The sequence below is a fragment of the Chitinophaga sp. ARDCPP14 genome (assembly GCF_051362515.1).
Classification (GTDB): Bacteria; Bacteroidota; Bacteroidia; order Chitinophagales; family Chitinophagaceae; genus Chitinophaga.
On sequence record NZ_JBKIXB010000002.1, the window covers coordinates 173,015 to 288,357 of the forward strand.

Annotated in this window: 104 protein-coding genes and 2 tRNA genes (2 of these 106 running past the window's edge); 46 read left to right on the forward strand and 60 right to left on the reverse strand. The window is 44.8% G+C overall.

Going from position 1 to position 115,343, the window contains the following annotated elements; all coding sequences use genetic code 11:
• From nth to ACLHR0_RS05255, 4 genes are all read left to right on the forward strand, one after another.
• Positions 1 to 477 carry the 3' portion of an endonuclease III gene (gene nth / locus ACLHR0_RS05240; RefSeq protein ID WP_429042311.1) on the forward strand. The gene continues 171 nt to the left of window position 1, outside the view, so only the last 477 of its 648 coding nucleotides appear in the window; its start codon lies beyond the left edge, outside the window; the stop codon is at positions 475 to 477.
• A gap of 1 nt (position 478) precedes the next feature.
• Entirely contained in the window at positions 479 to 1,207 is a 729-nt protein-coding gene (locus ACLHR0_RS05245; protein WP_436485170.1) for a YqjF family protein, read from the forward strand.
• A 104-nt stretch (positions 1,208 to 1,311) separates the two neighbouring features.
• Positions 1,312 to 2,529 (forward strand): nucleoside permease, encoded by a 1,218-nt coding sequence (locus tag ACLHR0_RS05250; RefSeq protein WP_436485172.1) that lies wholly within the window; start codon positions 1,312 to 1,314, stop codon positions 2,527 to 2,529.
• Positions 2,530 to 2,549: 20 nt separating this feature from the next.
• Positions 2,550 to 3,740, forward strand: a complete 1,191-nt coding sequence (locus tag ACLHR0_RS05255; protein WP_429062575.1) for a Gfo/Idh/MocA family protein — start codon at positions 2,550 to 2,552, stop codon at positions 3,738 to 3,740.
• Between the two features lie 57 nt (positions 3,741 to 3,797).
• Here the strand turns inward: ACLHR0_RS05255 and ACLHR0_RS05260 are convergent, their stop codons facing one another.
• Positions 3,798 to 4,385, reverse strand: a complete 588-nt coding sequence (locus tag ACLHR0_RS05260; protein WP_429042317.1) for a DUF6134 family protein — start codon at positions 4,383 to 4,385, stop codon at positions 3,798 to 3,800.
• A 140-nt stretch (positions 4,386 to 4,525) separates the two neighbouring features.
• Entirely contained in the window at positions 4,526 to 6,376 is a 1,851-nt protein-coding gene (locus ACLHR0_RS05265; protein ID WP_370908479.1) for a 2-oxoacid:acceptor oxidoreductase subunit alpha, read from the reverse strand.
• Between the two features lie 280 nt (positions 6,377 to 6,656).
• Between ACLHR0_RS05265 and ACLHR0_RS05270 the strand changes: the two genes are divergently transcribed.
• The 3 genes from ACLHR0_RS05270 (at position 6,657) to ACLHR0_RS05280 (ending at position 8,898) form a co-directional block, all read left to right on the forward strand.
• Entirely contained in the window at positions 6,657 to 7,397 is a 741-nt protein-coding gene (locus tag ACLHR0_RS05270; RefSeq protein ID WP_429042320.1) for a Bax inhibitor-1/YccA family protein, read from the forward strand.
• A 258-nt stretch (positions 7,398 to 7,655) separates the two neighbouring features.
• The gene (locus ACLHR0_RS05275; protein ID WP_436485175.1) at positions 7,656 to 7,973 is read left to right on the forward strand and encodes a carboxypeptidase-like regulatory domain-containing protein; all 318 of its coding nucleotides are present in this window, start codon (positions 7,656 to 7,658) and stop codon (positions 7,971 to 7,973) included.
• Between the two features lie 178 nt (positions 7,974 to 8,151).
• Positions 8,152 to 8,898 carry a head GIN domain-containing protein gene (locus ACLHR0_RS05280; protein WP_429042324.1) on the forward strand — a complete coding sequence of 249 codons (747 nt, stop codon included), beginning with the start codon at positions 8,152 to 8,154 and terminating at the stop codon, positions 8,896 to 8,898.
• Between the two features lie 105 nt (positions 8,899 to 9,003).
• Here ACLHR0_RS05280 and ACLHR0_RS05285 read toward each other — a convergent pair whose 3' ends face one another.
• The 6 genes from ACLHR0_RS05285 to ACLHR0_RS05310 all read right to left on the reverse strand — a co-directional run bounded on the left by ACLHR0_RS05285 (position 9,004) and on the right by ACLHR0_RS05310 (position 18,805).
• Positions 9,004 to 10,410 carry a 2'-5' RNA ligase family protein gene (locus ACLHR0_RS05285; protein ID WP_429042326.1) on the reverse strand — a complete coding sequence of 469 codons (1,407 nt, stop codon included), beginning with the start codon at positions 10,408 to 10,410 and terminating at the stop codon, positions 9,004 to 9,006.
• A gap of 9 nt (positions 10,411 to 10,419) precedes the next feature.
• The gene (gene kynU / locus ACLHR0_RS05290) at positions 10,420 to 11,688 is read right to left on the reverse strand and encodes a kynureninase (RefSeq protein WP_370908484.1); all 1,269 of its coding nucleotides are present in this window, start codon (positions 11,686 to 11,688) and stop codon (positions 10,420 to 10,422) included.
• A 394-nt stretch (positions 11,689 to 12,082) separates the two neighbouring features.
• Positions 12,083 to 15,640, reverse strand: coding sequence for an efflux RND transporter permease subunit (locus ACLHR0_RS05295; RefSeq protein ID WP_436485178.1), 3,558 nt, complete (start codon positions 15,638 to 15,640; stop codon positions 12,083 to 12,085).
• 29 nt (positions 15,641 to 15,669) lie between these two features.
• Positions 15,670 to 16,794: an efflux RND transporter periplasmic adaptor subunit gene (locus ACLHR0_RS05300; RefSeq protein WP_436485180.1), complete on the reverse strand. Its 1,125-nt coding sequence runs from the start codon at positions 16,792 to 16,794 to the stop codon at positions 15,670 to 15,672.
• Positions 16,795 to 16,830: 36 nt separating this feature from the next.
• A complete protein-coding gene (locus ACLHR0_RS05305) occupies positions 16,831 to 18,189 on the reverse strand; it encodes a TolC family protein (protein ID WP_436485181.1) in 1,359 nt (452 codons plus the stop codon).
• A gap of 4 nt (positions 18,190 to 18,193) precedes the next feature.
• Entirely contained in the window at positions 18,194 to 18,805 is a 612-nt protein-coding gene (locus ACLHR0_RS05310) for a TetR/AcrR family transcriptional regulator (RefSeq protein ID WP_370908488.1), read from the reverse strand.
• A gap of 166 nt (positions 18,806 to 18,971) precedes the next feature.
• Between ACLHR0_RS05310 and ACLHR0_RS05315 the strand changes: the two genes are divergently transcribed.
• The 11 genes from ACLHR0_RS05315 (at position 18,972) to ACLHR0_RS05365 (ending at position 29,688) form a co-directional block, all read left to right on the forward strand.
• Positions 18,972 to 19,580, forward strand: coding sequence for a DUF502 domain-containing protein (locus ACLHR0_RS05315; RefSeq protein ID WP_429042338.1), 609 nt, complete (start codon positions 18,972 to 18,974; stop codon positions 19,578 to 19,580).
• A 156-nt stretch (positions 19,581 to 19,736) separates the two neighbouring features.
• On the forward strand, positions 19,737 to 20,717 hold the full coding sequence (locus tag ACLHR0_RS05320) for a zinc dependent phospholipase C family protein (protein ID WP_436485184.1): 981 nt from the start codon (positions 19,737 to 19,739) through the stop codon (positions 20,715 to 20,717).
• A 193-nt stretch (positions 20,718 to 20,910) separates the two neighbouring features.
• Positions 20,911 to 21,981 (forward strand): 3-phosphoserine/phosphohydroxythreonine transaminase, encoded by a 1,071-nt coding sequence (serC, locus tag ACLHR0_RS05325; RefSeq protein ID WP_370908491.1) that lies wholly within the window; start codon positions 20,911 to 20,913, stop codon positions 21,979 to 21,981.
• Positions 21,982 to 22,102: 121 nt separating this feature from the next.
• Positions 22,103 to 23,347 (forward strand): DUF1015 domain-containing protein, encoded by a 1,245-nt coding sequence (locus tag ACLHR0_RS05330; RefSeq protein ID WP_436485186.1) that lies wholly within the window; start codon positions 22,103 to 22,105, stop codon positions 23,345 to 23,347.
• A 79-nt stretch (positions 23,348 to 23,426) separates the two neighbouring features.
• Positions 23,427 to 23,597 carry a hypothetical protein gene (locus ACLHR0_RS05335; protein WP_436485188.1) on the forward strand — a complete coding sequence of 57 codons (171 nt, stop codon included), beginning with the start codon at positions 23,427 to 23,429 and terminating at the stop codon, positions 23,595 to 23,597.
• A 193-nt stretch (positions 23,598 to 23,790) separates the two neighbouring features.
• Positions 23,791 to 24,864, forward strand: coding sequence for a tetratricopeptide repeat protein (locus ACLHR0_RS05340; RefSeq protein ID WP_436485190.1), 1,074 nt, complete (start codon positions 23,791 to 23,793; stop codon positions 24,862 to 24,864).
• Between the two features lie 94 nt (positions 24,865 to 24,958).
• Positions 24,959 to 26,614 carry a phenylacetic acid degradation protein PaaN gene (gene paaN, locus ACLHR0_RS05345; RefSeq protein ID WP_436485192.1) on the forward strand — a complete coding sequence of 552 codons (1,656 nt, stop codon included), beginning with the start codon at positions 24,959 to 24,961 and terminating at the stop codon, positions 26,612 to 26,614.
• Positions 26,615 to 26,675: 61 nt separating this feature from the next.
• On the forward strand, positions 26,676 to 27,341 hold the full coding sequence (locus ACLHR0_RS05350) for a YceI family protein (RefSeq protein WP_370908496.1): 666 nt from the start codon (positions 26,676 to 26,678) through the stop codon (positions 27,339 to 27,341).
• Positions 27,342 to 27,425: 84 nt separating this feature from the next.
• The gene (locus ACLHR0_RS05355; protein ID WP_370908497.1) at positions 27,426 to 27,713 is read left to right on the forward strand and encodes a 2TM domain-containing protein; all 288 of its coding nucleotides are present in this window, start codon (positions 27,426 to 27,428) and stop codon (positions 27,711 to 27,713) included.
• 29 nt (positions 27,714 to 27,742) lie between these two features.
• Entirely contained in the window at positions 27,743 to 29,557 is a 1,815-nt protein-coding gene (locus ACLHR0_RS05360; RefSeq protein WP_436485194.1) for an AMP-dependent synthetase/ligase, read from the forward strand.
• Between the two features lie 59 nt (positions 29,558 to 29,616).
• Positions 29,617 to 29,688, forward strand: a tRNA-Arg gene (locus ACLHR0_RS05365).
• Between the two features lie 87 nt (positions 29,689 to 29,775).
• On the opposite strand, the gene ACLHR0_RS05370 is transcribed toward ACLHR0_RS05365, so the two are convergent.
• From ACLHR0_RS05370 to ACLHR0_RS05405, 8 genes are all read right to left on the reverse strand, one after another.
• Positions 29,776 to 30,072, reverse strand: a complete 297-nt coding sequence (locus tag ACLHR0_RS05370) for a hypothetical protein (protein ID WP_429042354.1) — start codon at positions 30,070 to 30,072, stop codon at positions 29,776 to 29,778.
• Entirely contained in the window at positions 30,069 to 30,554 is a 486-nt protein-coding gene (locus ACLHR0_RS05375; protein WP_436485197.1) for a MauE/DoxX family redox-associated membrane protein, read from the reverse strand. The genes ACLHR0_RS05370 and ACLHR0_RS05375 overlap by 4 nt, the downstream gene beginning before the upstream one ends.
• Positions 30,551 to 33,076, reverse strand: a complete 2,526-nt coding sequence (locus tag ACLHR0_RS05380) for a hypothetical protein (protein WP_436485199.1) — start codon at positions 33,074 to 33,076, stop codon at positions 30,551 to 30,553. Before ACLHR0_RS05380 ends, ACLHR0_RS05375 begins: the two co-directional genes overlap by 4 nt.
• Positions 33,077 to 33,126: 50 nt before the next feature.
• Positions 33,127 to 33,630: a DUF4402 domain-containing protein gene (locus ACLHR0_RS05385; RefSeq protein WP_436485201.1), complete on the reverse strand. Its 504-nt coding sequence runs from the start codon at positions 33,628 to 33,630 to the stop codon at positions 33,127 to 33,129.
• Positions 33,631 to 33,641: 11 nt separating this feature from the next.
• On the reverse strand, positions 33,642 to 35,366 hold the full coding sequence (locus ACLHR0_RS05390) for a T9SS type A sorting domain-containing protein (protein WP_436485202.1): 1,725 nt from the start codon (positions 35,364 to 35,366) through the stop codon (positions 33,642 to 33,644).
• 5 nt (positions 35,367 to 35,371) lie between these two features.
• Entirely contained in the window at positions 35,372 to 36,889 is a 1,518-nt protein-coding gene (locus ACLHR0_RS05395) for a hypothetical protein (protein WP_436485204.1), read from the reverse strand.
• 21 nt (positions 36,890 to 36,910) lie between these two features.
• Entirely contained in the window at positions 36,911 to 37,720 is an 810-nt protein-coding gene (locus ACLHR0_RS05400) for a hypothetical protein (RefSeq protein ID WP_436485206.1), read from the reverse strand.
• Positions 37,721 to 37,789: 69 nt separating this feature from the next.
• The gene (locus ACLHR0_RS05405; RefSeq protein ID WP_429042366.1) at positions 37,790 to 38,305 is read right to left on the reverse strand and encodes a DUF4402 domain-containing protein; all 516 of its coding nucleotides are present in this window, start codon (positions 38,303 to 38,305) and stop codon (positions 37,790 to 37,792) included.
• A 390-nt stretch (positions 38,306 to 38,695) separates the two neighbouring features.
• Here ACLHR0_RS05405 and ACLHR0_RS05410 point away from each other — a divergent pair, with 390 nt between their 5' ends.
• The 3 genes from ACLHR0_RS05410 (at position 38,696) to ACLHR0_RS05420 (ending at position 41,661) form a co-directional block, all read left to right on the forward strand.
• A complete protein-coding gene (locus tag ACLHR0_RS05410; protein ID WP_436485208.1) occupies positions 38,696 to 39,925 on the forward strand; it encodes an ATP-binding protein in 1,230 nt (409 codons plus the stop codon).
• A gap of 12 nt (positions 39,926 to 39,937) precedes the next feature.
• Positions 39,938 to 40,996, forward strand: a complete 1,059-nt coding sequence (locus ACLHR0_RS05415; protein ID WP_436485210.1) for a response regulator — start codon at positions 39,938 to 39,940, stop codon at positions 40,994 to 40,996.
• A gap of 80 nt (positions 40,997 to 41,076) precedes the next feature.
• The gene (locus ACLHR0_RS05420) at positions 41,077 to 41,661 is read left to right on the forward strand and encodes a 2'-5' RNA ligase family protein (RefSeq protein ID WP_436485212.1); all 585 of its coding nucleotides are present in this window, start codon (positions 41,077 to 41,079) and stop codon (positions 41,659 to 41,661) included.
• Here the strand turns inward: ACLHR0_RS05420 and ACLHR0_RS05425 are convergent.
• From ACLHR0_RS05425 to ACLHR0_RS05445, 5 genes are all read right to left on the reverse strand, one after another.
• A complete protein-coding gene (locus ACLHR0_RS05425; RefSeq protein WP_429042376.1) occupies positions 41,658 to 41,981 on the reverse strand; it encodes a hypothetical protein in 324 nt (107 codons plus the stop codon). The two genes, ACLHR0_RS05420 and ACLHR0_RS05425, sit on opposite strands and share 4 nt — an antisense overlap.
• A gap of 68 nt (positions 41,982 to 42,049) precedes the next feature.
• Positions 42,050 to 42,397, reverse strand: a complete 348-nt coding sequence (locus ACLHR0_RS05430) for a hypothetical protein (RefSeq protein ID WP_370908500.1) — start codon at positions 42,395 to 42,397, stop codon at positions 42,050 to 42,052.
• A gap of 11 nt (positions 42,398 to 42,408) precedes the next feature.
• Positions 42,409 to 43,161, reverse strand: a complete 753-nt coding sequence (locus ACLHR0_RS05435; protein WP_429042380.1) for an SDR family oxidoreductase — start codon at positions 43,159 to 43,161, stop codon at positions 42,409 to 42,411.
• 44 nt (positions 43,162 to 43,205) lie between these two features.
• A complete protein-coding gene (locus ACLHR0_RS05440; protein WP_436485215.1) occupies positions 43,206 to 43,946 on the reverse strand; it encodes an SDR family oxidoreductase in 741 nt (246 codons plus the stop codon).
• 85 nt (positions 43,947 to 44,031) lie between these two features.
• Positions 44,032 to 44,973 (reverse strand): helix-turn-helix domain-containing protein, encoded by a 942-nt coding sequence (locus tag ACLHR0_RS05445; protein ID WP_436485217.1) that lies wholly within the window; start codon positions 44,971 to 44,973, stop codon positions 44,032 to 44,034.
• A 97-nt stretch (positions 44,974 to 45,070) separates the two neighbouring features.
• Here ACLHR0_RS05445 and ACLHR0_RS05450 point away from each other — a divergent pair, with 97 nt between their 5' ends.
• Positions 45,071 to 47,032, forward strand: a complete 1,962-nt coding sequence (locus tag ACLHR0_RS05450; RefSeq protein WP_436485219.1) for a hypothetical protein — start codon at positions 45,071 to 45,073, stop codon at positions 47,030 to 47,032.
• A gap of 52 nt (positions 47,033 to 47,084) precedes the next feature.
• On the opposite strand, the gene ACLHR0_RS05455 is transcribed toward ACLHR0_RS05450, so the two are convergent.
• Both ACLHR0_RS05455 and ACLHR0_RS05460 read right to left on the reverse strand, forming a co-directional pair.
• Positions 47,085 to 48,029, reverse strand: coding sequence for a polysaccharide deacetylase family protein (locus ACLHR0_RS05455; RefSeq protein ID WP_436485221.1), 945 nt, complete (start codon positions 48,027 to 48,029; stop codon positions 47,085 to 47,087).
• Positions 48,029 to 48,427 (reverse strand): DoxX family membrane protein, encoded by a 399-nt coding sequence (locus tag ACLHR0_RS05460; RefSeq protein ID WP_436485223.1) that lies wholly within the window; start codon positions 48,425 to 48,427, stop codon positions 48,029 to 48,031. The genes ACLHR0_RS05455 and ACLHR0_RS05460 overlap by 1 nt, the downstream gene beginning before the upstream one ends.
• An 86-nt stretch (positions 48,428 to 48,513) precedes the next feature.
• On the opposite strand from ACLHR0_RS05460, the gene ACLHR0_RS05465 reads away from it, so the two are divergent.
• Positions 48,514 to 49,359, forward strand: a complete 846-nt coding sequence (locus ACLHR0_RS05465; protein WP_429042391.1) for an AraC family transcriptional regulator — start codon at positions 48,514 to 48,516, stop codon at positions 49,357 to 49,359.
• Between the two features lie 59 nt (positions 49,360 to 49,418).
• On the opposite strand, the gene ACLHR0_RS05470 is transcribed toward ACLHR0_RS05465, so the two are convergent.
• Positions 49,419 to 49,700 carry a hypothetical protein gene (locus tag ACLHR0_RS05470; protein ID WP_325639671.1) on the reverse strand — a complete coding sequence of 94 codons (282 nt, stop codon included), beginning with the start codon at positions 49,698 to 49,700 and terminating at the stop codon, positions 49,419 to 49,421.
• Positions 49,701 to 49,846: 146 nt separating this feature from the next.
• On the opposite strand from ACLHR0_RS05470, the gene ACLHR0_RS05475 reads away from it, so the two are divergent.
• Complete coding sequence (locus tag ACLHR0_RS05475) at positions 49,847 to 50,434, forward strand: SMI1/KNR4 family protein (RefSeq protein ID WP_370908508.1); 588 nt, start codon at positions 49,847 to 49,849, stop codon at positions 50,432 to 50,434.
• On the opposite strand, the gene ACLHR0_RS05480 is transcribed toward ACLHR0_RS05475, so the two are convergent.
• The gene (locus tag ACLHR0_RS05480; RefSeq protein ID WP_436485227.1) at positions 50,422 to 51,420 is read right to left on the reverse strand and encodes an AraC family transcriptional regulator; all 999 of its coding nucleotides are present in this window, start codon (positions 51,418 to 51,420) and stop codon (positions 50,422 to 50,424) included. The genes ACLHR0_RS05475 and ACLHR0_RS05480 overlap by 13 nt on opposite strands.
• Positions 51,421 to 51,562: 142 nt before the next feature.
• Between ACLHR0_RS05480 and ACLHR0_RS05485 the strand changes: the two genes are divergently transcribed.
• The 3 genes from ACLHR0_RS05485 to ACLHR0_RS05495 all read left to right on the forward strand — a co-directional run bounded on the left by ACLHR0_RS05485 (position 51,563) and on the right by ACLHR0_RS05495 (position 53,128).
• A complete protein-coding gene (locus tag ACLHR0_RS05485; protein WP_436485229.1) occupies positions 51,563 to 51,958 on the forward strand; it encodes a nuclear transport factor 2 family protein in 396 nt (131 codons plus the stop codon).
• A 408-nt stretch (positions 51,959 to 52,366) separates the two neighbouring features.
• Entirely contained in the window at positions 52,367 to 52,660 is a 294-nt protein-coding gene (locus tag ACLHR0_RS05490) for a hypothetical protein (RefSeq protein WP_370908511.1), read from the forward strand.
• Between the two features lie 141 nt (positions 52,661 to 52,801).
• On the forward strand, positions 52,802 to 53,128 hold the full coding sequence (locus ACLHR0_RS05495) for a hypothetical protein (RefSeq protein WP_429042403.1): 327 nt from the start codon (positions 52,802 to 52,804) through the stop codon (positions 53,126 to 53,128).
• A 4-nt stretch (positions 53,129 to 53,132) separates the two neighbouring features.
• Here ACLHR0_RS05495 and ACLHR0_RS05500 read toward each other — a convergent pair whose 3' ends face one another.
• From ACLHR0_RS05500 to ACLHR0_RS05530, 7 genes are all read right to left on the reverse strand, one after another.
• On the reverse strand, positions 53,133 to 54,353 hold the full coding sequence (locus ACLHR0_RS05500; RefSeq protein ID WP_370908513.1) for an ABC transporter permease: 1,221 nt from the start codon (positions 54,351 to 54,353) through the stop codon (positions 53,133 to 53,135).
• Positions 54,354 to 54,365: 12 nt separating this feature from the next.
• Positions 54,366 to 55,115, reverse strand: a complete 750-nt coding sequence (locus ACLHR0_RS05505) for an ABC transporter ATP-binding protein (RefSeq protein ID WP_436485232.1) — start codon at positions 55,113 to 55,115, stop codon at positions 54,366 to 54,368.
• Positions 55,112 to 56,344, reverse strand: coding sequence for an efflux RND transporter periplasmic adaptor subunit (locus ACLHR0_RS05510; RefSeq protein WP_436485234.1), 1,233 nt, complete (start codon positions 56,342 to 56,344; stop codon positions 55,112 to 55,114). The genes ACLHR0_RS05505 and ACLHR0_RS05510 overlap by 4 nt, the downstream gene beginning before the upstream one ends.
• Before the next feature lie 14 nt (positions 56,345 to 56,358).
• Positions 56,359 to 57,654: a TolC family protein gene (locus ACLHR0_RS05515; protein ID WP_429042413.1), complete on the reverse strand. Its 1,296-nt coding sequence runs from the start codon at positions 57,652 to 57,654 to the stop codon at positions 56,359 to 56,361.
• A 261-nt stretch (positions 57,655 to 57,915) separates the two neighbouring features.
• Positions 57,916 to 58,377 carry a DUF983 domain-containing protein gene (locus ACLHR0_RS05520; protein WP_436485235.1) on the reverse strand — a complete coding sequence of 154 codons (462 nt, stop codon included), beginning with the start codon at positions 58,375 to 58,377 and terminating at the stop codon, positions 57,916 to 57,918.
• 14 nt (positions 58,378 to 58,391) lie between these two features.
• Positions 58,392 to 59,270 carry an AraC family transcriptional regulator gene (locus ACLHR0_RS05525; RefSeq protein WP_436485237.1) on the reverse strand — a complete coding sequence of 293 codons (879 nt, stop codon included), beginning with the start codon at positions 59,268 to 59,270 and terminating at the stop codon, positions 58,392 to 58,394.
• Positions 59,271 to 59,400: 130 nt separating this feature from the next.
• Positions 59,401 to 61,797: a prolyl oligopeptidase family serine peptidase gene (locus ACLHR0_RS05530; RefSeq protein ID WP_436485239.1), complete on the reverse strand. Its 2,397-nt coding sequence runs from the start codon at positions 61,795 to 61,797 to the stop codon at positions 59,401 to 59,403.
• A 468-nt stretch (positions 61,798 to 62,265) separates the two neighbouring features.
• On the opposite strand from ACLHR0_RS05530, the gene ACLHR0_RS05535 reads away from it, so the two are divergent.
• The 12 genes from ACLHR0_RS05535 (at position 62,266) to tatA (ending at position 73,351) form a co-directional block, all read left to right on the forward strand.
• Positions 62,266 to 62,940 carry a FadR/GntR family transcriptional regulator gene (locus ACLHR0_RS05535; protein WP_436485241.1) on the forward strand — a complete coding sequence of 225 codons (675 nt, stop codon included), beginning with the start codon at positions 62,266 to 62,268 and terminating at the stop codon, positions 62,938 to 62,940.
• A gap of 47 nt (positions 62,941 to 62,987) precedes the next feature.
• A complete protein-coding gene (locus ACLHR0_RS05540; protein WP_436485243.1) occupies positions 62,988 to 64,208 on the forward strand; it encodes an MFS transporter in 1,221 nt (406 codons plus the stop codon).
• 66 nt (positions 64,209 to 64,274) lie between these two features.
• Positions 64,275 to 65,147, forward strand: a complete 873-nt coding sequence (locus tag ACLHR0_RS05545; protein WP_436485245.1) for an EamA family transporter — start codon at positions 64,275 to 64,277, stop codon at positions 65,145 to 65,147.
• Between the two features lie 67 nt (positions 65,148 to 65,214).
• Complete coding sequence (locus ACLHR0_RS05550) at positions 65,215 to 65,865, forward strand: tetratricopeptide repeat protein (RefSeq protein WP_370908523.1); 651 nt, start codon at positions 65,215 to 65,217, stop codon at positions 65,863 to 65,865.
• A 110-nt stretch (positions 65,866 to 65,975) separates the two neighbouring features.
• Positions 65,976 to 67,922: a TonB-dependent receptor plug domain-containing protein gene (locus tag ACLHR0_RS05555; protein ID WP_429042435.1), complete on the forward strand. Its 1,947-nt coding sequence runs from the start codon at positions 65,976 to 65,978 to the stop codon at positions 67,920 to 67,922.
• 17 nt (positions 67,923 to 67,939) lie between these two features.
• Positions 67,940 to 68,533: a DUF6580 family putative transport protein gene (locus ACLHR0_RS05560; protein WP_370908525.1), complete on the forward strand. Its 594-nt coding sequence runs from the start codon at positions 67,940 to 67,942 to the stop codon at positions 68,531 to 68,533.
• Positions 68,534 to 68,724: 191 nt separating this feature from the next.
• Entirely contained in the window at positions 68,725 to 70,053 is a 1,329-nt protein-coding gene (locus tag ACLHR0_RS05565; protein WP_436485247.1) for a DUF5074 domain-containing protein, read from the forward strand.
• A gap of 61 nt (positions 70,054 to 70,114) precedes the next feature.
• Positions 70,115 to 70,627, forward strand: a complete 513-nt coding sequence (cobU, locus tag ACLHR0_RS05570; protein WP_436485249.1) for a bifunctional adenosylcobinamide kinase/adenosylcobinamide-phosphate guanylyltransferase — start codon at positions 70,115 to 70,117, stop codon at positions 70,625 to 70,627.
• Between the two features lie 11 nt (positions 70,628 to 70,638).
• Entirely contained in the window at positions 70,639 to 71,685 is a 1,047-nt protein-coding gene (gene cobT, locus ACLHR0_RS05575) for a nicotinate-nucleotide--dimethylbenzimidazole phosphoribosyltransferase (protein WP_370908528.1), read from the forward strand.
• A complete protein-coding gene (locus ACLHR0_RS05580; protein ID WP_436485251.1) occupies positions 71,682 to 72,458 on the forward strand; it encodes an adenosylcobinamide-GDP ribazoletransferase in 777 nt (258 codons plus the stop codon). The genes cobT and ACLHR0_RS05580 overlap by 4 nt, the downstream gene beginning before the upstream one ends.
• On the forward strand, positions 72,443 to 73,000 hold the full coding sequence (gene cobC, locus ACLHR0_RS05585) for an alpha-ribazole phosphatase (protein WP_436485253.1): 558 nt from the start codon (positions 72,443 to 72,445) through the stop codon (positions 72,998 to 73,000). Before ACLHR0_RS05580 ends, cobC begins: the two co-directional genes overlap by 16 nt.
• A gap of 129 nt (positions 73,001 to 73,129) precedes the next feature.
• Positions 73,130 to 73,351, forward strand: coding sequence for a twin-arginine translocase TatA/TatE family subunit (tatA, locus tag ACLHR0_RS05590; protein WP_370908531.1), 222 nt, complete (start codon positions 73,130 to 73,132; stop codon positions 73,349 to 73,351).
• A gap of 81 nt (positions 73,352 to 73,432) precedes the next feature.
• On the opposite strand, the gene ACLHR0_RS05595 is transcribed toward tatA, so the two are convergent.
• From ACLHR0_RS05595 to ACLHR0_RS05610, 4 genes are all read right to left on the reverse strand, one after another.
• Positions 73,433 to 74,758 carry a DUF5690 family protein gene (locus ACLHR0_RS05595; RefSeq protein ID WP_436485255.1) on the reverse strand — a complete coding sequence of 442 codons (1,326 nt, stop codon included), beginning with the start codon at positions 74,756 to 74,758 and terminating at the stop codon, positions 73,433 to 73,435.
• A 309-nt stretch (positions 74,759 to 75,067) separates the two neighbouring features.
• Positions 75,068 to 76,654, reverse strand: a complete 1,587-nt coding sequence (locus tag ACLHR0_RS05600; RefSeq protein ID WP_436485257.1) for a SusD/RagB family nutrient-binding outer membrane lipoprotein — start codon at positions 76,652 to 76,654, stop codon at positions 75,068 to 75,070.
• Between the two features lie 26 nt (positions 76,655 to 76,680).
• Positions 76,681 to 79,893 carry a SusC/RagA family TonB-linked outer membrane protein gene (locus ACLHR0_RS05605; RefSeq protein WP_436485259.1) on the reverse strand — a complete coding sequence of 1,071 codons (3,213 nt, stop codon included), beginning with the start codon at positions 79,891 to 79,893 and terminating at the stop codon, positions 76,681 to 76,683.
• Positions 79,894 to 79,995: 102 nt separating this feature from the next.
• Positions 79,996 to 80,580 carry a helix-turn-helix domain-containing protein gene (locus ACLHR0_RS05610; protein WP_111579979.1) on the reverse strand — a complete coding sequence of 195 codons (585 nt, stop codon included), beginning with the start codon at positions 80,578 to 80,580 and terminating at the stop codon, positions 79,996 to 79,998.
• Between the two features lie 88 nt (positions 80,581 to 80,668).
• Between ACLHR0_RS05610 and ACLHR0_RS05615 the strand changes: the two genes are divergently transcribed.
• The 5 genes from ACLHR0_RS05615 (at position 80,669) to ACLHR0_RS05635 (ending at position 85,594) form a co-directional block, all read left to right on the forward strand.
• Positions 80,669 to 81,235: a MarC family protein gene (locus ACLHR0_RS05615; RefSeq protein WP_111579865.1), complete on the forward strand. Its 567-nt coding sequence runs from the start codon at positions 80,669 to 80,671 to the stop codon at positions 81,233 to 81,235.
• Between the two features lie 49 nt (positions 81,236 to 81,284).
• Positions 81,285 to 81,356, forward strand: a tRNA-Arg gene (locus ACLHR0_RS05620).
• Positions 81,357 to 81,524: 168 nt separating this feature from the next.
• Positions 81,525 to 82,931, forward strand: coding sequence for a hypothetical protein (locus ACLHR0_RS05625; protein ID WP_436485262.1), 1,407 nt, complete (start codon positions 81,525 to 81,527; stop codon positions 82,929 to 82,931).
• Positions 82,932 to 83,286: 355 nt separating this feature from the next.
• The gene (locus tag ACLHR0_RS05630; RefSeq protein WP_436485264.1) at positions 83,287 to 84,399 is read left to right on the forward strand and encodes a DegT/DnrJ/EryC1/StrS family aminotransferase; all 1,113 of its coding nucleotides are present in this window, start codon (positions 83,287 to 83,289) and stop codon (positions 84,397 to 84,399) included.
• A 4-nt stretch (positions 84,400 to 84,403) separates the two neighbouring features.
• Positions 84,404 to 85,594 carry a glycosyltransferase gene (locus tag ACLHR0_RS05635; protein ID WP_436485266.1) on the forward strand — a complete coding sequence of 397 codons (1,191 nt, stop codon included), beginning with the start codon at positions 84,404 to 84,406 and terminating at the stop codon, positions 85,592 to 85,594.
• A 59-nt stretch (positions 85,595 to 85,653) separates the two neighbouring features.
• Here the strand turns inward: ACLHR0_RS05635 and ACLHR0_RS05640 are convergent, their stop codons facing one another.
• The 12 genes from ACLHR0_RS05640 to ACLHR0_RS05695 all read right to left on the reverse strand — a co-directional run bounded on the left by ACLHR0_RS05640 (position 85,654) and on the right by ACLHR0_RS05695 (position 100,971).
• Positions 85,654 to 87,555 carry an ABC-F family ATP-binding cassette domain-containing protein gene (locus tag ACLHR0_RS05640; RefSeq protein WP_436485268.1) on the reverse strand — a complete coding sequence of 634 codons (1,902 nt, stop codon included), beginning with the start codon at positions 87,553 to 87,555 and terminating at the stop codon, positions 85,654 to 85,656.
• A 234-nt stretch (positions 87,556 to 87,789) separates the two neighbouring features.
• On the reverse strand, positions 87,790 to 89,367 hold the full coding sequence (locus ACLHR0_RS05645; protein WP_436485270.1) for a hypothetical protein: 1,578 nt from the start codon (positions 89,365 to 89,367) through the stop codon (positions 87,790 to 87,792).
• A 162-nt stretch (positions 89,368 to 89,529) separates the two neighbouring features.
• Positions 89,530 to 90,885: a N,N-dimethylformamidase beta subunit family domain-containing protein gene (locus ACLHR0_RS05650; protein ID WP_370908540.1), complete on the reverse strand. Its 1,356-nt coding sequence runs from the start codon at positions 90,883 to 90,885 to the stop codon at positions 89,530 to 89,532.
• Positions 90,886 to 90,956: 71 nt separating this feature from the next.
• Positions 90,957 to 92,849 (reverse strand): cytochrome-c peroxidase, encoded by a 1,893-nt coding sequence (locus ACLHR0_RS05655; RefSeq protein WP_436485273.1) that lies wholly within the window; start codon positions 92,847 to 92,849, stop codon positions 90,957 to 90,959.
• Positions 92,850 to 93,085: 236 nt separating this feature from the next.
• Positions 93,086 to 94,030 (reverse strand): GDP-L-fucose synthase, encoded by a 945-nt coding sequence (gene fcl / locus ACLHR0_RS05660; protein ID WP_436485275.1) that lies wholly within the window; start codon positions 94,028 to 94,030, stop codon positions 93,086 to 93,088.
• Entirely contained in the window at positions 94,023 to 95,135 is a 1,113-nt protein-coding gene (gene gmd, locus ACLHR0_RS05665; protein WP_436485277.1) for a GDP-mannose 4,6-dehydratase, read from the reverse strand. Before gmd ends, fcl begins: the two co-directional genes overlap by 8 nt.
• Positions 95,136 to 95,182: 47 nt before the next feature.
• Positions 95,183 to 96,211 (reverse strand): glycosyl hydrolase family 18 protein, encoded by a 1,029-nt coding sequence (locus tag ACLHR0_RS05670; protein WP_429042478.1) that lies wholly within the window; start codon positions 96,209 to 96,211, stop codon positions 95,183 to 95,185.
• 13 nt (positions 96,212 to 96,224) lie between these two features.
• Positions 96,225 to 97,355, reverse strand: a complete 1,131-nt coding sequence (locus ACLHR0_RS05675; protein ID WP_429042480.1) for a DUF1972 domain-containing protein — start codon at positions 97,353 to 97,355, stop codon at positions 96,225 to 96,227.
• 16 nt (positions 97,356 to 97,371) lie between these two features.
• Positions 97,372 to 98,544 (reverse strand): hypothetical protein, encoded by a 1,173-nt coding sequence (locus tag ACLHR0_RS05680; RefSeq protein WP_436485280.1) that lies wholly within the window; start codon positions 98,542 to 98,544, stop codon positions 97,372 to 97,374.
• Between the two features lie 83 nt (positions 98,545 to 98,627).
• The gene (locus ACLHR0_RS05685; RefSeq protein WP_436485282.1) at positions 98,628 to 99,407 is read right to left on the reverse strand and encodes a glycosyltransferase family 2 protein; all 780 of its coding nucleotides are present in this window, start codon (positions 99,405 to 99,407) and stop codon (positions 98,628 to 98,630) included.
• A gap of 16 nt (positions 99,408 to 99,423) precedes the next feature.
• A complete protein-coding gene (locus tag ACLHR0_RS05690) occupies positions 99,424 to 100,290 on the reverse strand; it encodes a glycosyltransferase family 2 protein (RefSeq protein WP_436485284.1) in 867 nt (288 codons plus the stop codon).
• Positions 100,291 to 100,401: 111 nt separating this feature from the next.
• Positions 100,402 to 100,971 carry an acyltransferase gene (locus tag ACLHR0_RS05695; protein ID WP_429042490.1) on the reverse strand — a complete coding sequence of 190 codons (570 nt, stop codon included), beginning with the start codon at positions 100,969 to 100,971 and terminating at the stop codon, positions 100,402 to 100,404.
• 467 nt (positions 100,972 to 101,438) lie between these two features.
• On the opposite strand from ACLHR0_RS05695, the gene ACLHR0_RS05700 reads away from it, so the two are divergent.
• Both ACLHR0_RS05700 and ACLHR0_RS05705 read left to right on the forward strand, forming a co-directional pair.
• The gene (locus ACLHR0_RS05700) at positions 101,439 to 102,170 is read left to right on the forward strand and encodes a TylF/MycF/NovP-related O-methyltransferase (protein WP_436485287.1); all 732 of its coding nucleotides are present in this window, start codon (positions 101,439 to 101,441) and stop codon (positions 102,168 to 102,170) included.
• Positions 102,171 to 102,185: 15 nt separating this feature from the next.
• On the forward strand, positions 102,186 to 102,884 hold the full coding sequence (locus ACLHR0_RS05705; RefSeq protein ID WP_370908550.1) for a class I SAM-dependent methyltransferase: 699 nt from the start codon (positions 102,186 to 102,188) through the stop codon (positions 102,882 to 102,884).
• Between the two features lie 13 nt (positions 102,885 to 102,897).
• On the opposite strand, the gene ACLHR0_RS05710 is transcribed toward ACLHR0_RS05705, so the two are convergent.
• From ACLHR0_RS05710 to ACLHR0_RS05765, 12 genes are all read right to left on the reverse strand, one after another.
• The gene (locus ACLHR0_RS05710) at positions 102,898 to 104,145 is read right to left on the reverse strand and encodes a glycosyltransferase family 4 protein (protein ID WP_436485289.1); all 1,248 of its coding nucleotides are present in this window, start codon (positions 104,143 to 104,145) and stop codon (positions 102,898 to 102,900) included.
• A gap of 39 nt (positions 104,146 to 104,184) precedes the next feature.
• Positions 104,185 to 105,996, reverse strand: a complete 1,812-nt coding sequence (locus ACLHR0_RS05715) for a hypothetical protein (RefSeq protein ID WP_436485291.1) — start codon at positions 105,994 to 105,996, stop codon at positions 104,185 to 104,187.
• A 6-nt stretch (positions 105,997 to 106,002) separates the two neighbouring features.
• Positions 106,003 to 107,241 carry a hypothetical protein gene (locus ACLHR0_RS05720; RefSeq protein ID WP_436485293.1) on the reverse strand — a complete coding sequence of 413 codons (1,239 nt, stop codon included), beginning with the start codon at positions 107,239 to 107,241 and terminating at the stop codon, positions 106,003 to 106,005.
• Positions 107,242 to 107,574: 333 nt separating this feature from the next.
• Complete coding sequence (locus ACLHR0_RS05725; protein ID WP_436485294.1) at positions 107,575 to 108,318, reverse strand: SDR family oxidoreductase; 744 nt, start codon at positions 108,316 to 108,318, stop codon at positions 107,575 to 107,577.
• Positions 108,296 to 109,231 carry a Gfo/Idh/MocA family protein gene (locus ACLHR0_RS05730; RefSeq protein ID WP_436485296.1) on the reverse strand — a complete coding sequence of 312 codons (936 nt, stop codon included), beginning with the start codon at positions 109,229 to 109,231 and terminating at the stop codon, positions 108,296 to 108,298. Before ACLHR0_RS05730 ends, ACLHR0_RS05725 begins: the two co-directional genes overlap by 23 nt.
• Positions 109,228 to 109,992 carry a cytidylyltransferase domain-containing protein gene (locus ACLHR0_RS05735; RefSeq protein WP_429042510.1) on the reverse strand — a complete coding sequence of 255 codons (765 nt, stop codon included), beginning with the start codon at positions 109,990 to 109,992 and terminating at the stop codon, positions 109,228 to 109,230. The genes ACLHR0_RS05730 and ACLHR0_RS05735 overlap by 4 nt, the downstream gene beginning before the upstream one ends.
• Positions 109,943 to 110,986, reverse strand: a complete 1,044-nt coding sequence (locus tag ACLHR0_RS05740; RefSeq protein WP_429042513.1) for a nucleotidyltransferase family protein — start codon at positions 110,984 to 110,986, stop codon at positions 109,943 to 109,945. The genes ACLHR0_RS05735 and ACLHR0_RS05740 overlap by 50 nt, the downstream gene beginning before the upstream one ends.
• Positions 110,986 to 111,660: a PIG-L deacetylase family protein gene (locus ACLHR0_RS05745; protein WP_370908558.1), complete on the reverse strand. Its 675-nt coding sequence runs from the start codon at positions 111,658 to 111,660 to the stop codon at positions 110,986 to 110,988. The genes ACLHR0_RS05740 and ACLHR0_RS05745 overlap by 1 nt, the downstream gene beginning before the upstream one ends.
• A 50-nt stretch (positions 111,661 to 111,710) precedes the next feature.
• Positions 111,711 to 112,886 (reverse strand): UDP-N-acetylglucosamine 2-epimerase, encoded by a 1,176-nt coding sequence (gene neuC / locus ACLHR0_RS05750; RefSeq protein ID WP_436485299.1) that lies wholly within the window; start codon positions 112,884 to 112,886, stop codon positions 111,711 to 111,713.
• Positions 112,887 to 112,901: 15 nt separating this feature from the next.
• Entirely contained in the window at positions 112,902 to 113,840 is a 939-nt protein-coding gene (locus tag ACLHR0_RS05755; RefSeq protein WP_429062501.1) for a GNAT family N-acetyltransferase, read from the reverse strand.
• Between the two features lie 11 nt (positions 113,841 to 113,851).
• Positions 113,852 to 114,865 (reverse strand): N-acetylneuraminate synthase, encoded by a 1,014-nt coding sequence (gene neuB / locus ACLHR0_RS05760; protein ID WP_436485302.1) that lies wholly within the window; start codon positions 114,863 to 114,865, stop codon positions 113,852 to 113,854.
• On the reverse strand, positions 114,862 to 115,343 hold the 3' portion of the coding sequence (locus ACLHR0_RS05765) for an acetyltransferase (RefSeq protein WP_436485304.1). 154 nt of this gene lie beyond the right edge of the window; 482 of the gene's 636 nt are visible here — the last part of the coding sequence; its start codon lies off the right edge, out of view — the gene reads right to left on this strand; its stop codon occupies positions 114,862 to 114,864. Before ACLHR0_RS05765 ends, neuB begins: the two co-directional genes overlap by 4 nt.

Genomic DNA, 115,343 nt, shown 5'->3' on the forward strand with positions numbered 1-115,343 from the left:
CAGTACCCGGACGTATATGCCCTCAGCACAGCCACCTTCGACGACCTGTTTCCCCTCATCCGGAGCATCAGCTATCCCAATAATAAAACCAAACACCTTATCGGGATGGCACAAATGGTGGTGGAAGACTTTAACGGCGAAATACCCGCTACCGTACCGGAACTGATAAAACTGCCCGGCGTAGGCCGTAAAACAGCCAATGTAATCACCTCCGTAGTACACCAGCAACCCAACATGGCCGTAGATACCCACGTATTCAGGGTGTCTGCCAGGATAGGACTCACCACCAACGCCAAAACACCGCTGCAAACTGAACTGCAGCTGCTGAAAAATATTCCGAAAGAAAAAGTACACATCGCCCATCACTGGCTCATTTTGCATGGCCGCTATATCTGCGTAGCCCGGAGCCCGAAGTGCGGCGAATGCGGACTAAGGCCCGCCTGTAAATATTATGCAAAACTTGTAAAGGCCAGCTGATATGCGTCCATTCCTCACCGCCGACTGGAGAAACCTGCTGATGATCAACTTTGAAGCAGATCCCGCCGTACTCAAGGCGTATGTACCGGCTCATACAGAACTGGACACCTGGAATAATACCACCTACATAAGCCTCATTGGCTTTCTCTTCCAGGATACGCGGGTGAAAGGATTTTCTTTTCCCGGTCACCGCACTTTTGAAGAGGTAAACCTCCGCTTTTACGTACGATACAAACAGGCCGGTGAATGGAAACGTGGAGTTGTGTTTATAAAGGAACTGGTACCCAAAGCACTCATCACCTTTGTGGCCAACACCCTGTACGGGGAGAAGTATGCCACCCATATCATGACCCACTCCTGGGAAAATCCCGATGAGGCCACCCTGAAAGTAGCTTACCGCTGGAAAGTGAAAAACGAATGGAATCATTTGTCGGCTACCGCCATGCAAGCGCGTCAGCCGATCATTGCCGGCAGTGAAGAACAATTTATTACAGACCATTACTGGGGCTATACCCGCCTTGATCACCAAATCACCGGTGAATACCAGGTAACGCATCCGCAATGGGACATTCACCCGGTCACCGGATTTGATTATCATTGCAGTACCCGGCTATTATACGGCGCCGCGTTTGAAAACATGCTGCAACAAACACCCACAAGTGCTTTACTCGCCGCCGGCTCCGGCATTACGGTAATGCCCGGTAAAAAGATCAGGAACAGTACTTTGTGAACCGCAGAAGTTTCTGTTATCCATCAATAATTTCAAGCCGCAATTATGAAATTTTATTATCTTAAGCGGTTCATCAAGATTCAATTAATAAAGCATTAGTCGCTATGAGATCAGCTGTTAGGGTACAACTATCATTTATGATGTTCCTGGAATTTTTTATCTGGGGCGCATGGTTTGTGACATTGGGCACATTCGTATTAAAAAATCTGCAGGGCGCCACCGATACCCAGGTAGGCTATGCCTTTCTTACGCAGTCCATCGGTGCAGTAATAGCGCCTTTTATTGTGGGTATTATTGCCGACCGGTTTATTTCTGCACAAGTCATCCTTGGGGTGATACACCTCGCCGGCGCGGCGCTGTTATGGACATGCTCGGGCATGACCAGCTACGACAGCTTCTACCCGGTGTTGCTCATTTATATGATCCTTTACATGCCCACCCTGGCGTTGGTTAATTCCATCTCCTTCCGGCAGATGAGTGATCCCAGTAAAGAGTTTTCTTTTATTCGTGTATTCGGCACCGTGGGCTGGATCATCGCGGGCTTACTCATCGGGTGGCTGCAGTGGGAAAAAACCAATTCGCTCGACCTTACCTTTAAAATGGCCGCAGGCGCCTCCCTCCTGTTGGGATTGTTCAGCTTCACGCTGCCTAAAACCCCGCCGGCAAAAAAAGGCACACAGATCTCTGTAAAAGAAATCCTCGGCCTGGATGCCATCCGGATGCTGAAAAACCGCTCTTACCTGCTGTTCTTCCTCGCCTCTATTGCCATCTGTATTCCGCTGGCATTTTATTATAATTTCACCAATCCATTCCTGAACGAAATAGGCATGAACGCTGCCGCCGGCAAGCAATCCATGGGTCAGATGTCGGAATTCCTGTTCATGCTGGTAATGCCGCTGTTCTTCGCCAGGTTAGGCGTAAAGAAAATGCTGGCATTAGGTATGCTCGCCTGGGTGGTACGCTACGCATTGTTCTCCTTCGGCGACATTGACGCCAACTACTGGATGCTGATCGTAGGTATCATCTTACACGGTATCTGTTACGATTTCTTCTTTGTAACCGGGCAGATCTATACTGATAAAATTGCAGGTGAGGAATTCAAAAGCTCCGCACAGGGCTTTGTAACACTGGCTACCTATGGCGTAGGAATGTTAATTGGTTTTATCATCTCCGGCCCTATTGTAGACGCATATAAAACAGGCACCAACAGCCACAACTGGCATACCATCTGGCTGATCCCCGCGGGTATTGCCGCAGTAGTATTAGTATTGTTTATGTTGTTTTTCAGAGATAGTAATAAGAATACGGTTGTTAAACATTAATCATCGGCAAAACGATTATTATGGCAAAAATAGCAATGCTTGGTTCAGGTTTTATTGCGCGGTTCTATGCCGACTCCCTGCAGGGACAGCGTAGCCGTGATAAAATTGTAAGTGTGTATTCCCGCCGGGAAGAAAGCGCGCAAAAGTTCGCCACAGATTACGATGTTGCTTTTCAGACCACGGAAATGGAAGCTGCCATTGCCCGTCCGGAAGTAGACGTAGTTTGTGTATCTCTTCCCAATAACCTGCATGAAACGGCAGTCAACCTTTGTTGCAAGCACAAAAAAGCAGTGATCTGCACCAAACCGCTGGGACGTAATGCAGCGGAAGCGAAGCGCATGCTGGAAGCGGTAGAAAAAGCGGGCATCTTCCATGGTTACCTGGAAGACCTGGTGTACACTCCCAAATTCCTGAAAGCGCTGCAAAGCGTGAAAGAGGGTGCGCTGGGAAGGATCCTCTGGGCCAAGTCCAGGGAAACGCATCCTGGTCCCCACAGCGAATGGTTCTGGGATAAAGAACAGGCCGGCGGCGGCTGCATCCTGGACCTGGGCTGCCACTGCGTGGAAATTGGCCGCAACTTTATCGGGAAGGATATTAAGCCGGTAGAAGTGATGTGCTGGGCAGATACGCAGGTAAAACCGATTGATGCGGAAGACCATGCTATTGGCCTCGTTAAATATGAGAACGGCGCTATCGGCCAGTTTGAAGTAAGCTGGACTTTCCGCGGCGGCCTCGATCTGCGCGATGAAGTAATGGGCACGGAAGGAACCATCTGGCTCAACAGCTTCCTGCGTACCGGCTTTGATATGTTTACCACCGGCAAAGGCGCCGATTACGTAGCAGAGAAAGCCGAAAGCAATTCCGGCTGGCTGTTTCCCGTAGGCGATGAACTGAATGAACTGGGCTATAATCACATGTTCACCAATATGTTTGATGCCATGGAAGCCGGTAAGGAAGCCAATGAAACGTTTTACGACGGCTATGTGGTAAATGCTATCCTTGATGCGGCCTATAAAAGCGCTGCCACCAAACAGTGGGAACCGGTGCAACTGGAAATCTGGCGCGGACAGGAAGGAGTTACCAAAGCAAAAACCTTAACAGAATATAATGATCAGTATTACCTCGTAAAAGAAGAAATGACACATTTCGGGGCTAAAAAACTGATCCTGAAAGATAAAGTGAGCGGGCAGATCATTGAACAGGTATTGTGATCTTTATGATAGATGTGATTGTCCTGGTAGGCTATCAGGATAATCACATCCCCGCTGTTAGCTTATTTTTACAAACAAGGCTTTGCCCAGTGCATGATTTACCTCTACCTGTTTTAAGATCCCGTTTTCATATTTGAATATGTTCTTTTTCCCTTCCGGTAGTATCAGCTCATACACACCTCCACCCAGGGGTTTCACGGGCAGGAAGCGGCCCAGCGTTTCAGAAAATACACGGTTCAACTGCCGGGGTTCAATAAAATAAAGATCAGCAACACACTCCTCTATTTCCGTATCTATGACGGATTTTTCTCCGTTCACTATGATCGTATATTCTTTACCGTTACGACGGATAATCGTTTGTTTATCTTCTCCTGATTTACCGGATACACGTGAAACCTTTGCATTGGTGAGTACATTGTTATTGTATTCATTTGCGATGTCGCTGTTGATCTTCGACAGCATGATCTGGATCCGTGTTTTTATAATGATGCTTTTAGCGCTTCCGGTGAGCTTGCGGTTAGCCTCAATAGTCCCTACTGCGTGATTGGCAATACGCACTTCGAAAGTATTGGTTTGCGCATTTACCTGCAAAAACAATACAGCTACTGTGAAGGTGATAAACAAAATCCTAAAAAGACTATTCATAATAGTTGACTTAAACTAACAATATATTCCGGGGGGAGTAGTAGCTGTAAGTGTTCCCCCCATCAAGGAAAATACAAAAAATCCTGTCACGACGGACAGGATTTTTTATTGTGTACTTTAAAATTATATGTAGCCGTAGTTTATGCCAGCATTTCCCTGATTTTGGTAATCAGTTCACCTTTGGTAATAGGTACGCCCATAATTTTATGATAGCCTTGTGCGTCAATAAGGAATTGATCACGGATAATTTTGATCAGCTGGCCGTTATTGATTTCAGGAATCAGCACTTTATCATAGCTGTGCAGTATTTCGCCCAGGTTTTTAGGGAAAGGACGGATATAGCGGATATGTGCATGCGCTACTTCGTGTCCTTCTGCCAGCAGGTCCAGCACGGCACTTTTAATGGCGCCATAGGTGGAGCCCCAGCCCAATACGAGGACCTTGCCTTTCTCCGGACCAAGTTCTATTTGCTGTAATGGAATATGATCTGCGATCTTATCTACTTTTTCCTGGCGGATCTTCACCATTAGCTGGTGATTTTCCGGATCGTAGCTTACGTTACCGGTGATGTTCTGTTTTTCCAGGCCACCAATCCGGTGTTCCAGGCCAGGCGTGCCGGGTACTGCCCAGGGGCGTACCAGGTTTTCATCACGGTGGTATGGCAGGAATTGTTCCTCTCCTTCTTCCAGGCCTTTCTTGAATTTTACTTCAATGGCGGGCAGGTCAGCGGCTTTAGGGAAGCGCCAGGGTTCAGAACCATTGGCGATGTAGCCATCACTGAGGAAAATAACCGGCGTCATATGTTTTACAGAGATACGGAACGCTTCAAATACCGCGTCAAAACAATCTGCCGGAGTGGATGCAGAAACTATTGGCATCGGGCACTCTCCGTTACGGCCATAATAGGCCTGTAACAGGTCGGACTGTTCCGTTTTGGTAGGCAGCCCGGTAGAGGGGCCACCGCGTTGAATATCAACGATTATCAAAGGTATTTCCAGCATTACTGCCAGTCCCATGGCTTCACCTTTCAGTGCCATACCGGGGCCGGAAGTAGTGGTTACGCCCATATGACCGCCATAGGACGCACCGATGGCGGAGGTGATACCGGCAATTTCGTCTTCCGCCTGGAAAGTACGGATACCAAAATTCTTGAAGCGGCTCAGTTCATGCAGGATATCGGAAGCTGGTGTGATCGGGTAGGTACCGAGGAACAGGGGCAGGTTTGCCTTCTGTGAGGCTGCCACCAGGCCGTAAGCCAGGGCTGTGTTACCGGTGATGCTGCGGTAGGTACCTGGTTCCATCCGGGCCTTTTCCACGCGATAGCGGGTGGTAAAGGCTTCTACGGTATCGGCAAAGTTGTAGCCGGCATGCAGTACTTTCAGGTTACTGTCCAGGATTTCCGGTTTTTTGCCGAATTTCTCTTTCAGGAACACTTCTGTATTTTCCATATTACGGTCGTACAGCCAGTACAGGAATCCCAGTACAAACATATTTTTTGCGCGGTCTTTCTCTTTCATACCCAGGGTAGTATCCTTCAGCGCTTCGCGCGTCATTTTGGTTACATCCATGGTATGCAGCTGGTATGGCGCCAGGGAGCCATCTTCCAGCGGGTTTACGCCTTCCGGGTAGTTGGCCAGGCGAAGGTTCTTAGCATCAAAACCATCTGTATTGGCGAGGATAATGCCGCCTTTTTTAAGTCCTTTCAGGTTGGCCTTCAATGCTGCCGCGTTCATCACTACCAGCACATCGCAGGCATCGCCTGGGGTGAATATTCTGTTAGAAGAAAAGTGTAGCTGGAAACCGCTCACGCCGGGTAACGTACCTATTGGGGCACGGATTTCAGCCGGAAAATCCGGGAATGTGCTCAGGTCATTACCGAATAATGCGGTGTTGTTTGAAAACTGGGTACCTGTTAACTGCATCCCGTCTCCACTGTCGCCCGCAAATTTTATCACTACATCCTCCAGCTGTTGAATCGAAGTATTAGGCATCTATTTATTCTTTTAAGATATTCTTTTTAAAGATGTAAATTTAGGTAATCGGGAGGTAGGAACCCACTGCCCTGCAATATTATTCCCGATCCGATCACAAAAGTACACAACTTTAGTAGACTATTCTTACCTGAATAAAGCATTCCCATTACTTATAGTTATGGCTGATAACGGGAAGTTATGGTTATAGAAATGCTAATTTTGCGCGTTTTCAGCAGTATAACTACGGCTGATATCAAATCAAATCGTATTTTTAACCCATAAAATTAAACTATACTTTATGGCACTCTTTGAATCGAACAACCCTGTACTGAAGCAAAGTATATTTGATAAAGCGCCTCACATCGCAGGGGAGACCATGACCATCCGTGGCACCGTTAACAAAATGTCTTTTATGCTCCTGATGTTAATGGCGGCAGCGATTTTTTCATGGGGAGAATTTTACAGGAATAGCGGCATGGTAATGCCGTTGGCCTTTGGTGGCGCCATCGGTGGATTTATACTGGCACTGGTAATTATCTTCAAAAAAGAATGGTCGGCTTACCTCGCCCCCGCATATGCTATAGCAGAAGGTTTATTTCTCGGAGCTATTTCCGCTATGTTTGAGGCCAAATGGCCGGGCATTGTAATGCAATCAGTAGGTTTAACCTTTGGTACTTTCATTGCCATGTTGATCCTCTATCGCACAGGGGTGATCCGGGCAACTGAGCGTTTTAAATCCATCGTGATGACTGCTACGCTGGGTATCGGTATCTTTTACCTGATTGCCATTGTACTGCGCATGTTTAACATTGAAATGCCGCTGATTCACAGCAGTGGTACTTTCGGTATCATATTTTCCCTGGTGGTGGTAGCTATTGCAGCCCTGAACCTGATCATGGATTTTGATATGATTGAACAAGGCGCGCTGCAGGGTGCACCCAAATATTTTGAGTGGTATGCTTCGTTTGGTTTGATGGTAACCCTGGTATGGTTATACCTGGAAATACTGCGCCTCATGAGCAAATTAAACAGAAGATAAGTTACAGATATAAGCACCTTAAAAAGGCCGCCACAGCGAATGTGGCGGCCTTTTCTTTTTAAATATACCGGCCATTGTTTTTGTTAATGTCTTCCAAAAGATATGTTAAATGGTATCACTTCAAAATATTATGGCATCGTAATTGCAAAATCGGGCTATAACAACAAGTTCTTTTACATCTTAAAACAGTAGTAAAAAATGCTAACACCTTTACTTACCATGTAACCTTTATTGTTAAACCGTTTAAAATTGTAAGCTATGAAGAAGATAAAAGTAAGCATGTTAGCACTTGCAGCTGTAGCGTTTGGAGCCTTCGCATTTAGGGGCGTTGATGGTGGAACCATAGCAGGCAAAGTAACACCGGCTGAAGGAGCTACCGAAGCCTGGGCCATTCAGGGAACAGATACGTTGACATCGCCTGTTACGGATGGCGCATTTAATTTTCAGAATGCGAAAGCTGGTGCATATACCGTTATAATAGGAGCGAAAGCGCCATATAAGCCTGCAACTGTTACAGATGTTAAAGTGGATGATGGAAAATCCACTGATTTAGGAGAAATTAAATTAGCACATTAAACAAGAGCAATAGTTTGTTTTCATAGGGGTTAATCAAAAAGCCGGTTCCGTACGTCTGTACGGCCGGCTTCTTTCATTTATACCCTCTCCTGGAAAATATTATCTTTTCTCCCCTCATAGGGGTAAGCCTTTCTCTAAACGTCATTTCTTAAAGTACCCCTTTTTTAAAATGATGTTTATGAAAAAGCAGTTTATTATAACGTATACAAGTTTGAGTATTGGATGGTTGCTGCTGATGATTGCCATCTTTAGTATTATCTTATCCGGCTGTACCAAAGAAAACATTTCCGGCTCTGGCAACGTAGTAACGGAAGTCCGTACCACAGGTCATTTCACGGATGTGGAAATATCAGGACCATTTGAGGTACACCTGTTACAGGAAAACAACGCGAAGGTGGAAATAAAAGCAGAAGATAATATTATGGGTGTGATAGAAACGGGAATGCGCAGCAATACCTTATTTATCCGGGTAAAAAACCAGGTTAACATCCGGCATCATCAGCCTATGAAAATATATGTACACAATCCTCTCTTTCAACGAATAAAGTTCGATGGTTCGGGATCCTTAGATAATCAGGATACCATACATACTTCCTTATTTAAGTATGAACTCAATGGCAGCGCCAATGCCGCGCTTATACTGGATGCCGCTACGCTTAACACAACTATCAACGGCTCGGGCAATATTAACATGCGTGGATTTGCGGGCTCACTAAACAGCGATATTAACGGCAGCGGCAATATCGCCGCCATGAACCTGGAAGTGCAGCATGCCAGTATTACCATCCGTGGTTCCGGTGAGCATCGCGTGTATGTAAGGAAGAACCTGGATGCCAGGATCTATGGCAGCGGAAACATTTTTTATACCGGTGAAGCGAAGGTAGTGGCGGAGGTAAAGGGTTCCGGTAAGATAGTGAAGCAGTAATGATATGAACTTCGTTTAACCTACACTGTTATACTGTCTGTGTTTAAAATGAAAAGGCCCCTGCAGGTGCGGGGGCCTTTTATTATTTTAAAGATGGTGCATTTATCAGGCGCCACCTAATTTGCATTTCTGCAGCACTTCCCATGATTTACCGTTGTGACGGAGGAAGTAGAGGTTGTTTACTTTAAAAGTAGCCTCGTAGTCCTTGTTTTCATATTCAGGCCATGCTTTGTTGAACTGATCATCTTCCAGGTCTTTAAAAGCCACGGTAACGTGAGGCGTAAATCCTGTACGTGCCAGCATAGTGCTGAATCCAAATTCCTTACGCAGGAAGTTGATCAGCTGACGGTGCATAGCAGACATGGTTTCACTTTTTTCCACGTTGATGAACAGTACACGGTTCTGTTTATTCGGGAAAGTACCGAAGCCTTTCAGGGAAACTTCGAAAGGAGCCTGAGTTTTGGCAAATTCCGTCAGTTCATCACAGAAAGCTTTTTCCAATGCCGGATCAGCAGTGAAAGGTACCTGCAGGGTAATATGCGGCAGCACTTTCAGTGCGTACATAGGACCGTATTGTTCTGCAAATTCCTGTTTGATCTTTATAATTTCTTTACCTACTTCTGCAGTTGGCAGCAGTGCGATAAAGTATATTTTGTTATCTGGTTTTGGTTCGAAGCGCTGAGGTCTTCCACCTTGTCTTGGAGCGCCGCCGCCACGGTATCCACCACCGCCGCCACCGCCGCGATTGTATCCACCGCCACCGCCGCCGCGATCGTATCCACCGCCGCCACCGCCGCGATTGTAACCACCGCCGCCACCGCCACGATCGTAACCACCGCCGCCACCGCCGCGATTGTAACCACCACCGCCGCCGCCACGATCGTATCCACCACCGCCGCTTCCGCCGCGATCGTATCCACCGCCGCCACCGCCGCGATTATAACCACCGCCGCCACTGCCGCCACGGTCGTATCCACCACCGCCGCTTCCGCCGCGATCGTATCCACCACCGCCACTGCCGCCGCCGTAGCCACCACCACCACGGTTGTAGCCTCCGCCACCGCCGCCGCGATCGTATCCACCGCCGCCACTGCCGCCGCTGTAACCACCACCACCGCGGTTGTAGCCACCACCGCCGCTTCCGCCGCGATCGTATCCACCACCACCGTTGTAGCCGCCACCTGCGCCATCACGGTTGTAATTGCCGCCACCACCATCTCGGTTGTAGCCACCACTACCGCCATCACGGTTGTAACCACCACTACCGCCTTCACGGTTGTAGCCGCCACCTGTGCCGCCATCACGATTGTAGTCTGTGCGCGGACGATATCCGCCTTCTCGATTGTAACCAGTGCGCCCTTCTGAGCCACCACTGTTGTAGTCGGGTTTGCCGCCTTCCCGCTCGTTATTTAAATTGGGTTTGTCATCGCCTTTCTCCTTATTGGGATCATTCTCTTTGTTGGTATCAGAAGAATAAGGCCTGCGGGGGCGTTCGTTTCTCTCAAAAGTCATCTTACTTAATTAAGCGTTTGAAGCAATATTAGCTATGATTTCATAAAAATGAAATACGTCCTGATAGGAGTTATATAAGGGTGCCGGTGATACCCTGATAACTCCGGGCTCTCTCCAGTCAACGATTATACCGGCATCGGTCATCCGTTGATGTATCTCTTTACCTTTGTCTAGGAACAACAAAGATAACTGAGCGCCACGTTCATTACAATTTTTCGGTGTTATAATCTGGAAATTTATGCCTTTTAACTGTTGCAAAAGAAATTCAAGATAATTGGTCATTCCTTCACTTTTGCTACGTAAAGCGCCGATACCGGCCGCTTCAAATAATTCCAGGGATGCTTTCAGGCTAACCATGTTAAACACCTGAGCGGTGCTCTGTTGCCATCCTTCAGCTTCTTTTTTAGGCACAAACCCTTTTTCCATTTTAAAACGTGCACTCTCTTCATTGCCCCACCAGCCGCCCAGTCTAAGAAAATTACGGTCGCTGGCGTGTTTCTCATGTACAAATGCGCCTCCTACTGCGCCGGGTCCACCATTCAGGTACTTATATGAGCACCAAACGGCAAAATCTACTTCCCAATTGTGCAATTCTACCGGTATATTTCCTGCTACGTGTGCCAGGTCGAAACCTGCATAAGCGCCGGCCTTATGCGCAGCTGCCGTTATAGCGGGTATATCAAAAAACTGTCCGGTATAATAATTTATACCTCCAAACAAAACCAATGCTAAGCTATCACTTTCTGTGTTAATAATCTCTAAAATATCTTCTAATCTTATCAAATGTTCTCCGGGTCGCGGGGAAACTTCTATGATTGCACTTTCCGGATCGTAACCATGGAACTTTACCTGGGTTTCAACTGCGTACTGGTCGCTCGGAAAAGCCCCTGCTTCCATTAACACTTTAAACCGCTGTTTGTTTGGCCGGTAAAAACTAAGCATCATTAAATGCAGATTCACCGTCAGCGTATTCATCACCGTCAACTCCTGCTGACTCGCACCCAATATCGCTGTTAAAGGCTTACTGCAATACTGCTGATAATATAACCATGGATTCTTAGCCGCCCAATACCCCTCTACTGCACATTGTTGCCAATCCGCCAACTCCTGCTCTATCGCCGCTTTCACATTCTTTGGCTGTAATCCCAGTGAGTTGCCACATAAATAAATAGCATCCTTCCCGTTACGTTGTGGAAAATAAAACTGTGCTCTGAATTTATTTAAGGTATCCTGTTGGTCCTTCTCTTTAGCAAATGCTAATGATGCTACATACTCCATGGTCTTCCAATCTTGTCTGCGCCTTAGTTATCTTTTAATGGCGGTGCTGCTATTGTCAAGAAAGCTGTGCTGATTATCTTATTTCTCTACTTACTGATTATTACAGGCTAATGGCCTAACTGAACTGTTCAAAACAGGCGTCTTTATTTATATTATCTCTTATTTTATCATATGGCATATAAGGCTAAGGCTGTATATGGCTAGTAACGTGTCAACAACTGTCTGAGGGGTCAAAAGTAATAAAGGCTTTTCAAATGCCACTCATTCCAAATGTTAAAATTTGTTAATGAAAGAAAAAAAGTCGTTCCGGCTGTAATATACAAAAAAAATCCGTCCCGAAGAATCGGGACGGAGACTGTTAACCTACAACTGTTACACTGTATTGAAAAAAAACTTAATTAACGGAGATACCATCCACTTTCTTCTTCCCCAGCACCGGCTCTTCAGTAGCTTCCGGCTCCGGGAAAAAGTCATATGGCTTGGGCGACAGGTACTTTGGATCATGCAGCTTCCTCACTTCATCCCGCTTCATGAACACCGCTTTGATAATCAGCACCAGGAAAGGCACGTACTTCAGCCACCGTGGCATATTGAACCGGTCCAGCACATCAATGGAACGCTTGTTCATGGCGTACATCACCGGCACCAGTACGAGGGTCAGGAAAGTCGCGAAAATCAACCCGTATACCATTGTCCAGGCCAGCGGCCCCCAGAAGGCCACGTTATCCCCACCAAAGAATATATGCGGTTTGAACTCACTGAACAGCGCGGCAAAGTCGATGTTAAAGCCCACTGCCAGCGGAATCAGACCCAAAATAGCAGCAATTGCGGTTAATATTACCGGCGTCATACGGGTACGACCCGCTTCCACCACCGCTTCATATACCGGCATCTTCTGCTGGATCAACAGGTCAGTAAACTCTACCAGTACGATACCATTACGCACCACAATACCTGCCAGGGCCATAATACCCACACCCGTCATTACAATGGAAATATCCATTTTAAAGATGGAGAAGCCCAGGAACACACCAATGATACTAAACAGGATCTCCATAAAGATGATCATCGGGCGGCCGATAGAGTTGAACTGGGTCACCATAATCATCAGGATCAACCCAAATGCTCCCAGCATCGCCATCATCAGGAAGTTCATGGTTTCCTGCTGGTCTTCCTGCTCACCGGTCATTTTAATAGTCACGGAGTTCGGATGGGTAAAGTCCTTCAGCGATGATTCAATATGCTGTACCACTTCATTCGCATTCGCACCTGTTAAGATGTTGGAATACAGCGTAATTACACGTTTCTGGTCTATACGCTTAATACCTGCAAAAGTGTTGGAATAATGAATATCCGCTACCGCCGATAACGGCACCTGGCGTATTGCTCCGCCCATATTCATGTCGCGGTATACCAGGTTGAGGTTCATCAGGTTATTAATATTGTTCCGCTGATCCTCATTTAATCTTACCATAATCTTATACTCATCTTTTGCATCACGGATCTTGGAGGCTTCAGCTCCGAATAGCGCTGTACGAAGAGCTCCACCGATCTGGCCGGTAGAAATACCTTCCGCATTCGCCCGCTCCCGGTCTATATCTACTACTATCTCCGGCTTATTGTCCTCGAAATCGCTCTTCAGTTCCTCTACACCCGCAATCTGCAGGGAATCGAGATAACGTTTAAGTCTGAACGAACTGCTGGTCAGCTCATCAAAATTATCGCCGCTGATTTCAATATTGATAGGCTTACCGGTTGGCGGACCACCCTGCTCCTGCTCTACCGTGATATTGGTTCCCGGGATACCTTTAACGGCATTACGGATTTTATCGAGATATTGTACGGTCGACTGCCCATCCCTCGCACCAAATTCCACAAAGGCGACCGTTACCTTACCCTTCTGCGGCTGCGTGCTGAGATCCATCTGCGAAGGATCGCCGGCGCCTTTGGCCACATTGGAAATAATAGATTCCACTATCGGGTTCTTTTCACCCACTACTTTAGTGATACGCTTTTCCACCAGGTTAGTGATAGAATCGGTATACTTCTGGTCGGTACCATTGGGTAATTCTATGTAAGTATAGATGAAGTTGGGATCTGCCTGCGGGAAGAACACCACTTTCGGATTTCGTATAGCCGTTAGCATAATACTGAAGATCAGTAACCCAAACGTAGCCACCACGATCCATACCGGGCGCCATCCCAGCAAACACCACTGCAATATGCGTTTGTAACGGTCCTGTACTTTCGGCCAGAATCCATGCTGGAAGCGGCGAGCCACGCCACCTAACCAGAAACGTTCCAATACGATCAACAGGTAAAGGAATACCACAAAATTGCCCACCCCTATGCTGCCATTGGCATAACCTACAAGCGCCAGCAAGGCAAACACACCTGAGAGGATCGTAAATTTCTTATCAAACTTAGGCTTCGGATGGTTTTCACCTTCGTGCCTGTCCATGAAATCCACCGCAAACACCGGGTTAATGATATAGGCCACCACCAGCGATGCGCCGAGTGTTGTGATCAGCGTAACCGGCAGATAGAACATGAACTTGCCGATCACACCAGGCCAGAACAGCAGCGGCACAAACGGCGCTAACACCGTAAGGGTACCGGAAAACACCGGCAGGAACACTTCTCCCGCAGCTATTTTAGCTGCTTTCACAATACCCAGGTCCTTTCGCTGGTTATAAATACGGTGTACGTTTTCTATCACCACAATGGCATCATCCACTACAATACCCAATGCCAGCAGGAAGGAGAACAGCACCATCATGTTTAACGTAAACCCGTACATCGGCATCAGTAAAAACGCGATGAACATGGAAATAGGTACCGATAATGCCACGAAGATCGCGTTAACCGCTCCCATGAAAAACATGAGGATAACAGTTACCAGCAGGAAGCCGATAATAATGGTGTTGATCAGGTCGTGCAGGGTTACGCGGGTAGATTTCGACTGGTCTGCCGTGATAGTTACTTCCAGGTTTTTAGGGAAGTAGTTTTCCTTCATGTCCTTTGTAATCGCCTGGATCTTATCGGATGCATCGATCAGGTTTTTACCACTTTGCTTAATAACGTTGAGCGTGATTACGTTCTTTCCGCCAAGCCGCGCATAGCTTTCCTGTTCCAGGAAACCATCTACCACGTTGGCAATATCTTTCAGGTATACTGTTGCACCAGACTGGCCGCGTACAATGATGTTACCTATTTTTCCCGGATCCTTATATTCTCCCTTTATGCTCAGGCTACGTTTCTGACCATCCATCGCAACAAGACCACCGGAGATGGTCTTGTTTTCCCCCTGGATGGCGCCGATAATATCTTCAAAGCTGATCCTGGCCGCATCCATTTTGTATTTGTCCAAATTGATCTGGATTTCGCGTTCCAGTTCACCTACCAGGTCTACGCGGGTAATTTCATTCAGCGCCTCAATCCGGTCTTTCATATCATCCGCATACTTTTTCAGTGTTTGCAGGTCAAAGTCGCCGGAAAGGTTTACGTTCATGATAGGAATCTGCGACACATCTATCTTCACAATCTGCGGTTCCTGGGTCAGGTCCTTCGGCAGATCTTTCTTTGCATCGTCTACTTTTTCCCGCACCTGCTGACGCGCAGCTTCAATATCTTCATTGGCATTGAACTCAATGGTGATCGCAGAGAAATCCTGCATGGAAGTACTCTTGATCTTCTTTACACCAGAGATGCCGTTCAGTTGTTTTTCTATCGGTTTGGTCACCGTTGTTTCCATATCTTCCGGGGAAGTACCGGCATTGACGGTGTTGATATAGAACTGCGGGAACACTACCTCGGGAAACTGTTCCTTTGGCAGGTTAATATAGGAAAGTATACCTGCCAATGCAATGATAATGGTAGCCACGTATACGCTTACCTTATTATCAATGGACCAGCTGGTAGGCTTAAATTCTTTATGGAGATTGTCTTGCATACACTTGGTTTTAGCTGTTTGAATCAGCTTTATAATTTAATCAGGTCGTTATCGTTCAACCCCTGAAAACCGGTGGTGATAACTTTATCACCTGTTGTCAAACCACTCTTTATTTCAGCCTTGTCATTGTATGTGCGGCCCATATCTATTGTTTTGCGCTGCGCCACCATTTTACCGTTGGCATTCTTCGCTACCATTACATAAGGTTTTCCGGAGGTATACTGGATCACGCTTACCGGAACTACCACTGCGTTTTTAGCGACATAATCCACGATCCTGATGCGGGCGATCATGTTAGGACGCAGACCGGCATCCGGTTTCAGCGGCACTTCAATTTTGATGGTACGGCTCAGCGGATCAATGGTCCTGGAAGCAAACCCGATAGTGCTGCGTATTTCGCGGTTAATATCAGGGAAAGATAAGATCACTGCATCTCCTGATTTCAGCAAACCGGCGTAAGCTTCCGCTACGTTGGCAGTTACCTTCAGGTTGTTGGCGTTTACCACGCGGAAGGCTGGTGCGCCCGGGGCTGCATTGTCTCCCACCTTGGCGATTACTGCATCTACGGTACCGCTGATAGGTGCAATGATGCGGGTTTGCGACTGCTGATCCTGCAGGGTGGCCATCTTCCTTTCCAGGCTTTCCTTCTGGTTTTTGGCGTTGAGATATTGTACTTCAGAACCTATTTTCTGTGACCACAGGTTTTTCTGTTTTTCAAACAGGGTATTAGCCAGGTCCATCTGGGTACGGAGTTCGGCCATGTTGGCTCTCAGCACCTGGTCATCTACCTGGGCCAGTGTTTGTCCCTGTTTTACTGCCTGTCCTTCTCTTACAAAAATGTTGGTAATTACTCCCGGTACGCGGGCGGAAACGTTTACGTTTTCGCGGGCGTCCACACTTCCCTGCACATCTATATAATGTTCAAATATGGTATCAGTAATAGCAGTTACGGTAACATCTTTCATTTTCTGCTGCGTCGTATCTTTCACACCTGCTTCCTTTTCCAGCGCTGCTATTTTTTTGTCGATGTCTTCGTTATATTTTACTTTCTCCTGTTTCAGCTTCTCCAGCTGTTCAGCTTTATTTCCACCACCACCGCAGGATGCGAGCATCAGGGTGACAAAAGGGATCAGGAAAGAATATTTTTTGATCATATAGTTAGTAGTAAATAGTGATTGAAATAATGGAGCTTATAGTTTGCCATACGATTTCAGCAGGTCAACTTTAGCAACAATAGCGTTAAACAATGCAGTGAAATAATTATTCTGTGCAGTGAGCAAATCGTTTTCAGCAGTGGTCATTTCCAGGCTGGAACCTACGCCCTCCCTGTATTTGATCTGGGTGGTGTTATATACGTCCTGTGCCAGTTCCATGTTTTTCTCCTGTGCTTCCAGCGTGAGTACGTTGTTGCGGAAAGTAGAATAGGATTGCTCTCTTTCCAGGTCGATGCCCAGCTTCGCATTTTCGATGGCCACTTCACTTTTCTTTACTGCCAGCCACGCCTGGTCTACCTGCCGTTTGCGCTGCATACCACTAAAGATGGGAACAGAGAGGTTCAGTCCTGTGTTTACATAACCGTACCACATCTGGTTCTGGAGGTAATCAAATTTATCACTTCCCCTTAATGCGCCGGTAGAACCGAATAGTTGCAGGGAGGGTAGACCTTTCAGCTTATATCTTTTCAGATCATATTCATTTGCTTTCTTTTGCGTTTGCAGCAACTGGTATTCAATCCGCTGTGAGTAGTCGAATTTATCCATATCCAGCACATCTGCTGCAATCCTTTCTGTAGAAAGTGTATCCGTTAACGTTATAGCCTGTTTCAGTGGCATGCCCATCTGGTATTTCAGTGAAGCAGTACCCAGTTCAATCAGGTTACGGAGTTTGGTTTGCTCCGTTTGCAGGTTGGTATATTGCACTACCAGGCGGTCTACGTCCAGTTTTTCCGCAAGACCGTTTTTGTAGATCTCTTTGGTTTCGTTGAGGATCTTTTCCAGGGAACGGATGTTTTCGGAAAGGATGGTCAATGCTTTGTTGGCAGACAGTACATTGTAATAGGCTTTGTACACGGTGGATTTCACGTCTATTTCCGCCTTTTCCACGCCCTGTGATACCAGGTCTTCCAGTGTTTTACGTGCCTGTAAAGCTACGAGTACGCTGGGATCGAAGAGTACCTGTGTAAGTTTCACTTCCCCAACCAGGTTATGCGGTAGCTGGAAGGAAACTGCTGTAAAGGAATCTTTTGGCAATCCAAAGTTCCTCATGTTAAACATCTGTTTCTGGGTGATCGGGTTGTACTGGTAAGAGCCGGTACCAGCGACATTGGGCAGTGCCAGGCCGCTAACCTCCTTGTTCTTGGCCAGCTGGATGAGTTCGTCCAGTTTGGCGGTTTTAACGGTGCTCTGATTAGCCAGTGCGTAGTCTACCGCTTCTTTGGCAGACAAACGGATGGGTTCAGGCGTAACCTGCTGCTGGGCGCCGGCGATGGTCGCCAGGGACAGCAGCCACACCATAAAAGCCATACTGGTGAGCCTTTTGATTGATAGCATAGTGTTATTTATTTTGCGATAGTTGTTTATATTCTTCAATAAGCCGGTATCCTTTTACAGAAGCCACCCCATATAAAAAATTCTCCAGCAACACTTTCTGCACTTTGTTCATATCATTGGCGCCAGGGAACACTTCCGGTTGAAAACAGATCATACAGGCGTATATCCTGTATTGGGTCAGTATTTTAATGTCGATATCTGGCCGGTATACTTTTTCACTGATGCCTCTTTCCATATTTTCACGGATCATGGTGGCCAGGGTGTTGTTCCGGTAATCGAGGAACAGCTGGTAGGCTTTCGAGTGAAATTTCTGCAGGTCCAGGATAATGACAGGGTTCATATTGCGCAGGCGGCGGTCCAGCATGTCCATTACGAGGAATAACTCGTCAATGGCGTCTTTCGATTTTTTCCGGTCTTCGATACAGTCTTCGGTAACGATATTTATGAACCGGCCGATGGTTTGGCAAACCATATCGTCCTTATCGGTGAAATGGGCGTAAAGCGTTTTCTTCGAAATCCCCATTCTCACAGCGATGTCATCCATCGTGATGGAGCGGGTACCAAATTGACGAAAAAGGCCAAAAGCCGTGTCCATAATGCGTTCCTGTACTTCCATAGATTTTATCGCATTAACCCTGTTGTTATGCTGGACAAAACTATGGAAACTTTCCAAACTTCCAAAGTTTCCAGTACTATTTTTTTACATGTGGCAACATTCAATTAACCGTCCCTGCTTCCTGCTTTGCGCTTTATTGTCTAATTTGCAGCCCTAATCACAAACCATGTCGCCAAAGCTTAGATTAAAAGTATTTGCATCACGATTGCTGCGTTACTTCTTTCAGGGATTGCTCATTCTGGCGCCCATTGGTATTACTGCGCTTACCTTGTACTGGGCCTTTATTACTATTGATAATCTTATTCCGAAAGAGCTGATTCCGGAAGGCGCTTCTTTTGGTTTTCTGAGGTACAAAGGAGTAGGGTTTGCATTGGTGCTGCTGCTGATCATCGGGGTAGGTTACCTCAGCTCCTCCTTTATTATCGGGCGGATCTTTGATTTGTTTGACCACCTGCTGGAGCGCACGCCTTTTATCAAATATATTTACACCTCTATTAAGGATGTTTTTGATGCGTTTGTAGGTGAAAAGAAAAAATTCGATCACCCGGTGCTGGTGCAGGTATACGGGGTGGATGTGTGGGAGATGGGATTTATTACACAGACGGATGTCAGCAACCTGGGCCTCGAAGGATACATGGCAGTATACGTTCCCCATGCGTATGCCATTACCGGTAAGGTGTTTATGGTACCAAAAGAGCGGGTTAAACCGCTGACCAACGTTTCTGCCGGCGAAGCCATGAAGTTTGCCGTAAGCGGTGGCGTAACCCATATCTGATCCGGGGATGCTTCGTAGATGAAGCGTAGATACCTCGTGGTTAAAGCGTGCTTACATTTTCTGTTGCTATAACAATGCTGATATTTTATTATCCCTGGAGATAAAATATCAGCATACTTTTTTTCGCTATATTCGTCTTCCCAAAAATATAGTGACATGTTAACCCACACCTGGCTACGGATTCCCGTACTATTTACTGTAATCATATTTTCCTGTACAGATGTTTGTGCATGGGGATTTTTTGCGCATCAGCGGATTAACCGGCTGGCGGTATTTTGCCTGCCGCCGGAAATGATGGTCCTCTATAAGCCGCAACTGGAGTACATCACGGCACATGCGACAGATCCGGACAAGCGGCGCTACGCTGTTGCTGCAGAAGGTGCCAGGCATTACATTGATATCGACCTGTTCGACAAGCCGCCCTACGCGCAGATTCCCCGTAACTGGGCAGATGCAGTCGCCAGATACACGGCAGATTCCCTGAACCGCAACGGCATTCTGCCCTGGCATCTTGAAAAGATGCTGGCCATGCTCACCGCCGCATTCCGGGAAAAGGACCAGCAGCGCATCCTCCGGCTGTCTGCCGAGCTGGGACATTATATGGCAGATGCACACGTGCCCCTGCATGCCTGTTCCAATCATAACGGCCAGTTTACCGGCCAGCAGGGTATTCATGGCTTGTGGGAATCCCGCATCCCTGAATTACTGGCAGATAAAACGTTCGATTACTGGGCCGGGAAAGCCGTGTATATATCTGATCCCCGTAAATATATATGGGACATTATCAGGATAAGCGGAATGGCCGCAGATACAGTACTGGCCTACGAAAAGCGGCTTAGTGAAAAATTTCCGCCCGGCAGGCGTTACGGTTATGAAAACCGGAATGGGGTATTAATTCGTACTTACGCAGAAGACTATACGAAAGCATACGCACTTTCGATGGGCGACATGGTGGAACGAAGGATGAAAAATGCGATAGCAGCCGTGGCAGCAGCCTGGTACACCGCCTGGGTAAATGCAGGACAGCCCTCTTTACAGGAGCTCACCCATACAACCCTTACCCCGGAGGAGATACAGGAGATGGAACAGCTACAACGTCAATGGCTGGAAGGTAAGCTACCGGTGAGGGAGGAATGAGCCGGTTAAAATATTTATGGTAATACTTAATAATTAGAAAAGAAATTTTATCTTTGCCCATACCATCTTTTAGCCTGTCCTACACCACGCGCCTTACTGGTTTTAAAACACCCGTGCCGTTTTTTTTCCGTTTCCTTAGAAAAACCAAAACAAAGTGGAAAGATCAAAAAATGAATTTAATCTGAATCGCAACATGAAGGTGCATAATTTTAACGCAGGTCCTTCTGTATTACCCAACGAGGTATTGTACAAGGCCAGTAAAGCTCTGATTGACTTTGAAGGGTCAGGGATGTCTATACTGGAAATTGGCCACAGAACGCAACCGTTTATAGCGGTGATGGACGAGGCGCGCAACCTGGTGAGGGAACTGATGCAGCTTGATGATGACTTTGAAGTACTCTTTTTACATGGCGGAGCCACCACGCAGTTTATGCAGGTGCCAATGAACCTGCTGGAAAGCAGCGAATCTGCCGCATATGTGGATACCGGAGTATGGTCCAACAAGGCCATCAAAGAAGCAAAATTGTTTGGCTTCGCCGACGTTGTGGCGAGCTCCAAAGAAAGCAACTACAATCACATTCCCAAACAGTTCACCATCCCCCAAAAGGCAAGTTATCTGCACATTACCACCAACAATACCATCTATGGTACACAGTGGCAAATGACACCTGTTACCGATGTACCCCTGGTAGCAGATATGAGCAGTGACATCATGAGCCGCAGCATGGACTTTAACAAGTACTCGCTGATATATGCCGGCGTACAAAAAAATATGGGCGCCGCAGGCGCTACCATGGTAGCTGTACGCAAAAGCATGTTGGGCAAGGTAACGCGCAAAATACCAGCCATACTGGATTACAGGAACCACATAGAAAATGGTTCTATGCTAAACACCCCTCCCGTATTCGCTGTGTACATTTCCATGCTCACACTCCGCTGGCTCAAAGAACAGGGCGGCATTCCTGCCATTGAAAAGATCAATGATAAAAAAGCAGCACTCCTTTACGATGAAATCGACCACAACCCGCTGTTCCGCGGTACTGTTGTGAAAGAAGACCGCAGTAAAATGAACGCCTGCTTCATCATGGATAAACCGGAAATGGAAGAAGAATTCCTCAAATTCTGTAAGAAAGAAGATATCGTTGGTATCAAAGGACACCGTCTCTCCGGCGGATTCCGCGTATCTATGTATAACGCATTGCCATATGAAAGCGTAGAAGTAATGGTGGAAGCCATGAAATACTTCTCCCTGAAAAAGGCATAAGAAAATATCCTTATTGTATTACGGAGTTGCAGGTAGATCAGCTATCTGCAACTCCGTAATTCGTTAGCGGTAATCCGTATTTTTTTTATTATTACATTTACCACTCACACATATCTACATCATGGCTATTATCAGACCCTTTAACGGATTAAGGCCTACAGCAGATCTCGCAGCAAAAGTAGCTGCAAGGCCGTACGACGTACTCAGCTCGGAAGAAGCCAAAGCAGCGGCATCCGGTAACCCTTACTCATATTATCATGTTTCAAAATCTGAAATAGATCTGCCCGACGGAACAGACACCCACAGTCAGCCCGTATATGATAAGGCAGCGGAAAACCTGCACCGCATGGTACAGGAAGGTACCCTCTTCCTGGAACCACAGGCCGCCTATTATATCTACAAACTGGTGATGAACGGCCGCGCTCAAACCGGACTGGTATGCGTTTCCGCCATATCAGACTATAACAACGGCATCATTAAAAAACACGAATTTACCCGGCCCGATAAAGAACTGGACCGCATTAATCATATTAAAACCACCAAAGCGCAAACCGGCAACGTATTCCTCGCTTACAACGACGTACCGGAAGTAAACGCCCTGGTAGACCACTGGCAGGAACACAACCAACCCGTGTATGATTTCACCGCCGAAGATGGTATCCGGCACACCGTATGGGTAATCAACACCCCCGCTGCCATCCAGGACATCACTACCCTGTTCGCTGAAAAGGTGCCCTGCACCTACATCGCCGACGGCCATCACCGCGCCGCCTCCGCCAGCCTCGTACAGGCCGCATTTGAGAAAGAAGGAAAGATCACCTCGGTAGACAATCCCGTCAACTATTTCCTCACCACCATTTTCCCGGCCAGCCAATTGGCCATCCTGGATTATAACCGCGTGGTGAAAGACCTTAACGGCCTGAGTAAGGAAGCGCTCCTCTCCCGTCTGGACTACGACTTCACCGTGGAAGAAATCGGGCACCTGCCCCAGCAACCCTCCATGCTGCATGAATTCAGCATGTACCTCGATGGCCGGTGGTACCGCCTGGTGGCAAAAGAAGGCACCTATACCACCGATCCCATAGGCATCCTCGATGTAACCATTCTTTCCAATAACATACTGGATAAACTGCTGGGCATCAAAGACCAGCGCACCGATAAACGCATCGACTTTGTTGGCGGCATCCGCGGGTTGAACGAACTGGTAAAACGGGTAGACAGCGGCGAAATGAAAGTAGCATTTGCCCTTTACCCCGTCACCATCCAACAGCTGTTTGACATTGCCGACAGCGGAAACGTAATGCCCCCGAAGAGTACCTGGTTTGAGCCGAAGCTGCGCGACGGACTGATCACGCATATTATTTAAACATACTATACGCTTTCCCGGCGATATCCATCTGCCGGGAAAGCCCGTTATTTCATTGTCTCCCTTTATACCCGCATCCATGAAAACAACTGATGATACCCGCTCTATTTTTGATGATGATCCCTTACTGGCAGAAAAGAAAAAGTTTTATCCCACACTCGGCCACGCCTGGCTGATACCCGTGTATAGCCTGGTAATTTGGTATTTACCCTGCAGGATCAATTTGATACATCTGTACCGCAGGTGCTAAATTCGCCTGTTTGGGTGGGTGCGAGTGGTGTTATTGCCATCATCTGCTTAATTATACTACAAACCAGTTTTCCATCAACAAATAAAGTAATAAAATAATATAACAAAGATATCCCTTCTATCTTCCTTCCCATAGATTGATCTGTGGGACATTACCCCATTTTCCTTACTTTTACAGCAAACGACAGACAGGGATGAACATACGGTCTTCTTTATTGAAAGCACTTTTTGTTGCGGGAGTTTTATTTTCACAGGTTGCAATTGCGCAAGACGCCAAAGAGCTGTATAATACAGCCACAGGCTTTATCCGCGGAGGAGATTATTCCAATGCCATACTGGTATTAAACCAGGCATTGCAGCTGGAACCGGATAATTTTGAATTAAAGAAACAGCTGGGATTTACCTATTATCTGAAGGGAGACCTTGTAAAGGCAAAAAGCATTATTGAACCTTTACTTGGCAGCAGGGAAGCAGACGTACAGTTATTTCAGATTGCAGGCAATATTTATGTGGGAAGGGAAGAGTGGAAAACGGCACAACGCATGTTTGAGCGGGCCATCAAAAAGTTCCCCAACAGCGGCGAGTTATACAATGATAACGGTACCCTGCTGATGAACTTCAAAATGTATGACGGCGCCCTCCGGAGCTGGATCAAAGGCATTGAACAGGACCCCGGTTTTCCCGGCAACTATTACAACGCCACCAAAACATACGACTTCAGCAATAATCCGCTGTGGTGCATCCTCTACGGCGAAACCTTCATGAATATGGAAAGTTTCACCACACGCACGGCTGAAATCAGGAATATTGTACTGGAATCTTATAAAAAATTATTCAATGACCCTTCGCTGTTTGAAAGCGCCATACCAGAGGATAAGAAGGGCAGGAAAAGCAGCAACGAATTCGTAGAAGCATATAAGGCCTGTATGGGCAAGCAAATCAGTGTAGTAACCGGAGGAATAGATCCGGATGTGTTAATTATGGTGCGTACCCGCTTTTTACTGGATTGGTACAACTTTTACGGTATGAAATATCCGTACGCCCTTTTCGATTATCAGCGCAGGCTGCTACGGGAAGGAATGTTTGAATCGTATAACCAATGGCTGTTTGGCCCGTCGGCCAACCAGGCCAGCTACAAAGCGTGGGTGGGATTACATAAAACCGATTATGATGCTTTCCTGAAATTTCAGCGCAGCAATCCATTAAAGCCGAAACCTGATGAATATTACAATGATGGAAGGTTTACGCTGATCAATTCCGGGTATTAGTATTTAGATAATTTTTGATTTACGGGTTTAGTCAATTAGTTGCTGTAGCAACTGAATGACTAAATCCGTAAATTGTAAATCTCAAAATCTGAATATGCTCGTTAACAAACACCAAAACATTATCGACAATGCTGTAAAGGCGAACCACGAACGAACTTTCTATTCGCAATACCCGGAGCATCCCAAAGCTTACGGGGAAGAAGCCCATGCCAAAGGCGTACAGAGTTATCAGCAATTACTGGGAAAACCTTTCAAACAGTTACTGCAAACCGGCGAAACCAGCTGGGCCGGAGAGGAAGTATCACCCTACACCCGCGAGGTACTGGGAGTTACCTATCCCGTTTTTCCTGTTGGCGACCTGATAAAGAAAGCCACAGAAGCCGGCAAAAGCTGGGCGAAAGTACCGGTATCCGAAAGAGCAGGTATGCTCACCGAAACCCTGGAAAGAATAAAAGACTACTTTTTTGATATCGCCAACGCTACCATGCATACTACCGGCCAGAGCTTTTTGATGAGCTTCCAGGCTTCCGGCCCGCATGCCAACGACCGCGCCCTCGAAGCAGTAGCCACCGGCTATCACGAACTACAGCGGTACCCGCCATCATTAACCTGGGAGAAGCCAATGGGTAAAGCCAGTATCAAACTGTACAAAACTTTTAAACCGGTACCCAAAGGTCCCGGTGTTGTGATTGGCTGCTCCACCTTCCCGGTATGGAACACACTCCCCGGCGTTTATGCCGACCTCATCACCGGCAACCCCGTGATTGTGAAACCGCATCCGAAAGCAGTGCTGCCGATCGCCATTGCCGTAAGCGCCATCCAGCAATCACTTCAGGACAACGGCTATGATCCCAACCTCTGCCAGCTGGCTGCCGACAGCTCAGACCACCTCATTGCAAAAGAACTTTGCGGACACCCCGACGTAAAACTGATCGATTATACCGGCGGCAGTGCATTTGGAAACTATGTGGAATCACTCCCGGGCAAAACGGTATTTACGGAAAAAGCAGGCGTTAATTCGGTAATCCTCGACAGCGTAACCGACCTCGATGCGGTGATTCAGAACCTCGCCTTTTCTGTTAGCTTATATTCCGGGCAGATGTGTACTGCGCCACAGAACTTTTTCATTCCCGAACAGGGCGTCAAAACAGCCAATGGCCAGGTATCTTTCAATGAGGTAGTGCAAAAGTTCAAGGAAGCGGTAGTAGGCCTCGTAAATCATCCGAAAATGGGCGCAGGTACGCTCGGCGCTATACAAAACGACAGCACCCTCTCCCGCGCACAGGAAGCCCGTCACCTCGGAGGGAAAGTGATCCTCGAAGGCACCCCGGTAGTGAATGAAGAATTCTCCAATGCCAGGGTATGCGCTCCCACCATCCTGGAAGTAACCAGCGCGGATACAGCCATCTATGAAAAAGAACTTTTCGGACCGGTGATCCTGATCATCAAAACCAGGGACACGGCACATAGTATACAACTGGCCAAACAAATGGCATCGAAATACGGCGCCATTACCTGCGGGGCTTATACCACAGATCCATCTGCCAAAGAAAAAATAGCAGAAGAAATGAACAGCGTTTTCACACCTGTATCTTTTAACCTTACAGGATTTATCTGGGTAAACCAGCATGCTGCGTTTTCCGATTTCCATGTTACGGGCGGTAATCCGGCAGGTAATGCCAGCTTTACCAACCAGGAATTTATTGTGAAAAGGTTTGTGTGGGTAGGCAACCGGGAACTGGCGGAATAGCGAAATTTTCTGACAAGCGCCCGCTTAAACAGGGCGCTTGTTTTAAAGCATACCAGTAATTATGAAGAAACTCTTATGTATAGTATTCGTTATTACCTGCGGCATCGTGGCATGCGAACAGGCGCCCAAAGCTGATAAAGCCCGGATCACCGATGCGCAGACCGTGCAAACCGGCACCGGTAACGCTTATCTTCCGGATACCGCCTTAAGTGTGGTGCGATGGATCGGTACAAAACCTACCGGTAAACATTACGGCGCATTGAAACTGGCCGGTGGCGCACTGTATGTAAAAGACAGCCTTATCACCGGCGGCCAGTTCATTATTGATATGAAATCCCTCCAGGATGTAGACCTCGCAGCCGATTCCGCCATGAAACGCAAGCTGGAAAACGAATTGAAAGGAGAGATGTTCTTCGACGTAAAAAAATATCCCGCCGCCACCTTTGAAATAACCGAGGTAACGGCATTCCATCCCACTGATGGCGATGAACTCACCCTTAGAAACGCTACCCATATTGTCAAAGGAAACCTGACGCTGAAAGCTGTTACCAAAAATATATCCTTCCCTGCCAGGATAACGCTTAAAGACAACACCATCATCGCAATAGCCAATTTTAACATCGACCGTACCGAATGGGGTATCAGCTATCGCGCCGACAAATCATTACAGGACAAACTCATCAATTCACAGGTAAATATCTCCTTCGATATAAAGGCTACCCGTTAAGCCCGCTTTTTTCGTTTTTTTCTGCGTGAAGCCAATAAAATATTTTAAATTTAGTACAACCTCTGGTACCTAAAACTGACTTCCATGGAAACAAATCAAGAAAGAGATAACCGACTTTGGCGCATCGCAAAAGCCAGGGCAGGATTTAAGTCCCACCTGATCATCTATCTCGTGATTAACCTGGGATTATGGGCAGTATGGTTTCTGACAGACAGTGACAAAACAAGCGGTACTCCCTGGCCGGTATGGCCCGCATTAGGATGGGGCATTGCATTGGCTTTCCAGTATTTCAACGCATACCACAAAGATCCTTTCGGTGATGCGTTAGGGGAATATGAAAAACTGAAAGAACAACAGCACACACGTATCTGATATTTGAGCCAAAACAAAATTACAGCAGCATGGACCAACCGCAACGACTATTCGATGTGATTTCTTACCAATTAGCCAACTTTCCCAAAGAGGATATGCTGGCCGGGAAAGAAAACGGGCAATGGAAAAAGTACAGCACAAAAGAAATAGCGGACCTCACTCTCAGATTCAGCTCCGGCCTGCTCAAACTGGGTATCAGACCGGGAATCAAGCAAAATGAGGAGAAAGATAAAATAGCCATCATTTCACCCAACAGACCGGAATGGATCATTACCGACCTGGCATGTCAGCAACTGGGCGCCGCGCTCACCCCCATTTACCCCACTATCAGCGAAACGGAGCTCGCCTATGTACTGAATGATGCGGAAGCACGCATCCTCTTTGTGAGCGACAAAGACCTGCTGGATAAAGTAACCGCCATGAGGGATAAATTTCCCTCCATCCGCGAAATATTCACCTTCAATAAAGTAGAAGGCGCCCGTCACTGGACGGAAGTTCCCGCACTGGCCGACACCGCCGATTTTGAACAGATAGAGGAAGTAAAAAAGAATATTTCCCCGGAAGAACTGGTCACCATCATTTACACTTCCGGAACCACCGGCACACCAAAAGGCGTAATGCTCAGTCATCACAACATTATGAGCAACGTACTGGCCTGCCAGCCTTATCTCCCCGTTAACAAAGAGGCAAAAGCCCTTAGCTTTCTGCCATTGAACCATATATTTGAAAGAATGGTGACCTACCTGTATCTCCGCGCCGGCGTACCGGTTTACTACGCAGAGACCATGGAAACCATCGGTGATAACCTGAAAGAGGTGAAGCCAACCATCTTTACCACCGTTCCCCGCCTGCTGGAAAAAGTGTACGAAAAGATCATGACTACCGGCCTGGAACTCAAAGGCATTAAAAGGGCCTTGTTCTTTTGGGCAGTAGACATCGGTAAACGGTATGAAATCAATAAAGACCAGGGCGCCTGGTATAACCTGCAGCTCAAACTGGCTAATAAGCTGGTCTTCAGTAAATGGCGCGCAGCCCTGGGTGGCAATATCGAATGCATTGTAAATGGTGCAGCAGCCTGCCAGGTCCGTTTGTTGAAGATATTCACCGCCGGCGGCATTCCCATCATGGAAGGCTACGGCCTTACGGAAACCTCCCCGGTAATCAGCGTAAACCGCATCAACGTGGAAGACCGCATGTTTGGCACCGTAGGTCCCGTTATCAGCGGTGTGGAGGTAAAACTTGCGGAAGATGGCGAAATCCTCTGTAAAGGCCCCAATGTAACCATTGGTTACTATAAACGCCCCGATCTCACTGCCGATGCCATCAAAGATGGTTGGTTCCATACCGGCGATATCGGCGTAATGATCGACAACAAGTTCCTGAAGATAACCGACCGGAAAAAAGAACTCTTTAAAACCTCCGGCGGCAAATTCGTGGCGCCACAGCCCATCGAAAACAAGTTTAAGGAGTCGCCCTACATTGAACAGATCATGATCGTCGGGGAAGACCGTAAATTCACGGCAGCACTGATCATACCTTCCTTCAGTAACCTCCGCAACTGGGCGCAGAAACGCGGTATCACCGCTACCTCCAACGAAGAACTCGTGAAAAACCCGGATGTACAGGACCTCTACAAACAGGCGGTAGAAAAATACAACCAGTTTTTCAGCCATATTGAACAGGTGAAAAAATATATCCTTCTCCCCCGTGAATGGACGGTTGATGGCGGTGAACTCACCCCCACCCTCAAGGCAAAACGGAAGGTAATCCTGGAGAAATTCAAAAAAGAAATCGATAGTATCTATGCCCCCGCCGGTGGAAAAGTAGATATAGAAAGTCTTTAAATATTAATTTAAAACCCTTACTTTTGCCACCCGATCCCAGGATTGGGGTAAAAAATGATGGCCTCATAGTTCAATGGATAGAATAGAAGTTTCCTAAACTTTAGATACAGGTTCGATCCCTGTTGAGGCTACAAGGAGGTACATTTCAGGGCTGTACCCTAATGGTGTACCGGACAAAAACAATGAGACCAGCCATTACAGCCAGTCTCATGTCTAATCTAAGATCTGTAGTAGGTATACACCTGGTTGCCTTCATGGCCGGCAATCACTTCATAAACGCCGGGCGAAGTCTCTACCACATCATTTATGTTGTAAACTTTACCACAAAGGGTATTGCCAAATTTACATCCGGATAAACGGGGATCTTCACCTGTTCCGGCATATGTTACGGGGTTACCATTCGCATCAACATAAAACTTGTAGTAATCCACTAAGGGCCGGGTATTTGCTTTAGTAACAAATACACAAATAACAGAAATTCCAATAGCCAACAGGCCTAAACGGTACTTTTTCATGAGGATATATTTTTTTTGAATAATAAAAACGCCTGGTAAAATCGCGCTGTGAAATAAGCCCCCCTTCTTCTTTTTGAGGCCCAGATGCCCGTTATGGCCAAAAGCATGAATATGATATTTAACCACAAATGCCATATCCATGACATAAAGTTTATCACACCACTACAGGCACAGGGAATAACATAATCTCCGGTTAGCATCATTACGATATAAACACTTATAGACAGGAGTAGTAGAAAAGCAGTATATAAGGCTATCAGGCGGGACCTTGGCCAGAGCAGGAAATAAGACAGCACCAGTTCCAATACAGGCAGCTGCCAGGCCATACCGGCAGCATAACCACTTATTAATGGAAAGCTGCTGAGCTGATTCCTGAATACCTGATAATCCAATAATTTTATCAATCCTGCGTAAACAAATAAAATAATCAACAATGCAGCAATAATGTTAGCAGCGTATTCTCTTTTCATGAGTATAGTCATTTTGTTTGCAGACGGAATTCCAGTGTATCCACCACATCTCCCTCTTCATTTCCTGTAATATGGAAGGGAATAAATGCAGGCGATGCGGTCATCCCCAGGGTAAGTAATTGTGCATGTTCTATCCGGGCTATATAGTTTCCGGGAGCAAGTCCGCTAAAGCTGAAGAAACCATCGCTTTCTGACAGCAGGCGGGCGGCCAGGCTGCCATCTTCACTGTAAATACATACTACGATGCGCCCCAGGCCTTTCCCATTCAGGTATACCTCACCCGACACTTCTCCGACCACCACTACAGGCACCTCCACGGGTTTTACACGATTGGGATCTATTATCACGCTGACCGTAGGATGTTTTAACCGCCATGCTATATTATCAAAACTGCTGCGGCGCATATCAATTAAATAATTCGAGTACGGTTCCAGTTCCAGTATACGGATAGTAGTATCCCGTTTGTTATGTATGATACGGCCGCCGTTCACCATTATCTGCAGTCCTGCAACTTTAGGTTCTCCTTTGTCACGGTGGCCATTGCCGTTCAGATCCAGAAAAGGCTGGATAACAATGCCGCCGGTACCAACACTGGTCCGGCTGGTTAGATCCATAAAGTCACCCAGTATCAAACTTCCTCTTGCGGATTGCACAAACGTACTGGTCGCATTACTGCGCGAAGCGGAAAAGCCTACCTGAGAGAAAGAAAAATCATAGCGGATACCAATACTCACATTACTGAAGTTGCTTCTATAGTTCCGCTCATACGACATATTCAGGTAGCCATTTCTGAAAAAATACTTCCCCAGTTCACAGCGAGTGCCAATAATCTTTTTCTGCATATACTCATACTGCACCTGCGGCGTGATCATCAATTGCTTTGGTAACCGGAAAGACAGGGCAAGGTTACTGTACAGATATGGATCTGATTGGCCGGCTAACACTGCATAGGTGGTAAAATTAGCTCCTACACCCAGTATTGCACCAGACATCAGCCATTCGGCAGCAGTGTATTTGGCTCCGGGTAATATGAACTGGTTGAGGGTAAGCCTGGAAAATACGGCAAGTTTGCGACCAACAAAAGTGCGGGACACTGCCAGCTTGCGTTCTTCCAGGTAATTGAAAATAATAGCCTTCTGCCCTTTTTTATACCGTGTGTAGTTTGCTTCTATAAGGAGATTGGCAGGCAGGCGCCAGGTCATCATCCCCTGTGCCCTTACACCATAAGTATAATCTCCCGAGAATAGCAGGTTGGAAGCCAGGCGCATGGAAGCATTCACAAAAGGCATGGTTTCCCCGGTGGTAACAGAAGAAAGATATTCAACACCGCCGCCAATGGTAATAAGGCGTGTAGCGCCATAGTTAAAACTTACACGGCCCAACCGGCTGTTCACACTATCTTCCACCACACCTGCGCTGGCGGTATATTCAAATTCACGATGCGGCAGAAAATTGAAAGGCACACTGATATTCTCCTCACGGAACCGCTCCTCGCCCCATGGACCGTAAAAACGAAGTTTTACAACTGTTGTTCCATATACCAATGGTACCTGGAAAGTAAAAAACCCGGACGCATCTGCTTTCGCATAATCTACCAGTTCATTGTTCACATATAATTCAACAGTCCAGTTGGGTTCTGTAAAATTACTCAGGGTATAGAAACCAAAAGTACGCCTGTTTGTAGTAGGTGTATTGGTAACCTGTACACCTACCACCGGATCGTAAACAGAAGCAGTGGATTGCGCAAATATTTTCCCGGCTATCACCTGCCGCAGGCCTTTGTGATCATTATTTACAAAACGCCAGCGGTAGTATTGCTGCCTTCTCTCAAAAGGCCTGAACCTGTAATCGCTGCTATCATGCATAACGGATTGTTGTGCGCCATAGTTGTTGTAATTGAGGGCTACATTCGTTTCGCCTCCCGCAAGCGTACCTCCCAGGGACAGGCTTGCCCTTGTGTCATTTCCACCCTTTCCTCTCTGCGTGGTAACAACAGACCAGTCTGCCATACCCAATTGAAAGAGCGGATAATCCCTGCCAATCACAGTATCCGCTTTTACCTGGCCTTTCAGACGATTGATATTCTGATGCATCTGCTGCTGCCGCATTTCCCGGATAACCGGCAACTCATGTTTTGTATCCATACTAACGGACAGGTTGCGGAAGTTGAACTTACAATTCAATCCAAATACACGTCCGAAAAGTTCTGTACTCAAATAAAGACCAACAGGTGTGCTGATCAGTTCATTTTCTTGCAGTACAAATGTTTTTCCCTCATACTGGATACAGTTATGGGTTTTATCAATGAGATAAATAGCCTGTTCTGTAATAAAGGTGCCGGATACAGTATCTGCGCTCCCGGATAACGTGTTCCTGATCTGTAAGAAACTGAATACATCAGAAACAGACAGATAGGCAATATCATCAACTATCAGGGCCGGCAGTTCTATTCCACCTATGCCTTGCACCATAAAGAAAATAGATGTTTCATAATACGGAGATACCTCCTGCCTGGCAAAAGCAGGGGAGGTCATACCAATAGTTTGTAGCAAAATGAAAATAGTGATACGGGATAGCACTCCTGTTATTCCTGTATAAAGGTGATCGAAAATAAACCACTATATGCGCCAGGTGGATTAGCCAGGGGACTCCCAATTGTAAGCGTACCTCCTATCCTTACCTGTGTACGGCCGGGTGATATAGCTGTGGCAATGAAAGGTGATCCTGTACTCGCGGTACCGATGTGTAACATCATAGATCCCCCGTTACTTCCGGTGAGCATAACGTCTGGTCCGTTCATAATAGTGATAAGCGTACCGGCGTTAGCATCCACTTCAATAATGCCAGGCGAAAAAGGAAAACCCAGGCCAGCCTGTACAACACTGCCTGTAACAGACCGGGAACCATCCGGATATATAATCACCGTACCACCTGAAATACCCTGATAAAAAGCACCAAAAACAAGTCCCTGTAAAGGGTTCACATAAATAGCGATTGGGCGTGGAGGCGGTTGCTGCGCCTGCATTACCTGCCAGGTGAAAAACAGCAGGATCATTACACTCACGGTTAATTTATTACACAGGATCATAGATCTCTTAATTAATTGCTGATCAATATTTTTTTTGAAAACTTCTGTTGCTGGACAAAAAAGGTAACAATGTACACGCCATTCCTAAACGCTGAACCCAGGTCATGATAGCCATTACCATAAAGCTGCTTCCGTAATATTACCTGACCCAGCATATTCGTGATCATCACATCACATACTTCTCCCCGCATCTCTCCAATATGCGCAAGCAATTTGCCGCCAGCCGTATAAGCATTGAAAATAGCCGTGGGCGCTTCTGGTAAAATATCCGGGTCTTTCACACGGAACACCAGGAAAAACCGGTTCTCATATCCGCCGGCATTCAGGTAAAGACGGTAACCGGGATGTTCTTCCAGATCCTGTCTTATACCGGTTTTTGAGTCATAGAGGTATATGTGCTGTCCGTAGGGAATACGTTCCAGGTCAGATACATTAAAGGTGATCCACCCGGCCCGTTCGGTTTTAAGACCCAGCTGTATTACATCTGCACTGTCTTTCATACCAGGCCAGGAACAAATAGAAAGCCGCGCGGCATCCGGACTAATCACATATAAACTTGGCACTTCCCCATCTGTATTCATCAGCTTGAGGGCATCCATTTCTGTATCAAAAGCCTTCGTGGCATTATCATCAAAATAAACAACCATAGGATCTGCTGCTGTTACATCATCCTTGAATCCTGCTGTTAACCTCAGCAATGGAGATGTTAGCGGGATAAGCCGGTGAAAATCAGGCAGCAGATTATTAAGGCGTGCGTTATTATTAACTGACAACGTTGCAGCAACAGGAAATGTCCCTATGGAAACATGCACAAAAAATCCCTGCATGGCAGCAATAACATGACCGGCAATTCCATCACTGGAAACGCCATTGATATAAGAACTGTAGGTTCCCGTATATTGATTACCAGCGCCCGTATTAAAGTAGTATAACGCGTTGTCAATATTAGTGCGGCTCCATCCTGATGCCGTATTCCAGTCTATAGGTGACGGATACGGATTACCTGCCAGGTTAAAGCCCAGGGTGTAGGGTTGATTATGATTGTATAACGTAGCCGAGGTAATTGTATGGTTATTCACCACTCCTGTAATATCCGCCGTTTTAGCTGTGGAAGATGCGCCCATGTTAGCGGCGTATCCCTGCATAGGTGTGAGCGTATTGGAAGTATTGGTATAACGCACCCAGCCGGAAGAAGGCAGGTTTTCATCATAGCGGTAAAATGCAGGGAAGGTCGCGTTAAGATTTACATCATCCGAAAACTCATTGACGGTAGCTGCCTGAAATGGTGAGCTGAAATATCTGTATCCGAAACCAGATGGCAGGTATCGTTGCATGTCGATGTTTCCCAGCACCTCTCCGGTTCCACTGCCATCGATCAAGGCTGTTTGTGCAGCAGTAGATAATAAGGTCAGATTTCCATTTGCCTGAAGGGTGCCGTTGCTTAAAAGAATGGCCTTCAGGGAATGCCCGGTTGAGCTGATAGTAGTTGTACTACCCGTTGCGATAGTTATATTATTAAAGGTAGTCGCCGATGTTCCTGCAATGACCTGCGTTGTTCCTGCGAAAACTATTACTCCATTGTTATGAACAAACGTGCCATTGTTTGCCCAATTAGCTCTTAGCACGATGCTGCCATCACCGGCAATAACATAGGTATTCGACGCAATTATAATTCCCTGGCTGTAGGCCATTACAGGTAGGAACAGGAATAAAATATAGTAAAGCTCCAGTCGCATAGATCTTATTGTATAAGCGTTATATCAAAGATTACAGTACCCAGGAATTGGATTCCGCTAATACCTGCGCCCGAGTTAGTAAAGTTGATCAGCATGGTGTTTGTTGCACTTATCCTCGACCACGAAATAGCAACACCATCCGGCAATGAGGTGCGCGGATTTACAATAACAGTACTATTTAGTACTGCGCCCGTAACGGTTACGGTTTTAGTTACACTGGCGGAGTAAGTGATGGGAGAGGTAATATCTGTAATGGTTACGGATTTTCTGGATATGTTATTCAGCACACTACCTGCTGCACCCAGCTTAAAATTTCCTGCTACATCCAATTTGGCCGTTGGCGCAATGGTAGCAATACCTACCAATTCTCCGGCCATTATCCGCATCGCTTCATTAGCTGGCGCCGTTCCTCCTACCAGGAAAATAATATCTTTTGTTGCATTATTATTAACCATGTATAGATCATTCCCTGAAGAAATAATGTAACCATCATTAGCCTTACCGGTTTCTATGGGATTACCGGTTTGATACAGGTATCCTGAACCATTAATACCCAGGTCGATGAAGTTGGTAGTTTCCGTTCCATTATCCGCAGTAGCCACATAGTCAGAACTGCTTTGGGTTCCCGGAGAAAGATTCTGGATGTTCATCTGCATGTAACTATTGATACTGCCTTTGGCGTAAAAGGCATTAACAGAAGTAGTAACGCCCATATCTACCAGGAGTTTTTCCGGATTGACAAGATCAAATGTACTTGTCCCTATACCAACGCCACCTGTTTCGCTGATACGCATCCTTTCCGTATTACTGGTAAAAAGCCGTAAATCCGATAGGTCGTTGATGCCGGAACCCATGTAAAAGGCGTTTATCCCCGAACCGGTATTAAGAGAAAAAGCTGAATTTATACGGGCCGAAAAACGCAACGAGCCCATTAGATCTCCCTTCAGAAGATTGAGTGGTGCAGCCAGGATACCCCTTGCCTTCCGCATATGTAATCCGGCGGTGGTGGTGTTGCCATAATCATCAAACAGGTAATCATTTCCGGACTCTGAATTATCTGTTACTTTATGAATGCCTCCAAGCGGAATAGCTATTCCCAATCCTAAAGATCCGTTGGCAGTGATCCGCATTTTTTCTGTGTTATTCGTTATAAACGGCAGATCAATATTATCGATGGTACCCAGGCTCTTTGCAGTTGTTACCGTATTGCCGTTCAATGACCAGCCGGTACCGGCACCACCGGAGGAGAGATTTATCCAGGCACTTACAGAATAGTAGTAAAACCCTTTGGTATTATCTGTCTGGTAAACCAGCAGGCCTTCTGCAGGTGTGGTAATAGCCAATCTTTGCACCTGCGTCATTCTTGGAGCCAGTAAACCTTTTGTAGTTGATTTAATATCCAGCACTGCGGTTGCCTGTCCTGTTGTATAGGCAGCATCATCTGTTACGATCACTGTTTGGGTATATCCCTTCACACCGGTTAACATGAATACAAACAGGATGTATAGCGGTCTTATCATCATAGGAATGGTTTTAGATCCTGACTATTTCAATTGCAATTCTGCCTTTGCCAGTTGCGTGGATACAGTGCCTTTCTTTGTAGTGTAAACCACCCGGAGCATTCCCTTGTGATAATCCACACCCTGCTTGTCATCCAGATTTATATTAAACTGACGGGAGAGATTAGGTGTATAAACTGCCAGGCCGTTAACCACGCCAACCTCACTTACTTTCCCTTTCTCTGAAATATGTATTACTGTTATGCCACCGTATATAGAAGCATTACCCGTACGGTTAAATGTCATGCTAAGGCGGTTTTCAGGGGTAAGCGTCAGCCCGGAAATATTTGCCGCAGCCCTGGTATCACCCACACGAATAATAACCGGGATGCTAATCCCAAAAACCGGGATTAATTTTACGGACAGACCAAATGAATCTTTTAAAGCACTCCTGTCCGCCAATGGTTTCTCCATCGATTCCGCCCTGAAGTATATATGAGAGCGGTATTCTCCGGGGGCAAGCTGACTGGTTTTTACAAGTTGTATCTTAATTGTTTGGGCCTCATTGGGGGCAAGTATTACACTTCGTGGAAAATAACGCAGGTTACCACTGGCAAATTGCTGTCCGGAATCCGGTTGGCTGATCTGCTTAAACGTGCCGTCTTCGTTCATTTTGATCTCGATGAAAGAGATCAGGTACCTCGCCGTATCCTTTCCGGTATTAGCCAGATTCAATTCCTGCATTCTGCTCTGACCTTCGAATACCACTCTGGCAGGTGCTATTAACAGATTGCCCTGCGCTGTAGTATTTATAGAAAAAAAAATCATGCATAGCATGATCAGGTACTGTTTCATTGGATATGTTTAGTGAAAATCTGCTAAAAAACGGATACGATGCACGCGCATCGCATCCGGAAAGAATAACTAATTATAATTTACGGTCACATCAAAAGGTGTGGCAGATACGTATACACCAGAGGGTTGAGCCGCTGCTATATTTAATGTGGCGCCTACGTTAAGGGTTTGTTCTCCTGCTGTAAGCACGCCGCCGGCTCCGGACGGTGTACTTGTAAATGTAGTTACCGTCATGGTATTAGCACCACTCGCAATAGTGACGGCAGAAACAGGTAACGTGATCGTGTAATGATAACTGCCTGTGCCAGTCACTGTAAATGAAGCGGCACTTATAGTTCCACTGGTTGAGGGCAGTGTTACCCCACCGGTTGCTGTACGCGATCCTGCCGGGGATAATACAACCGTACCGCCAGCGGTAGATTGAACGGCGACGTTGCCGAAATTCATATCAACATCTTTGGTGATGCTGATAGGTGTTACAATAGTAGCAGTGGCGGTGGCGGAAGCCGTTTCCTGTGCAGATGCACGAGTGGTAAGGCCTGTGAGCGTAACCACTGCCACGCATAAAAAAAGTGTTCTTTTCATGAATGAAATTTTAAGTAGATGTTCTTGATCAATAGGAAATAAGCATTCTAGTCTCGCATGGTTACCTCCTGTGTTTTACGTGGTTCTTCGGTTTTTTGGTTTTTTGGTTTTCTTATAGGATACGACAAAATAAATAAGGTATACAAGTATAAGGATAGGACTGGTATAGGTTATTCTTATTCCTCCTTTCTTTCACATCAAAAGTAGGTGTATGCAAAACCCTGCGCAATGATCATGATCCATTTTAAAATGATCCTGATCATCGGTTAACACCGAAGACAACATAAATAGCCTATATTACATCTATACCGTAGATCATGACTTACGCTTAAAGTGCAGGAATAAGTGGTATATAATAACGTTAACCCTCATAAGACATTATCTGCATATATGTACCATAGCCACAATATTGATTTCGATGTGCTCTTTAATTATGCCACTATGGGTATCATTATAGCAGACGGCAGTGGTTGTATCCTGATGGCTAATCCTTTCATCCTAAAGGAATTTGGATATCTTAATGCAGAGATTGTTGGCCAGAAAGTAGAGAAGCTGATACCTCACCGTTTCAGGTCGCATCATGAACAGCACAGGGAAGTATACAGTGTAAATCCACGCAGCCGGCCAATGGGTGCCGGACGAGATCTTTTTGCTGTCAGGAAAGATGGAAGTGAGGTTCCTGTAGAAGTGAGCCTGGGTACTTACAAAACGGAAGATGGACAATTTGCTATTGCTTTTGTCAGTTTTATTTCCGACAGAAAGGATGCAGAAAACGCATTGAAACAATTAAATACTGATCTGGAGAAGAAGGTGGAAGAGCGAACAGAATCCTTAACGGAAACAGTCCGGCAACTAGGAGAACAGATAAAAGAAGCAAAAGCAAAGGACATAGAATTACAACGGGTGAATAATTTTCTGAATGTAGCGCTTGAAAAAGAAATAGAGCTGAACGAGTTGAAGTCCCGTTTTGTTTCCCTCGCTTCTCATGAATTCAGAACACCGCTCAGCACAATCCTGTCTTCCGCCTACCTGACCGGTAAGTATGAAGAGCTGGCTGAACAGCCCAAACGGGAAAAACATATCCAGCGGATCATCTCCTCCGCAAATCTGCTGACAGGCATTCTCAACGACTTCCTTTCCGTAGGGAAGATCGAGGAAGGGAAAACAAGCGGGAAGAAAATCAGGTTCAACATAGAAAAGCACATCGATACCATTATAAGTGAAATGGACGGCCTCAGGAAAAAGAATCAAAAGATCGTATACCGTCACACGGGTAATGTTTTTGTACTAACGGACCCTTCCCTGTTAAAACACATTATGCTGAACCTGGTATCCAATGCTATTAAATTCTCTCCTGCGGATGGAGAGGTCGTTATACAAACAACTATCTCAAAAAAACTGCTGGTGATATCTGTCAGCGACAATGGCATGGGCATCCCCACATCAGATATGCAACATTTGTTTGAGCGGTTCTTCAGGGGAAGTAATGTATCTAATATACAGGGTACCGGTTTGGGTTTGCATATTGTAAGGAAATATGCTGAGATCATGAATGGCACTATCAGCTGCAGAAGTGAAATAAATAAAGGAACTGAATTTACGATCACTATCCATCTTTAAATTGGTTTCTACGTGAAAAAGATATTAATTATAGAAGATAATATTGAAATCCGTGAAAATATCGCGGAGATACTTGAACTGGCCAGTTATTCCACCCTTACCGCAGAGAACGGAAAGGAAGGCATGGAAATGGCCATTGCGCAATTACCAGACCTGATCATCTGCGATATTATGATGCCGGTACTGGACGGATATGGGGTATTGCACATGCTTCATAAAAATAAACGCTTAAGGAATACACCTTTCATTTTCCTTTCCGCGAAGTCAGAAAAACCAGAAATCCGGAAAGGGATGGAAATGGGAGGAGATGATTACATCACTAAACCCTTTAATACTACAGAGCTTCTAAAAGCCGTAGCCTGCCGGTTGAAAAAAGCGGAACAGATCAGCAAGGAATTACCTCCTACCCCCAAAGGCCTGAATACGCTTATTCAAACAGCGGCCAATAAAGACAGCCAGGAATCCATAAAAGAGGATAGTAATGTGCAGAAGTATAAAAAGAAACAGGAGGTGTACCTGGAAGGTCATCGTCCCTCTTCCCTTTATTATATCATGAAGGGGAAAATCCGCACCTACAAACGAAATGACGAAGGAAAAGAACTGGTGATCGGTTTATATAATGAAGGTGATTTCCTGGGATATACTGCCTTACTGGAACAGCGGGTTTATAATGAAAACGCAGAAGTGCTGGAAGATGCGGAGCTGGTGATCATTCCCCGGGAAGACTTTGAATCCCTCCTTTTTAATAATTTAGGCATCCTGCACAAGTTCATACAATTGCTTTCCCGAAACGTTACAGAAAAGGAAGAACAATTACTGGGGATCGCATATAACTCTCTTAGAAAAAAAGTTTCTACAGCTTTATTATCCTTATATAAGAAATATAATTCTTCTGAAAATGCCAATTACAGTATTGATATGAGCAGGGATAGTCTCGCAGCCCTGACGGGTGTAGCTAAGGAATCATTGATCCGTACACTGGGTGATTTCAGGGATGAAAAACTCATTTCTATTAAAGAAGGGCTCATTTTTGTCCTTAACAGGAAGAAACTGGAGTTAATTTTAAACTGACGACTTTTCATTTATTTTGCTCTCAATAGCAAACTCCAATGCTTGCCCAACCAATCCTGCACCTATTTTGTTATTAAGTTATGCCACGTCGCCATAACCCTGATCAACTGACCTTATTTCCGCTGAATGCCGTTCCTACCACGATGGTATCCTACGCAGTTATTATTTCGCCACCCCGTAACATAATGGATCATGTCAAATTCCTGGAGAATAAAGTTTATGATCTGCTCCCGCAGGTAAAACACGGACAATATTCAAAAGCACATATCTCCCTGCTGAAATTAACATCAGAAGAGAATGACACCTCGATCATCAACCTCGTCAAAAATGCCGTATCAGCTTTATCTTCCTTTGAAGTTCAGTTGAATGGATGCAACATTTTTCCACATGGATACACTTCCGACTCACTGGTTTTACAGATCGGTAATCCCCAGCCAATAATTGATGTCCATAAATCCTTGTTTAAAGCGCTTAAGCGGAAAACACCAAAGATGACACCACACATGACTATAGTAAAAGAAGTACCGCATAATAAGCTCCGCAAAACAGATCTCTCCGCATTCGATTATCACAATTCCTTTCTATGCACAAAAATTACTATTCTAAAGAAAATGGCTGGTGATAAACAGTATGATAAACTCTTTGAAGTATGTCTATCCGATTAATAATTCGCTTGCCCAATATCCAGCCGGTTAATTCTCCCGTCCTTATCGATATGAAACTTAAAATAAGTTTTAAAATCTCCCCATTGATCGCTGTGAAACAGGCCATACACATCCATTCCGTTATTCTCTACTTTATCGATACTTGTAAAGCGTTCATGTCCAATGGCTTTCTGCCAGAAGGATTTAAAATCCATTTTATTTCCATCGTCAAACAGTTCTGCTTTATCAGCAAATAAGGCAAACCATGTTTTACTGTCGTTTGTTTGCAGGGCGTTGATCGCCTGTTTCACCGTGGCATGCGTGAGTTTATCTGTATTCATGGTAGGACTTTTTTGCTGCGCAAAGAGTACTGGTGACAGAAAGCCGATAATGGCCAATAACAACATCTTCATTTTGCGAGCGGATGCTGCAAATAAATGATAACAAGATTCAGGAGGAAGAAAGGCACCTCGATAGCAGCACCTTTCACATCACGGCCATACAAAGAAAAGCAGATAATCATCAGGATCGTTGCGGCCATGAGGAAGTTACCCAACAAAAATGTTCTGGGAAACAGGATCATTAAAGCACTCAACACCGTTACCACTCCATTGATGATGATGGCTGTTTTACTAAAGTGCCACCGGCTGAACATTGTAATCATTTCCGGCTTCTGGCCAATCATTGCCAGGCCTTGTTTCAGGCCCATGAATACAGTAAAAATGATCAGGACGGCATTGAGTACTTTAAGTACCATAATAATAGATTTTAGTTGGTGGCGCCTCCGTTCACCAACAGGTGCTGACCGGAAACAAAAGAGGATAAATCGCTGGCAAAAAACTCAGCCAGGTTAGCTACGTCTTCCACTTCTGCGAGTCTTCCCATTGGACAACTATCCAGTAATTGTTTTCTTAGTGCAGGATAAGCCGCCGGGTCGGCAAAAATGCCGGAATGATCTACCGCAAAAGGGATAATCGAATTTACGGTAATTCCTTTATGTCCTATTTCTTTCGACAAAATATCTACCAGGTATCTCGGGGTGGTTTTACTTCCGCCGTAAACCGCCATACCGGGTACCGGGAAGGAGGTAGTACTGGATGCGATATAAATGATACGGCCATTATTTTCAACATGTTTTGCTGCCTGCTGCATGGTAAAGTAAGTTCCTTTTGTGTTGATGGAAAATACTTTATCAAACTGCTCTTCTGTAAACTCTGTTACCGGCACTTCCACCATTTCAATACCCGCATTGGCCACCACGATATCTATCTTACCAAAAGCCTCTTTTGCTGTTGCAAACAGTTTTTCCAGATCAGCTACTTTGCTCACATCTGCCTGTACAGCAATTACGCGGGCGCCCATAGCGGTAATGTTGCTTACCACTTCATCTGCAGACGCTTTGTCTTTTGAGTAGTTAACCACTACATCCGCACCTAAAGCGGCATACCGTTCTGCAATGGCTTTACCTAATCCCCTGGCTGATCCTGTAATCAGCGCTACTTTATTTTTTAAGCTGTTCATGATATTATATTTAATACTTTTTTAGAAAGAAGGACACTTTATCCTCAGGCCATACCGCCATTTACACCAATATTCTGGGCGTTGATCCATTTGGCGTCGTCACCTGCGAGGAATACTACTACCTGTGCAATATCATCCGGTTCGCCAATACGGTTAAAGGCTGAAAGGGAAGCCAGTCGCGCGATCACTTCTTCTGATTTACCATTCGTAAATAATTCGGTATTGGTAGGGCCGGGAGAAACGGAGTTTACATTGATACCCCTGGCGCCTACTTCTTTGGAGAACACGCGGGTGAGCTGTTCCACTGCTGCTTTGGTGGCCACATAGGTGCCATATGCAGGCAGCATAATACGGTTTACAGAAGTGGAGAAGTTAATGATACTGCCTTTGTCGGCCAGGCGGGTAGCGGCCTCCCTCATGGTATTGAAGGTGCCTCTTACATTAATGTCAAACTGACGGGTAAAATCTTCATCGGTGGTATCTTTAATCAGTTTGGTGATCATGATGCCGGCGTTATTCACCAGTACATCGATACGGCCATAATGCGCGATAGCGGCGTCAAACAGGGCTTTTACCTCGTCGCTTTTGCTTACATCTGCCTGCAGTGCGATGGCATCGCCACCCTGTTGCCTGATGTGTTCCACCACCTGCTGCGCGGCATCTTTACCACCGGCATAGTTAACGATTACTTTTGCGCCTGCGGCCGCCAGTTGGCCGGCCATTGTAGCGCCAATACCTCTTGAAGAACCGGTAACCAGGATGATCTTATCTTTTAGCGTGCTCATATTTTTGTGTTTTATTTTGATAACACAAAGATGAGCCAACCGTTGCCCTGAAAAGTATAAGAATTACACTAATAGTTACAAATATCTAAGATGCATGTTGCTTTCTGTATGAAACGGGAGAAATACCGGTTTGCTTCTTAAAATAATTGCTGAAATGAGTGGATTCTGTAAAGCCCAGTTGAGCGGCGATTTGTTTGATAGACGCAGGGGAATGTTGCAGCAATGTACGGGCTTCGGTGATCGTTTTCTCTGTAATCCAGGTACTTATGGGCTTTCCGGTTTTACTTTTAATCACATTGCTCAGGTAATTGGGATGCAGGTGTTGTGCATCGGCATAATCCTGTACCCTGAATACCTTATCTGCCTTCCCGCTTACCAGGTCGCGGTAGTGCTGCTCCAGGGTTCTCTTAAACTGTTTTACAATCTGTGAGCTGCGGTTGCCTTCATATATAGGGTTATAATCTTCCCAGAAATATTCTTTGATCTTCAGCAGCAGCACCACAAACAGGTTCCCTATCATCCGCGTTCTGTACGTAGACGAGGAAAAATACTCCTTTTCTATCTGCAGATACAATTGTTCAAACTCCGCAAACACTTCCGGCTGCAATGTCCTGGGCGGTACGGTTTCCGCCAGGAGAAAAGGAAATTCCTCAAAAATCTTCTGGTGTACATTTTCCTTCAGAAAAGATTCACTGAGTGTAATCAGGTGTACATCGTTAATTTCCTGCCATTCAAAAGATTTAAAATGACCCGGATTAGTAAAATAAATAGTTCCGGGAGAAGTGTTAAAAGTTTGCTCATCGGTGGTATACCTGCCAATAGCATCTTTCACAAAAACAAAAGAAAAGAAATTAGTCCGGTATACGATGGAAGTATAAGGCAGCTCAAAATGGATGTCCTTCAGGTTATGAATGGTAAAGGCGGTTTTGGCGTCGATGCTGTCCACCGGTAAACCCTGGTAAATATACTGATCCAGCAGGGTATTGAATATAATCCTTTCCTCCTGGCGTGCTTTCTTTTCTGGCATTCGATGTTAGGTTGCTTTATGTGAAGTTAAATAAAAAGATTCTCCTCATCTTTATGTGAATTTTCCCTTATTTCGTCATCATACTTTCAAAGCTCCCATGAAACTACTATACCTGTTTCTGATTTTTACCTTGCTAACAGTACCGCTTAGCGCGCAGCTTCCCGGCAACCCGGTCTATTTTAAGAGCGGCGCCCAGAAGCTGGGTGTGAGTTCGTGCGAACAACTAATTATCACCTCAAGAGCCGGAGAAATTGTAATGGCTGATTCTATTCAGGGCTATTGGAGGTCCGTACTGGTGAACACAAACCCGAAAAAACCCATTACACGATTAAATATTGAACGTGCCACCTTCTTCAACCGCGATACAGGGTTTATTTCCGGCTTCATCGCCGGCAGTTCCGGTAAATATGATATTATTTACCGCACCACTGATTTTGGAAAAAGCTGGACAGTCGTGGATGTCGGGAAAAGTGGTTGGATGGATGGTGCGTCATGGCTCGATAACGGTGAAGCATGGTTAACCGTTTCCGGCAACGGCATTGTTCATACCGCCGATTTCGGCGCTACATGGGATGGCATGAACCTCCCCGGATGGGGAAATAGTCAACGCTACGACCAGTTGTTCTTTACTACCGGGCATGAGGGAATTACCGGCTCTGTATGGAACATACTCGCGCTATTCCATCCGGAAACTGCCTCCTGGGAAAAAATCCCTACTCCACTGGACCAAAAAGCATATGCCAAAACCAACATCGCGAGCAGGCCATCTATAGCTGGCGTAGCCATTTATAAAGATTATCTGTTAGCTAACCAGGAAGGTTTGGTCTTCTACAGCCGGAAAGATTCGGTCAACTGGATACCATTGCCCGACTATGACAATTTTTATACAGATGCCGCCAATACAGCGCTTTATTTTCATGGAAGCAATGGCCAGTTTGTTAAAGCAGATGATCAATTGCAGCCGGTATTCAATTACAATACCGCTGAAACCTACTACGATGCAGTTTGCAAAAATACGAGCCTGTTTATTTTATACCGAGGCAGAATGATGCAGTTAAAAGCTGACCGGCAAGTTATTACGGCCAATATGTATACTATGGATACCACTGTTGCCGAACCGGAAATGATTGGCTCTTCGGGCAAGGAAAATTTTGGCATACTGGGAAATGAAATCCTGGTTCAAAAAGGTAAAGACGATTCATGGAAACATTACCTGACCTTGCCTATATCTGCCGGAAATATTGCCGGCATCAGTATGAGTAATTCCGTTATAAAATGTAATAGCAAAAATGATTCGCTCTATACTTACAACATCAGCACCCGAAGCGAAGCAATGAAATCCAATACCGATATCATCCGCGACTTCTGTATGGCAGGAATCAAAACTATTACTTTTACAAGTGGCAGCCAGGGCTGCGATCAACAAACTTACGGCAAACTCATGTTCCGGAAAACCAAGGGAGGATTTGAAGCGGTAGAAGCTCCTTCTTCCAGTACCTATTCCTCACAAATGATTACTGACGTGTCTTTTATAGATGAAGCACCGGTACTTAATTTCATTAACAATATCCCGTCATTACCAGGCAAACAAACCACCATTCAGCAATTGAATTTTTCAGAAGAGGATTACGCACAATGCAAAAGTGATATCCTTACTTTTAAGCGGGATATCAACAACAATAAACTAAACATCTATGCGAACAATCTCAACTTTGAAAAATTGCTGTCAATAGTGGACAGCGTAAAAAATATCGATCCGGCGCTGCTTAACAATATGTTGCTTAATATGGAAGACATAGTCAGCACTACCAGCTTCACAAAAGGTCTGATACTGGTAAATCAGAAAGATGAGGTGATGAGCCTTTACCATGGCTATTATGAAACTTACAATCCCTGGCTGTTCCCCTGGAGGTTTCATATAAATGGTGTTCATGGAATGAGTAATGCTATTGAAATTTCTGAATTTATCCGCAAAGTATATCCCTCCTTTCTATCGCGGCCTGATAAAATAACGGCTTTGCGCACGATCGTAAAAAACCTTTATATGATAGCAAAGTAATACTGCAACAAAATAGACGGGCATGAAGCCCGTTTATTTTGTTGCAGTATTGCTACTCCCTGATCGTATTCTTGTCCGCCAGTGCCATCTTAGCAATATCATCTTTCCTTTTAAACGTTACGCCGGCATGCTTTTTCATATAGGCAAACAACTCGCTGGTAGCTTTTACCATTTGCGGGGTACCGCCTATCCTGTCGTGAAAACTGATAGACATCATGCGTTTTCGCCGGGCAGATTCTTCGTACAACTGATCGAATTCCATCTTTATCTGTTGCAGGAACTGATCAGTAGAAAACCACTGGCCTGCTACCAGCTGGATATCATTACAACGTAAGGTATATGGTACTACTACAAAGTCGCTGCCGTTCACTTCAGTGATAAAAGGTTCATCACGGCTCAGGTCATCGATATGATACAGGAAGCCCAGTTCCTGCAGGATATTGAGGGTATTATCGCCCCGGCGCAGCCAGTTGGCGTTGTAGCCTACCGGCGTTACGCCGGTGGCCTTTCTTACTGCTTCCACGCCATCGCTGATAAACTGTTTTTCTTCTTCATAGGACAGCATGTATTGCGACGACCAGTCGCGGCCATGTGCGGCTGCCTCATGCCCGCGCTGCACAATCTCTTTCGCAAGGGCCGGATGCTTTTCCACCGCGCTGCCAACCATATGGGAGGTTACTTTTATGCCGTGTTTGTCCCAGTTATCCAGCATGCGGGGAATGCCTTCCTTGAAGCCATACTCGTACCATGTAGTGGCAGGAAGGTCTTTATAGCCTTTGAGCATATTCTGAGGAAAAGGGCTTTCGGGCCTGTCTGGCTGGCCGCCGGCTTCAAACTGCATAGATACTGATACTACGAGGCGCGAGCCATCTGCCCATCCGGCGCCGGATTTGGCTGTTGGAGTGGCTTTCGCCTGTGCCAATACCGTTCCGGGCAGTACCATACCGGCTAAACCTGCGAGGCCGGCTGTTTTCAGGAATTCTTTTCTTGTAGCCATTATTTTTTAATAAGATGATCAACTGCAATTGTGTTGTATTGGATAAAAGCCAGCAGTACGGCGAAGAAGACGGCATGGATCAGTTGGGAGGGCAATGCTTCCCAGTTTTCTATCATGGCAGTGCCAAATATCAGGAGCACCATTACTACACCCCCGCCAATAAGGGAAGCACGGGTAAATAACCCCAGCAGGAGCAGCAGCCCGATTATAAATTCGGCGATAGGCAAAGCATAGCTGAAAGGCACTACCAGCAAGTCGGGCAACATGGATTTTTCAAAGCTTTTTACCATCCAGGCGCTGAAGCCATTTAATTTAGGGAGCCTTACCAGGCCGTGACCGAACATGCTGGCAGCTACCGCCAGCCGGAGCAACAGAAATACGATAGGGTTGTTTTCCATTTGTTTGATTTTTTGTGACACAAAGATCAGCCGGAACCCGGGAAATAATTTGTACTTTTTTAGGATCATTCTGTACTTTTGCAGGTATGCTACAAGAGAATTTATATCAGCCTTTTGAGATAGAATACCGGGAATGTACAGAATGCCCGATAGATCCGCATAAACATAACTTTTTTGAACTGGTGTATATTGTGGAAGGCAGTGGGATGCAGTGTGTGAATAAGAACCAGCTGCCGTACAGCCCGGGGAAACTGTTCCTGGTAATGCCGCAGGACTGCCACTCATTTGACGTGCAGGAATCTACTAAATTCTTCTTTATCCGCTTTAATAACATCTACCTTCAAAATCAGCATAAAGACTGGATACAGCAACTGGAATTTATTTTTCAGAATCACAACCATATGCCGGGATGTATCTTAAAAAATAAAAATGATAAACCGCTGGTAAAAGCATTGGTAGAGGCGCTGATCCGCGAGCTGGTAAACCAGCAGCCCTATCACCGGGAAATGGCCCAGCAAATTGTAAATACCATGATCATGGTGATTGCACGGAATATACTGCTGCAAATGCCGGAACAGCCCAAACATCCTGCGAAACAGGATGCTTCCATGAATATATTGCACTATATACACGAAAATATTTACACGCCTGAAAAGCTGCGGGCAGAGCAGATTGCAGCCCACTTTAATATCTCGCCCACTTATCTGAGTGAATATTTTAAACGTAACAATGGCGACAGCCTCCAGCAATACATTACCCAGTACAAACTGAAGCTGGTGGAAACACGGCTGCAGTACAGCAGTATGCGGGTAGGGGAAATTGCGGATGAACTGGGCTTTACAGATGAAAGTCACCTGAACAGGATGTTTAAAAAGTATAAAGGTGTAAACCCTTCTGCTTACCGGAAAGAACTGCAGCTGCACGCTAACTGACGGGCATAAAAAAGCGCCCGCAGTATGCGGACGCCTTTTTACAATACCTTTTCCTGTTACTATTCTTCGTCCTCTTCTTCTTCTCCATCATCTTCCAGCCACTCCATGTAAGAGTAGTACCAGTCTTCCAGCTGTTCCAGCAGTTCCTGTTTCTTTTCCGGAGCGCTTTTATAGAATTCCTCTACATTATCGATTTCATGAATGATATCGATGTAGGCAGTTTCTTCATCTTCTTCTACCCGTTTGGCAAAGAAGCGGGGTTTCTCGGTATGAAAAATATATTCATTTTCCGGATCTGTTACAGGATCGTCTGCAATCAGAAATTTAGGTAGCTGTGCCATAAAGGAGTTATTTACTTTTAATGATGTTGTACTCTTTTCAAGAGCTACAAAATTATTGATAATTAGCTTATAAAAAACATGCAGTGGGAATGAATAAATTTATTGATTAAATTTCACATCTTTATAGTCGTTAAAACCCATACCATATGCAGCAATATTGGCTAAGATGGGAGAACTGGATGCAGCAGCACGCCCCCAGACTGCTTAACATCCTCCATCCCGGCGTTACTTTTGAGGCGGTGGAATCTCTTGAAAAACTAATAGGAACGGCCATGCCGGCCTCTTTTAAAGCATTTTATGCTATTCACAACGGACAGCAGAAAGCCAGGGCCGGGCTCGTAGATGCGGATCAGCTGTTAAGCGTGGAAGACATCACCACCCAATGGCATCACTGGAAAGACCTGCTGGATGCCGGAACTTTCAATTATCACGAAGAACCCGTGCTCTCCACACCTGATACCGGCATAAAAAACGATTGGTGGAATCCTTTATGGATCCCTTTTACCGGCGACGGCTTTGGTAACCACCTGTGTATCGACCTGGACCCCGCACCGGAAGGCAAGCACGGACAAGTGATCACGTTCTGGCATGACGACAGTCACCGCGCCATTGTAGCCGGTTCTTTTGAAGAATGGCTGCAGGATTATCTCACTGCCCTCGAAAAGGGAGAATATATTTTTGTGAAGAAATGGGGAATCGTGCACAAAGACACCTTCCTGAACTACAACGATTGATTATACTGTACCGGCGAACTGCCCGTCCACCGCTTAAAAGCCCTTGTAAAAGCACTTAACTCATTATAACCAAGCATCCAGGAAACATCTTTCAAAGGGTAATTACCGGACGAAATATAATACACCGCCAGTGAATGCCGCACCGCATCTGCAATATCCTGGTATTTTACACCCTCCTCTTTCAGCTTACGCTGCAAACTCCGGGGACTCATATTGAAATTGGCCGCCATGTCGTTCAGCGACGACACGCCGAGGTATGAATTCGCCAGCAGGTAATTATAGATCCTGTTTTGTAAAGTTTTGTGCTGACCTGCTGTTTGGGGTAAACTGCTTACCTTCTGCAACAACAGGTTCTGAAGCTCATAATTAGCCGTTAACAGTGGCTCATCCCAATACCTGCTGTCAAATACCAATGCATACTCTCCTGCCCGTTTCGACGGCTTACAACGAAAAACACGCTCATATTCAGCAGGGTCCGGAACCGTGTAGGCCAGCCGCGCTGCCTGCGGGACTATTTTTTCCAGCAGCAGGCCATCCAGTTCATGAATCACCATCATCAATAAAAGATCTATCAATTGCCGGAAAGCATAGGGTGGCGCTGCGCCATAATCAACCGCCGGCAGCAGCCGCACCGTAAAGTTTTTAGCGGTACGCGTTACTTCCATCCGGCACTCGTCCGTTACCAGGTGCGTTAGCGCTGCAGCGTGAGTTAAGGCCTCCCCAACGGTAGCGCTGCTCCGGATTATTTCTCCCACCACCCCCAGGGCAGCAGGTTGCAGGGACTCGCCAAAGTGCAACCCAAACAACGGATCGTTGGTTAACCGGCCCGCATTCAGCCACAAATCCTGCAGCTGTTGTACAGTTACCGGCACTGCATGACTCCTTTTCAATGCCGCCAGGTCAATACCCGCCAGCTTACAAAGCTGTGCAGCATCTACATCCCGCTGTACAGCATACGCGATAATACTCAATACCAGCTGTTTCATATAGCAAAGGTATTTCGTCCGGTGTTTACAAAAATCATCCTGTCGCTAAATGGTAAGTAATTGTCGTGTAAAGGTAAATGATAAAGGGGTGGCAGATGGTAGCTTTGCATTATCAATTCATCAACAACTAAAAAAGTATACAATGGAACAACAAACACTGCAGGTAGTAACAGATTTTGTAAATGCCGTACAACAGGTAAACCTTGAAAAACTAGGCGCACTGCTACATCCCGAAATAAACTGGGAACAACCGGGCAACAACCGCTTCTCCGGCACTAAAAAATCCAGCGGGGAAGTATTCCAGATGGTAGGCGGTATGTTTGAGGTATCACAGAATACCATGTCACTCGCTGCCATCAAAACCATTGCAGTACACGGCGACCAGGCATCTGTAGTACTTACCTGGAAAGCATCCCGGCCGGGAGCGGAACTGCATACAGATAACGTAGACGTATATACGGTGAAAGATGGTAAAATTGTGGCAGCGAAAATATATGCGGAAGATATCCAGCACGAAAATACTTTCTGGGGCAATTAAATTACAATTCAACACGGGCAACACCTTCCGGACCACGGGCAGTCTGGAGGGTGTTTTTTTGTGCAAATAATTCTCCCGCTGTTACGGATAACAGTCATTTTTTAGCATCAACTAATAAGGAGAAATCAACTATCGTTTAGATAATAGCTACGCGTTACTTTAATTCTCCCCGTGAGGTGTAGGAACAGATAGATACAGACCTTCGACTACTTCACAGGCAGAGGGTTTACCGTAAATGAATATACGAAATTTAAATGATCCCGCCACGGGAAATTCCCCGGTATGTACCAGCAATGCGGTAAAAAACACATTTATAAAAAACTGTATTACAATAACAAACCAAGTGGCACTATTGTTGAATAATAACCAGCGTCAGGCAATCATTTTTAAAAATAAAAAAGTAATAACATGAAAACTCCAAAACTTCTGATAGCTGCGGCCATCGGCGTAGCAGTAACACTGGCCGGTCAGCATGCATTTGCACAGGGAATCGACAGCACTGCAAAAAAAGTGGGAAATAAAACAGCCTCTATCGCTGTTAAAGGAGCCTCCACCATTACAGATAAAACCTTTAAAGGCAAGGAAGGCCCCAACGGGGAAACCGTTTATATTGACAGAAAAGACAGGAAATACATTGTAGATGGAAAAGGTAAGAAAGTGTATCTGAAGAAATCACAGATACATGATAAGAAAAAAGACTAAATCTACACTGCCATAAAGTAAGCCGGCCAGGGAAACCTGCCGGCTTTTTTATTGCCACAAAAAACAGTAATGGAAGATAATTCCATGACAACAAGCCCGATATTTGTTACGTATATTCATATTGCCATTAAATACCCACTTATGCAACTGAAACCAGGCACCTGTTACAAGGTAAATACCAGGACCATTGCAGCGCTGCAGCAATTTGGTGAATACGAGTTTGTAGTAGCCGTTATTCACGCCAACGATACCTCCGACAGCGTGGTTTTTGAACTTAAAAAACTGCTGGGACACTACAGCACCGAACAGGAAATAGCCACCCGCCAGGCCATTGAAACTCATGCCGATGGTTTCTCACTGGAAGATATCACCGGGCATCAACTTAACCTGCTACAATTTGAAAGGGAAAGCGCTTTTATAAAATGGATCGCAGAAGGCATTGCGGTGCCGTACGACTGTAACGCGTAAATAATTACTCGTAACGCAACGCTTCAATAGGATCCAGCCGGGAGGCCGCCTGCGCCGGATAGTAACCAAAAAACACCCCGGTAAAGGCGCATACCACAAAGGAAAGTATAATAGAAGACTCCGACACCAGCGTAGGCCAGCCAAGCGTGAGCGTAATTACCTTGGCAGAAGTAATCCCCAACACCACCCCTATTAAACCACCCGTTACGCTGATAATAATTGCCTCTACCAGGAATTGCAATAAAATATCAATGCCCCGCGCGCCGATAGACATGCGCAGCCCTATTTCCCGGGTGCGTTCCGTTACTGATACATACATGATGTTCATGATACCAATGCCCCCAATCACCAGTGAAATACCGGCAATAGCGGTCAACAGGATAGTAAGCAGGCTGGTAGTGGAACTCAGCGTTTTTATCAGTTCCTCCATGGTCCTCACCTGGAAATTATTTTCATCGGCAGGACGCAAACGGTGTGTTGTTCTGAGTATATCTATAATTTCATTGGTAGCCTGCTCTGAAGCGCCTTCGCTTACCGCGGAAGCATAAATACTCTGGAAATAAATGGTCGCCAGGATACGTTTTTGCACAGTGGTGTAAGGCGTCAGGATGATATCATCCTGGTCCTGCCCGAAAGAGCTCTGTCCTTTCGGCGCCAGCGTGCCTATTACCTGCAATGGAATGGAACCCAGGCGGATTACTTTTCCTACAGGACTCTCTCCACTGGGAAACAGGTTGTTGATCACCGTTTGCCCCAATACACACACTTTCGCAGCAGTAGCCACATCTGCATCGGAAAAACTGATGCCATCATTCACCGTAAGCTTGCGGATATCAAAATAAGAAGGGGCCACGCCCTGCAGGGATGTAGGCCAGTTCAGCGCGCCGTAAATAGCCTGCCCTTTGGTAGACGCTACCGGCGACACCGCGCTTACATATTCCGCATTCTTTTGTATCGCTAATACATCTGTGATAGTAAGCGACTGAAAGCTTTCTCCTCCTATCCTCACCCCACCGGCTACGTTGCTGCTTGGCAAAATGGTGATCATGTTAGAGCCCATGCTGCTCAACTGCGACTGGATACTTTCTTTCGAGCCCTGCCCGATGGCCACCATCGCAATAACAGCGGCCACACCGATGATGATTCCCAGCATCGTGAGGAATGCCCGCAGCTTATTGCGCTGCAATGCCTTTAACGCTATCATTATGAGATTGACTGCACTCATGCTTTCGCTGAATTAATAATCTTCGGCCGGAGGCAATGATGCCAGTGCTTCCTTCGCCGAGCGTATGTTTTCATTCTTGCTGTCTTTCACCACTTTTCCATCCCGCAACATCACCGTTCTGCTGCTGAAGGCCGCTATATCCGGTTCATGTGTAACAAATACAATCGTTTTGCCTTCCTGGTTAAGGTCCTGCATCAGGGCCATAATTTCGTAAGAAGTACGGGTATCCAGGTTGCCGGTGGCCTCATCTGCCAGGATCATGACCGGCTGATTGACCAACGCCCTGGCAATAGCTACCCTTTGTTGCTGCCCGCCGGAAAGCTGGCTGGGCGTATGATCTTCCCTGTCGGCCAGTTTCACCGCCTGGAGCGCCCCCAGCGCCCTGTTACGCCGCTCCTGCACAGATAACTCGGGGTTGTAAAACAACGGCAGCTCCACATTTTCCAATGCAGAGGTACGCGGTAACAGGTTGTATGCCTGGAACACAAATCCAATTTTATGATTCCGTAACCGGGCCAGTTCATTGCGCGACAGGTTACTCACATTCACGCCATCCAGCAGGTAACTCCCCGACGTAGGTTTATCGAGGCAGCCGAGAATATTCAGCAACGTGGTTTTCCCCGAACCGCTGCTTCCCATAATCGTCACAAATTCGCCTGCAAACACATCAAAAGACACGCCTTTCAATGCGCGGACCGTTTCAGTCCCCATCACAAACTCACGCTTGACCTGCTGTAGCTCCAATATTTTGCTGCTGCTCATCGTCTTCGCCCTCCCATTTTTGGTAAAAACGGACTGGTATTTCCTCCCGCGGCCGCCACGGCTCCCCCGGCGCTGACGCCCGTTACCACCACATCATTTTCGTTTAGCCCTGAGAGTACTTCAATATGCGTATTGTCGTTTAGTCCTGTTCTTACATGTTTTTGCACCAGCGTATCACCGCGTAATATCCATACATAATTGGAGGAACCTATACGCGTGGTGCTTTTAAACTTACCACCCGTAGTATCCTTTGTTTGAGCGGGGTTACGGGTTCTCCTCACGGCGCTTTGTATCACATAATCCTTTAGCTGTACTGAGTCGGGAATAAATTTAAGTGCCTTTACGGGCAGCAGCAGCGCGGAGTCTTTTTCCGCGGTATAAATCGTAACGTTGGCCGTCATACCCGGTTTCAGCTTCCTGTTATCATTCGGTGCGTTAATAATCGTATTGTAGGTAACCACGTTGGAAGACACCGATGGCTGCAGCCTGATTTCCTGGACACTTCCGGCAAAAATATCTTCCAGGTAAGCATCTACGGTGAAGGTTACACGAAGTGAGTCTTTTACATTGCCGATATCTGCTTCGTCTACGCTGGCTTCTACCTGCATCTTGGTGATATCCTTGGCGATTACAAACAAGGTAGGCGTATTGAAACTGGCGGCCACGGTTTGTCCTACGCTTACATTCCGGTTCAGTACCACCCCGTCGATCGGTGAATGGATTTCTGTAAAAGAGAAATTCTTTAATGCCGAATTCAGCTGGGCGGTTACGCTGGCCACATTTGCTTTGGCCTGCCCTATCTGGTTGGCAGCAATATCGTGGTCGGCTTTGCTGATGGCGCCGGTTTTATACAACAATTCCTGCCGCTGGAAATTATTCCTCTGGTATTCCAGGTTGGTTTGCGCTACCTGTACATTGGCCCGCAGCTGATCTACCTGTGCCTGGAAAAGATCTTTATCCAGTTCCGCCAGCAGTTGTCCTTTTTTCACCTGGGTGTTAAAGTCCACGTATAAATATTTGAGCGTGCCGGACACCTGGGTACCCACCGCTACCGTATCTACCGGCTGTATAGTACCGGTAGCGGTTACGGTAGTGGCTATGTGCCCGTATTCCGGTTTGGCGGTATCAAACCTGACCGGTTCTTTTTTCTTCCTGATAAAGAAAAACCAGATCGCCACCAGCAGCAGTACGATCACCACCGTTATGATAACACCTTTATATTTTCTCATACCTCAATTTACATTTATAGTTTTACCGGTATGCCCCTGTAAAAATCATATATCCTGATGTTCAGAGCAGCATTGTATTTCGCCTGTATATAAGATTGTAATGCCTGTATATATAAATTCTTCTGCTGAAGAAAAACCACGATATTGGCAGCGCCCACTTTTAATTGTTCGCTGGCAATCCGGTAACCTTCCTGTGAATATTTTAACTGCTCCACGGCAGCATCGTACTGCGACTGCGCATTGAGCACATCTATATATGACTGTTCTATCGTTTGGGTAAGATTTGTTTTGGTATCCTGCAACACCAGCTTCGACTGATCCACCTCTATTTTTGCTTTTTCCACATTGGTTTTCACGACCCGCCGGGTGAAGATGGGAACAGATAAAGTGAGCCCTATCTGCTGATAAAAATTATTATCCATTTGCTTGAAATAAGCGCTGTTGGCTCCTCCGCTAACATAAGAAGATCCTAATGCGCCTCCGGCTGTAAGCGTAGGCAAATACCCGGCCCGCGCCTTTGCCAGGTCCAGGTCCGATACCTGGATGCCGAGTTCACTGCTTTTAATTTCCGGCCTGTTGGCCAGTGCAGAGTCCTGTACTTCCTGTAAGGCATACAGCCGCGTGTTGGTGATCAGTGTATCCGGCTCCTGGATTTCAAAATCATAGCTGCTGGGCAGTTGCAACAGTTGTTTCAGCACCAGCTTGTTCTGCCTGTGCTGGTTTTCGGCGGTTACCAGCAGGTAACGGTCGTTCGACAGCTGCGCCTTTAACTGCACCAGTCCTATCAGGGCAATGCTGCCCACATCATATTGTTGTTGTCCCTGCTTCACCTGCGCTTCAGAGGTGGCTACCACGTCCTGCACATATACAATGTTTTCCTTTGCCAGCAGGATATTCAGATAGGCTTGTGTAATCAGTACCGTGATATCATTTACCTGCTGGGCAATATTCAGTCCTGCCATCTGCGTGAGCAGGTTCTTCTGCTTAATATCATTATTAAGATATCCGCCCTGGAAAAGGGTAACGTTGGAATTAACGCCATAATTACCGGTGGTATTTACCCGGTAAGAAGAATTGCCGGTAGCGGTAACAGATTTGCCGCCATTAAGATCCTGGGAAACGGACCCCGTAAGATTAGGCAGCTTGGCCGCACGCGACAGCAGCAGATCCTGGTCACTGCTCATTTTGCTCAGGCGCAGGCTGTTTAACTGGATATTGTTTTTCAGCGCATAATCGAAACACTGTTGTAAAGTCCACTGTGCGGGGAGCTGCTGCACGGTGCTATCCTGTGCGTTCAGCCTGGGTGTCACTGACAACAAAAAAATAAAAATGAATAGAAATCTTCCGGGCTGTCTGAAAAACATCATCGTATAATCATTGATGTTAGTAAAGGCTACAACTGGAATAAGGGGCCAAATAGTAATACAAGATAACGAATTATGATGGTATTAATAAACGAAAAACGGACCCATAGAAAGATAATAACGGATAACTCGTCCGTTTGTTCTCTCCATAGATCCGTAAATTACCATCTCCGTCCTATCGGTTTCTTTGCCTGGTTTGCCGGCCTGTTATACAGCGTTCTTAAAAGTTGCGTTTGACCGGCCCGTTCCCTGCGGAGGGCCCTGGTGCCAGTTTTCATCGTAGTATACAAAAAAGGCCATCCAGATGGTACGGGACCATCGCATCAGCAGGGGTTGCAGGATTAGCAGCAACAGGGCGTTTACCCCAAGCCACCAGAAAATCCGGTTATCGTAAATGGAGAAGCCGATGAACAGCCACCAGGCAATGAGGCTGGCCACGCACACCGCAATGGACAGTGCATAGCTCACATAGCCGGTACCGTAGTAAAAGCCTACTTCCACTTCCACCGGCTGACCGCATACCGGGCAAACATCGGGCATCTTTAAGCAGTTTTTCAGGTCGTAGGGATTTGGGGTAGTATAGATAGATCCCCTTCTGCAACGGGCGCACTTGTTCCCCAACAGGCTTTTCAGCAGGCTGGGTTTTACATTATTTTTATCTGCACACATATAATGAAGATTTATCAGGAAATATGTTTCCGGAACTCTTCCGGTGTTGTTCCTGCGTATTTTTTAAAAAACTTCGTGAAGTAAGAATTGTCCGCAAAACTGAGCTGGTAGGCAATAGTGGCAATACTCATATCGGCATTGATCAATAACCGTTTTGCTTCCAGCAGTACGCGGTCGCGGATAATTTCCCCGGCCGATTTTCCCAGCATATGCCGGCAAAAGGCATTGAGATAATTAGGTGTTACATACAGCAGGGCGGCATATTCTTTCGGCAACCGCAGCTGCATATAATGCTGTTCCACCAGCTTGCGGAAATTGCGCAGCAGCACATAATTATGCGGCAATTCCTGACGGGTTTCCCCCTGCCTGCTGGCGCGGCTTACGGCAATAAACATTCCCAGGACCTGTAACCGCAGCATATCCTGGCTGTAAGCCTGGTCACCTTTCATTTCTTTCAGCATGCCTTCAAACTGCGCGGTTACAACGGGGATAGCGGCTTTAGGCAACTGTACTACTCCTTCTGCGCTTACCCCGCTGAAAAAAGGAAACCGTTCCACGTAATCAGCATCCTGCAGGAAGGCATTAAAAAAACCGGCAGATACATTCATTACGTAACCTTCTATCCCGCCGGAAAAAAACCAGCTGTGTACCTGGCCGGGTACCATAAAATATAATTGTCCGGGCTTTACCGGGAATTTTTCAAAGTCGATCGTATGACTTCCACCCCCGGCAGTAAAAAATGCCAGATGATAAAATGAATGCCGGTGAGGAAAATGAATATCCCGGTGTGCTGCCAGGTAATCGGAAAACCTGGCCACCAGTATATCTTCCGATGCCGGCTTTCCCATAGCCAGGGAACAGATATCGTATGTTGGAATGAGCGCCTTTGACATGATGCAACAAAGGTACAAAGGAAGTAAGAACGGGGGTTGTGGTATTAGGGGCTTTAATGGTACTTTTTACTTATCGTAATAATTTCTGTGATGATCCGGGCGGATCATCACAGAAATTACGGGGTAATATTTATTGTTTTACATATTTCATCAGCCATTCGTCCATTTCCCACAGCATATGCAGGATACTTTCCTTAGCGGCATAGCCGTGGCTTTCCTGCGGCAGGAATACCAGGCGCGCCGTGCCGCCATTGCCTTTAATGGCGTTATACAGTCGCTCGCTTTGGATAGGGAATGTGCCGGAGTTATTATCGGCTTCCCCGTGAATCAGGAGAATGGGCGTTTTCAGCTTATCTGCATAAGAGAAAGGCGACATTTTATAATACACTTCCGGCGCCTGCCAGTAAGTGCGTTGTTCGTTCTGGAATCCGAATGGCGTTAATGTACGGTTATAAGCGCCGCTGCGGGAAATACCTGCTCTAAACAGGTTCGTATGTGCGAGCAGGTTAGATGTCATAAAGGCGCCGTAAGAATGGCCACCAACTGCTATACGGTCCTTATCACCCACGCCTATTTCCGTGATCTTGTTCACGGCGGCTTCCGCATTCATCACCAGCTGATCGATAAAAGTATCATTTGGTTCTTTATCTCCTTCACCCACAATAGGCATTTCGGTAGCATCCATTACCGCAAAACCGCGGGTTACCCAAAAAATAGGCGAGCCATAGTTTACGCGGGTAAACCTGTAGGCAGAACCACGTACCTGGGCGGCATCGCTGGCAGATTTGTATTCACGTGGATAAGCCCACATCAGCACCGGCAGGCGGCCATCTTTGGCAGGGTCGTAACCTTCCGGCAGGTATAACATAGCGGTGAGGTCCACCCCATCTTTGCGTTTGTATTTCAGCAGTTGTTTCTGCACGCCTTTCAGTTGTGGCTGTGGATGCGGAAATGCAGTAAGCGCCACGGATGATTTCTTTTTCAGGTTTTGCAGGTAGTAGTTTACGGGAGATGAAACCGATTCGCGTGCTATCACTACCACGAGTTTGGCAGGATCAATCACATCGGCCACCTGTTCGTAATAAGGTGCAGCGGAGCGCCACAGGATATTTTGTTTGCCGTTATTTAAATTAAAGGAAGACAGGAACGGGCGGTCTCCTTCAGGAGAAGCGCCTGGCGCCGTCATCAGCAATTCATGTGAAGGCGACACGTATAAAACAGCCCTGTTGTATTGGTTCTTTATTGTTACAGGTGTGCCCGGATCGTTATACCGGTCGTTTTCAGAACGATCGATCAGCGTAACCGGCGCCTGCGAAGGGTTTGCAGGGTTTATGCGGCTTACCTTTATTTTCTGTTGCGTGCTGTTGGCGTCATACACCAGTGCCAGCTGGTCATTTGCCCAGCTGATACCCGCGAAGCGGTTCACGGTTTTCACCAATTCCTGCGGTGCTGCGCTGAATGGAGCGGCCAGGGTATTTACTACATCGCGGAAAGGCACTTCCTTTTTAGGATCGCCGCCATCGAGGGCCTGTACCCACCAGATAGTGGCTGGTGCGTCGTTACGCCAGGAGAAGAAACGGGGGTAATTGCTGGTAGCATCAAAACCTTTGGGCCGTACCTCATCCAGCGGGTTGCTGGCGAGTTTCTTTACCAGTTCGCCATTCATTTTCCATATTTCCACTTCCGTGGGGAAACGGTGGGCGCCTACCAGGTAAGAATATGGGCGGTGCAGGCTTTCCATCAGCAGGTATTGATTATCCGGCGATGGAGCGGCGGTGATGTAAATAGCGGGTTTACCGATTACCTGTTCGCCGCTGGCGCCTATAATCACCGGTTCGGATTGAAAGTAATAATCGAACAGCTGTTCGTCGTATGGATTTTTCAGCATGTCCTGGTAAGTGGCTGCCGGCGCTGCTTTACCGGAAGTTTGTTGTACGGTGGGGCCTGCGGGCGCAAGGGGTTTTTCCGGTGCTTTGCCAATAGCGGCGGGTACTGCCAGTGCCAGGATGCGGTTATCATCGATCCAGGTAAATGCCGGGCCTGCAATGTCGTTGAGGGCACGTGTACTTTGCTGTTTGGCGGCGCCGGTAGCAACATCCGCTTTCCATAAGGTAATGCGGTTGTTGTCTGTAATGGTGAAGGCAATACTTTTCTGCGATGGCGACCAGCTGATATTGCCAATACGCGCATTGGCAGGCAGGCCGGTGACGGCGTATTCGCTGTTGCCCTTAATATTTTTAATACGGATAGCTGTAATGTAACCTGCGCGGCTTGGCCCGAAGTTAGCAGGGTTAATACGTGTTCCTGCCAGCCTGTATTCCGGTTGCGATAATTCTTCAATAGTTGGGTAACTGGTTCGCTCCATGATCAGCATCACATCTCCTTTGCTGCTAAAGTCTGTTGATGGCGAAGGAGCTGCCATCGCCAGTTCCAGGATACTCTTTGGGGGAGTCTGGTACTTCAGCGCATCCTGCGCATAGGCATGGAAGGTGATGAATAAGGATAATGACAGTATTAATTTTCTCATATAGCAGATAATGTTTATAAGCAATCCGGGCAAAATAAACTTATTGCCACAGTTTGCAAAGCAGAAAATGATGAATGAAAGTAGGGTAAACTTTAACCAGGATTAACGGGCAGGCGTGTAAACCTTTTTCAGGACTTAGCCGGGGTGGAAGTGTATGGGGAGTGTATGGGGAGTGTATGGGGAGTGTATGAGGAGTGTATCATGAGTGTATGAGAAGTGTATGGGAAGTGTATAGGGACTATAAGGAGAGTATATGGGGACTATAGGGGGAGTATATGGGGACTATAGGGGGACTATATGGGGAGTACGACACATACGCTACTCCTAAGTAACTGAGAAGTATCCGAGAAGTATCCCAGAAGTATCCCAGAAGTAATAGCTGCATAATTCATCACGCCATCTATCCCCTCCTCTCTAAAATAAATGAAAAAGTAAAAAGTTCTGTTATCTTTGCAAACATCAGATGATATGATGACTACAAATACTTCTCCTTTAAAACGACTCAGCCTGGCTGAAGAGGTAGCGGACCGCCTGCAGGAACTGATCGCTTCCGGTAAATACGCCGTGGGGCAACAGTTGCCTACAGAACCTGAGCTGATGTTACAGTTTTCCGTGGGGCGTTCCAGCATCCGGGAAGCAGTAAAAATACTGGCGCACCGGGGGCTGGTGCGGGTACAACAGGGGTTGGGTACCTTTGTGTTATCACAATCAGGCACGGGAGAAGCGCTATCGCAGCGGCTGCAGCGGGCCGATTTCAAAGACCTGAATGAAGTGCGCTTCCTGCTGGAAGTTAAGATTGCGGAAAAAGCCGCCATGCACCGCAACAACAAGGATATTGAAAAGATGAAAGGCTTCCTGAAAAAACGTTTTGAATATGCATCCGGCAACCAGCTGGAGCTTTGTATCCAGGCGGATATCAACTTTCACAACGCCATAGCGGAAGCAGGTAAAAATGAAATTATGCGGGACCTGTACAAAACAGTGGCAGAGCACCTGAAAAAGTCGTTCCTGCTGCGGTATGCCAATACAGATACCTTTGTTGACACACAGCATTATCACGACGCACTGCTGCAAAGCATTATAGATAAAGATCCCAAAAAGGCGCTGGTTTGGGCAACGAAAATCAGTGACCAGAACAAATAATTTTTTTACCCTTAAACATCAGATGATCTGATCTTAAAAGAACAGAAATGGAAACAACATTACCAGAACAGCACAAAGCCGCCACGCAACAGGCAGCACAACAAACGGTGCTGTCGATCCTATTGGCGTTAAGTTTTACCCACTTCCTGAATGACACCCTGCAATCGCTCATTCCGGCGATGTACCCGGTACTCAAAAATTCATTGAAATTAAATTTTACACAGGTAGGGCTTATTACCCTCACCTTCCAGATGTCGGCATCACTGCTGCAACCGCTGGTGGGCCTGTACACCGATAAAAAGCCACAGCCTTATTCACTGGCCATTGGCATGAGTTTCTCCCTGCTTGGACTGGTATGTTTATCCTTGTCGCACAGCTTCCCGATGGTGCTGGTATCAGTAGGACTGGTAGGCGTTGGCTCTGCGGTGTTTCACCCGGAAGCCTCCCGGCTGGCGCATATGGCCTCCGGCGGAAAACACGGCATGGCGCAATCACTATTCCAGGTAGGCGGTAACGCCGGCAGTTCACTTGGACCGCTACTCGCGGCGATGGTGATTGTTCCTTTCGGACAGTTTCATGTGATCTGGTTTTCCATAGCCGCCTTGCTCGCGATTGTGGTAATGCTGAACATCAGCAAATGGTATCTTTCCAATACACACCGCATCAAACCCAAAAAAGCTGCATTGGACCTGAACAAGCCGAAACTATCCAATTCCACTGTGATATTTTCATTGGGTATCCTGCTGGTGCTGATCTTCTCCAAATACTTTTACATGGCCAGTATGACCAGCTACTATACTTTTTACCTGATGGACCGCTTCCATATTTCCACGCAGGCTTCGCAGGTGTACCTGTTCATCTTCCTGTTTGCCGTAGCGGCAGGTACCTTTATCGGCGGCCCTGTCGGCGACCGGATCGGGCGTAAATATGTGATCTGGATCTCTATCCTGGGTGTGGCGCCGTTTTCGTTATTGCTGCCACATGCCACCCTGTTCTGGACGGCGGTACTCAGTGTATTCATTGGCGTTATACTCTCTTCCGCTTTCTCTGCCATCCTTGTTTACGCACAGGAACTGGTACCGGGTAAGGTAGGCATGATTGCGGGATTATTTTTTGGGCTTGCCTTTGGTATGGCCGGCGTAGGCTCCGCCCTGCTGGGCCGCCTGGCAGATGCCACCAGCATTTCCTACGTATACCAGGTTTGCGCCTATCTTCCTTTAATAGGGCTCCTTACCGGTTTGTTACCGAATCTTGAAAAAAAGAAATAGCCTCGTTTAGCGGAGGCGATGGCCTCCGCTAAATTCACATACATTCGCAGCACTAAAACAATTCTTATGTGGAAAGGCATACTGCTTGTGCTGCTTGGCGCATGCAGCTTTGGGATATTATCAACGATCGTTAAATCAGGCTATCAGCAAGGGTATACATTAGGCGAATTATGCAGTGTGCAGGCGGGCTTCGGCATGCTTGCTTTATGGATTATCCAGGCATTTTCCGGCAGGAAAACAGTGGGCCTGGCTAACAGGGATGCCCGTACCTGCTTTATCCTGGGCAGTTCCACAGGATTGGTAAGCATTACTTATTATCAGAGTGTACAATATATTCCGGCAAGCATTGCCATCATATTACTGATGCAGTTTACCTGGATGAGCATGCTGGCCGAATGGATTATTTATAAAAAGCGGCCTTCCCCCATACAATGGCTGGCAGTATTTTTCATTCTTGGCGGCACCCTGCTGGCGGGAGGCGTATTTAACCACACAGAAACCGCGCTGAACTGGAAAGGTATCGGCTTCGGTTTGCTGGCAGCCCTGTGTTATACGGTATTTATAGTAGTAAGCGGCCGGGTAGCGGCATCGCTGGGACCGGTGCTGAAAAGCGCCTGGATCGTTACCGGCGCATTTGTACTCATCAGCCTCATCTTCCCTCCGCTGTACCTGTTTAATGGCCGGTTTACCGGCACCAGCCTGTGGATCTGGGGAATTCCGCTTTCACTTTTTGGTACCGTGCTGCCACCTTTCCTTTTTTCAAAGGGGATGCCGCAAACGGGGGTATCGCTGGGCGCCATCCTCAGTGCCGCCGAGCTGCCCGTGGCCATGCTGGCCGCTACCATTTTCCTTCATGAATCCGTATCGCCCCTGCAGATACTCGGAGTGGCCATCATATTAAGCGCCATCGCCATGGCGAATCTGAAACGCCGGAAATGAAAACCCATGAGGTGTTTTTTTTATTTATCTTTGCACCCTCTATTAGTGATTTACGAACTGTTTTTTCATGAAAGCATTTAATTTTTTTATTCTATATCGCCTCCCGATCGGTATTATTTTACTGGCAGGCGGTATTGCGCTGGGCCTTACTGTTGGCTGGTGGGAAGCCACCATTGTGCTGGTGCTGGCACTGGTATGTTTGGTAACACATGTGATGTTTGGTCCCATGAGAATGGTACAGGAAGCCGTGGAAGCCGGCGACATTGAAAGGGCCACCGCCCTGATGAACCAGGTAAAGTTCCCGAAACTGTTGTACAAACCCATCCGCTCTGTGTATTATTTTATGCAAAGCAACATGGCCATGTATTCCAATGATCTTGATAAAGCTGAATCCACCATCCGCCAGAGCATTAACTCCGGCAGCCCGATGAAAGAATACGAGGGGATGCAGTATTTTCAGCTGGGCACTATCGCCTATCAGAAAAATGACCTGAAAACAGCCGATCAGAACCTGAAAATTGCGATGCGGAAAGGCTTGCCGGATAAGGAAAACACGGCAGCAGCCCTGTTAACACTGGCTTCTATTGCCATGAGCCGCCGCGACTTCAAATCTGCCAAGGAATATTTCCGCAGGGCCAAAGCTCAAAAGCCTACCACTGCGCAGATCGTAAGCCAGATCAAAGAAATGGATAAATATATTTCCCGGATGCCGGGATAAGTAAATTGCCTGGGGCAATTTACCTTTGAAAATGCAGCGGAGATAAAGTAACCTAACCTTTGTCCCAGCTGCATTTTTATTTTGATAAACCTTCAACTAATATTTCGCGGATGCAATTAAAACTTTACACTTCCTTATTTTTATCTACCGCGCTGTATACTGCTGCTGCCGCACAGGATACCAGCCGTATCAGCCAGCTGAATGAAATTACCGTTACCGCCGCTAAAGGTCCGCAAAAGGCCGGGGAAACCGGCAAGGTGGTTACCATCCTTTCACACGAATACCTGGAGCGCAACAGCGGCAGAAGCATTGCCGGCATCCTCAACCAGCAAACCGGCCTGATCATCAACGGCGCTGAAAACAACCCGGGTACAGTACCCAATGTGTATATGCGTGGGGCCTCCAACGGTAATACCCTGATCCTTGTGGACGGGCTGCCGGTAAGCGACGCCTCCCAGATCAATAATACCTTTGATCTCAACTTCATTTCCCCCGACCAGGTAGAACGGATAGAAATACTCCGGGGCAGCCAGTCCACCCTGTACGGCTCCAATGCAGTAGCAGGCGTGATCAACATCATTACCCGCAAAACCGGCAGTAAAAAGTTTGGTGTGGGCGCCAGTGCCAGCTATGGCAGCTATCACGATTTCCAGGGCAATGTAAATGTGCATGGCAATGTTAACCGCTTCTCTTACCTGGTAAGCTATAAACATGAAAAAACCAGGGGCTTCTCCGATGCTTATGACTCTACCTATAAAGCCGGATTTGATAAAGACGGCTTCCGGCAAAACAGCGTTTTTGCCAAACTGGGTCTGGCAGCAGGAAAACGCTGGAACTTCGGCTACCTGCTGAATTACAGCAATTACCGCCACGACCTGGATGAAGGCGGCTATAAAGATGAAACGGATTATAACGGCAAATCAAAGTACCTGCTCAACGGATTTAACAGTGAATACCGCTTTAAAAACGGCTCCTGGCATGTATTATACAGCTACCAGCATACCAAACGGGATATTTTAAACGATTCCGGCTATGTAGGCGTGGGTGCTTATGCCCGGTACGACAGCTCCCTGTTTACCGCCAACACCCACCAGGTGGAAAGTTATGTGAACCTGGACCTGAGCAGCCGGATCAGGCTGATCGGAGGCGCTGCCTATAACCGTTCCGCCACCGATCAAAAAGACTTCCTGGAAAGCACCTTCATGCCGGGGATCGTTAACACCACGTTATCGCCGGATAGCTCGCACACTAGCCAGATCAGCGTATACGCCTCGTTCCTGCTGCGTAACATGGGTGGCTTTAATCTCGAAGTGGGCGGCCGGTTTAATCATCACAACCTGTATGGTAATAACGAAACCTTCTCCATTAATCCATCTTACCTGATTAATCCGAATCATAAGGTATTTATCAATATATCTTCTGCCTACAGCGTTCCAACTTTATACCAGCTGTATGCAAATGGCTATGGCAACCGGGATCTGAAGCCGGAAACCACTACCAATTACGAAGCCGGTTACCAGGCCAATGTGGCTGATGGCAAAATAGATTTCCGGGTAACCGGTTTTGCCCGTAATACCCGCGACCTGGTGATCTTTTATTTTGATCCTGTCACCTTTTTCAGCCAGTACCGTAATGCCAATAAACAAAAGGCATATGGCGCTGAAGTGGAAGCTACCTGGAGAATTACCAGGACCCTGCAGCTAACCGCCAATTACGCCTATGTGGATGGCCGTGTTACGGTGAACCAGAACGGCAAGGATTCTTCCTACTACAACCTGTACCGGATACCTAAACACGCGGTGAACGCCACTTTAGGTTACCAGGCAACCCGGTCGCTGTACGTGGCGGCCACCGGTAAATACATAGATAAGCGGTTTGAAGGCGCCAAACCGATGGGGGATTATTATACCCTGGATTTATATGGTGAATATAAATTTGGTAACTTGCTTAAAATTTTCGCCGGTTTCAGAAATATTACAGATTATCAGTATTTTGATATCTCGGGTTATAATTCACGCCGGTTCAATTTTAATACCGGTATTGTATTTAATTTGTAAACATTAAAACCAACATAATGTCTTTAAAGAATCTTAATCCACGGTTTGGCGTACTGCTGCTGTTTATACTGGCAGCTGGTGTAATACGTATCGTGTTGGGATCAGATGCCACCATGCAACCAATCGCCATGTTTACGCCGGTAGGCGCAATGGCTTTATTTGGCGGCGCTTCTTTTTCGCAGAAGTGGAAATCATACGCCTTTCCTTTATTGACGCTGTTTGTGAGCGACATTATCCTGATGCAGGTTTTCCATAAGCAATATGCAGAAGGCTTGCTGTACAGGGGCTGGGTATGGAACTACGCCAGCTTTGTGCTGATCGTATTACTGGGTCAGCTTTTAATCAAGAAAGCAAGCGTGGCCAACATCCTGATGGGTTCTGCAGGCGCAGCGCTGCTGCACTTCCTGGTGTCCAACTTCGGCGTGTGGGTAAGCGGTTCTACCAACCTGCTCACCGGATTACCGTACACCAAAGATGCCGCCGGATTAGCAAGCTGCTATATCCAGGCGATCCCTTACATGTGGTATGTGCTGGTAGGCAATATCGTTTACAGCAGCATTTTCTTTGGCAGCTTCGAACTGGTTAAACGCAGATTGCGTTTTGCTCAATAATATTTTTACATTTGTTTTTTAGAGATTTGGGCTCAGGCAGATGAACACATTTGTCTGACTCTAAATCTCTAAATTATTATAGGGATTCACTATTTCTCTCTTCTGCATAGCATTTCTGTATTAGCACCCTGGCTACAGTTTAACTGTAATACCCATACGAAAACAAGACATACGAAAATAAATCACAACACATGCGCAGCATTTCACGCAAATTTCAGGTTTCCTTTATTGCAGCAGTATTCGCTATTGCAGGACTAGCCTCCTGTTCCAAAGATAATGAGGCAGAAGTAATTGTACCACAGATTGTAGCTCCGGGCTTAAAAGACGGCAAAGACACCATCTATATTGGCGACACCCGGGTGTTAAGCCCGCAACTGGCAGAGGTGAAGAACCCTACTTTTCTCTGGCTGGTAAATGGCGTACAGGTAAGCACCGATTCTACCTATACTTTCACCGCAGCAGAAAGGGGTGATTATACCATCTCTTATAAAATAATTTCCGGTAACGCACTGGCCACCTACTATTACCGCATCAAGGTGCTGGGCAAATTTGAAAATGGTTTTTTCCTGGTAAATGAAGGCCAGTATGGTAAGGAAAGCGGCGATGTGAATTTTTACCGCAACGGGGAAGATTCCGTTTACCAGTACGTATTTAAGCGTAATAACCCCGGCAAGCAACTCGGTGGCACCACCGACTACGGCGCCATTTACAACAATAAAATGTACCTCGTATCCAAAGAGGGCGCCTTCGTGGTAGCAGATCCCGGCACCATGAAAGAAACCGGCCGCATTGATCAGCTGCCGGCTTTTGCCAATGCCTTCTGCGGCGTGAACAGCAATACCGGTTTAATAAGCACTGCGGATGGTGTATACCCCGTAAATCTGCAAACACTGGCCCTGGGCAGTAAACTGGCCGGCGTAACCGGACAGGTAGGTGGTATGGTAGCAGCAGAAGGCTACATCATCGTTATGTCGGAATCACAGGGTATGGTGGCATTAAATAAAACCGATTTAAGCGTGTCAAAAGTATTAGGCCCTGCGGATGTAGGTTTCACCCGCACACCGGATGGTACCGTTTGGGCCGCCCGCAATAACATGCTGTTTGCTATTAATGCCAACAACCTGAAAATAGATACCGTTACCGTTCCATTCCCGGTATATGGCGCATGGGGCGCATGGAATGCAGGTATGCTCAGCGCATCAACTATTGAAAACGCCGTATTCATTGGCAAAACCAATGCCTGGGGCGCCGGTGGCAGGGAAGTATACAAATATGCAGTAGGGAACCCTAACTCCCTGAATACGCCGTTTGTAACCATTCCGGCCGGCCGTGAAATGTATGGCGCAGGTGTAAGATATAATCCCGGTAACAATACCATCATAGTAACTGACGTAAAATCCGGTTACGGCGATAACTATAAAGATAATACGCTGTACATCTATGATGCCAGCAGCGGCAGCCTGAAGAAAAGCGTGAACTTCATGGGCTTCTTCTTCCCGGCAATGCCGTTATTTAACTAATAACTTCCGGTGGTTGGCTCTTATAAAAAGCCAACCACCGGGAAAGGCTAAAAGCTTTTCTATGCTTCACTTAATTACAGGCGGCGCCCGTTCGGGTAAAAGCAGGTACGCACAGGAGCTGGCCTTATCACAAAGCGCTCACCCGGTATATGTGGCTACCGCCAAAGTATGGGACGATGACTTTGCACAACGCATACAACGGCATAAAGCAGAAAGAGGATCCGCATGGGTGAACTATGAAGAAGAGCTGTATGTAAGCCGGCTCCCGCTGGACGGCCATACCGTAGTGATCGACTGTATTACCCTGTGGCTCGCCAACTTCTTTACTGAACATCATTACCATACCGATAATACCCTCCAGGCCATCCAGGCAGAAATACACGCACTTCACCAGAAAGCAGGTACTTTTATTATTGTGACCAATGAAATTGGAATGGGCGTGCATGCCGAAACGGAAGCGGGGCGCAAGTTTACAGACTTACAGGGTTGGGTGAACCAGTACATTGCCCGTATAGCCGGCACCGTTACCCTGATGGTTTCCGGCATTCCGGTTGTAATTAAAAAAGACGCGTAAAAAAATTCCTCATGATGAATGATATCCGGATAACACCTGTATCACCCGAGCTGAGAACTGCCTTACAGGACAAGATAGATCAGAAGACCAAGCCACCCGGATCGCTGGGCAGACTGGAACAAATTGCGTTACAGGCCGGCCTGGTGCAAAATACACTGACGCCTTCCGTGAAGAACCCCGCTATCATTGTATTTGCAGGCGATCATGGCATCGCCGCCGACGGACAGGTAAATCCTTTTCCACAAGCCGTTACCGCGCAGATGGTGTATAATTTTCTGAATGGCGGCGCAGCCATCAACGTGTTTTGCAGGCAGCATCAGCTGGACCTGACAGTAGTAGATGCCGGGGTAAATCATGAGTTTGCGCCGCATCCGCAATTGAAAGACCGTAAAATGGGTATGGGTACGCAAAACTTTTTGCATATGCCGGCCATGTCGCTGGACCAGTGTAAATTGGCCATGCAGGCGGGCGCCGCCGAGGTAAAGCTGCTCCACGAAAAAGGTTGCAATGTGGTTGGTTTTGGAGAAATGGGCATCGGTAATACCTCCGCAGCATCGTTGCTGATGAGCCACTTTACCGGCATAGCGGTGGCCGAATGCACCGGCGCCGGCACTGGCAGCAACACGCAGCAACTGGCGCAAAAAAGGGCCATTCTGCAACAGGTAATGGCTAAACATGCCTCGCCGGCATCGCCGGAGCAGGCCCTCGCTACATTCGGCGGCTTTGAAATTGCCATGATCTGCGGCGCCATCCAGCAGGCTGCGGCCTTGAAAATGCTGATAGTAATAGATGGCTTTATTGTAACCGCCGCTTTGCTGGCCGCCGTGAAAATGCAACCTGCGGTGAAAGACTATTGCATCTTCGCCCATTGCTCTGAAGAAAAAGGGCATAAAGCCATGCTGCAGCATCTTGAAGTAACGCCGCTTTTACAGATGGACATGCGTTTGGGAGAAGGCACCGGCGCGGCCCTGGCCATCCCGCTGATTCGCAGCGCGGTAGCTTTTTTGGAAGAAATGGCCAGTTTTAACAGTGCTCAGGTATCAAACCGTACTATATGAAAAAACAGTGGCAGCTATTGCTAACCGCTATCATGTTCTATACGCGTATACACGTTCCCGTTAATATCCCCTACTCCCCGGAGATGCTCAGCAAAGCTACCCGCTATCTCCCGTTGATAGGATGGATAACCGGTGCAATTATGATAGGCGTATTGTACATCCTGGGGGGCATTGCGCCGCCAATGGTGAGCATTCTGCTGGCTATCATTGTGGGCGTATGGGTAACCGGCGCTTTTCATGAAGACGGATTTGCCGACATGTGTGATGGTTTTGGCGGCGGTTGGACCAAAGAGAAGATCCTGGAGATCATGAAAGACAGCCGCATTGGCACTTACGGGATGCTGGGGCTGTTGCTGATCATGACTCTTAAATACCTGTCGCTCCGCGAACTGTCGCTTTACAAAGTAATGCTCACGATTGCAAGTGCGCAGCCATTGAGCCGCTTTGTAGCGGTAACGGTGGTATATACCCACAAATATGTCCGGGAAAACGAAGACAGCAAAGCGAAGCCCATTGCCCAGGGCATTTCTTTACCGGACCTGGGAATAGCCGCCATATGGGGCTTTATTCCTTTTATCGCAGCCATGATTTACCTGCATAACTATACCCTGCTGCTTACCCTCCCCACCCTGATACTGGCCCGCTGGTATATGGTGCGGCTCATGCAGAAGTGGATAGGCGGCTATACCGGCGATTGCCTGGGCGCCGTACAGCAGGTATCGGAAACTGTTATTTACTTATGCTTTTGTATTCTTACATGGAAATATATCTGATCCGGCATACCACGCCGGCAATAGAAAGTGGTATTTGTTATGGCGCTTCGGACGTGGATGTAGCAGGCAGTTTTGATACCGAAGCAGCCCGTATAAAGCCGCTCCTGCCGGCCGGCCCTGTAGATGTATATACCAGCCCTTTGCAGCGTTGTGAGAAGCTGGCTGTCGCCTTGTATGGCAGCCATTACATTAAAGACGACCGGCTAAAGGAAATGAATTTTGGCAACTGGGAAATGTTGCCTTGGGATAACATCAGCAAAAATGCGTTAAGCAAATGGGCCGATAACGTAGTATTTGAACACATTCCGGGCGGGGAAAGCTATGAAGAATTATATAACCGTAGTATACAGGTTCTGGAAGAAATAACCGCCGCCGGCAGGGATACCGTGTTAATTACACACGGCGGGGTGATCCGCTGTATAGTGGCGCATGTGACTGATACGCCGCTCGTGGATGCGTTCGATATTTCGGTGGATTATGGGCATATTTCGCATTTGCAAGTAGAGAACGGAGAGGCAAAAGTGATATTTTCTAATCTGTAAACAACTGGCTTTAAGCCAATTATATTAATATTTTTAAATATCTCCCTAAAAAACAAAAAAACTGGTAATTCGTGCTAACTTTATGTTTGCATATACCGTATATAAAAGCACATAATAAAATCTGTTATAATGACAACATCTTTTCTGAACATCCCGCTTTTGTTTTTGCAGGAAATAGGTATCAAAGAATTACTGCTGATAGCATTAGTAGTATTGTTATTGTTTGGTGGTAAGAAGATACCTGAGCTGATGCGTGGTTTGGGTAGCGGCATACGTGAATTTAAAGATGCCAAAGATGAACCAGGCAAAAAAGGAACTAAAGCTGACGCGACAGACGCTAAAGCGAATTAAATTCCTGTTATAAAAACGAACGGCAAATTGCGCATTCAGCATGCACGATTTGCCGTTTTTTTATGCATTCCCCGCCATTGGTCAGGCTGCAATCTGTACTTCTCGCCCGAGGTTTGAAGTACTTTTATTGTTCACTGATTCATATCTTTTTTTAAAATACCAGGCAGAAGCTATCATCATTACTATGCCGGTAACGGATACGCCCAGTACTGCATCCATAAAAAACTGGCTCCACGACAAAGCCATGCCACTGAAGTTTTTAAACAGCATCACCAGCACACTTCCCAGGTAACCAAAAGAATCGGCCACATAAATGATAAAGCCCACATTGCTGACGTATTTAAACACTGCAATCAGGCGTTCAAAGAAAATACAGTTAAACGGGATATATCCCATATACAAGCCCAAGCCGGTTAAAGTCATCCACCATACCGGGTCAAGCCGGTGCTGCTTGTATAACAGGGTACTGATCAATGCCACCAGGAATCCGGTGATCACAATAAAGTGATTCAGCATAAAGGCATGAAAATTATTCTTCACAAATACCAGCAACCCCATAATCACAATGATAGCCACTGACACAGGAATTTCGGTTTGAGTGAAGATGCCTGCCTGGGCGCCATAGCCAAGATCTTTCCAGATATCTGCCGCAAAATTATCCCGCATATCCCTTAATACGGTGAGCAACACATAGCTGGCAATCAATAGCACCAGCCCCGGTAAAAAAGCCTGGAGAAACGCCTTTCTCTCCGGTTTATTCATAGGCGCGCGGCGTGTTCTCAATTGCTCATCTGCTGCTGTAGGAGGCGGTATCTGTTCCAGCAACAATATGCAAATCATAATAGGCACTATAAAAATAAGGCCCGTGATAAAAGGCATCCAATACTCTGTTACATGCCAGTTCACCACCGTCATTTTACCCACCGACTTTACAAATCCCGAAGAAAAAATAAAGCTGACAGACAACACCGCACCCATAAATTCGGTGCTGCGCCGGCCTTCCAGGTAACTGAATACCAGCCCCCAGATCATGCCCAGCGGAAACCCGTTGAGAAAAAGAAATGCGATATTATACGGCGCCGGTACCACCGCAAAACAAAACAGCGCTATCCACGCTATCCCTATCAACACCATAATACTCTGCGCCCGCTTGTTCCCCTTCATTTCCGCAATAAAACGGATACCATAAAATTTACTACAGGCATAACCAATTGTTTGGGTAATTACCAGCCAGATCTTGTAATCAATACCCAGGAAAGTAACGCCCTCGAAAATCCCCGCCGTAAAAGGCTTACGGAAAGCATACATGCAGGAATAAGTACCAAAGGCCACCAGGGCAGCATACAATGAAAATGTAAGATGATGCGCCTGCTGCAACCGCTTCTGTATCCAGGTAATATTCAACATCGTAAACAAATGGTTTGGGACAAAGGTGAGAGTCCAATGTAAACCAATTGTTAACAAATGCTGAACTTAATGTTAAGTATTATTAAACACAGAGGCGGATTTTGTCTTGGCTCAGGATTACGCTGATTATACTGATTAACTGGATTTTTACTTTTTGATTTTTTTGGATTTTTAGATTAATAATTAAGGGAGATGAAAACGAATATATCCGCTTCTATCTCCCTTAATCCTTTAAAAAATCAAAAAGTAAAAATCCAGTTAATCAGTATAATCAGCGTAATCCTGAGCCAAGACAAAATTCGCGCCTTCCTATTTCAGCAGCCACATATCCGCGTTGATGTCGTCTGTGGTGCCGCCAAACTGGTTTTTCAGGGAGGCGGTCCAGTTGATGGTATTGGAAGAGCGGTCGGAATCAGGATACTTGAAACGTTTGGGGATAATGCCGCTGTTGCCCGTACCGGAGCCTACGCTGAAAGTGGGGATGCCGGTTCTTCTCCAGTTGATATAAGCTTCCCAGCCCGAGTTTTCAAAAAAGGCGAGGTATTTCTGGGTCAGGATTTGCGCAAGTCCCTGTGCATTGTTGCCTTTATATTGCACGTTCGCTTGTTTATAATAGTTGTTTTCAAAATCGAACGGTACTTCATAACGTTGACCACCATACGTTTTAATAATGGAGCCGGCAGCTTCGGCCGGAATGCTATAAAAGCTGAGAGAGGCTTTGATCCCCTTTTTATACCAGGCTTCTGCATCTGCCTGTATCCAGCCACGGTTGGCCGCTTCGGCCAGGTTAAAGCATAACTCCGGGAAACCAAGCAATACGCCCGGCTCAGCGGCATAACTGCTGTAATAGCGGCTGCGGCTGCGAACGGAATATACTGCATTATTTACATCAGACATTTTTGAAGACATATTATCCAGGCTTTCACCGGAAGCGGCGCCCACATAAGCAGTGATATCAGCTGGTGACTTACCCAGCTTATTCACCTGTTCAGTGGCTGGTTCTGCGGTTATATATGCCCGCGGATCATTGAGCGCTACCAGAGTATTCAGATAGGTGGCAGACATATTATACCGCGTAGCATCGAAGCCCAGGTTATCCGGGTTGGATGGATATTTATTGATGTTGTTGTAGATAAATTGCAGGTTCTGATCGGCCGATTCCATCAGCGGATATTTAGCAGGATTGCTAACAATATCTTTAAACTGCTGGGCTACTTTCAGATCAGCATCGGCTGCTTTCTTACTTAAAGTAATGAGCACCCGCAAACGGAAAGTGTTTACAGCGCGCTGCCATTTGCCGAGGTCATTGCCATAATAAAAATCACCTTTCAACAACTGTCCTTCTGCGGTATTGCTTTTATCCGGGTTGGCAATCTGCTGTCCCAGCTGTGTGTTGGCTTCATCGAGCCACTGCAGGATCTGAACAAATACTTTCTTCTGTTCATCATATGCCGGCGTCAGGTTATCTTTTCCCTGTAGGGCATCTTTCATTGGTAAATCCCCTACCAGGTTGGTCATACGATAAAAGAACCAGGCCCGGAAAAACTTACCCAATGCAGAATATGGATTCACGGCCTGTCCGCCTAAACGGGTGGCTTCCACTTCCATTTTCTGCACGTTGGTCATGCTGTAATAACTGTTGAGATCTGCACCGCCCCAGTCGTAACGCTGATCGCCGTAATAGTTATAGTTACAGCAGTCGAACTGGTTCCAGCGCATCACATTGCTCCATGGTTTATCTGTATTCATATCTGCCAGTACACCGCCTAATACCAGGCTGGGAGGCGTTTGCGCAGGCTTGTTGGTGTTGATAGCATAGTCATCGTACTTCTTGTTACAACTACTGAGTACAGCACCTGTTAAAGCAAGGAAGGTTAATATTTTGAAAGATTTCATACAATACATTGTTTTAAAGTGACAGATCAGAAGCTGAGATTGATATTAAAGCCATATCTCTTTGTAGTAGGTGTTTGCAGGGTAGAAGCGCCCTGGTCCGCACCCGGATACTGGTCGAGATCCACATCTTTATTCTTTGCAAAATAGAGCAGGTTCCTGCCTACAAAAGATATATTAGCTGATCTGATAAAAGTGCCTCTCAGTATGGTTTGCGGCAGTGCGTAACCAATGGTTACCTCACGCAGTTTTGCAAATGTTTTACTGATCAGGTTAGCTTCGTTTGTTCTGTAGTATACGCTGATATAATCCTGCAGGAATGTTTTGGTAGTGTTTCCTTCATACTGCAGTTTATCGTAGTTGGTAACATTACCGTTGTTGTCATACTGGATAGGTACGTTGTTGCTCACTACCACGCCCTGGCCCAGGTAAGATTTTACGCCTTTATAATCCTGGTAGCGGGCCTCTCCCATTGCGCCTTCTGTGGTAAGGATATTACGTCCGCCACGGAAAGTTTGCTGCTGGATATAATCGATCATGTTGCCACCTACGCGGCCATCGAACTGGAAGCTGAGGCTGATGCCTTTATAACTGAAACTGTTGTTGATACCCCAAACCCAGTCGGCGCTGGCGTTACCGAGAAACTGCTGCGTTGGATTCACCACCGGGCGGCCATCCGAACCGTTAATGATTTGTCCGTCGGCTGCTCTCACGAAGGTGGTACCATAGATTTTATCTACCCGGTCGCCCACGCCTACAAAGGCGTTCAGCTTATCTTCCCCGTCGTAGATCTTAGTATACTTTTCCTGAAAGGTAGACCAGTTGGCGGTTACGTTCCAGTTAAGACCATTCGGGTTTCTGAGCGGACTGCCATTCAGTGATACTTCGTAGCCTGTTTTACGGGTGTTTACGCCATTGATACGGTTCTTTGCATAGCCGGTTGCACTTGGAATAATTACATCGTAAATCTGCGGGCCATTCTCACTGGTGAAATAGGTACCGTCTATGCCTATACGATTTTTCAGGAAACGGATATCCACGCCTGTTTCCACCACCTTGCTGGCAAATGGTTTCAGGTCGGGATTAGCGATCGTTTGTGAAATATAGGCGCCTGCCTGGTTCTGGTAAACCGGGGCCACATTATAGAAAGAAGTATTGTAGATAGGACCGTCATAAGACGACTGGTATTCAGAACCATATCCGAGCGGGTAGGTAGCCAGCGGTGTAGCGCCGATGGTAGCCTGCGTAAAGCCGCCTTTTACGTTAGCATAGGAGCCGCGCAGCTTCAGGAAGGAAACCACTTCCGGCAGCTGGATATAATCCGACAATACGGTGCTGACTGCAACGGATGGATAAGAGTATACGTTGTTTTGTATTGGCAGGTTGGAGGCTTTATCGATACGGTCTGTGAGGGAGATGGTAGCATATTTCCCCAGGTCGATATCTATATAACCATACGCGCTCAATACCAGCATAGGTGCATAGTAGTTGGTGGCAAACAATGGATCGCGGCTGTTGGCAAATCCGTACCATCCCGGCGCATTGAGGTAACCGGTAGACACGTAGCTGGAGTTATACCTGTAAGAACGTGCATTACCGCCTACAGAAGCGTGGATGCCTATTTTATGGGGAAAGGTATTGGTGTAAGACAACAGTACATCGGTGTTGTTTTCAAACATGCTGCGTTTGTCTTCCCGGTAATCGCCTTTTCCTTCTTCACGACCATAAGGGTGTGCGGAGAAAGGCACTTTTTCATTCCTCATCAGGTCGTAGGTAGTGATTTGTGTGCGGGCGAGCAGTTCCAGCTTATCGCTGAACTTATAGTTCAGTTTTGCATACCCGTTTACGTCTGTTTTATAGTGGCCGCGTAACCATTCGTAGGTCATGAACCAGGGGTTATGATAACGTTGATATTCCGCGTAAATAGATTGGATACCTTCTTTGCCTGGCTGCCAGTAGTTGCGCATATCATCCATGCTCCAGTCGGCGCCCGCCCATATCAGGGTGTTATAGATGATACTGTTGGGGCCATAGGTTACATCCGGGAAATTGTTGGAATACTGGCGGTTATAGTTCATGTAGGCATCCAGTCGTAACCGGGGGTTGAAGTTATAACCTGCGGAGATATTGAAGTTGGTAATGTTCAATGAGGTGTTGGGAACAATTCCTTTCTGATAGGAATGCGACAGGGAGAAGCGCAGATCGGCTTTTTCTGTGTGGGAAGATACCGCGATGTTGTTGGTGCTCAGCATACCTGTTTGCAGGAAGCGTTGCAGGTTGTTTTTACCGCGGGCAATCCATGGTGTGCCGGTACGTTTACCTGTTGCCGGGTCTACCGGGCTATCGTACTGAGGGATGAGCTGCCCTTCGAATTTAGGGCCCCATACGTCGTAGTCGCCATCGTTGGTTCCCCCACCTTTACCATCTACAAAAGCATATTTACCATGATCGCCGGGACCGTATTCATCCTGTACTTTTGGGATGGCATTGAATCCTTTTTCGAACATGGTACTGGAGTTAAAATCAATAGAAAGGCCGCGCTTATCTTTTGTTCCTTTTTTGGTGGTGATCATGATGGCGCCATTGAGGCCACGGGAGCCATATAATGCGGAAGCAGTTACCCCTTTCAGTACGGTATAGCTTTCAATATCATCGGGAGAAATATTCCAGGTATCAGAATTAATGGGTACGCCATCTACTACATACAAACCTATATTATTACCGCGGAGCAATACCAGCGGGGCCGACAGCAGTTCGGCAGAGGCGCCTACGGTGAGACCGGCTACCTTACCAGCCAAACCATTTACCGGGTTGGGTTCCCTGGCTTTGATCAGGTCCGCTCCTTTTACTTCCTGTACAGAATAACCTACCCGTTTTACTTCTTTTCGTATACCCAGGGCCGTTACCACCACTTCGTCGAGGGCCTTTTTATCCGGCTGAAGGATGATCGTTACATCTGAAGCGCCTTTCAGTGCGTACTGTTCAGGGAGGAAGCCAATAAAGCTGACCTGGAGTACATCGGTGCCGGCGGCGGAGATAGTGAAGCTGCCGGCGGCATCGGTAACAGCGCCGCGGTTGGCGCCTTTTACTTTAACGGTAGCTCCTATTACCGGCTGGCGGTCGTCGCCTGCGATAACTTTTCCTGTAACTGCCTGCTGGGCATGTACAGATAGGGTGATGAACAGCAGCAATAACATGGCGCATAGCTGCCTTTTGAGCGCCCGATGTAGATTTGATTGCATGTAAATGTAGGTTTGGATAATTTATTTTACATGCAAAGCTCAAAATCCTATGTGACCGGAATGTTAACCTATACTAAATTTAATGTTAAGTATTTGTAATCCTTATTTGTCGCTGTCGAGGAAGAAATATACGACCAGGATCTGTGCATTGTCCGGGCCTATGTTGCGGGGTTTGTGTCCGAGGCGGCCGTCGAAGAAGAGGGAGTCGCCTTCTTCCAGCACATATTTTTCATTATCGATGAGGTATTCAACGGTGCCTTTGATAATATATTTATACTCATAGGCATCGGTTTTTACTGTCTGTGAGCGGTGGGCGCCTTTTTTCAGCTCCAGCAGCACGATATCTACCGGGAAATTCTTTACATTTTTGGTGAGCACCCTTTTATAAACAAATCCTTTGGCGGGTTCTTTTTCAAACTCCTGGTAGGCGGCTTTTTGTTTGATGATGACTTTTGCGCTCTGGGTTTGCTGATCGATTTCGTTGAAGAACTCGTTCATGTCCAGCCGGAGGGCCTTGATAATATTGATAAGTACCAGCAGGGAGGGTACTGTTCTGTTATTCTCTATCTGGGATATCAGCCCTTTACTCACCTCGGCCCTGTCGGCCAGCTCCTGGATGGTAATTCCTTTTGCCTTTCTCTTTTCTTTGATCTTATTACTGATCTGAATGATGATATCCTCTGTCATACTAAACGTAATTAAAACAAATATAAGCAGAAAGCGGCCAGGATAAAAACGTTCATCAATCTCCCTATATTTACACAAAATAGCATTCATGTTCAGCATCGACCAAATTCTGGCCATTACCTTTACGTTATTTGCAGTGATTGATATTGTTGGCTCTATCCCGGTACTGGTGTCCCTGAAGGAAAAGCTCGGACACATAGATGCCGGCAAAGCCACGCTGGCATCGGGTTTCCTGATGATTTTATTCCTGCTGGTAGGGGAACCTTTCCTTAAACTTTTGAGCGTAGACGTACACTCCTTTGCTGTAGCGGGTTCTATCGTAATATTTGTAATCGGGCTGGAAATGATCCTGGGGCTGGAGTTTTTTAAAACAGACCCTGATGCCAAAGCCGGCAGCGTGGTACCTATTGCTTTTCCGCTGATCGCCGGATCCGGTACCCTGACCACGATTATGTCGCTCAAGGCCAACTTCGGGCAATATAATATCCTGGCAGGCATCTGCCTCAACCTGGTAATCATATACCTGGTGCTCCGTAGCCTGAACTATATAGAACGCTTGCTGGGCAAGGCCGGGCTGATGGTACTCCGTAAATTTTTCGGGGTGATCCTGCTGGCTATTGCCGTAAAAATCTTTAAAAGTAATATCAATCTTTAATGCAATTTGGGATTCTACATTAGAAAATGTAGATTTGCGCGAGTTTTATGGCCTCGTAGTACAATGGATAGTATAAGAGTTTCCGAAGCTCCAGATTCAAGTTCGATTCTTGACGAGGCTACTACATCAACGCCCAATTGCAGTATAACTGGAATTGGGCGTTTTTCATTTGATCCCAGCAGCCTTTTGAAGTTTGCAATATCTGAATCATTTATTAACTTCGGACGACACCAGTCACCTGAAAATTAAAGTACCGGATTTAACGATTAACCCATCCCTGATTTAATCTATGAAAAAAACATTATCATCGCTGTTATTGCTAACAGGTACCGTATCGGTAGGTCACGCGCAAACCTATATTAACAATCAGACTACGCTGCAGCCTTCGTCAAATTTCTACATTTCCGGAACAGCGCAATCTAACACCTTGAAAACGACGGCAGGCACAAGTGCCACAGGAACGTCCCACTTCTACATGTACACCGGCGACGGTAATACGCCTGCTAATCTCAGATGGACCCAGGGCTTTATTGGGGCTGAGGGGGCTTCCAATGCGGGCGCTGATTTCAGACTATTCCGGTATTCAAACACTGGCGCTTTCCTGGGAACCGGACTAGCCATAGAAAGGGCAACCGGTAATGTTATTGTTAATAATCTTACTGCTGCCAACGGGTCTAAAATACAGGGTACTGGTACCACCGCTAACGCATCCTATCTGCAATTTATGCAAAGCGACAATACCACCAGGGATGGATTCGTAGGTTTGGGGAGTACAACTAATAAGGATGTTTATCTTGCAAGTGACAATGGCAATGTTAATCTGGTACCAAAAGCCGGTGGCGGTATACTCCAGGTAGCCAGTGCACAGGTACAGAATACAACTGGTACCTTCCTGATGTCGAATGCTACTTCCAATAATATAAGCTTCAATGCAGTGGGCTTAGCCGGGCCTTCCTTTACCACGCGGAGTATTGGCAGTAAAGTTATTTTGTGGAATTCCCCATTGAATGCTACTACTTCCGGCTGGGACATCGGGATGGAAAATAGTCATATGTGGTTTGGCATCCCTGCAGCTTTAAACACCCAGGGCTTTAAATTTTATGGAGGTACTACGCAGATTGGCAGAATTGACGGCATGGGAGCAACCGACTGGGAAGGACAAGGCAGGTTTAAAGGTTGGTATACCGCCAACGGAACCGGCCCTGCTGCAGAAATAGGGATGTCTGGCGGACGGGCATCATTCATTGGCTTTGACCGGACACCGGGAGCCACAAAATATCTACCTGTGCTGCTTGTTGGAGGTACCACAGCAAATAATCAAAAAACGCTCATTATTACCGATGTTGGCGTTGGCATCGGAACATATACCCCACAGTCGGAGCTTTCCGTTAAAGGCACCATTACCGCCCAGCGGGTAAGAGTAACCCAGGCTGGTTGGGCAGATTATGTATTCCATCAAAGTTATCAGCTTCCTTCTTTAGCGGAAGTAGAACGCTATGTGCGCTCCAACCAGCACCTGGAAGGCATTCCTTCTGCAGCCGAAGTAGAAAAAGAAGGTATAGATGTAGGAGAGATGAATAAGAAGTTGCTGGCCAAAGTAGAGGAATTAACGCTGTACCTGATAGAACAGAATAAGAAGATCGCGGCATTGGAAGAATGGAAGCAGCAGCAGGAAAAACTCCCTGTTCATCCATAATTACCAGGACATACTATTAATCTGTAAGCTACCGGCAACTTCCAGGATTGCCGGTAGCTTATTTTTATAGCCCTTCCATAACGGAAAGTTTTATCTCTCTATGCCCGGTGCTGAAAATCGAGACTTGCCACTGCATTCGTGAAGCATTGCATATAATAAAAAACATATTCAACAAAGCGATTTTTACAGCAGGAAAGCGTTTATTTGTATGTTAATGTTTAGCTTTGCAAGCGATTTTCAGGGGCTTTTTAGAAGTAAATGTATATCCTGAATTTCATTAAGCCACGGGAATCCATAAAGTGCTAATTGGTCGCTGAATACCCGTTAAAATCATTCATCCTGATAATAATTATCCATGAATAATTATAAAATACCTGTTTACCGGCCTTCTTTAGGAGAACTGGAAAAGAAAAATGTGCTCGAGTGTTTGGACTCTACCTGGATTTCATCCAAAGGAAAATTCATCACCGAATTTGAAAAGGGGTTTGCTGACTATTTAGGTATGGATCATGCAGCAGCTGTTTGTAACGGCACCGTTGCGCTGCACCTGGCATTGGTAGCATTGGGTATTGGCAGCGGAGATGAAGTGATAGTACCTACTTTAACCTACATCGCATCTGTAAACGCCATCGCCTATACCGGCGCCACACCCGTTTTCGTTGATTCAGTAGCAGAAACCTGGCAGATCAGCCCGGCAGACGTGAAGAAAAAGATCACCAGCAAAACCAAAGCAGTGATTGCGGTTCATTTGTACGGACATCCCTGTGAAATGGATACACTGGCTGCTATATGTAAAGCGCATGACCTTTTTCTCATAGAAGACTGCGCAGAAGCCATTGGCAGCAAATACAAAAACAAGTACGCCGGCACCTTTGGCGATATTTCTACCTTCAGTTTCTTCGGTAATAAAACAATCACGACAGGCGAAGGCGGCATGGTAGTAACAAACGACCAGACCCTTTACGACCGCATGGTGCATTTCAAAGGCCAGGGGCTGGCTAAGCACCGGGAGTACTGGCATGATGTGATTGGCTATAATTACCGCATGACAAACATCTGTGCGGCCATCGGAGTGGCACAGCTATCAAGGGTGGAAGAAATCATCACCCGAAAAAGAGAAATTGCAAAAGCATACCAACATGCCTTTAACGGCAGCAGTGTTACTTTTCATGCCGAAGCTGAAAATGCTTTTCATTCCTATTGGATGTGCTCCATCCTGGTAAAAAATGCCGATGAACGGGACGAATTGCGGGACGTCCTTAAAAAGGCCGGCGTTGAAACAAGACCACTCTTTTATCCCGCCCACACCATGCCGATGTACTCCGGTAAATATGAAAGACATATCGTAGCCGAAGACTTAGGCTGGAGAGGTATCAATCTTCCAAGCTTCCCTGAACTGACTTCTGAAGAGATCACCTACATCTCTAATCTCATTCTTGACTATTATAAAAACAGGGAAACCGTTTGAGGTTATGCAGAAAAGGAAAATAGGCATACATGCTGCAGGCTTTATCGGATGGGGAGGTGGAATTGATTTTCTCAGGATGATCATTCGAAGTATTCTTGATACAAAGAAATATGAGGTAGTCATATTACTACCTGATCATTTAAGCTTCAGGGATAGGGTAAGAAGAAGTTTGTCACGTTTCAGCTTAACCGCAAATAAAAAAAATAATGCCCCCAGGCAATTCAGCGATCACCGGAATTTATTTAAGGAGTTTAGCCAGGAAGCGAAAAGTGTTACCTATAAGAAAAGTTTAAAGAAAGCCGTAAAGCAACACCGTATTGACCTGCTCATTCCCTGCATAGAGGCTGTAAACCCGGATATTGATATTCCCTGGGTGGGCTACATCTACGATTTCCAGCATGAATATCTTACACAGTTTTTCACCCCTGAAGAAATTAAACACCGGCAAGTACAATTTGGCAACACTGTACACACCGCCAAAAATGTAATTGTAAACTCATACGCAGTAAAAAAAGATATTGAAAAGTTTTATCCGGACAGTACTGCCAAAGTCACCAATCTTCCTTTTACGCCTTTATTCAACAGGCAATTACTTAGCAGTAATTTTACGGAGATAAAACACCGGTATACCTTACCTGATAAGTATTTCATCATCTCCAACCAGTTCTGGATACACAAATCACATATCACGGCTTTCCGTGCCCTGCACATTTTACATTCCATATCGAATGAACGGATTGCTATCGTCTGCACAGGTGATACCGGTGATTCCAGGCGCGCTGATTATTTTGACTCGCTGAAAAAAGAAATCCGGGATTTAGGAATTGAAGACAACGTATTTTTCCTGGGGTACATTTCAAAGCCCGATCAGATCCAGCTGTTATTGCATTCAGTAGCGCTGATACAGCCCACTCTTTTCGAAGGTGGACCCGGTGGCGGAGCTACCTATGACGCTATTGCCTTTTCAAAGCCAGCCATCATCTCTGATATAGATATTAATAAAGAAATCAATGATCCGCTGGTAACTTTTTTCCAGGTAAATGATCATGCTGACCTCGCAGATAAAATGAAAACGGTGCTTGAACAACATAAAAGCAGCCATTGGAAATTAGACGTTAATAAACTGGAAGAAGAAACAGCACAAAGGATAAGCATATTGGGAGATGTTCTTTCAGCACTTATTGATTCGATCTGATGACCTTTATTTTATCTATAGAGGAAGATATCAGTCCTCCTCTATAGATAATGGCGCTATTATCCATTTATTTCACTCAGCTCCAGCCAACGCATTCCCTTCTCATCCAGTAATTGAATAATTTCACCAATCCGGTGGGTCAGGGGTTCCATCTTATCAAAGGGCAATTCTCCACTTGACAAAGAGGCTTCAATTCTTTTCTTTTCTGTTTCCAGTTGCTCCATCTCTTTCTCCAGCAGCTCCAGTTCCCGTTTCTCCTTAAAAGACATCTTGCGGCCTTTGTTCTCTACAACAGGAGTCACTGTTACCATGGGTTCTGGTACCGCTTCTTTTTTAGGTACAATGGTCTTTTTCTTGTCTTCTTCCTTCTGCCATTCACGGTACTGAGTATAGTTGCCAGGATAATCGCGGATTTCGCCATCTCCTTCAAAAACAAACAAGTGTTCCACCAGTTTATCCATAAAATACCGGTCGTGGCTCACAATGATTACACAACCCTGAAATTCCTGTAAGAAACTTTCCAGGATGCTAAGGGTTGGTAAATCGAGATCATTGGTAGGTTCATCCAATACCAGGAAGTTTGGATTGCGGAATAAGATCGATAACAGGTGCAACCTTCTTTTCTCACCACCGCTCAGTTTTGAGATGTAGGTGTATTGCTTTTCCGCCGGGAACAGAAATAGCTCCAGGAATTGTGCGGCGCTTACTTTAGTGCCATCTGCTAATGGGAAGTTCTCGGCAATATTCTTTACGAACTCTATCACCCGCATATCTTCTTTTACCACCAGACCCGTTTGTGAATAATTACCAAACACAATGGTTTCCCCGATATTGATCTTCCCGGAATCGGGCTGTTCTGTACCCAACAACATATTCAGAAAGGTAGATTTACCAACCCCGTTTTTACCAACAATGCCTACCCGTTCTCCTTTTTTGAAGGTATAATCCATCCCTTTCAGGATCTTCAGATCTCCAAAAGATTTATAGACTTTCTTTAGCTCCAGGATTTTTCCGCCCAGGCGGGTCATCTTCACATTTAGTTCCAGTTGCTGGTCAGCTACTTTGGTGCTGGCTTTTTCCTTTACCTCATAAAAAGCATCCTGGCGGGATTTGGATTTGGTGGTACGGGCTTTAGGCTGTTTACGCATCCATTCCAGTTCCTTACGGTAAAGGTTACGGGCTTTGTCCACACTTGATTTTTCGCTTTCTTCCCTGGCAGCCTTCTTTTCGAGATAATTTTCATAATCTCCTTTGTAGATAAAAAGCTGTTCCTGGTCCAGTTCCATGACTTCGTTACAAACGCTATCCAGGAAGTACCGGTCGTGCGTAACAAGCAGCAGCGTTACCTTTTCCTGATCCAGGTAATTCTCCAGCCACTCAATCATAGATACGTCCAGGTGGTTGGTGGGCTCATCCATGATAAGCAATACGTGTTTATGCTCGAAGCCAATTTCGATCAACACCTTAGCCAGTGCTACCCTTTTTTGCTGGCCGCCTGAAAGGGAGCCGACTGGTTGATCCAGGTTATGGATATTAAGTTTTCCTAATATCTGTTTCACTTTGGTATCGAAATGCCAGGCATTCAACTCGTCCATTTTAGCAATGGAGTCGGTCAACTTATCCAGATCAGGCTCGTGTCCTTCCTCTGTGAGCAGTTCATACTCTTTGATAGCGTTTAGTACCGGGTTATTATGATTGAAGATATTTTCGATTACGGTTTTGGAGAGATCAAAGTCTGATTGTTGCTCCAACATTACAACGGTTACGTCTTTATGAATCCAGACTTTCCCACTGTCGGGCACATCCTTTCCGCATAAAATGCGGAGCAAGGTGGATTTTCCTGTTCCGTTAAGCGCCACCAGCGCTATTTTATCTCCTTCTTCGATATGAAAAGAAATATCCCTGAATAATGGTTTGGTTCCAAAAGATTTGGTAAGCCCTTCTACTGTAACGTAATGCATGGTGCGAAGTTATAAATTATCGGCAACACTGGAAGGGAACAGGGATTATGTATTTGATATTATGATTTTTTTCGTATATTCATTACAGGATAATCAGGGTTTCCTGTACCTGACATTTTTTTCGACAAATAGTTATTTCGGCCTTTGTCCATTATTATCCTCCCCTCTTTGCGATGAAAAATAAAAAAAGCCCTTGCGCTGGTGCGGAAGGGCTTGTGTCTGTATATAATTTCATCAGAAGTCGTAATAAAGTTGTCTGAAGCTACTGCGTAGGCCAAATTGAAATATCAGCTCTTTGTTGTCGTACAGGCTATTTTTTTCTCTTCGACCTGTTACAGACAGTTCCAAACGCAAGTTATATTTTGGATTGAGCAAAAAGGCTACTGAGCCCTGAACATACGTTAAATTAGTTTTCAAGCCCTGACCAATATGGTTTCCGTAATCTTCGTTACGTGTATTATAAGACTTAAAAATATCTTTCCCATAATTTATACCCGCAGTATCCAGGCCATATTTTGCCACCATTAATTCGCCTTTAAAGAACCATCTACGGTATTGATAGTCTGCGATATTAACCCACTCGATGAAATTAGCCCCCATTGGGTGTGCCAGTGGTTGATTATAATGTCCGTAGTTGTTTAACGTAGACCGCTGTGAGTAAGTATATGGTCGTGCTGCATTTACTTCGGTCAGAACATTCAGCCTGGGCACCTTAAAGATATTGTTTGAACGGAACCCTATTTGTCCTCCAAATTTATTTGCCCACCAGCCTTTTCCACTGGTCATTTCACTGAATTTAAATTCATCAAGCAAAAACTGCCCATATATGGTAGAATTAACCGAAGGTGCATATTTTACATTCAGCCCCATGAGTGCATTATCCGGAGAGCCTACTGAGAATTCCACCGGGCGCAGAAAAACAATAGGATTGAGATAACTCATATCAAACCCTCTTTTTCCTGTTGAATCGGAGTCCTGCCAAATAACAGCCTCGAAAAAGCCAATCGTAACTTTCTTTGATACATTCCAGTCGAGGTAGTTAAACACCCCCCACTTTTTCCGATAGCCATTGTCGTATGAGGCCCTCGGATATTTCATATCAATAAACTGTGCCCACATTGTGGTATACTGTACTCTTCCTACATTAGCTATTACCTTAAGGAAGGGATAGTTAAACGAATTATCAGAAAGGAGCATGGACCTGTATCCATCGCCTATGAAATTTTTGTCATATCCCAATTGGAAATCGAGAAATTTCCCCGCCTTATAACTGAGTAAGGCAGATGAATACGCAAAGTCAAAAGCTTTCCCATTGCTATAGTCTTTCCATTGCCCCTGTCCCGGAACAATCATCGTTTGACGACCGTAGCGATCAATGTACTCTGGAAACTTGCCCTGGTTCTCGTAAAACTCTGTACGAAATGTAAAGTTTTTCCCCAAACGTCCTCCGGCAATCACACCTCGTGTATTCAACCACGTAGTGCCATTATCAGAACTATTCCCAATAAGCAGATCAGGTAAAAAACTGGCATAAAAATCATAGTCTGCCGTACTATACTGGAGCAGGTGTTCGTTGAAGAGCTTACGGTGAAACCAGCTTCTCTTCTTGGTGGAATCTTCCTGGGGGAGTTGAAACTCTGGTTGTATCATGTAGTCCCGTTGGGAAGAATGATAGCTGAAACTATTGGTATCAGCGGTGGCTTTATAAAAGCCTAAGGAAAACTGTCTGCCGGCACTCTGCGCAAATGATCCAAAACTAATAGCGAGACAACTTAAAATGAAAAGGGCTTTAACAATCTTTGTATGTAACATGTATTAATGTGTGCTTGCAAGACGCAAATATATGCTTTTAAGCACATTAGTATCACTACTATAAATGAGAATTAAGTTAGCAGCCACCTTTCTGAAAAGCAAAGACAGCCGGAAGCGCTAATGGACCCGGCTGTCTTTGTTCATAAATCCGATACTGGAAAACTACCTTGAAAACATGTTTTGGTCTTTTAGTAACCCATTTATGGCATTGGTAGTGATTTGCGGTATCCGTGGCAGTGTAAAGGAATACATGGTACACCAGTCGGTGGTCGGTATATTGATAACCGTTCCGGATGCGGGCGTTTTTTTAAACACAATAGCCGTAGGCACCGTTTTTATTGTTCTGAAAGCAAAATCATATCCCAATAATTCTACTTTTTCAAATTTGAGCAGTTTAGTATTAAGAATCGGTGTGCCATCCGCCTCGAAACCAGTCAAAGGGGCGCCATCATACTCTCTGCTGGGACATCTGATAATATCCCCCTTTTTAAGACCCAAACCGGCAAAAAGAGGGGAATTGGGACTGGTTACCTTAAATCCTTCCCAACCATCATTCTTAGCAATAGTGCCATAGCCACCTCCGTCAAAATCGCATCCAATACTTGCGATAATAGGATATTTTAATTTTGATTCTTTCCAGTAAATTGTCTTCAGACTATCGGCAATAGGGGGTTCACCCAATCCTTTATAACAAACAAGCTGATGTTGCAGGCTGTCCACTCTAACCTGCCACCACATTACATTACCGGAAAGTACCAACGCATGCTTCCCTTCGGCTACAAACCTGTCAAAGTTCCGTCTGGCTGGCCTTGACCAGTATTCACTGTGCCCAATAATGATCAGGATTTTGCCTTTTATGTTATCGAAGTTTTCCAGATCCTGGTCGCAGATAACCGTGTATTTATAGTTTTGCGTTAACATCCATTTAAGGAAGCCGGGGCCACCATATTCGGAAAAACGGATAGGTCGAAGAAAGGAAACTTTCTTTGCTACAGGAAGCGTGTAAAGACTTCTCCTGCCGGATTCCGAGTAGGCGTTCTCGGTGTTGGATGGGTATACTACTGTAAAGTCCGCAGCATCTTTTGATTTAATTACAAAGGGAATTTTCTTACCAACCAGGTAGACGCCCGTCTTCGCGTTGGCTGGAATCCTGAAGCGAATGGGATGTTCATATTGGAAACCATCCTCTGATGGGAGTTCTCCCTTAGGACTTTGGTGATATGACTGCTCAACTTTTACAACAAAACTCACGTCACCAGCCATGTCATATACGTTAACTGATTTCTTTTTATGTACACTATCTGTGGATATAAAGAGCGCAGCGCTATCTCCTGGGAAATAAGACATCTTATCGGGATAACCATTTAGTATAGCACCGTCACTAATAACTGAATCCGCGCCGGGTTGTATTGGTGGCGCTACTGATTCGTTGTTGGAAGACTTTTTACAGGAATAAATAACAGCAGTAACAGTAAGTAGAGCCAGCACGGCTACCTGCTTAATTTTCAGATGATACATGAAGCAACAATTGCTTGGGTTAGGAAATTTGATTACTAATAGCTAAACTTAAAATCAGACATCAAAGGATATCAATTATACAGATTTACTTTTCTGAATACAGCCTGTTCACTATCCAGGGGAGGCAACGCGACTGGTAACTTATGGGCTGCAGTGGTATCTGTTAATTTCTTCAGAAAAGAGATTATACTTTGTTTTTCTTCCTCTGTAAGATTTAACTTTTCCGGAGGGAGCGTCTGATTTACTAACGCAATACCCTGTCCAATCCCTCCACCATCATTATAAAAATCCAGTACTTCTTTCAAAGTATAATAGATTCCGTTATGCATGTATGGTGCAGTAAGCGCAATATTTCTAAGTGTTGGTGTACGGAAGGCATATAGGTATGGGGCCGCCGGGTAAAGGTTGTAGCGTCCCCGGTCTTCGTCAACCTCTCTTGATCCCGGAAACCGGGGAACACCTATGACTTCCACCTCTGCCTTGGCAAAATCAGGAGGAAGCGAGCCATTAAATAAAGGTGCAAAATGGCATGTGCCACATTTAGCTTTCCCCATAAAGAGATTAAAACCATGTATTTCCTCAGGGTTTAACTGCGAATGATCACCGCGCATATACTTGTCAAATGGCGAATTAAAGCTGGTCAGGGATCTAATATAAGTGGCAATTACATTTTGCAGATGATATGGCGTAAGTGCCTCTGCCGACCGGGGAAAAGCTTTCTTAAAAAGTGCGGTATATGCCTTACTTCCACGTATTACATCCATTGTTTTTGCAATAGAACCGTGCATTTCGTTGGGGTTGGACAACACGTCGGAGATCTGGTCCTCCAGGTAAGTTACCCGTGCATCATAGAATAGTGCCGGTTGTATACCTGCATTCAACAAGGTAATGGTGTTTCTGTTTATGAAAACCTGGCCACTGATAGCCGGGCTTTTTGCAAAGCCATCTGTAAATGCTTTCCCCGGCTGATGGCAGGTGGCGCATGAACGTTTGCCATTTCCGGAAAGAGCCGGGTCAAAAAACAGATAGCGCCCAAGCGCCTCTTTTTCTTCACCGGGATATTCTTCTTCATCACTGATATAAAAATCAAAAGAGAAAGCATTCTTATCAAAGAGACTCCCTGCTGAGGTACTCACAAGTTCTTTTGAACCGCTTATCACTATCCCTGCCTGCTTTAACAAACCTACAAGCATTGTCCCCAGAGGGTTTGCATACGTCGTAAAAAAATGCAGCCGATCGAATGAATCAAAATCCTGGTTATGCTGTAAATAAGCAATGCCACTGTCTACAAGATTATTCATCTTCTTACACGCCGCAGGATCAGATTTACCTAACTCGTCGTTGTAAATAGCAATAATATCATGGAATGACGACCAAACCGAAGCAACTTCCTGTATAGCATTTCCGCTCAACGGAGTGTCATATCCAGCAAGTCCAAGTACAGAAGACCGGAATAATTCCTTTCTAAGTGCCTTAAAAACTATAGTGTCTGTGAGTTGCTTTTTTTCAGAAATATAAATAGCTTGTCGTAAGCTTATAATAAGTTCTTTTGTCAGCCCCGACAATTCAGTGCTATCCTTACTGTTATATTCAGGGTACAATAATGCTTCTATCACCTGAAAACCCTCAGGGGGCTGAATGGTATTGGCATTATCTTCTTCTTCCACTTCAGGAACTGGAGCGCCATTAATTACTTTGGCCAATTCAGGATTTATGTACGCTGTTAGAAACTCCACCTTTTTATAGTGCAGCCTGGCTTGTCTGAATAGTTCCCGGATCTGAGGAAGGGAAGCCTTATTTCTGACTGCTCTATCCAATTCCTTTACTTTTGCATCTGTACCCTTAAGGTGTTCGAGGTAATAATATTGTACCTCTTCAGTTTTTACAATGGTGCCGGTACCGCAGTTACACGCCTGCAAAAAAGAAAACAGCAACAGGCAGCTTACTTTTAGGGATAAATTCATAAATATTGGATTCCTGAAATAACAATACAACCCTCAGGATAAAGGATATATTAAACCAGACCCCGCTTTTTTCACGGCATAGCGTCTCAGCTAAAATTTAAAACGCCCTGGGAAAGGAAAAGTTACAGGTATAGGTAGCATATTTTAGCGGGAAGGAAGATGGTGGTCATAAACTGTTGTCAAAATTTAACAGGGAATACTTTTTAAGCAAAAAAAAATCCCGTTAAAGCCGCCGGTCAAGACCAGCCGTTTTCTAATAATTGTCTGTAAACATTCTTTATACCTGTTTCCAGCTCTATATTTGCCTTCCAGCCATAAGAATGAAGTTTACTTACATCCATCAATTTACGTGGAGTGCCGTCAGGTTTGGTATGGTCAAATTTCAGTTGACCTTCGTAGCCAACAATCCCGCAAATCAGCTTTGCCAGATCTACAATACTGATATCTTCTCCAACACCAATATTAACCAATCCTTTTTCATCATAGTTCTCCATAAGGTAGAAACAAGCATCCGCCATATCATCCGCGTGAAGAAACTCCCGTCTCGGTGTTCCGGTTCCCCATATAACTACTTCCGGTACGCTCTTAACGTGTGCTTCATGAATTTTTCGAAGCAGCGCAGGTAAAACATGTGAATTATTCAAATCGTAATTATCATTGGGGCCGTATAGGTTGGTCGGCATTACCGAGATAAAATTGCATCCATATTGCGCCCTGTATGCGTCACACATCTCAATGCCTGCAATCTTGGCTATGGCATAAGGCTCGTTGGTTGGTTCCAACGGACCGGTTAGCAAATATTCTTCCTTTAATGGCTGCGGTGCCATTTTTGGGTAAATACAGGAAGATCCCAGGAACATCAGCTTCTTTACCCCTGCCTTAAAAGAATGATGGATCACGTTGTTCTGGATCATCAGATTTTCATAAATAAAATCTCCCCGGTAGGTGTTATTAGCTACGATACCACCGACCTTTGCTGCTGCAAGAAATACGTATTCGGGCTTCTCGTTTTCAAAAAATGTGGCTACAGCCTGCTGATTACGAAGATCCAATTCAGAAGACGTTCGTGTAATAAAATGGTGAAATCCGGCAGCTGCCAATCTTCTCATGATTGCTGAGCCTACCATACCACGATGTCCTGCAACATATATTTTACTATCCTTTTGCATCTTCTTACTCAAACTGGTTTAATACTTTATAACCCGAATCTTTTAATAATTTCTCACGTTTGAACAGCTCAACATCCGCTTCCACCATTTCTTTTACCAGTGCAGCCAGGTTATATTTGGGCTCCCAATTAAGCTGTCTTTTCGCTTTTGCCGGATCTCCTATTAACAGCTCCACTTCTGTGGGTCTGAAATAGCGCTCGTCAATAGCAATAACTTCCTGGCCAGGTTTAAGCAGTGAACCGGATGAGTTAACATGTTTCACTATTCCCTTCTCATCAACACCTGCACCTTTAAATTCCACTTCTATCCCTACTTCTAAAAAGGCCATTTTAATAAAATCACGCACTGTATTAGTAACTCCTGTAGCTATCACAAAATCTTCCGGTCTGTCTTGCTGAAGGATTAAGTACATCGCTTCCACATAATCCTTAGCGTGTCCCCAATCTCTTTTAGCATCCAGATTTCCCATATACAACTTCTCCTGCATACCGAGAGATATTTTGGCAACGCCTCTGGTTATTTTCCTGGTCACAAAAGTTTCCCCTCTCAAAGGGCTTTCATGATTAAACAATATACCGTTACAGGCAAACATATCATAAGCCTCGCGGTAATTGACAGTAATCCAATATGCATACATTTTAGCTACGGCGTAGGGAGAACGGGGATAGAAGGGTGTTCTCTCAGATTGCGGTACTTCCTGAACCAGCCCGTATAATTCTGAGGTGGATGCCTGGTATACCCTTGTCTTTTTAGTAAGGCCGAGCAAACGAACAGCCTCAAGTACCCGCAGTGTACCAATCCCATCTGCATCTGCCGTATATTCGGGTGATTCAAAACTAACCTGTACATGGCTCATGGCGCCGAGGTTGTAAATTTCATCAGGTTGTACCTCCTGGATGATACGGATAAGATTGGTGGAATCGGTAAGATCCCCATAATGCAGTTTAAGCCTGACCCCTCTGTCATGTGGGTCCTGATAGATATGGTCGATCCTGTCTGTATTAAAAAGGGAACTCCTTCTTTTAATACCATGAACCTCATATCCCTTGTCCAAAAGTAACTGTGCCAGGTAGGCTCCATCCTGGCCAGTAATTCCAGTTATAATAGCTTTTTTCATTATTGATATTAATTCTCCGCAAAAATACTCACAAGATATGGTTATTGTTATTGAATAACCTTCATATTTTTACTTTTATTAATTTGTGAGCTTGGTTTACTTTTGGTCTCCTCTTTCATGGCCCTGATGAGTGAAGTTTTGTCATCGTCGGTGTCACCATTTATCTCCCATATCATAATCCCACCCACATTTCTCATGGCAAGATCAACTTTCTTCTTGATGGTGTTTATGCCATTATAATAGACTCCATTAAAAGAATCTGCGTTGGGATCAGCACCTTTACTTATCAGGTCTTTGTAATACGGCGGCACTACCTTAGGGTTACGGCCGTAAGTAGGTAAACCTAGATTCGCCTTCTCCCGGGGAAGCTTGCGGTCAATAATCCAATAGTTCAGGCAATTTACAGCGAAATCATAGCTTGAGTGCGAAGCTTGTTCCATATCATCGTAAGCCATAATATTAAAATAGTCTACCACCGGATATAGTTCATCTGGCGCTAAAGCGCCCCACTTAGGCTTACCTGATACAGCCATGGTTAATAATTTCCCTTTCTGGTGAAGCCTCACAGAAAACTTTTTAGCTAACTGTACCAACTTCTGAGGCTCATCTGAATTAAATTTTGGATATTCCCAGTCTAAATCGATACCATCCAGTTGATATTTGTCCACGATAGCCATTACATTATCAACAAACTTATCCATCAGCGCGTCACTTTCGGCAATCTTTGAGAATGTCTTATCTGTGTATTGTCCGCCAAGCGCCGCAATTACTTTCACTTTTTTAGGCCTTGCATTGGCTACAATATCATATAGCTTGTCATAGGTCTTATCATTGGCAATTGTACCATCTGGCATTGGCTTTAGGAAAGCAAAATTTACGCAGGTAATGTTATCATACTTAATTTTTGTTACCGGTCCCCAATTTGAGAAATACCCAATGATTCTAAACGGGGCAGTAGCCGCAGACTTAGTAGTTTGGGTTATTTTCTTTTTCTTTTTTGTTCTTTGGCCTGAAACAGGAATGGCGACTATCGCACTCATCAAAAGCAGGAGCAGCTGAAAAGATCTAATTTTCATATGATTCATTTTTCTAACTTTTACGCCGGGAAAAAGTTTTTCTATTTCCCGCTATTACATCAGCAAAAACTTCTTCATGAAGCTTAATAACACGTTTCCAATTATAATAGTTGTTAATCTTGCTATTATTACCCGACAGAAAACCATCTTTATTTTTTGCAGCGAGCATATCTACTTCTGAAATACATACTGCAAGCTCACGGCTATTAGTAAAATAAAGCGCGTTTGCGCCCAATACCCCTCTGTTAAAGTTATTACCATGCGCAAAAATAAAAGCATTTGAAGCCATTGCTTCTAATAATGAAGGATTGGTTCCTCCCACGGTATGCCCATGCAGATAGGCCTTACAATAACACCTGAGCGAATCCAGCTTTTGTTTATCATATACCCCTCCGAGAAATCTTATATTCTTATTTTTATATTTTTCTTTCAGATAATTTCCATATTTGTTCTGATGGTTTCCGATAACAATAAATGGAGAAGAATGCCCTGATTCAAGGTATCCATCCAATATCATAGCAATACTGTTTTCAGGCTCGAGCCTGGCAACCAGAAGGAAGTATTCATTAGCTTTGAGATCATACTCTGTCAACAGTTTCTCCTCAAAATCATAAACTGCATCTGCACCGTATGGCAAATAAATCGTATCCGTATTATGAAACTCCTTATAATATTGCTGAATTCCCAGATTATCGGAAATCAGGTAATGAGATTTTTTTATAGCCAACGTCTCAAAATACCGCATCAGCCGGCGGGTAATAAAATTCCATTTAGAACGCTTCCATTCCAGTCCATCCATATTGGTTAACACCGGAATTTTACTGTTCTTCAGTAGAAAGTAAGATGGAGATGCCGTACCATATCCTGCCTCATAAATGAGATCAAAGTCTTTTGTCAGCGCATGCTTAAGGGATCTGTAATCATAAATAAAGTTCCCAACAGCTCCGATACTCTGCTCGGGGCTTTTCACTTTCTCAATCTTTACCCCTTTAAAAGTATCTTCCTGATAACCATGAAAATGCGGATTATATACAGTTACATCGTGTCCTAACTCAACAAGGCCCACAGAAATATACTCGGCAAACTGTTCAAATCCTCCGTAATTATTGGGAATCCCCCTTGTGCCTAATATGGCTATTTTCATCTTACTCTACTATTTATCATTTCTTAATTTTAAAATCATTAATCGCGGCTAATAAATACACCACTGGCAGTGCACTCACAATATTGTTAATCCCTACCTTAAAGACAGGGTAATGCGACAACGTAAAAATGAAATAAACAAAAATGATTAAACCCAGAAAATATTTTTTATTCCTATTAAAAAGCAACACAATTAAAGGTGACAAATATAAAAGAAGTCCCGCCAATCCGATGAAGTACATAGTAGTGATCAGATATACTTCTGAATAGATTTTTTCAACAAGTCCCGGGTTTCCCCCCAGAAAAAAAACCAGCGTATAGTCATTAAACAAACGGATAGGGTTGTGATAAATATGCTCCACCAAAATATCCATATCATGCGTGAAGATCATTACAACCATATTTACTATCATTTCATTAAAAAACAACATGACCGCAATACTGAGCACAATCAATGCCAGAAAAAAATTAATAGCGGCTTTAACATTGGTTCTCATCAATATAATAAGCCACATCAGCAGCATGATAAGATAGGCAGTTTTTACTCCCGACAGTAAGATAGACACAACGATCAGGGCAATCTTCCATCCCTTCATTTTAACGGGGAATTTCTCTATCTGCAGGATAATAAGTGTGGCAAGAGGGATATAAAACTGGCTGTGCGTATCCAGAAAATACCCTGCATGCCTCAAAAAACCATTAGTTCCTTCCATATCCAGGTAATCAGCGAGATTCTGGTTCAGTATTTCCAGGTATGATTTTACAGCCGCATAATTACCCAATATCGTATTGAAGAAAAAGTGAATAATATTTACTGCTGCTATAAAAAGTCCTGCACTGATAATCCACCTGAGCAAAACTTCCATTCTACCGGTTCTGTAAAACGTGAAATAGCAGGCATAACCGAGATACCAGTAAAAATAAAAATTAGAAATTGTTCTCAGGCCTTCCAGTGCACCATCGGCAACTCCTAAAGCTGCAATATGACCGAGCACTGTAACCGCCTGCAATAACAAAAAGCCAATGAAGTGAGTATAAATTGCGGGACTCGCCGCTCTTGAAATGCAAATAAATGTAAATACAAGAACGGATACCGAAATAAGAAAATATGCCCCGAACGGGTTTAAAAATTTGCCCAGATAAATAAATACTAAAAGACAGATGACCGGCAGTAATAATTGAAAAGTCAATAAAGAGAGCAGGATCTTTTCCCGGAGCTTTTGCTTCGACCACACTATTCCGCCAGAGAGCTCCTTATTGATCTGTATTGTATTCATTTACCGATTACTTTTTTTACCCGCAACTTTGCAAGATCCTTAACTGCTCTAAAAAACACCCTCATCAATATCCAGTTGGTATACTTGAAATCAACTACCAGTCTGGATACGACATAATTGGCTTTCAGAATTGAAATAAATTCATTTTTATGTATCAGCGAGTTGGCTGTTACCCTGTATTTGACTAATGGCTCCGTAATGATCCTGACTTTATATCCTTTAAAAAACAAAGTTAGCCAGAGATAATAATCTTCTACACTGATAAGCCTTTTCTCTTCTTCAAATACAACATCCGGCGTTTTTCGTACCATTACCGATGAGGTACAGATTTTATTATGCAGCAACATCTCCTCAAGTGTAGGTAATGCCGGCAACTTTGGAGACCAGGTTTTTACACGATCTCCGAAAAAGAAAATGTTAGTAGACACCAGGTCCACATTCTCTGTAGTAATTACCTGATACTGGCGTTCCAGTTTATCGCTAAGCCAAATGTCGTCTGCATCTAAAAAAGCCAGATAACTGCCGGCTGACGCTCTGATTCCCATGTTACGCGGTCCGGCGGGGCCTCCAAAGTTCTGTGCAGGTTTAAAGTACTTAATCCTGTTATCCTTTTCCACGTATGCCCTGATAATTGATGCGCTATTATCAGTAGAACAATCATCCACTAATAACAATTCCCAGTTAGTATATGTTTGTTGCAATACTGAATCAATAGTATCAGCAATATATGCCTCCGCGTTATAAACAGGTACGATGACTGAAATTAGATGCTGCATACTTTTAACTTACTTGTTACTGGCGTTTTATTCTAGCCACTAATTTAGCCGGATTAAGGCTAATTGCCAGGAAAAGATACCACATCCGTTTCAAAAGATTTTTCTGAAAGAGAAACCTGCGATAAAATTTCAGATGATAATATGTAAGCTTTGATCTCAACGGCCCATAGCTGGTGTGAAACAATTCATTACAAATAGCATAAGGTTCGCGGATTGCTTTGTATTTAAGGTCGTTAGAAACGCTTCCTGCGTGTATGCGAACAAATGTAAGTGGCGCTGTCAGGTTTTGCATAACAGCACCATCCGCAATCATCCTGGCAAAGATAGCATAATCCTCGGCAGGGACATATTCCTGTTGATAACCATATTTTTGGAAAAGCGCCGTTTTACCCATTACGGTTCCATGCAATACTCCATGCATAGCAGTATGGTAGCGTTTTTTTATTTCTTCGTAAGTAGCTGGAAAGTTGGTTTTGAAAATAATTTTACCTGTATCACTATCAAAATAAGCAGCATTGCTACCCACCACATCCAGTTCCCGGTTACGCTCCAACAACTCATATTGTAACCTGATGCGATCTTCGTGTACGAAATCATCCGGATCAAGCCTTAAGATATAATCACCAGAGGCTATTTTTAATCCTGCATTAAGTGCATTGGCAAAACCCTGGTTTTTGTTCAGGAATACCGGTTTTAGTATCTTAGTTTCTTCTGCAATTTCTGTCAGGATCCTTACAGAATCATCTTTAGATCCATCGTCAACTACTATGATCTCCCTCGGTAGCAACGAGGAGTTCATCAATGAGTCAATAAACTGACGGAGATATTTTCCATTATTGTAATTAGCCGATACTACTGATATATTCGCCTGCTGACGGTTCATAAAAATATTTGGATTAACCAATTATAAAAGGCCGGAAAGCCCTGTGCCCCTGGCACAAACTGCTGATATCCAATCGATAATGGCAAAAGGCCTTGAAAACCGTTCTGTACCTCAGCTTTTCTTAGCTGCATCTTCCAGCGATTTTATTACTTTGGCAGGAATTCCCCCGGCAACCACTCTATCGGGTACAGATCTGGTTACAACTGATCCGGCCCCAATCACGCTGTTTTCCCCGACAGTTACCCCGGGAAGAATAATTGCATTAGCTCCTATCCAACATCCTTTTTTCAGCACTACAGGCCTGGACGGATAATGTCCCTGGTAATAAATTGGTATTTCAGGATTGTCAAAATTATGATTTGTTACATAAATATGAACACCACTCCCTATCAGCACATCATCTTCAATAGTGATACTAACGTCAAGATTGGCAGACGCCCCATGTAAGTGTGAACATGGCCGGATAACCACCCGCTTCCCTATCGATATCTGTGAACAACCCACAGCATATGCTCCGGCCCGGAACTGGGCGGTTTTATCAAAATGATAAAACTTTTTCTGGCAAAGTTTCAACATGGTCGACTGAAAATGTAGCTTCCAATGTGTAGAAGGTATGTCAGGCCCTATCCTGTCGGCTAGCCTCCAAAATTTCAGTTTATCGCTCAATTCTTTGATGAACATGATAAATATCTAAGCGTGCTTGTTTTGATGATTTTAAAGCTTGACGTCCTTCCCATACCTTGTGCAACTAGTCCGGCAACTATACTGAGAATTCCGGATTCCGTTCCTTAAAAGGAAACAAGTCAGGGTGAAATTGTTTACAATTAATAAAACGCTCTCAGCAGAGACAAAATACCTTGCTAGCGCAAGTTTACAGCAAAAAACAGGGATAAACAAGAAGAGATCATTTTTTTTCAATATCTTTAAATCTTATGAAAACGATATCTCTGTATATTATATCGTTGAGGTTCCCGTCGAAAGGATGAGCAACGTCTGCCAAAGATAATTAGATGCCCGGAAATCGAGATGTGCTGACAAATATAGGCCATTGCATTTATACAACTATTTTAATAAGCATATAGTACATAAAACCGGTTTAAAGCCAATTTATGTTTCATTATTTCAGCATATAATATTTGTTTACGACTATGATAAAGAAAATCTATCGAAAAATTATCAACCGTCTTGATTCTTCACCGAAGTTTCCAGCAGATTTTGAAGCTGAGCACCAACGTATCTGCGCCAAGGTTGCCCCATTTACAATGACCAGCCAGGAAAGGGTTTTTAGCCTTATTGAAGCAGTAAAGTATATACATAAATATAAAATTCAGGGGGATATTGTGGAGTGTGGTGTCTGGAAAGGTGGCAGTATGTTGGCTATTGCTGAGACACTGAAGGCCGTAAATGATACCGACAGGGAATTGTTTCTGTACGATACGTTTGAAGGAATGTCTGCCCCCTCAGCCGAAGACGAAACCTTTAATGGAGAAGATGCCTCTGACCTTTTGCAACAGGATCAGGCGAAAAAAGGACTTATATGGGCTTACTCTGCATTGGACACCGTAAAGCAAACTATGGGCCTGAGCCAATACAACCCTGAAAAAATAAACTATATAGCCGGAAAGGTAGAAGACACTATTCCTGCCAGGATGCCTCAAAAAATTGCCTTACTCCGGTTGGATACAGATTGGTATGAATCAACCAAGCATGAATTAATTCACCTTTTCCCTCTTCTTCAAAGAGGGGGAATTCTTATTATTGACGACTACGGCTTTTGGAAGGGCGCCAGAAAAGCTGTAGACGAGTATTTCGATGAATATCAATTTCCTGTTTTCCTGAGTCGTATTGATGATACCGGAAGAATCGCCATTAAGCAATAATAACTTCGCTATATTATGTCTGCTGATAAAGTACCGTATAATTTTAATCCGGATATCCGTTACCCTATTTATCTTGTCCGTAATGGCATCCTAAAGGCTGTAAAGAAATACTGCCCGCAATTGAAAGGCACCTTAATGGATTTTGGTTGCGGATCCAAACCATATCGAAGCTTATTCGATGTAAAAGAATATGTTGGTGTTGACCTGTACAACCCCGCACACTTGCATGATGACGAGCCGGTAGACGTATTCTATGACGGGAAAACCATTCCTTTTCCTGATGAGCATTTTGATGCAGTGTTCAGTAGTGAGGTTTTTGAACATGTTTTCAACCTGGATGATATACTTAAAGAGATTAACCGGGTGATGAAAAAAGGTGGAAAAATGCTGATCACCTGTCCTTTTGCCTTCCCCGAACACGAAGAGCCTTATGACTATGCCCGTTACACTGTTTTCGCACTAAAGGAGCTGCTGGGTAAACATGGTTTTAATGTGTTATCTATTGAGAAAACCGGTGACAGTATTCAGGCCATCATGCAACTTCAGATTATCCATATGGTTTCCTACAAATCCAGGATAAGAATCATCAATGGTATCTACTGGAGGGTGGTGGTTATCTGGATGAATCTTTCTGCCCTGCTGCTCAGTAAGATCCTGCCTAAGCGGAAAACCCTATATCTGAACAACATTGTTTTATGCGAAAAAAACGGCTAACCGCCGGTAAAGTTTAAATTGATCGAAAAACTTCCAGATAACGTTTCATTATCAGACGATTGCTGAATTTTTCGAAATATCGCTCCCGACTGCTACGCCCCATGGTTGCTATTTTTTCTTTGTCCAACATCTTTTGAATAGCATTTACCAATTCGTCCGGAGCATCGGGAGCAACAACATAGCCAGTCACCCCGTTATCAATTTGCTCCGGGATACCGGCTACCCTTGAGCCAACTACTGGTTTACCCATCATCATTGCTTCTATGATGACATATGGGAAGTCCTCATTGGCAATTGAAGGCGTTATGAATATATCCATATCCCTCACATACTCCATTACATTTGGCCTGAAGCCCGGCAAAATAACGACATCATCCAGATTATAATCCTTTATGAGCTTCTCGAGTGCTGACCTTTCCTCTCCTTCACCAAATATTACCAGCTTATACCTGGCCAATGGTTGTTTTTGTCTTAACATGGCCACTGCTGTAATTAAGACGTGATAGCCTTTTCTACGGGTCAACAGCCCCACGGCCCCCATTACGATACTATCATCATCAACACCAAACTCACGCCTTAAAATCCCTGATCCGGCTATACTCGTTTCTTCTGTCTGGGTTAATAAAGTATTGGGAATATTGAAGCACTTTTGCTGATCAAAATTCCTGGCCTCAGCCAGCCGGTCACTCGCAGCTTTTGAAGCCGTTATAAAGTAACTGACATACTTGTTAATATATCTGTCCTTCCATTTATCCCAAATATTCTTTTGCGGATATGCCATATTATTGACTACAAAAAGCACACTTCTGATCCCTGCCATCCTGGCGGCAATTGCAGCTATCCTGCATGTTTCAGCTGCGGGATACCCCCCATTATTGATCAATAATATATCAGGCCGTTCCCTTTTGAAAAGCCTGAATAACACTAGGCCGTTATACAACTGAAGAAGCCCTATCTTATTAAAAACCAGTCCTAATGTATATAACACCCTCGTATAAACGCGCTTTGCCTTTCCTTTTATTTCTCCGGATTGCAATGGATGTCCCCATTGCGGATACGGATTGATAAGTTTTTTTACTGACTTTACATTTTCGGCTCCGCCAAACTTTCTTTTGATCCCCTTCTCGTATTCCTTATTATAGGCATAATAGAAATTCAACAAGAACTCCTCCTGGATTTCTTCTGAGCGCAAAATGTTTTCAATGACATTTTCACTTCCACTATAAACAAAACAATCACTGTAAATCAGAACTTTTCTCATTGGAATACTTCTTCTGTGTTAAATAGTCAGGTGAACAGATTAGTTATTTTCCTTTCTGTTCTTACTCAAAAATCTGTTGATAAACTGAAGATTTCTGTCAAGGTTTTTTCCATCAAGCTTACCAATATATTTCTCAAGAACTGATTTCTTAAGAAAAACATCATAAATCGGGTCTTTTTTATAGAACGCAATGATCTTCTCTTTAAGGGACGTTTTATCAAACGCCGTTACAAGTTCTGATTTACCATCAAATGGTTTGTTGATGATATGCTGGTCTTTCTTATAGTACAATGCTGGTATTCCGAGAATAGATGCCTCAAACAATGTTTGTGAATAAAAAGAAAGATAAAAGTCAGCTTCTGCTATTACCTCTTTAAATGGTTTTTGCTGTTCAATCCGCACTTTCATATGTGGGAAGTACTCATCCAAAAAACGACTATACTGTGAAGCATAGCCATTCTCCCTGACTTTCAACACAATACTATGTTTGTAGCCCTCCCCTTCAAGATCCGATAAAACTTCCAGTAAATCATATAGGAAGTCAAATTCGTAGGCTAAATAGGAGTTCATATCAATAAGATTATAACCTCCCGCACCAATAATAATAACAGGATTCTCCCTGTCAATAACCTTAGGCTGCTGATTGCTATAATGGTCCATTCTCGGGTCGCCAAGACAGATTGCATTATCCATTCCTCCAAAGTAATCTTCCTTAATCGCCTCACTATAACTATTTACCCAATCGACTCTTCTCGCATCATAGGAAAAGTTATTCACCAACAAGCCATTGATGATCATATAAACCGGGATACCTTTCAACTTACAATAATTGATAATCAGGTTATTCTCAAGCCACAGCTCTGTTACAGGTACCATTAGCCGCACATCTTGCGGACCAAAATAATTCTCAATATCCTCAATCCGCGAAAAAGCACTTTGCAGAAGTTTGGGCAATTTGGGAACAATCAATTCCAGCAAATTGGCGCCTATATCAAAGCCATCAATTTTCCAGTCGTAAAATGACCTGTTTTTGAAAGCGGTCAGGCTGGATTCTATTATATCAGCGGGTATTGTTCTGTTACGGTAAAATACCCTCCGTTCTTTTAACGCGTTAACCGGGCTCGAATAATTTGCCATGATGACTTTGACATCACGATTCTTTTTTAATTCATCAATGATAGGAAAAGTTGGATAATAATTTTGCAGGTAAATGGCGGGAGCGTCGTTTCTCATTAAGGTTTCTCTTACCCTGCCTATATACTCGAATAGGCCTACCCCCCAACGCTTTATTTTTTTTACAAATGTGTCCGTTTTCATTTTCTCCTCCATCCAGGCAGATATCGGGAAATAATAAGCGGGCACTTCGCTGCCATCCACTTCTTCTATAAATCTTGCCGCGGGGAAAAGTATCTTCACCCACTTTTTGATTACTTCATCCGTTACCGCACAAATGATTTCCCTGCATGATACAACCTTGACTGCACTCAAATAAATAAAGAAGTGAAAGTTATAGGTCACATCATTAAGTATGTTTAAAAGATAAGCGCTTCCAACCGGCACTCCTTTATAAACAATAATGTCATTTCCATCTTTGTCGAGATACCACTTATTCAGAAAATGATGCAATTCATAGTTTCTCTCTTCAAGGTAATTTCTGTCAAGTATATTATCTAAATAAAAAACTTCTATTTTTTCCTTTTCCAGCATTTTCATCAAGCCCAGATCTATTACCAACACGAGATCTGTTTCTTCATTAAACAATGGTTTACAAGAATTCCAGTGGTTCCTGTCTTCCACAATAAAGACCCTGTTAAAATCCCTTTCAGGAATACCAACAAATGCACGTTCCATTTAGTCCTATTTAAAAAAAAGTTTTGGTTTTAGCTGGCTTATCATTTCTAATACATACTTTCTGAAAATACGGGAACAGATGTAATATAAAAATAATCCCATCAGACAAATAGTACCAATGATAAGTAAATACCAGAACAGGTTTAACCTGTTATGTCCTATCGGTATGTACGATTTAACAAATATACATGATATTATTACCGCCAGAGCTGGTAAAACTGCCGGTAATAATACGGTTCTTATTGTATCCTTCACATTGAATTGTAATAATTTACAACTCATAAAAAAATACGCCAGCGCCGACAAAACAAACGACAACAACTTGAATATCGCAAAGGAAGTAAGTCCCCAGAATGAATAGGTAACGGCGATACCAACCCAGAAAATAACTGGCAACATAGCACTTGTAACATATATCATCTTCACCTTTTCATACGCCATAATGAGGATACCCGCCGGAGACGAGATAAAACTTAAACTATAACAAAGTATCAGCAATTGTGTGATAAATACAGAGGAAGCATAGCCATGTCCTACCCAGTTAATAACTAACGCCTCAGAAGTGATGGAAAGGCAAATAACGGGAAAAAGCGTTAATGGTAGGGTTATTACCAGGACATTCACAAAAACCCGCTTCAGCCCCTCAATATCGTTGGCTCCGAGATAGTGATTAAATCTTGCTGTAAATGGCGAAAACAAGATCCCATACAACGACCTGATATAGGTCAGCATAGTAAGACCAATTGCATACACCGCCACCGCATCCGCGCCTATCATTTTCCCAATTACAAAAGGATCAAGCTGATAATAAAGTATCCAGCAGACTGTGAGAAAAACAGAGCTAAAGGCTAGCTTCTTTGTTTTATCAAATAACTCCCTGGAATATTTAAACGAGCGAAGTAAAAAAAACAGATCATAATTCAGTCGCTTTTTCACCTGCCACAATCCGGCTATCATTGCTACCGCATTACATATTTGGGTAAATAGAAAATACCCCACCAGCGAATATTCTCCTCTTCCAAAGAAATAAAAAGTAGACAATATTTTGCACAAATTGGATACTATCAGCAGGCGCTGAAAATGATAATCCTCCATTCTTACCGAAAAAATGACCTGCAACATACGCTGCAGGATAAAGGTTGGAGAAAACAAAGCCAATAAAACCAGTAAGGTACTGGCAGTTTTTGTTTCATCAGGTTTCAGACCATTAACAATTAAATCAGGACGAAAAGAAATGCCCAGCATAATAACCAGGAATAATCCCACAAATACGGTGAAGATAAATGCAACAAATCCCACAATCTTTATTTCTCCTTTCCTGTCGTTTCTGGCGTATGATTCACTTGCATATTTTAACCCGGCGGAAATGAAGCCAAAATCCGCGTAAGACAGGAAAATGTTCAATGAAACTATAATGGTATAGATACCAAATAACGATTTATTTGAAGACAAAAAAGGTGTTACTACGAATAAAGTTCCGAAATTCAGCAGGATAGAAATAAACTGCCACAAATATATTTTGATGTACTTACCCAACATTACGCGGATCGTTTGAATTACGTTTTTAGTATTAGGTCATTAAATGACAGTCCACCCGCCATCAACAACCAGATTATGCCCCGTGATATATACGGCATCATCACTTAGCAAAAATCCAACAGAAGGCGAAATATCTGCAGGTGTGCCAAGTCTTCTTAGAGGAACTTTATGTTCATATTGTTCAATGAATTTCTCTGGCTGATGATTAAATATGCCGCCCGGGGAAATACAGTTTACCCTAACATTATGAGGACCATAAAAGGCTGCAAGATATCTGGTAAAATTAATGACTCCACCTTTTATAGCTGCATATGCAGAAGGGTTTATTATTGGTGTTCCTTCATATATGGTAAAATCCGGTCCGGTAATACCATAAATAGATGCAACATTTACCAGGGAGCCCTTTTTTTGCTTCATCATCTGATTCAGTACAATCTGGCAGCATTTTACGTAGCCTACTAAATGCCAGTTAACATTCTTCTCAAACGATTCCATTGATTCCTCGTTAAAAGGAAGTCTACCCCAATCGTCGGTTCTTGGATAAGCATTATTCACCCATCCATCAATAGCGCCAAACCTGTCCAGAATTATCTGCAAAGCCTGTTTGATGGAATGCTCATCTGTCACGTCAGCGCACAGGTTAAAGTCATCTTCAGTGGTAATTACCTTATCAATAGCAATTACCTTTGCACCATGGCCACGCAGATATGTAACAAAATTGCTGCCCAATTGCCCGTTTCCTCCTGTAACAGCAATCACCTTATCTTTTAACTTGCTCATCATTCAAACAAATTTTTAAAACATTAAAAGCAGATTGGATATCATTCATTATATAACCGTTATCCTCTTTTATAGCTGAAATGAAATACTTCATCTGTTCTTTATATGTATATAGTGGATCTATGTCTGATGAAAATATCAATTCCTCATTACACCAGACCTTTTGCTTTATCAAATCTATAGAAACAGTATTGTCTTCAAATAATATTTCACAGGTCCTTTTTGTATCTCTTCTATAATAATTCAGTACAATATTAACGGTGAATTGCTCATACTGAAGGAGATAATTAGCGTAATCAACGGCATCGATATTCAATGAAGAAGTGCTTCTAAGGGTAGCGGCTGATGAATTAGGTGTTCCCCAAAGCCAGGTCACATAGTCGAGTTCATGGATCAGGTCAAGATGTACTCCGCCTCCCATTTTTTCATTTGCGCTGTAAACCTGTCTGTAATCAATTCCCGGCCTCCAGTCTGGTAAATACGAACCAGCATAGATGTTCACTTCGTTTATCCGTTGACTCTTTTGGCGGAGCAGATCTTTAATAAATACAATACATGGATGGAATCGCAGATTGCAGGCTATATAAGTTTTTACTTTACTACTAATGATCTGGTCAACCAACTGCTGCCCACCGTCAAGTGTATGAAAAAGTGGTTTTTCAATAAAAAGCGGAATGTTGTAATCCAGTAATTTGCGGAGCGTATCGTAATGAGAAAAAGTAGGGTTGGAAACTATAACAAAATCGAAAGAGACTCCCGCCTCCCCGATAGAAGAAATATTGGTAATGTTAGGAACTTGATTGGGTAACGCGCTACTACGAAGGGCATATAACGAAATTTCACCGCTACTGATGTTTGTTAATGCCTGAATATGCTTTTGAGCAATTGATCCGAGGCCAATGATCAGTACTTTCATAATATGAAATCCAGTTTATTATTGACCAACAAGTATTCCATAAAGTCAAAGTCAACCTCATCATCAAGATCAAAGCACATATGAGGAATTTCATATACAAGCGATCTATTCGTAACAGCCGTATGAAACCCGCCATCAAAAAATCTTCTCTTATAGATATAGAATGAAGCGTTCATGTCGTAAACCTTGGGTGCTGACTGCCTCGTTACAAATTCTCCCTTTTTTGCCAGTTCAAAATACCCGTTTTTATTCGCTTCTACCATGTTGAAATACGGATTCCGTTTAGCTGGACTAACAGAAAAAATATTCACTGCTTCCTCATCAGCCGTCAGCATCCGCAGCGCTATGTCGAGATCGTTGGCTGTTCTGAAAGGAGAAGTTATATCAAGATCAATCAGATAGTCAAATGTTACTCCCCTTTTCTTCTCCTCAAAATGCATCAAATCGATAATCACCGGCATTTTACCAATAGTATCTGTTGCAAGTTCAGCGCTCCTTTTATAATCGGTAGCCAGTCCGAAACCCGCCGCGGTGCTAATAATCTCCTCCGAGTCCGTAGAAAGAGCTATTACACAGTTCTTTGTTGATGCAAAATTCTTCGCCATCTCAATGGTATAACCGATCAAGGGTTTACCTGCCATGGAACGTATATTCTTTCCTGGTATTCCTTTGGACCCTCCCCTGGCACATATGGTAATTAATATACTCATTTTAGAATTTGATATGTTTAATGTCATTCTGGGCCTTCTCAAAATCCTCATGTCTTCCTATATCCAACCAATAGCCAAGAATTGGATAATGAACCACTTTCCGTTTTTTTGAAATCAGCATTTCCATAAAATCGGTAGCATTATAGAAAGAACCTACTGGCAGGAACTCAAGCAGGCTTCTTTTAAATAGATAGATTCCCCCATTCGAGTAATAGCTGTAGGTAGGCTTTTCATCAAATGAAATTACCTGGCCATTATCTATTTCTAATACGGCATAAGGAACTTTCACCTGGTATGGAATGCTCGCCACCATTAAATCTGCGTCGGCATCAATAAACGATTTGTAAAAATCAGCAAAATCAATGTTGGTCAGAATGTCAGAGTTCATTAATAAAATATTCTCTGTATTGAACGACTCGACCAGGCTTAGCGCCCCAAAGGTGCCTAAAGGAACATCTTCCTCAACATATTGAATATTCACATCTTTGGAAGAGCCATCATTGAAATACTCTTTTATCTGATCACCCAGATACCTGATACTTATGATGATACGGTTTATTCCGTAACTGGCTAATCTGTCTATATTGTGTTCAATAATAGGTTTATTCCCAACTTTCAACAACGGCTTGGGACATTTGTCTGTCAGCGGGATCAAACGTTCTCCTCTTCCCCCTGCCATCAATACAGTATCCAGCGGCAACAACGATGACTTAATACGCAGGTTCAGAATGTCAATAATCCTACGGCTGTTATCTATTATCGGGATTATTTTTAAATTCTTTTTTGCGAATATTTCCAGTTGATCAATAGAATAGTTATCCTTATAAATGAATATAGGATCTGGTTGGATATACTCCATTATGGGAGTATCAAATGTAAGGCCCTTGATAAATCCTCTCCTGATGTCACCATCAGTAAGTGATCCGATCAGTCTATTGCTATCATCTACGACAAACAGTACAGCATCAATCGCCAATAAATTCAGTTTATTAAGCGCATCTTTAATACTGGCATTCCCTGATATAAGATGTTTAGTAAATTCCATTAGACCTTATCAATAAATTTGATCAATTGAAAAGCTTCCGCGTATCTTACACCCACACTCGCACCCCGGAAATGCGCTAGTGCTCTGATATTTTCCAGACTTCTGGGAAACGGATGTTCTCCTAATTCTGATTCATATATTTCCATTATGGAGAGTTTATCTTCTATAAATGCAGAAATATCCACATAATAATTAGGCATAAATACTTTCTCTGGCAAGGCAGGTGCAAACTCTGTTTCCGAGAGACACTCATACATTAGCACTCTTTTGATTCCGGGATACCGGAATGATTTAGTACATGCCACAACCGCGTCAAAAACAACCCTGTGATCACTATGTGCATCCGACCGATTCATAACATATACATATTCCGGGTCCACCTGTTTAAAAATATCTGAGATCTTCGGAACCATTTCTATTAGCGAGGCGCCATGTAAATGCATTGTAGGATAGTCGAGTTGAAAGGTCTCTTTTATCCCCAATAAGCTGGCAACTTTTTCAATCTCCTGTTGACGGCTATGAATTCTTTCCTGACTAAATCCATACTCTTCAAACAGTTTGGTAACAATCAGCCAAAAAATGTTATCGCCATTCTTCGTATGCTTCAGTAATGTACCTCCAGCACCTATTACCTCGTCATCAGGATGTGCAGATATAATAATAATATTTGCCATAATACTATAGATATTAAAATATAACCAATTGGCTATATCAGATAAAATCACTAAACCTTATAAGTGATATTTTTATATATCAACTTATCATTTATAGAAATACTTCTCAGCACATCACTTATTTTCTTTGCACTATTGCCATCTCCGTAAGGATTCACTATGCCTTTTACGGCAGCACGGTAAACAGGGTTATAAATCGATTCCCGGATGGCTGTTGCAATTTCCACTCTGTTATAGTCAACATAAATTACATTTCCGGCACTAAACCGTTCGCGTTGACGGCTACCAATATTTACAACCGGCAGGCCAATGGAAGGCGCTTCCAATATACCGGAACTTGAATTTCCAATCAGCACAGCGGCATTTCTGAGTAAGTTAATATAATTGACCCGGTCCAGATTTTTAAACAGGTGAAAAATTTCAGGATACTCACCGGCATATTTACCTATCATCTCTATGATGGCGAAGTTCCCTGCATCAGAATTGGGATAATTAATAAAACACTTTATGCCCAGATCAACGACTGCCTCCAATGTTTCCACTATCTGCTTACCCGCATCAGTGGCTTCGGTTATAATTGGGTGCTGTATTAAAACCAAATATGGCTCGTCGCCTGTTTTCAATACCTTTAGCGGCGCAATTTCATTTTTTGGAATCACCGGGCAATGAACAAATTTATCCAATGCAGGATTCCCTGTATTAAAAATCCTGAAGTCATCTTCTCCCAGCAATCTTAATACCTGGGCATGCTGTTCAAGAAAAGTAAAATGGATGTGCGCAAACTTGGAAGTTGCATATCGGACAGCGTTATCGATATTGCCATCATTAGCAATATCGCCACCAGCCAGGTGAGCTACCGGAATACTTAAATACGCAGCTGTCATAGACACGGTAATAGCCTCCTCACGGTCACCAACCACCACAATAATGTCCGGTTGCTCCCGTGCAAAAGCATGAGCCAGGCCCGTAATCTGGGTACCTATTCCTACCACTCTTCCTACTTTATCTTCACTACTAACTAGATTATAGATCCTGTCAGCAATTTCATATCCATCGTTTTCTATATTCTTAACTGTTTTGCCAAATGTCTCGGAAAGATGAGCTCCCGTTACTATTAACTTCAGTTCAATATCATTACAGTTATTTAACTGTTCAAGTACCGGCTGCATAATATCATACTCCGATCTTGCGCCTGTGACAAATAATATTTTACGTTTTTGAATCATTTGCAGTGGGGGTTATTAATAAACATCTGAATCTCCAAGCTGGAACCACCAATTATCTGCGGATTCCACCGTCTGGGAAGCAAAGCTCCGGATTCCGAAATAAGTTACCGGCAGACCGTTGCTAAATCCTAGCTTCTCAAAAGATAAATGCCTGCCATCTTTCAGCGGTATCCAAATATTAAATTTTTCATACTCTTCCGCAGGAAATAATGCTGCAAGATGCTGAAGTACTACTTTCGTAATTCTCTCATTATCTGCGAAGCACCATTCGACAATATCTAATTGCTTTTTCTTACCGGAAAGCTGGAATTCTTTTAGCACTACAAATCCTTCATCCCCGGAAGTGTTTTCCAGAATCACATATTTATTGGAGGGATTATTAATATATCTCCAGTTCAAATATTCCGTGCTTCTCTTCACTTTTACACTGTAGTTATTAAATATTCCTGTGTGCAAATCTTCATGCTGAGTTGTAAACTTAGTAACGATACTAAGCGATGCCGACTTTTTAGCTGTTATAACGGCTACATCGCAAGACATCATTGGTATGGTTGTTATATCTTTCCAGTCCAGATTTTTAATAAATCCTCTATGGGAATTATTGTTAGGAAATCCCCATACTGCCGTCATCCCGTGAATCTGCATCATATCCTTGTATAGTGCCTCAGATAATTGCTGGAATATTCCTAATCCTGTGTACTCCGGATGTGTCATGGTGGTCATGGAAAGACCTGTTAGCTGTTGTTTTCCTGCGACATCCAATAACACGGGGGAAACAGCATAATGACCAATCAGTTTCTGTTCATTCCACATCAATTTTATTGCGTACTTATTACATGGATTATCTTTAAACCGCCAGCGCCAGTATGCTATAGGCATTGGTTTCCCAAAAACCAGTTCGAACAGTTTTATTATCTCATTCTCATCTCCACCTGTATAATCACGGATTTCCATAGTTATCTTATTTAAAGTGTGATCAGTTCATCTGCTTCAAAATCCTTCACGGCTATTTTGCCAATAACATGATCCCATTCCATGGGGCTGATACCATTCCCCGGTCGTTTAACAGTGAGGTTTTTTTCGGAAAACAGTTCCCCTTTCTTTATATCAGCAGCGGCCACAATACTTTTTCTTGCCACCAATTTGTTCTTCTCTTCGATAGCAGTAGGAGCCTTATTTCCTGTACCAAGTGCTTTTTCAATATTCCGGATGGCAGCTACCATCTGCTTCAACTCAGTAGGATCGAGCGAGGCTGCATGATCTGGTCCCTCCATAGTCTTATCCAACGTGAAGTGTTTTTCCACAAGAGTGGCACCTAATGCAACAGCAGCAACAGGTACTTCTATTCCCAGGGTATGATCAGAATATCCAACAGCAATATCAAATTTCTCTTTCATTTGAAGCATAGCTTTAAGATTGATATCTTCAACCGGTGCCGGATATTCGCTGGTACAATGCAGTACAGTAACTTCTTTCGCGGTTTTACCTTCGGCAAATATAACATCCAATGCCGCTGCTACTTCCTCTATCGTGGCCATACCCGTAGAGAGAATAAGCTCCTTAAAACTTTGCGCCATTTTTCTCAGATATGGCAAATTGGTAATTTCTCCTGATGGGATCTTTCCTAACTTAATTCCCATTGACTTGAGTAAATCAATGCTTTCGAGATCAAATGGGGTAGAAAGGAAACTGATATTCTTTTCGTTGCAGTATAAAATAAGCTCGTCATGGGCTTCGGGTGTCAGTTCAAGCTTCTTTAACATACTCACCTGATCTTCGGCCTGTATTCCGGTATTTCTCAGTTGGTAATCCGCTTTACGTGCATGCTTACTGGCTATATTTTCCGCTTTAAATGTTTGAAACTTCACGTAATCAACTCCTGCATCGGAAGCCGCATCGATGAGCGCCTTTGCCAGTTCAATGCTGCCATTGTGATTAACACCTGCTTCTGCAATTATAATCGTACTATTCATGCTCATGCAATTCTTGTAAATGGAACACCTATGTAAGTGCCCGGTTCTTTAATATTTTTATGGACTAATGAGCCGGAACCTATCCTGACATCATTGACAATACTTACACCATGGTTAATTGTTGCACCACTTCCCACAAATACTTCTTCGCCGATTTTACAATTCCCATTCACCAATACACCGGTAGAAATATGACAATGATCACCGATGGTGGAGTCATGCTCAATCACAGCCCTTGTATTGATGATAGCATTGCATCCGATTACTGCTCCCGCATTGATATAAGCTCCATGCATGATGATACTGCCTTTGTTTACAATAGCATATTTTGAAACATGCGACAATGGAGAAATCACAGTGGCTATATTTGCATTATTTGATGACAATAATTGCCACGTCTTTGTTCGTGGCAGTGCTGATTTAATCTGGCCAATGGTTATGAGAAACCAGTAGCCCTGCTTTATCAGTCCGGCAATATCATTGT

Excerpts from the sequence above, each read along its gene's own strand:
- ACLHR0_RS05280 (WP_429042324.1), top strand. The coding sequence starts at position 8,152 with ATGAAAAAGCAGTTTATTATAACGTATACAAGTTTGAGTATTGGATGG.
- ACLHR0_RS05490 (WP_370908511.1), top strand. The coding sequence starts at position 52,367 with ATGAAAACTCCAAAACTTCTGATAGCTGCGGCCATCGGCGTAGCAGTA.
- cobC (WP_436485253.1), top strand. The coding sequence starts at position 72,443 with ATGGAAATATATCTGATCCGGCATACCACGCCGGCAATAGAAAGTGGT.
- ACLHR0_RS05705 (WP_370908550.1), top strand. The coding sequence starts at position 102,186 with ATGTCTGCTGATAAAGTACCGTATAATTTTAATCCGGATATCCGTTAC.
- ACLHR0_RS05400 (WP_436485206.1), bottom strand. The coding sequence starts at position 37,720 with ATGAAACAGTACCTGATCATGCTATGCATGATTTTTTTTTCTATAAAT.
- ACLHR0_RS05535 (WP_436485241.1), top strand. The coding sequence starts at position 62,266 with ATGATGACTACAAATACTTCTCCTTTAAAACGACTCAGCCTGGCTGAA.
- ACLHR0_RS05530 (WP_436485239.1), bottom strand. The coding sequence starts at position 61,797 with ATGAGAAAATTAATACTGTCATTATCCTTATTCATCACCTTCCATGCC.
- ACLHR0_RS05270 (WP_429042320.1), top strand. The coding sequence starts at position 6,657 with ATGGCACTCTTTGAATCGAACAACCCTGTACTGAAGCAAAGTATATTT.
- ACLHR0_RS05625 (WP_436485262.1), top strand. The coding sequence starts at position 81,525 with ATGAAAAAAACATTATCATCGCTGTTATTGCTAACAGGTACCGTATCG.
- ACLHR0_RS05395 (WP_436485204.1), bottom strand. The coding sequence starts at position 36,889 with ATGATGATAAGACCGCTATACATCCTGTTTGTATTCATGTTAACCGGT.
- neuB (WP_436485302.1), bottom strand. The coding sequence starts at position 114,865 with ATGAGCATGAATAGTACGATTATAATTGCAGAAGCAGGTGTTAATCAC.
- ACLHR0_RS05435 (WP_429042380.1), bottom strand. The coding sequence starts at position 43,161 with ATGAACAGCTTAAAAAATAAAGTAGCGCTGATTACAGGATCAGCCAGG.
- ACLHR0_RS05470 (WP_325639671.1), bottom strand. The coding sequence starts at position 49,700 with ATGGCACAGCTACCTAAATTTCTGATTGCAGACGATCCTGTAACAGAT.
- ACLHR0_RS05610 (WP_111579979.1), bottom strand. The coding sequence starts at position 80,580 with ATGACAGAGGATATCATCATTCAGATCAGTAATAAGATCAAAGAAAAG.
- ACLHR0_RS05500 (WP_370908513.1), bottom strand. The coding sequence starts at position 54,353 with ATGAGTGCAGTCAATCTCATAATGATAGCGTTAAAGGCATTGCAGCGC.
- ACLHR0_RS05245 (WP_436485170.1), top strand. The coding sequence starts at position 479 with ATGCGTCCATTCCTCACCGCCGACTGGAGAAACCTGCTGATGATCAAC.
- ACLHR0_RS05550 (WP_370908523.1), top strand. The coding sequence starts at position 65,215 with ATGAAAGCATTTAATTTTTTTATTCTATATCGCCTCCCGATCGGTATT.
- ACLHR0_RS05445 (WP_436485217.1), bottom strand. The coding sequence starts at position 44,973 with ATGCCAGAAAAGAAAGCACGCCAGGAGGAAAGGATTATATTCAATACC.
- ACLHR0_RS05555 (WP_429042435.1), top strand. The coding sequence starts at position 65,976 with ATGCAATTAAAACTTTACACTTCCTTATTTTTATCTACCGCGCTGTAT.
- kynU (WP_370908484.1), bottom strand. The coding sequence starts at position 11,688 with ATGGAGTATGTAGCATCATTAGCATTTGCTAAAGAGAAGGACCAACAG.
- ACLHR0_RS05390 (WP_436485202.1), bottom strand. The coding sequence starts at position 35,366 with ATGCGACTGGAGCTTTACTATATTTTATTCCTGTTCCTACCTGTAATG.
- ACLHR0_RS05545 (WP_436485245.1), top strand. The coding sequence starts at position 64,275 with ATGTGGAAAGGCATACTGCTTGTGCTGCTTGGCGCATGCAGCTTTGGG.
- ACLHR0_RS05745 (WP_370908558.1), bottom strand. The coding sequence starts at position 111,660 with ATGGCAAATATTATTATTATATCTGCACATCCTGATGACGAGGTAATA.
- ACLHR0_RS05380 (WP_436485199.1), bottom strand. The coding sequence starts at position 33,076 with ATGACCTCCCCTGCTTTTGCCAGGCAGGAGGTATCTCCGTATTATGAA.
- ACLHR0_RS05485 (WP_436485229.1), top strand. The coding sequence starts at position 51,563 with ATGGAACAACAAACACTGCAGGTAGTAACAGATTTTGTAAATGCCGTA.
- ACLHR0_RS05630 (WP_436485264.1), top strand. The coding sequence starts at position 83,287 with ATGAATAATTATAAAATACCTGTTTACCGGCCTTCTTTAGGAGAACTG.
- ACLHR0_RS05755 (WP_429062501.1), bottom strand. The coding sequence starts at position 113,840 with ATGGAAATCCGTGATTATACAGGTGGAGATGAGAATGAGATAATAAAA.
- ACLHR0_RS05460 (WP_436485223.1), bottom strand. The coding sequence starts at position 48,427 with ATGGAAAACAACCCTATCGTATTTCTGTTGCTCCGGCTGGCGGTAGCT.
- ACLHR0_RS05615 (WP_111579865.1), top strand. The coding sequence starts at position 80,669 with ATGTTCAGCATCGACCAAATTCTGGCCATTACCTTTACGTTATTTGCA.
- ACLHR0_RS05255 (WP_429062575.1), top strand. The coding sequence starts at position 2,550 with ATGGCAAAAATAGCAATGCTTGGTTCAGGTTTTATTGCGCGGTTCTAT.
- ACLHR0_RS05480 (WP_436485227.1), bottom strand. The coding sequence starts at position 51,420 with ATGAAACAGCTGGTATTGAGTATTATCGCGTATGCTGTACAGCGGGAT.
- ACLHR0_RS05525 (WP_436485237.1), bottom strand. The coding sequence starts at position 59,270 with ATGTCAAAGGCGCTCATTCCAACATACGATATCTGTTCCCTGGCTATG.
- ACLHR0_RS05640 (WP_436485268.1), bottom strand. The coding sequence starts at position 87,555 with ATGCATTACGTTACAGTAGAAGGGCTTACCAAATCTTTTGGAACCAAA.
- ACLHR0_RS05505 (WP_436485232.1), bottom strand. The coding sequence starts at position 55,115 with ATGAGCAGCAGCAAAATATTGGAGCTACAGCAGGTCAAGCGTGAGTTT.
- ACLHR0_RS05250 (WP_436485172.1), top strand. The coding sequence starts at position 1,312 with ATGAGATCAGCTGTTAGGGTACAACTATCATTTATGATGTTCCTGGAA.
- ACLHR0_RS05695 (WP_429042490.1), bottom strand. The coding sequence starts at position 100,971 with ATGTTCATCAAAGAATTGAGCGATAAACTGAAATTTTGGAGGCTAGCC.
- ACLHR0_RS05645 (WP_436485270.1), bottom strand. The coding sequence starts at position 89,367 with ATGTTACATACAAAGATTGTTAAAGCCCTTTTCATTTTAAGTTGTCTC.
- ACLHR0_RS05465 (WP_429042391.1), top strand. The coding sequence starts at position 48,514 with ATGCTACAAGAGAATTTATATCAGCCTTTTGAGATAGAATACCGGGAA.
- ACLHR0_RS05410 (WP_436485208.1), top strand. The coding sequence starts at position 38,696 with ATGTACCATAGCCACAATATTGATTTCGATGTGCTCTTTAATTATGCC.
- ACLHR0_RS05285 (WP_429042326.1), bottom strand. The coding sequence starts at position 10,410 with ATGACTTTTGAGAGAAACGAACGCCCCCGCAGGCCTTATTCTTCTGAT.
- ACLHR0_RS05330 (WP_436485186.1), top strand. The coding sequence starts at position 22,103 with ATGGCTATTATCAGACCCTTTAACGGATTAAGGCCTACAGCAGATCTC.
- ACLHR0_RS05320 (WP_436485184.1), top strand. The coding sequence starts at position 19,737 with ATGTTAACCCACACCTGGCTACGGATTCCCGTACTATTTACTGTAATC.
- ACLHR0_RS05540 (WP_436485243.1), top strand. The coding sequence starts at position 62,988 with ATGGAAACAACATTACCAGAACAGCACAAAGCCGCCACGCAACAGGCA.
- ACLHR0_RS05355 (WP_370908497.1), top strand. The coding sequence starts at position 27,426 with ATGGAAACAAATCAAGAAAGAGATAACCGACTTTGGCGCATCGCAAAA.
- ACLHR0_RS05710 (WP_436485289.1), bottom strand. The coding sequence starts at position 104,145 with ATGAGAAAAGTTCTGATTTACAGTGATTGTTTTGTTTATAGTGGAAGT.
- gmd (WP_436485277.1), bottom strand. The coding sequence starts at position 95,135 with ATGAAAAAAGCTATTATAACTGGAATTACTGGCCAGGATGGAGCCTAC.
- ACLHR0_RS05310 (WP_370908488.1), bottom strand. The coding sequence starts at position 18,805 with ATGGAAGTACAGGAACGCATTATGGACACGGCTTTTGGCCTTTTTCGT.
- ACLHR0_RS05335 (WP_436485188.1), top strand. The coding sequence starts at position 23,427 with ATGAAAACAACTGATGATACCCGCTCTATTTTTGATGATGATCCCTTA.
- serC (WP_370908491.1), top strand. The coding sequence starts at position 20,911 with ATGAAGGTGCATAATTTTAACGCAGGTCCTTCTGTATTACCCAACGAG.
- ACLHR0_RS05450 (WP_436485219.1), top strand. The coding sequence starts at position 45,071 with ATGAAACTACTATACCTGTTTCTGATTTTTACCTTGCTAACAGTACCG.
- ACLHR0_RS05560 (WP_370908525.1), top strand. The coding sequence starts at position 67,940 with ATGTCTTTAAAGAATCTTAATCCACGGTTTGGCGTACTGCTGCTGTTT.
- ACLHR0_RS05675 (WP_429042480.1), bottom strand. The coding sequence starts at position 97,355 with ATGAAAATAGCCATATTAGGCACAAGGGGGATTCCCAATAATTACGGA.
- ACLHR0_RS05440 (WP_436485215.1), bottom strand. The coding sequence starts at position 43,946 with ATGAGCACGCTAAAAGATAAGATCATCCTGGTTACCGGTTCTTCAAGA.
- ACLHR0_RS05340 (WP_436485190.1), top strand. The coding sequence starts at position 23,791 with ATGAACATACGGTCTTCTTTATTGAAAGCACTTTTTGTTGCGGGAGTT.
- ACLHR0_RS05655 (WP_436485273.1), bottom strand. The coding sequence starts at position 92,849 with ATGAATTTATCCCTAAAAGTAAGCTGCCTGTTGCTGTTTTCTTTTTTG.
- ACLHR0_RS05650 (WP_370908540.1), bottom strand. The coding sequence starts at position 90,885 with ATGTATCATCTGAAAATTAAGCAGGTAGCCGTGCTGGCTCTACTTACT.
- ACLHR0_RS05370 (WP_429042354.1), bottom strand. The coding sequence starts at position 30,072 with ATGAAAAAGTACCGTTTAGGCCTGTTGGCTATTGGAATTTCTGTTATT.
- ACLHR0_RS05265 (WP_370908479.1), bottom strand. The coding sequence starts at position 6,376 with ATGCCTAATACTTCGATTCAACAGCTGGAGGATGTAGTGATAAAATTT.
- ACLHR0_RS05495 (WP_429042403.1), top strand. The coding sequence starts at position 52,802 with ATGCAACTGAAACCAGGCACCTGTTACAAGGTAAATACCAGGACCATT.
- paaN (WP_436485192.1), top strand. The coding sequence starts at position 24,959 with ATGCTCGTTAACAAACACCAAAACATTATCGACAATGCTGTAAAGGCG.
- ACLHR0_RS05600 (WP_436485257.1), bottom strand. The coding sequence starts at position 76,654 with ATGAAATCTTTCAAAATATTAACCTTCCTTGCTTTAACAGGTGCTGTA.
- ACLHR0_RS05740 (WP_429042513.1), bottom strand. The coding sequence starts at position 110,986 with ATGGAATTTACTAAACATCTTATATCAGGGAATGCCAGTATTAAAGAT.
- cobT (WP_370908528.1), top strand. The coding sequence starts at position 70,639 with ATGATGAATGATATCCGGATAACACCTGTATCACCCGAGCTGAGAACT.
- tatA (WP_370908531.1), top strand. The coding sequence starts at position 73,130 with ATGACAACATCTTTTCTGAACATCCCGCTTTTGTTTTTGCAGGAAATA.
- ACLHR0_RS05315 (WP_429042338.1), top strand. The coding sequence starts at position 18,972 with ATGTCGCCAAAGCTTAGATTAAAAGTATTTGCATCACGATTGCTGCGT.
- neuC (WP_436485299.1), bottom strand. The coding sequence starts at position 112,886 with ATGATTCAAAAACGTAAAATATTATTTGTCACAGGCGCAAGATCGGAG.
- ACLHR0_RS05565 (WP_436485247.1), top strand. The coding sequence starts at position 68,725 with ATGCGCAGCATTTCACGCAAATTTCAGGTTTCCTTTATTGCAGCAGTA.
- ACLHR0_RS05385 (WP_436485201.1), bottom strand. The coding sequence starts at position 33,630 with ATGATCCTGTGTAATAAATTAACCGTGAGTGTAATGATCCTGCTGTTT.
- ACLHR0_RS05510 (WP_436485234.1), bottom strand. The coding sequence starts at position 56,344 with ATGAGAAAATATAAAGGTGTTATCATAACGGTGGTGATCGTACTGCTG.
- ACLHR0_RS05520 (WP_436485235.1), bottom strand. The coding sequence starts at position 58,377 with ATGTGTGCAGATAAAAATAATGTAAAACCCAGCCTGCTGAAAAGCCTG.
- cobU (WP_436485249.1), top strand. The coding sequence starts at position 70,115 with ATGCTTCACTTAATTACAGGCGGCGCCCGTTCGGGTAAAAGCAGGTAC.
- ACLHR0_RS05360 (WP_436485194.1), top strand. The coding sequence starts at position 27,743 with ATGGACCAACCGCAACGACTATTCGATGTGATTTCTTACCAATTAGCC.
- ACLHR0_RS05605 (WP_436485259.1), bottom strand. The coding sequence starts at position 79,893 with ATGCAATCAAATCTACATCGGGCGCTCAAAAGGCAGCTATGCGCCATG.
- ACLHR0_RS05260 (WP_429042317.1), bottom strand. The coding sequence starts at position 4,385 with ATGAATAGTCTTTTTAGGATTTTGTTTATCACCTTCACAGTAGCTGTA.
- ACLHR0_RS05425 (WP_429042376.1), bottom strand. The coding sequence starts at position 41,981 with ATGAATACAGATAAACTCACGCATGCCACGGTGAAACAGGCGATCAAC.
- ACLHR0_RS05730 (WP_436485296.1), bottom strand. The coding sequence starts at position 109,231 with ATGAAAGTACTGATCATTGGCCTCGGATCAATTGCTCAAAAGCATATT.
- ACLHR0_RS05715 (WP_436485291.1), bottom strand. The coding sequence starts at position 105,996 with ATGGAACGTGCATTTGTTGGTATTCCTGAAAGGGATTTTAACAGGGTC.
- ACLHR0_RS05670 (WP_429042478.1), bottom strand. The coding sequence starts at position 96,211 with ATGAAAATTAGATCTTTTCAGCTGCTCCTGCTTTTGATGAGTGCGATA.
- ACLHR0_RS05430 (WP_370908500.1), bottom strand. The coding sequence starts at position 42,397 with ATGGTACTTAAAGTACTCAATGCCGTCCTGATCATTTTTACTGTATTC.
- ACLHR0_RS05580 (WP_436485251.1), top strand. The coding sequence starts at position 71,682 with ATGAAAAAACAGTGGCAGCTATTGCTAACCGCTATCATGTTCTATACG.
- ACLHR0_RS05725 (WP_436485294.1), bottom strand. The coding sequence starts at position 108,318 with ATGATGAGCAAGTTAAAAGATAAGGTGATTGCTGTTACAGGAGGAAAC.
- ACLHR0_RS05350 (WP_370908496.1), top strand. The coding sequence starts at position 26,676 with ATGAAGAAACTCTTATGTATAGTATTCGTTATTACCTGCGGCATCGTG.
- ACLHR0_RS05375 (WP_436485197.1), bottom strand. The coding sequence starts at position 30,554 with ATGACTATACTCATGAAAAGAGAATACGCTGCTAACATTATTGCTGCA.
- ACLHR0_RS05700 (WP_436485287.1), top strand. The coding sequence starts at position 101,439 with ATGATAAAGAAAATCTATCGAAAAATTATCAACCGTCTTGATTCTTCA.
- ACLHR0_RS05405 (WP_429042366.1), bottom strand. The coding sequence starts at position 38,305 with ATGAAAAGAACACTTTTTTTATGCGTGGCAGTGGTTACGCTCACAGGC.
- ACLHR0_RS05720 (WP_436485293.1), bottom strand. The coding sequence starts at position 107,241 with ATGCTGGGCATTTCTTTTCGTCCTGATTTAATTGTTAATGGTCTGAAA.
- ACLHR0_RS05735 (WP_429042510.1), bottom strand. The coding sequence starts at position 109,992 with ATGAGGATTTTGAGAAGGCCCAGAATGACATTAAACATATCAAATTCT.
- ACLHR0_RS05690 (WP_436485284.1), bottom strand. The coding sequence starts at position 100,290 with ATGAACCGTCAGCAGGCGAATATATCAGTAGTATCGGCTAATTACAAT.
- ACLHR0_RS05455 (WP_436485221.1), bottom strand. The coding sequence starts at position 48,029 with ATGGCTACAAGAAAAGAATTCCTGAAAACAGCCGGCCTCGCAGGTTTA.
- ACLHR0_RS05295 (WP_436485178.1), bottom strand. The coding sequence starts at position 15,640 with ATGCAAGACAATCTCCATAAAGAATTTAAGCCTACCAGCTGGTCCATT.
- ACLHR0_RS05420 (WP_436485212.1), top strand. The coding sequence starts at position 41,077 with ATGCCACGTCGCCATAACCCTGATCAACTGACCTTATTTCCGCTGAAT.
- ACLHR0_RS05685 (WP_436485282.1), bottom strand. The coding sequence starts at position 99,407 with ATGCAGCATCTAATTTCAGTCATCGTACCTGTTTATAACGCGGAGGCA.
- ACLHR0_RS05595 (WP_436485255.1), bottom strand. The coding sequence starts at position 74,758 with ATGTTGAATATTACCTGGATACAGAAGCGGTTGCAGCAGGCGCATCAT.
- ACLHR0_RS05275 (WP_436485175.1), top strand. The coding sequence starts at position 7,656 with ATGAAGAAGATAAAAGTAAGCATGTTAGCACTTGCAGCTGTAGCGTTT.
- ACLHR0_RS05475 (WP_370908508.1), top strand. The coding sequence starts at position 49,847 with ATGCAGCAATATTGGCTAAGATGGGAGAACTGGATGCAGCAGCACGCC.
- ACLHR0_RS05635 (WP_436485266.1), top strand. The coding sequence starts at position 84,404 with ATGCAGAAAAGGAAAATAGGCATACATGCTGCAGGCTTTATCGGATGG.
- ACLHR0_RS05300 (WP_436485180.1), bottom strand. The coding sequence starts at position 16,794 with ATGATCAAAAAATATTCTTTCCTGATCCCTTTTGTCACCCTGATGCTC.
- ACLHR0_RS05305 (WP_436485181.1), bottom strand. The coding sequence starts at position 18,189 with ATGCTATCAATCAAAAGGCTCACCAGTATGGCTTTTATGGTGTGGCTG.